The organism is Streptomyces silvisoli (assembly GCF_029269905.1).
GTDB classification, from domain to species: domain Bacteria; phylum Actinomycetota; class Actinomycetes; order Streptomycetales; family Streptomycetaceae; genus Streptantibioticus_A; species Streptantibioticus_A silvisoli_A.
Genome location: NZ_JARJBC010000006.1, coordinates 227,038 through 329,943 on the forward strand (window position 1 = coordinate 227,038; position 102,906 = coordinate 329,943).

Sequence of the window (102,906 nt, forward strand, 5' to 3'; positions counted from 1 at the left end):
GAGACCGGCGGGCTCGGCGTCCAGCGGTGCGTCCAGCAGCACCTCCACCGCGATGACCCGTTGGCCGGGCCGGTGGCAGTGCAGCACGGTCAGGCCGTTGGGCAGCGCGCCGCGCTCGGGGGCAGGGAAGGCCCACGGCTTGGCGGCGCCCGCCTGCGGCTGCGGGTGGAACGTCATGGCGGACTGCGTGGCGTTGCTCATCGGGCTTCCTCGCCGTCTTCCTCGACCGGGCCGACGGTCGGGCCCTCGGGTCCCTCCGGGGCGCCCTCGCGCCCGGTCGGTTCGTAGATCAGTACCGCCCGGTTGTCCGGCCGCAGCCGCGCCGCGGCCACCGCCCTGACCTCCTCGGGGGTCACCTCAAGTACCCGCTGGACAGCGGTCAGTGCCAGTTGCGGATCGCCGAACAGCACGGCGTAGCGGCACAGTTCGTCGGCGCGACCGCCGACCGTGGCCAGCCGGTCCAGCCATTCGCGCTCCAGTTGGGCCTGGGCGCGCTCCATCTCCTCCGGCGTCGGCCCCTGCTCGGCGAACCGGGCCAGTTCCTCGTCGACCGCGGCCTCGATGTCGGCCACCTCGGCGCCGCTGGACGCCTTCACGTCCAGCCAGCCCAGCGAGGGCGCGCCGGCCAGCCGCAGCAGGCCGAAGCCCGCGCCGACCGCGGTGCGGTCGTGCCGGACCAGGCGGTTGTGCAGCCGGGAGGACTCGCCGCCGCCGAGCACGGTCAGCGCGAGGTCGGCGGCGTCCGCCTCGCGGGTGCCGTCGTGCGGCAGACGGTAGGCGGCCATCAGGGCGCGGGACGGCACGTCCTCGTGGACCACCTCGCGCAGTTCCTCGCCCACCAGCTCGGGCAGCGAGCCGTCCCGCGGGGTGGGCTTGCCGTCGTGCGCGGGGATGGAGCCGAAGTACTTCTCGATCCAGCGCAGCGTCTGCTCCGGGTCGATGTCGCCGACGACCGCGAGGACCGCGTTGTTGGGCGCGTAGTAGGTGCGGAAGAACTGGCGGGCGTCCTCCAGCGAGGCCGCGTCCAGGTCCGCCATCGAGCCGATCGGCGTGTGGTGGTACGGGTGCCCCTCCGGGAACGCCATGGCCGTCAGCCGCTCGAACGCGGTGCCGTAGGGCACGTTGTCGTACCGCTGGCGGCGCTCGTTCTTGACCACGTCGCGCTGGTTGTCCAGGCTCTCCAGGTCGAGCGCGGTGAGCAGGCTGCCCATCCGGTCGGCCTCCAGCCACAGCGCCAGCTCCACCTGGTGGGCGGGCATGGTCTCGAAGTAGTTGGTGCGCTCGAAGCTGGTGGTGCCGTTGAGCGAGCCGCCCGCGCCCTGCACCAGCTCGAAGTGGCCGTTGCCCGGCACCTGCGCGGAGCCCTGGAACATCAAGTGCTCGAAGAGGTGGGCGAGTCCGGTGCGGCCCGCGACCTCGTGACGCGAGCCGACGTCGTACCAGAGGCAGATCGCGGCGACCGGTGTGAGGTGGTCCTCGGAGAGCACCACGCGCAGCCCGTTGGCCAGGCGGTGCTCCGTCGCTGTCAGGCCGCCGGATTGTGCCTCCGACGAGGCCATGTGAGCCATGCGCTAGCCGTCCTTCCGGTCGCGGTGTAGATCGTGCCCCACTCTAGGCAAGCGCACGGACAGGTCGCGAAGTTCCCGGGATTCCGCCCCAGGTGTCGTGGGGTGGCGGGACGATCGCGACGGGTCGTGGTCCGGGCTGTCAGTGGGGCGGTCCACAATGGACCCGACACAACCCGACCAGGTCCGCCCAAGGAGCAGCCGCGCGATGGCCCGCCGCAGCACGAAGACCACGCCTCCGGACGATTTCGAGGAGCGCATCCTCGACATCGACGTCGTCGACGAGATGCAGGGCTCCTACCTGGAGTACGCCTACTCGGTCATCTACTCACGAGCGCTGCCCGACGCCCGGGACGGGCTCAAGCCGGTGCAGCGCCGGATCATCTACCAGATGAACGAGATGGGCCTGCGCCCCGAGCGCGGGTACGTCAAGTGCGCCCGCGTCGTCGGCGAGGTGATGGGAAAGCTGCACCCGCACGGTGACGCCTCCATCTACGACGCGCTGGTCCGCATGGCGCAGGACTTCTCCATGCGGATGCCGATGGTCGACGGCCACGGCAACTTCGGCTCGCTGGGCAACGACGACCCGCCCGCCGCGATGCGGTACACCGAGTCGCGGATGGACCCGGCAGCGGTGCTGATGACCGAGTCCATCGATGAGGACACGGTCGACTTCGCGCCCAACTACGACGGGCAGGAGAAGGAGCCGGTCGCGCTGCCCGCCGCGTTTCCCAACCTGCTGGTCAACGGCGCCTCCGGGATCGCCGTCGGCATGGCCACCAACATGCCGCCGCACAACCTCGGCGAGGTGATCGCCGCCGCCCGCCATCTGATCAGGCACCCGAACGCGGATCTCGACACGCTGATGCGGTTCGTCCCGGGTCCCGACCTGCCCACCGGCGGCCGGGTCGTCGGCCTGTCCGGCATCCGCGACGCGTACGAGACCGGGCGCGGCACGTTCAAGATCCGCTCCACGGCCACGATCGAGAACGTCACGGCGCGCCGCAAGGGCATCGTCGTCACCGAACTCCCCTTCACCGTCGGCCCGGAGAAGGTGATCGCCAAGATCAAGGACCTGGTCGGCGCGAAGAAGCTGCAGGGCATCGCCGACGTCAAGGACCTCACCGACCGGCAGCACGGGCTGCGCCTGGTCATCGAGGTGAAGAACGGATTCAACCCGGAAGCGGTACTTGAGCAGCTCTACAAGTTGACGCCGATGGAGGACTCCTTCGGCATCAACAACGTGGCGCTGGTCGACGGCCAGCCGCTCACCCTGGGCCTGAAGGAACTGCTGGAGGTCTATGTCGACCACCGCTTCGACGTGGTGCGGCGGCGCAGCGAGTTCCGCCGCACCAAGCGGCGCGACCGGCTGCACCTGGTCGAGGGCCTGCTGGTCGCGCTGGTCGACATCGACGAGGTGATCCGGCTCATCCGCTCCAGCGAGAACTCCGCGGAGGCCAAGCAGCGCCTGATGGAGCGCTTCTCGCTGTCCGAGACGCAGACGCAGTACATCCTGGACACCCCGCTGCGCCGCCTGACCAAGTTCGACCGGCTGGAGCTGGAGGCCGAGCGCGACAGACTCACCAGCGAGATCGCGGAGTTGACCCGCATCCTGGAGTCGGACACGGAACTGCGCAAGCTGGTCTCCAACGAACTGGCCGCGGTCGCCAAGAAGTACGGCACTCCGCGGCGCACGGTGCTGGAGGAGTCGGCGGGCGCGCCGGTGTCGGCGATGCCGCTGGAGGTCTCCGACGACCCGTGCCGGGTGCTGCTGTCCGCCACCGGGCTGCTGGCGCGCACGGCCAACGGCGAGCCTGCGGCGGCCGAGGACCCGGCGGCGGCGCGCGGCGCCTCCGCTGGGGGCGGTGGCGGGCGACGGGAGGGCGGCAAGCGCGCCAAGCACGATGTGATCGTCTCCGCCGTGCCCGCCACGACCCGTGGCGACGTGGGCGTGGTGACCTCGGCCGGACGGCTGCTGAGGGTGGCCGTGGTCGACCTGCCGGCGCTGCCGGAGGGTTCCTCGACGCCCAACCTCGCGGGCGGGGCGGCCGTTTCGGAGTTCGTGTCACTGGCGGAGGACGAGCGGGTGCTGTGCCTGTCCACGCTGGACGAGTCCTCTCCCGGGCTGGCGCTCGGCACCGAGCAGGGCGTCGTCAAGCGGGTCGTGCCCGACTTCCCGGCGAACAAGGACGAGTTCGAGGTTATCGGCCTGAAGGAGGGCGACCGCGTGGTCGGCGCCGCCGAACTGCGCACCGGTGAGGAGGACCTGGTCTTCATCACCGACGACGCGCAGTTGCTGCGCTACCCGGCCGGCCAGGTGCGGCCGCAGGGCCGTCCGGCGGGCGGAATGGCGGGTGTCAAGCTGTCGGCGGGCGCGAAGGTGATCTCGTTCACCGCGGTGGATCCGGCCTCGGACGCGCTGGTGCTCACGGTGGCCCGCGCCGAGGGCACGCTGGACGGCGCCACCCAGACCACGATCAAGGTGACCCCGTTCGACCAGTATCCGCGCAAGGGCCGGGCCACCGGTGGCGTGCGCTGCCACCGGTTCCTGCGCGGGGAGGACGGCCTGGCGCTGGCGTGGGCGGGCCCGGCCCCGGCCCGGGCCTGCGCGGCGGACGGCTCGCCGGTGGACCTGCCCGAGCCGGATCCACGACGTGACGGCTCGGGCACGCCGGTGAACAAGCCGCTGGCGGCGGTCGCCGGTCCCGCGTAGCGGCGCCGCACCGGGCGGGGCGCGCCCCGTCCGGTTTAGGCTCACCATGTGATCACCTGTGCGACCGCCTCCCGGGAGCTGGCCGAGCCGTCCGAGGCGACGGCGGCCAGCGCCCGGACCTGGCTGCTGCTGGAGCAGCCGGGCCCCTGGGGCGCCAAGGCCCTCACCTCCAGCCATCTCGATCCCCGCACCGGCCGGGCGCTGGAGGCGGCCGCCGCCGGAACCGGCGTACGGCTGGGGCTGATCCGCAGGCCGGGACCGCACGCCGACCACCACCATCCGGAGCGCAGGCGGGTGTTCGCGGCCCACACGGTGCCCGGCGCCGGTTGGCTGCGCACCGCCGAGGTGGCCGACCCGGCGGAGCTGCTGGCGCTGGACTTCGCCCGGCTGGGCCGCGGTGACAGCTGTTTCGGCGTGCCCCACGAGGGCGAGCCGCTGGCCCTGGTGTGCACCAACGCCAAGCGGGACCGCTGCTGCGCCCTGCGCGGACGGCCGCTCGTGGCCGAACTGGTCGCCTCAGGGGTCGGCGAGGTGTGGGAGGCCACCCATCTCGGCGGCCATCGTTTCGCCCCGACGATGCTCGTGCTGCCGTACGGCTACGCCTACGCGCGGCTGGACGCGGCGCGCGCCAAGGGGATCGTGGAGGCGGCCCGCGAGGGCCGTATGGTGCTGGAGCACTGCCGTGGCCGCTCCGCCTTCGAACGGCCGGTCCAGGCGGCCGAGTTGGCGGTCCGGGCGCTGATCGGCGAGGACCGGGCCGAGGCGCTCACCGCCGCCACCGCCGAGGAGGTACCGGGCCGTTGGACGGTACGCGTCTCGCACACCGACGGCCGGGCGTGGCGCGCCCTGGTCGAGCAGGTGACCGTGACACCGCCGCGCCCGGAGAGCTGCGGCGCCGAGCCGGGCACCCCGGTGCGCATGGAGGTCCGCTCGGTCAGGGAGGAACTCCCGCCGCGCTGACGGGAGTTGCCCAAGGTCCCGGTACTCAACGCGCCTTGTTCACGAACTCGTTCGTGTAGGTCCTGGACAGGTCCACCGAGTGCCCCTTGACCGTGGGGTCCCACGCGGACAGCACGCTCAGCACGGTGCGCGGGCCGTCGGCGGGCATCAGCCCGTCGGGCGAGTACATGCCCTTCTCGTTCTCCAGCGCCTTGGTGTAGGTGGCCTTGCCGACGCCCGCGTAGTAGTCGGCGGGCATCTTGTCGGCGATCTGCGCCGCGCTGTGCGTGTTGATCCACTTCATCGTCTCGACGAAGGCGTTGACCAGCTTCTGCACCACGTCGGGGTTCTTCTGGATGTACGCGGTGGTCAGATACAGGCAGGACGCCGGATAGGTGCCGCCGAGCGCTGCCTTGGCACCGGCCGCCGTCCGCATGTCGACCAGCGGCTTGGCCAGGCCCTTCTGCTGCAGGATGGAGATCGTCGGCTCGGTGGTCATGCCCGCGTCGATCTGCTTGTTCTGCATGGCGGCCACGAACGTCGATCCGGCGCCCACCGCGACCGAGGTGGCGTCGGACGTCTTCAGGCCGTTCTTGGCCTCCAGGTACTGGGTGAGGAAGTTGGTCGAGCTGCCGAGCCCGGTGACGCCCAGCTTTTTCCCCCGGAAGTCCGCGGGCGAGTGCACCGAACCCGCCTCGTCGGTGCGCACCATCTCCACCTCGCCCGGCGCCTGGAGCAACTGCACCACGGACTCGGTGGACTTGCCCTTGGACTGCAGGTCGATGTTGTGGTCGTAGAAACCGACCACCGCGTCCTGCTGCCCGGCCAGCATGTCGGTCTCGGCGTCCACGCCGGCGGGTTCGTCGGACAGCACCGCGTTGATGCCCTGCGCCTTGAAGTAGCCCAGCTTCTGCGCCAGCATCACCGGCAGATAGATCTGCTTGTCCAGACCGCCCACCATGATCCGTACGGTGGAGCGGCCCGTCGCGTCCTTGGGCGCGGTCTTCGCGGAGCCGCCGCCACAGGCGGTCAGCGACAGGGCGAGCGCGGTACAACTCGCCACCAACAGCACGGACTTCTTGGCCTTGACCGGCTTCATCGCGGGTCTCCTTACCGGAACGGGGAGGGAAGGGGGTTCACAGACCGGCGGTGTCGCCGGACAGTTGGGTGGGCCGCCAGCGCAGTACCCGCTTCTCGAAGCGGGTGATGAGGAACTCTGCGGCCAGTGCGAGGACGGCGATGATGATGATTCCCGCGTAGACGCCGTTGGCGTTGAAGTTGCCCTGCGCCTGCTGGATGAGCTGCCCCAGCCCCGCTTGGGCGCCGAGCACCTCGCCGACGATGGCGCCGATCAACGCGAAGCCGAACGCGGCGTGCAGCGAGGCGACGATCCAGGTCATCGCCGACGGCAGCACCACCTGCGAGGTCACCTGCCACTCCGAGGCGCCCAGGATGCGGGCGTTGGCGATCAGGTCGCGGTCCACCTCGCGGGTGCCCTGGAAGGCGTTGAAGAAGACGGAGAAGAACACCAGCACCACGGCGAGCGCGACCTTGCCGGACGGCCCGAGCCCGAACCAGATGATGAACATCGAGCCCAGCACCACGCGCGGGATGGAGTTCCCGGCCTTGATGAACGGTGCCATCACCTCGGCCAGCGCGTGGATCCGCCCCAGCGCGATGCCCAGGACAACGCCCGACAGCGTGCCGATGAGGAAGCCGAGGACGGTCTCCTCCATGGTCACGCCGATGTTGTGCCAGATGGACCCGGTGGAGGTGCCCTGGGTGAACCAGGTCCTCAGCTGGTCCACCACACCGGAGGGCGAACCGTAGGTGAAGGAGTCCAGTACGCCCTGCGCCGAGGCGAGTTGCCAGCCGCCGACCACCAGGACGACGAGGGCGAGCTGCGCGCTGAGGACCAGTAGCCCGCGGCGGCGCCTGCCCGACCTGGCGGCCCGCATCAGCTCGGCGGCGTCGGTGTCGTCAACCGTCGGGGGCACGGGGGCGGTGGTGGTCATCGCGGCTGTCCGATCGTGTCGTCGGTACGGGGCTGGTCCTCGGCGGGCTCGGGGCGCGGCGGCTCTCCGGCGGTGCGGGCGTAGGCCAGCCGCACCTCGTCGCGCAGGCTGGTCCAGATCCGCTCGTACAGCTCGACGAAGTGCGGATGGAAGCGGATGTCCCGCACCCTGCGCGGGCGCGGCAGGTCGATGGCGAAGGTGTCCTTGACCGTGCCGGGGCCGACGGTCAGCACCACCACCTTGTCGGCCAGCGCGATGGCCTCGTCCAGGTCGTGGGTGACGAAGACGACGGCGGGCCTGGTCAGTTCCCACAGGCTCAGCAGTTCGTCCTGGACGATCTGCCGGGTCTGCACGTCCAGCGCCGAGAACGGCTCGTCCATCAGCAGGATCTCCGGCTCGTTGATCAGCGTCTGGGCGAGCGCGACGCGTTTGCGCATGCCGCCGGAGAGCTGGTGCGGCAGCCGGTCCTCGAATCCGGACAGCCCGACGCGGCGCAGCCAGTCGCGTGCCTTGTCGACCGCCTCCCGTTTGCCGACGCCGCGGAAGCGCGGCCCGGCGGCGACGTTGTCGAGCACCGGCTTCCAGGGGAAGACCGCGTCGGTCTGGAACATGAAGCCCACCCGCCGGTCTATGCCGGTCACCGGCTCGCCGTGGATCAGCGTCTCGCCGCGGCTGGCCGGCTCCAGGCCGGAGACCAGGGACAAGGTGGTGGACTTGCCGCAGCCGGTGGGGCCTACGACGGCGCAGAACTCACCGGGCGCCACGGTCAGGTCCAGCTCCCGTAGGGCGGTGTAGATCCCGCCCGAGGGCGTGCGGAACCTCTTGGTCGCCGCGCGCAGTTCGATCGCCGGCACCGTGCCGGTCGATGTCTGGTTCGCTTGTGCGGTCACTGCTGTCGCACCACCTTGGGACGGTCGGGGTGCCGAGACGGTAGGGCGGAGCGGGCGACGGCCGCGAGACTTGCGCGCGTTGCGCGGCTTTACCGCGTTGTCCGAGGTTCTGCTCGTTGTGCTCACCGTCTCGGGGGTGGGCAGCGACGCCGCTGGCGGGCACAATCTGCGCATCACGGGGGCGGGCGCCGCGTCGGGGCGCGTGTCCGTGCCGAGTCCAACCCGGGGGGTGGGAAGGGCACCCATGTCCATGCTGAGCAGGTTGTCCGCGCGCATGCCGCGCAGGTGGGGGCGGCGCAACCGGAAGCTGTCCAGTCGGATCCTGCTGAGCCAGCTCGCGATCCTCGGGCTGACCAGCACGATCGGGTTCCTGCTGTTCGCCGTGGCGCAACGCGCCCAGCTGGACCGCGAGTACGAGCGCCGGGCGCTGGCCATCGCGTCCACCACCGCCGCAGAGCCGCAGATCCGGGACGCCATCGCGTACCGCACCGGGGGCGACATCGTGCAGAGCATCGCCGCGCGGATCCAGAGCGCCTCGCACGCCAGCTATGTGGTGGTGATCGACCGGGACGGCATCCGGCACTCGCATCCGATGCCCGCCCTGATCGGCGAACCGGTGGCGGAACGGCCGCTGGTGGCGCTCGACGGGCGCGACCACGTGGGCGTCGACCAGGGAATCACCGGCCGCTCCGCCAACGGCAAGGCACCGCTGCGCGGGCCCACCGGGGATGTGATCGGCGAGGTGTCGGTGGGCATGCCGGAGAGGGACGTGATCGGCCAGCTCTGGCGTGAGCTGCCGCTCTTCGGGCTGTTCGCCGCGCTGGCCCTGGCGGTGGGCGTGGCCGCCTCCTCTGTGCTGGCCCGCCGGCTGAAACGGTCGACTTTCGGCCTGGAGCTGGAGGAGATCGCCGGGCTGCTCCAGGACCGTGAGGCGATGCTGCACGGGATCCGCGAGGGCGTGATCGGCTTCGACCGGCACGGCCGGGTCACCGTGGTCAACGACGAGGCGCGGCGGCTGCTCGGCCTCGGCACGGCGCTCGGCTCCCGGCTGTCCGACGTACTGCCCGACGGGCGGTTGCGCCGCGCCCTGGACGGCACACTGACCGGCGCCGATCTGACCGTGGTGACCGACAGCCACTGCCTTGCGGTCAACCGGATGCCGGTCACGCTGCGCGGCCATGAGCTGGGCGCGGTGGTGACGGTCCGGGACCGTACCGAACTGGTCGGCCTGCTACGGGAGTTGGACTCGGTGCGCGGGCTGACCGACGCGCTGCGCGCACAGCAGCACGAGTTCTCCAACCGCATGCACACCCTGGCCGGTCTGCTGGAACTGGGCGAGCACGAGGCGGCGTTCGCCTACGCGGTGGAATCGGCGGGCGCCGAACCGGCGCTGGCCGAATCCATACGGTCCCGGATCGGCAACCCGCTGATGGTCGGACTGCTGACGGCGAAGACCACGGTGGCGGCGGAGCGGGGGGTACGCCTCGTCCTGAGTGAGGACTCCCGACTCGGCGAGCAGCCAGCGCACCTGGACCGGCTGCTGACCATCGTCGGCAACCTGCTGGACAACGCGGTGGACGCGGCGGCCTGCGGCGGCACGTCCCCGGCGCGGGTGCGGCTGTCCCTGGTGGAGGACGCGGCGAGGGTGACGGTACGGGTGGCCGACAGCGGGCCGGGCGTGCCGCCGCGGGCGCGGGAGCGGATCTTCGAGGACGGCTGGTCGACCCGACCGGACCGCGGCACCGCCCGCCGCGGCCTCGGCCTCGCCCTGGTACACCGGCTGGTGCTGCGGCACGGGGGTTCGATCGAGGTGAGCGAGGGGCCGGGCGCGGTGTTCACGGTGGTGCTGCCGGTGCCCCGCCCGGCGCCCGTGGCGGCGGCGAAGGGAGCGGGCTGGTGAGCGGGACCGCGATCAGGACGCTGGTGGTGGAGGACGACTTCCGGGTGGGCGGCATCCACACCGCGTATGTGCGGCGGGTGGCCGGCTTCGAGGTGGTCGGCCAGCCGGGTTCCGTCGACGCCGCGCTCGCCGCCGTCCGGGAGACTCGGCCCGAACTGCTGCTGCTGGACGTGTACCTGCCGGACGGCAGCGGATTGGACATCCTGCGGCGGCTCAGCCAGGAGACGGGCGGGCCGCGGCCGGACGCCATCATGACCACGGCGGCCCGGGACGTGGGCTCGGTCCGCGCGGCGATGCAGCTCGGCGCGATCGGCTATCTGGTCAAGCCGTTCGGCTCCGCCGCGCTCGCCGAACGGCTGACCGCGTACCGGGAGCTACGGCACCGGGTGGACGCGCTCGACCCGGCCGCGGAGGCCGACCAGGCCGATGTGGACGCGCTGTTCAGCGCCGCCCGGCCGAGCGCGCTGCCCTCCGTACCGGCCAAGGGGCATTCGGCGCCGACCCTCGCCGTGGTACGGGACGCGGTCCGCTCCGCGCGGACCGGCCTGTCGGCGGCCGAGGTCGCCGAGGCCACCGGGGTGTCCCGGGCGACCGCCCAGCGCTATCTGTCCTACCTGGTACGGGAGGGCATGGCGCGGCTGGAGTTGCGGTACGGGACGACAGGGCGACCGGAACACCGGTACCGGGTGGGCAGTTGAGCCCGGCTACGCCGCGCCCGCACCGGTGAGCGAACGCACCTCCACTTCGGCGTAGCGGCCCGGGTCGGCGGGCACCGGGGAGAGCACGGTGCCCAGCCAACCGGCCAGGAAGCCGAGGGGGATGGAGACGATGCCGGGGTTCTGCAGCGGGAACCAGGCGAAGTCGAGGCGGGGGAAGATCGCGCCGGGTCCGCCGGAGACCACCGGGGAGAAGACCACCAGCGCGACCGACGGCACCAGTCCGCCGTAGACGGACCACACCGCGCCCCGGGTGGTGAAACGGCGCCAGAACAGCGTGAACAGCAGGACGGGCAGATTGGCCGAGGCGGCGACGGCGAACGCCACCCCCACCACGACCGCCACGTTCAACGCCTGGGCGTACAGCGTCAGTCCGATGGCCACCGCCCCGATGGCCACTGCCGCCAGCCGGGCCACGCCAACCTCCCGGGCGTCCGGAGTGTTCGACGGCCCGCCGCGCCCCCGCCGCAGGCTGCCGTACAGGTCGTGGGCGACGCTGGCCGAGGAGGCGAGGGTGAGACCGGCGACGACCGCCAGGATCGTGGCGAAGGCCACCGAGCCGACCACGGCGAACAGCATCGTGCCGCCCGTCGAACCCGCTCCCCCGCCCAGACTCAGGGCTAGCAGCGGAACCGCCGTGTTCCCGGCCGCGTTGGACGCCCGTACCGCGCCGGAACCCACCAGGGCCGCCGCGCCGAACCCCAGCACCATCGTCATCAGATAGAAGGCGCCGATCAGCGCGACCGCCCACACCACCGAGCGGCGCGCGGCACGCGCGGTGGGCACCGTGTAGAAGCGGACCAGGATGTGCGGCAGTCCCGCCGTACCGAGCACCAGGGCGAGCCCGAGGCTGACGAAGTCCAGCCGGGCGAGCGGGGATCCGCCGTACTTCAGGCCGGGCCGCAGATAGGCCGCGCCGCGCCCGCTGCCGTGCGCGGCGGCGCGCAGCAGGGCGCTGACGTCGCCGTGGAAGTGGGCGAGCACCATGGCCGTCAGCACCGCCGAACCGCTCAGCAGCAACGCCCCCTTGACCACTTGGATCCATGTGGTGGCACGCATTCCGCCGAACACCACGTAGAACACCATCAGGGCGCCCACGCCGCCGACCGTCCAGGTCCTGGCGTGCGCCGCCTCACCGTCCAGCAGCAGCGAGACCAGACTGCCGGCGCCGACCAGTTGCGCCACCAGGTAGAGCACCGCCACCGTGATCGACGAGATCCCAGCGGCGATCCGTACCGGCCGCTCGCCCATCCGGGCGGACAGCACATCGGCGAGGGTGAACCGGCCGCAGTTGCGCACCAGTTCCGCCACCAGCATCAGCACGCCGAGCCATGCCACGAAGAACCCGACGAGGTAGAGCACCCCGTCATAGCCGTAGAGCGCGATCAGCCCGGAGACACCGAGGAACGAACCGGCGGACAAGTAGTCACCGCTGATGGCGAAACCGTTCTCCAGCGGGGAGAACAGCCGTCCGCCGGAGAAGAACTCCTCCGACGAGCGGCGCCCCCGCCCAGCCCAGACGGTGATCGCCAAGGTGATCGAGACGAAGGCGGTGAACAGCGAGAGCGCCAGCGCCTGATGCCCGGTCACCGAATGCCTGGCCGCCAACTGTGCCAATTCTGTCCGCAGTTGACCTACCGCCATACCGGGCCGCCCGGTCATCGCACCCGCTCCTGGGTGTCCCAGCGCAACTCCAGCGCCGCCCGGTCCCGGCGCAGCCGCGCATGCCGCGCGTAGGCCCAGGTCAGCAGGAACGTCATGGCGAACTGGCCGAGCCCGGCCAGCATCGCGACATTGACCGCCCCCGCCACCGGACGCCCCATCAGCCCAGGTGCCGTGATCGCCGCCGTCACATACAGCAGGTAACAGACCAGACACGCCCCCGCCGCCGGAAACGCGAACCGCCGATACCGGCGCCGCACCTCCTGGAACGCCTCCCCGGCCTGCACCTGCCGGTACACCGCCGTGCGGTCCGGCTCCTGCCGCGCCGCCGCACCGGGCTCCGGCCTCTGCGACGGCCCGCCGTGTTCCTCCCACGGGCCGACGGCCAGGGCTTCGGTCCAGGGGTCCTGCACCCCGAGCCGTACCGCCCCACCACCGTCGTGTACGTCCACAGTGAATCTCCTTGAGCCGCACGCCAATTGGCCGTTCGCCCAAGAATGGACAGATCCGGAAGATCCCTCGCCGATAAGACGAAACGTTCACTCCATCAGGTGATGAGGTCCGGGACCTCACCACCCCGAGCGGTTCCGACCGCTGTGCCCCCGGTGTCCACCGCCGCCGCTCAGTCCTGCGCGGGCCGCACGATCCCGTGCCGGAACGCGTACCGCACCGCCTGCGCCCGGTCCCGGGCCCCGATCTTCGAGAACAGGTTGTTGATATGGGTCTTGACCGTGGCCGGGCTGACGTAGAGCGTCGAGGCGATCTCCGTGTTGGACAGGCCCTCCGCCACCAGCGCCAGTACCTGCGCCTCGCGTCCGGTCAGCCCGTCCGGCAGCTCCTCCGGCGCCCCGCGCGCTGGGCCGACCGCCTGCGCGACCACCGGGCCGCCCTGGGCCAGCCGCTCCAGCAGGCGGCGCTGCACCTTCGGCGACAGTCCCGCCTGGCCCGACATCACATCCTCGATGGCCCGCAGGATCTCCTCGCCGCCCGCGTCCTTGGTCAGATAGCCGCGCGCCCCGGCCTCCAGCGCCGGAAAGAGCGAATCGTCATCGGCGAACGTCGTCAGCACCACCACCTGGGTGTCCGGATGGTCGCGCCGGATCCTGCGAGTGGCCTCCGCCCCGTCGCAGCGGGGCATCCGCAGATCCATCAGCACCACGTCCGGGGCCGTCTCCGCCACCAGCCGCACCGCCTCCTCCCCATCGGCCGCCGCTCCCACCACTTCCAGCCCGGGCAGCAGCCCGAGCAGCATCACGATGCCCTCCCGCACCACGGTCTGGTCATCGGCTACCACCACACGTGTCGCTCGCCCGGCCATCACGCCGGCACCCGCAGTCGCACCACGAACCCCTCCTCGGCCGGTCCGGCCTCCAGCGTGCCGCCGAGCAACTCGGCGCGTTCACGCATTCCCAGCAGACCGTAGCCTCCTCCCGAGCCACCGAGTTCGCCGTTATCCACAGGCTCGTTATCCACAGGCCGTCCGCCGAAGTCGCGGACTTCCAACTCCACTTCCCCCGGCAGATAGTCGAGCCGGATCGCCACCTTCGCCCCAGGCGCGTGCTTGCGCGCGTTGGTCATCGCCTCCTGGGCCACCCTCCGCACGGCGAGCCCAGCCTCCGCCGGCAGATCCCTGCGCTCGCCCTCGATCCGCAGCCGGGCGCCCTCGGAGTCCACCAGCTCACGCAGGAAGTCCTCCGCCGGTGTCATCTCACCGCGCAGCGCCGACAGCGCCTGCCGGGTCTCGGCCAGGCCCTGGCGCGCCATCCGGCGAGCCGACACCACCCGGTCCAGCACCTCGCCCCGATCGCCGCCCCGCTCGATGAGCAGCCGGGCCGCCTCCAGATGCACCATCTGCGCCGAAAGGCTGTGCGCCAGCACATCGTGGATCTCCCGGGCGATCCGGCCTCGTTCGCGCAGCGCCGCCGTCTCCGCCTCGGCGGCGCGAGCGGCCCGCTCCTGGGCCAGCAGCCGCTGGGTGTTGCCCCGGGCCTCCTTGTCCAACCGCACCACATAGCCCACCAGGCCGAGCCCCGCGGCGGTGAACGCCGTGGTCAGCCAGTTGTCCCGGCTCGCCAGCAGCGCGTACGCCCCCAGGGCGGCGCTGGTGAGCGGGATCGCCACGGCCAGTGGCAGCCGCTCCATCGCCAGGATCGCGCAGGCGCACCACAAGACGGTGGCGGCGTACCCCGCATGTTGGCTCTGCGCGGCGAACGCTCCGGCGAACAGCAATCCCAGCAGCCCCAGTGCGGGCCAGATCCGGTGCTCCACGGTGACCCGCATCAGGCCCCACACCACCAGGACGGCCGCCGCGACCGCGAGCGTCACCCACACCGGACGCCAGCCGTGGATCCGCCCGTTGGCGAACGCCCCCCACAGCACTCCGGCCAGGATCAGCAGCCGCATCGCCCAGCCGAGCACCCGGTGCGCCGTCGTCCTGCTCTCCCAGGACAGGGCCTCCGTGGAGGGCCAGGCTGTCCAGAAGCTGAGCGGCACGTGGGCTCCTTCCGCCGTGTACGCCGTCACGGTGCGGCGGCGGTGACGCGGTACGCGGGCTCCAGCTCACGGGCCCGCCACATCACCAGACCGGTCCGGACCAGCAACGTCGCCGCCAACGCCAGCATCGTCGCTCCGCTGCCCTGGTGCACGCCCAGCACCGCGCCCACAGCGGCCAGGCCTATTCGCAGCAGCACCCCGCCCGTCCAGGCTGCCGTGGTCGCCTTGGTGCCCCTGGCCCACACCGAGCCGTCGGCCTCCCGCCACAGCCGGGTGGTGTACGCCCACACCGCGCCCATGCCCAGCCCCACCAGTATCTCGGCGGCCAGCAGACCCACCGACAGCGCCACATGGCGATCGTCGACCACACCGCCGTTGCGCACCGAGAGGACGACCAGAACCACCGGAAGGATCCACCAGCGTGCGCTGTCAGCCACCTTCTGCGGCCTGAGCTGGCGTGCCAGCACCAGCACGACCACCGCGATGATCACCGCGACATCGGTAAGACCGGACATGGAAAACGCCTCCGAACTGCGAGGAACCGCGAGAAAACCAGACGCTTACGACGGTAGAGATCCGTCGTTTCCCGCGGATCGGATCCAGGGTTGAACCTGGGTGGAGATCGCCTCTCCACCCACGGGTGGAGAAACGCCCAGACCGGGGGCACGCGGTCGCGGAAGGCGGCGAGGCCCGGCCGTGGAGGACGAGGCGCGCCCCGCCGCGCAAGGCGGGGCACGCTGCCGGGGGACGCGGCGGCATCCGGAGCGGCCAGCGGAGCCTCACCGGGGAAGAAACGATCAACCGCGGCGGCTACCCACCGGCGAGGATACGCACATACCTCGTCTCGATGGCGCACTGCCGGTAGCCGAACCACGCGTTGACAGCCAGCATCGGCCCGTTGCCGGTGTCGTTGGCCGTGAACGCCTCGGCATAGCCCGCCGCCCGTGCCCGGTGCAGCGAGGTGGCCTTCGCCAACTTCGCCAGCCCCCGGCCGCGCCACGCCCGTCGTGTTCCGGTCATCCCCGACAGATACCGGCGGCGGCCGTCGGTGTGCGCCATGCTGAAGGCGGCGACGGTCCCGTCCGCCACCACGGCGGTCGTCAACTCCCGGTCCAGATCAGGCGAGTTCCAGTACTGGGCGAGCCACTGCGCGTACCCGATCCCGTCACACGACGCGTCGCTCGGTTCGTCCGCCGCCGCCTCCGCGTCCGCCTCGTACAGCGGTCGCGGATCGTCCGCGAAGTCCGCGCCGGTGCGCAGCTCGTACCCGTGGGGAACTTCGGGGACGGCGGGCAGCGTGCCGTCCGTCAGATCCAGGCGCTGGAAGCTGGCCGAGCGGCCCGGGCGGTAGCCGCGCCGGCGTGCGAAGTCCAGCGACGTCTCGTCGCCGACGACCCAGGCGAACACGGTGTCCGCCCCCTGGCCCGCGAGGTACTCCTCGGCGGCGCTGAGCAGGGCGCTGCCCACCCCCCGCCGACGCACCTCGGGAAGCACTTGGAGGTTCGCGAACGCCTGCCCCGGGAGGCTGTTCTCGTAGATCAACCCGGTGGCGGCGATTCCGACCACTCGGCGGCCCGTCCCCGCCGCGCCGTCAACCGCCCTTCCACGAGGGGAGGTTCGCTCGTGCCCGACCTCGGCGACGAGCATCCGGTACCGCTGGTCGGCGGGCGCCTCAGCGGCGCGCCAGGCCATGGTCTGCGGTGTCGAGACCAGGTAGGGCGCAACGATGTCACGCACCTCGGCGGCGGCCTCGGCGTCAGTGGGTCGGAAGGGGCGGATGGTCAGCTCCATGACGGCGCACGGTACGCCCCGGAGCATCCCATCCGCCTCCCGTTTTCCGCTGTCCGATGTCTGCGGTCACACGTCGATGCGCGAACGGTCCAGTGTGGCCGCGGAGTTGGTGATGAACTCCTTGCGCGGCGCCACCTCGTTGCCCATCAGCAGTTCGAAGACGCGCTCGGCGGCCTCCAGGTCGCCGATGTTGATCCGGCGCAGGGTGCGGTGGCGCGGGTCCATGGTGGTCTCCGCGAGCTGGTCGGCGTCCATCTCACCGAGCCCCTTGTAGCGCTGGATGCTGTCCTTGTAGCGGACGTTGCGACGCTGGAGGTCCAGCAGGGTCTGCCGCAGCTCGGTGTCCGAGTAGGTGTAGATGTACTTGTCCTGCCCCTTCTTGGGGTTGGTCAGCTCGATGCGGTGCAGCGGCGGCACCGCGGAGAAGACCCGGCCCTCCTCCACCATCGGGCGCATGTAGCGCTGGAAGAGGGTGAGCAGCAGGGTGCGGATGTGGGCGCCGTCGACATCGGCGTCCGCGAGGAAGATGACCTTCCCGTAGCGGGCCTGGTTGATGTCGAAGGTGCGTCCCGACCCGGCACCTATGACCTGGATGATCGCCCCGCACTCGGCGTTCTTCAGCATGTCCGAGACGGACGACTTCTGAACGTTGAGGATCTTGCCGCGGATCGGCAGCAGCGCCTGGAACTCCGAGTTCCGCGCCACCTTGGCGGTGCCGAGCGCCGAGTCGCCCTCGACGATGAACAGTTCGGTGCGGTCGACGTCGTCGCTGCGGCAGTCGGCGAGCTTCGCCGGGAGCGAGGAGGACTCCAGCGCGGTCTTGCGGCGCTGCGCCTCCTTGTGCTGGCGGGCCGCGATACGGGTGCGGGCAGCGGCGACGACCTTCTCCAGCACCGCGCGGGCCTGCTGCTTGTCGTCCCGCTTGGTGGAGGTCAAGAACGCCTTGAGCTCCTTGGCCACCACGTTCGCCACGATCCGGGAGGCGGCGGAGGTGCCCAGGACCTCCTTGGTCTGGCCCTCGAACTGCGGTTCGGCGAGCCGGACGGTGACCACCGCCGTCAGGCCCTCCATCGCGTCGTCCTTGACGACGTCGTCCTCGGCGACGCGCAGCAGCTTCGTGGCGCGCAGCACGTCGTTGACGGTCCGGGCGATGGAGCGCTCGAAGCCCGACACATGGGTGCCGCCCTTGGGGGTGGCGATGATGTTGACGAAGGAGCGCAGGGTGGTGTCGTAGCCCGCGCCCCAGCGCAGTGCGATGTCGACGCCGAGCTGGCGGGTGACCTCGGTGGGCGTCATGTGACCGCGCTCGTCGAGCACCGGCACGGTCTCCTTGAACGTGCCCTCGCCGCGCAGCCGCAGCACGTCGCAGATGGCCTTGTCGGGCGCCAGGTACTCGCAGAACTCGCTGATGCCTCCGTCGAAGTGGAAGACCTCCTCGGCCGGAGCGCCCTCGTCCAGGCCGCGCTCGTCCCGTACGACGATGGTCAGGCCCGGTACGAGGAACGCGGTCTGGCGGGCGCGCTGGTGGAGGTTCTCCAGGGAGAGCTTGGCGTCCTTGAGGAAGATCTGGCGGTCGGCCCAGTAGCGGACCCGGGTGCCGGTGCGGTTCTTGGTGATCTTCTTGGCCTTGCGCAGGCCGCTGCCCGGGTCGAACGGGGCGTCGGGCCCGGACTCGGTGAAGATGCCGGGCACGCCGCGGCGGAAGCTGATGGCGTGGGTGTGGCCGCTGCGGTCGACCTCGACGTCCAGCCGGGCGCTCAGCGCGTTGACCACGGAGGCGCCGACGCCGTGCAGACCGCCGGAGGCGGCGTAGGACCCGCCACCGAACTTGCCGCCCGCGTGCAGCTTGGTCATGACGACCTCGACACCGGACAGGCCGGTCTTGGGCTCCACGTCCACCGGGATGCCGCGACCGTTGTCCCGGACCTCGACGGATCCGTCGTCGTGCAGGACGACCTCGATACGGTCGCAGTAGCCGCCCAGCGCCTCGTCGACGGAGTTGTCGATGATCTCCCACAGGCAGTGCATCAGACCGCGGCTGTCGGTCGAGCCGATGTACATGCCAGGGCGCTTGCGGACGGCCTCCAGACCCTCGAGGACGAGCAGGTGCCGCGCGGTGTAGTTCGAGCCGTCGCGGTCCGCGCCGCTGAGCAGGGCGGTGGACGGCGCTGATGTGTCGGCGGTCACGCGGGCAGCTCCTCGCAGTTCTTGCAACCGTTTCCGGTGTGGGCAGTTGTGGTTGTTCGCCGACGAGAGTACCGATGCCCGGCGGGGCGACCTCGCCGCGACCCGGTTTCGCCGTTTATGCTAGCCCGACATCGATCGCACGTTCGATACCTCGTACGAGTGATACCCACATCACGTTCCCAACTAGGCATGAACCATTTAGGCTCCGGGCACGTCCTCAGCAACAACCGGCAACCCTGCCGGGAGGCGAAAATCCGACATATGCCCCAAATATCACAACTGACTCTTTAATCCCTATTCGCCGCCAACCGGTACCATCCGGCCGCCTCGGGCCCAACTTTCGAGGAAAAGCCACGAGCGGGAACGTTTTCGGCCTGGTTGGATGTTGACCCTGGTACGACAGCTCGTCGAGCTAGAGAAGAGGCGACGTGACTACTGTTCTGACCCCCGCGAACCCGCTGACCGCGGCGGACCGCTGCGACCGCTGCGGCGCCCAGGCCTACCTGCGCGTCGTTCTCATCAGCGGTGGCGAGCTCCTGTTCTGCGCGCATCACGGGCGCAAGTTCGAGCCGGAACTGAAGAAGATCGCTGCGGAAATACAGGACGAGACCGGACGACTCACCGCCGCCCCGGCGACGGTCGTCGAGGACTGACCTACACATCGCATACGACGAGCTCGGACCGGCATGACCGGTGCGTTGAGCGGCCACCCCCACCGAGGGGTGGCCGCTCAACGCTATTCACCATCACCATCCGTACGCGCTCGATCGCAAACCGTTCCACTAACCCCGCGGGGCGAAACGACGAGATTCACGCACACTTAGTGACGCGCCATTACGAGCGGCACATAAGTGCGCTCGATACCGCCACCCGGCGGACAACGACACACCAGGACGGCGCCCGCGCGCCCGCTACAGGAGATGCCGGATCACACCGGCATAGGCGGAAACCCTGGTGTACACCCCCGGGTGCGCCGCCTCACCACAGCCCGTCCCCCACGAGACCAGCCCGACCAGTCGGCCGTGGACCACCAAAGGCCCCCCACTGTCGCCCTGGCAGGCGTCCCGTCCCCCCTGCGGCTCTCCCGCGCACACCATGGACGCGGGCATGTACGTGCCCGCCAGGCTCCCCGGGTAGGCGCGCGCACACCCCTCGTTCGACACCAGCCGCACCCGTGCGGCGCGCAGCACCGGTGAGTAGCTGCCGTGCCCGTTGGTGTCGCCCCACCCGTAGACCGTGGCGCTGCCCTGGCGGTCGCCCCTCAGCTCGCGATCGCTTGCCAGGCGTATCGTGCGCCCGGGGAGCGAGCGGGCCAGTCGGACCACCGCGAGGTCGCCCGCGTTGGTCCGCGGGTTGTACGACGGATTGATCCACACATGGCGCACCGGGACCTCCCGCCCCTGCTGGCCGCGCATGTCCGAGCGGCCCGCCACGACCCGCAGGTCGCGGATGGCCCACCAGTCGGCTCCGAGCACATCACGACCGAAGCAGTGGGCGGCGGTCAGCACCACCCGGGGAGCTATCAGCGCCCCGCCGCAGAACTGGCCCGACCGGTCGACGCCGAAGCGCTCGCGGCTCGCCAGGGCCACCACCCAGGGGTGCGCCGATATGCCCGTTGGGCGGCCGCCTATGACCCGTTCATGGTGTCTGTGGGCCCCTGTGGCGAAGGCGGGGGTGGACGTGGCGAGCGGCACCGCAGCCGCGAAGAGCGCGAGTCCGCCGACCACCGCGGCGGCCGTCCGACGGCGGGGTCTGGTGCACATACGGTCTCCTGACCATCCGGAACGGTTGGGACACTCAGCGTCATCCACCTGGAGCCGTACCGCATCCGGAAAAGCCCGCGGGCCCGCAACCTCGCGAGGAGGTCACGGGCCCGCGAAAGACGGCGCCGCCAAGGGCTCAGTCCAGGTAGTCCCGGAGCACCTGGGAACGCGACGGGTGGCGCAGCTTGGACATGGTCTTGGACTCGATCTGGCGGATCCGCTCACGGGTCACGCCGTAGACCTTGCCGATCTCGTCCAGCGTCTTCGGCTGGCCGTCGGTGAGGCCGAAGCGCATGGAGACCACGCCCGCCTCGCGCTCGGAGAGGGTGTCCAGGACGGAGTGCAGCTGCTCCTGCAACAGGGTGAAGCTGACCGCGTCGGCCGGAACGACCGCCTCGGAGTCCTCGATGAGATCACCGAACTCGCTGTCGCCGTCCTCGCCCAGTGGAGTGTGCAGGGAGATCGGCTCGCGGCCGTACTTCTGGACCTCGATGACCTTCTCCGGGGTCATGTCCAGTTCCTTGGCCAGTTCCTCCGGGGTGGGCTCGCGGCCCAGGTCCTGGAGCATCTGGCGCTGCACACGGGCGAGCTTGTTGATGACCTCGACCATGTGCACCGGAATGCGGATGGTGCGGGCCTGGTCAGCCATGGCGCGGGTGATCGCCTGCCGGATCCACCAGGTGGCGTACGTGGAGAACTTGTAGCCCTTGGTGTAGTCGAACTTCTCCACCGCGCGGATCAGACCCAGGTTGCCCTCCTGGATCAGGTCCAGGAACAGCATGCCGCGGCCGGTGTAGCGCTTGGCCAGCGAGACCACCAGACGGAGGTTGGCCTCCAGCAGGTGGTTCTTGGCGCGGCGACCGTCCTCGGCGATGATCTCCAGCTCGCGCTGGAGCTTGGGCGCGAGCTTGTCGGCCGCGGAGAGCTTGTCCTCCGCGAACAGGCCCGCCTCGATGCGCTTGGCGAGCTCGACCTCCTGCTCGGCGTTGAGCAGGGGCACCTTGCCGATCTGCTTGAGGTAGTCCTTGACCGGGTCGGCGGTGGCGCCGGCCGCGGCGACCTGCTGCGCGGGCGCGTCGTCCTCGTCGTCGTCGGAGAGCACGAAGCCCTCGGACTCCGGCTGGTCGGGGCCGGCCTCACCGGGCTTGCCGGGCGCCTCGTCCAGCAGGTCCTCGGCCTCGACGAGGTCGTCCTCGGCGGTCTTCTTCGCCGTGGTCTTCTTGGCCGTCGCCTTCTTCGCCGGGGCCTTCTTCGCCGCGGTCTTCTTGGCGGCCGCCTTCTTCACGCCCGCCCCGCTGGCGTTCTCCTCGGCGTCGGCCTCCAAGGAGACCTCCGCGGTGGCCGACGGGGCGGTCACCGTCTTGGCGGCGGCGGTCTTCTTGACGGTGCTCGTCGTGGTGGCGACGGGCTTGGTGGCAGTACGCTTCGCCGGGCTCTTGGCTGCGACGCTCTTGCGGGTGCGCTTCGGCGCCTCTGCGGCACTGACCATCAGCGTCACACCCTCCTCGTCGAGGACCTGGTTGAGGCTGCGCAGAACGTTCTTCCACTGGGTTGCCGGAATCTGGTCCGCCTCGAAGGCCCGACGGACGTCGTCGCCTGCGATCTGGCCCTGTGCCTTACCCCGCTCAATGAGCGCCATCAGAGACTCGGATTCGGTGATCTCCGGCGGGAGCGTACGGGATGTGCTGGCCGACACGAACAACCTCTCGGAACGATGGGAACGACTTCCGACCGCGCCTGCACCCGGCAGGGGATCGGCCGCCGGCGGGGATGGTCCGGCGGTGGAGGCGGGACCGCACAGGAACACAGCATCTGCGATGTCGTCCGTATTCCTTCTGCGGCACCACCTCTTAGGTCATCGCGCCTCTCCTACGAGTGTTACGCGGGTCCTGCGTGGCCCGTGTCACACCGTAATTCAGCGTAAACCAGCTCTTAGCCCGGCACTTCCACCGAAGACGGCCGCCGCCGGGCCCGTTCGGGGGGTCGGCGGCGGCCGGGGACATCGGCGCACGGAAGGCGCGGGCGGAACACCCGGCGACGGGGCCGTCCTTGTCCGGCGGTCCAGCGCGGCGGGGGCGGGAGCGGCGAGTGGGCGGCCGCCGGGTTCAGTGCTCGCGCGGCGCCGGAACGACGCGGTCCACTTCGGGGTGCGGGGTGAGCAGCTGCCGCATGGCGCCCTCCGCGCCCTGAGCGTCCCCGTTCGCCAGGGCCTCGACGACGGCCAGGTGCAGCCCGACCGCCGCCTCGGTGGGGCGGTCGCAGCCGGTGACCGGGCCACCGGAGACCTGGAGCGCCGAGGAGACGATGCCGGACAGGTGCTCCAGCATCCGGTTGCCGGTGATCTGCAGGACGAGAGCGTGGAACTCGGCGTCGGCGCGGGAGAAGGTCAGCGAGTCCCCCTGGGCGACCGCGTGGCCCATGATCTCGGCCATGTCGGCGAGACGCTGCTGGACGTCCTCCCGGCCATGACCGGCCGCGAGCCGGGCCGCGAGCGGCTCGATGGTCCAGCGCAGTTCGGACAGCTCGCGCCGCTGGTCGTCGCGCTGCGGGCCGAAGGCCCGCCACTCGATGATGTCGGGGTCGAGCAGGTTCCAGTCGCTGACCGGACGGACCCTGGTGCCGACGTTGGGGCGGGCGCTGACGAGGCCCTTGGCCTCCAGGACGCGCAGTGATTCACGGACGACGGTGCGGGAGACCTCGAAGCGCTGACCGATCTCCTCGGGGACGAGCGGGCGGTCGGCGCCGAGATCGCCGGAGACGATCATCTGGCCGAGCTGCTGGACGAGTTGGCCGTGCAGGCCGCGCCCTCGGCTGCCTCCGGCGCGGCGCCCGACCCGCCCCATCTCGGTATCCACCCCGTCCCAGTTGGGGTTACCGGGGCGGTCGGTGCCGGGGGCTTCCCCGTACGGGTAGCGGTCGAGCTCCCCATGCCCGGCGAGGCCGGAGTCGACGGGGCGGGCCGCGGTCATCATGGTGTGCGCAAGGGTAGTCACGCATCCTTTGTCGGCGATGTCCCCGGCGGCCTTGAGGGCTTTGCTGAAAAGCACACGAAAGGGTGATCGCCCCTCACCGCATAATTGACGCTTTATCGTAAAGAAACGTGCTTTCTCAGGGGAGTTACGGACACATCAACGCGACTGCCAGACTCGTCCCGCACGTCAACGTCCGTTTGCGGTAAGGGAGTAGACCAACGAGGCCGCACAACAAGCCAGCACAGCACAGAAGTTGGCCGCGTTCGGGCTCGTGAATCACACCTCGGGGCGCAGCATCGGCGGATTGAGCAAAGTCGCGCCGCCAGCCCTGAACAACTGGGCGGGACGGCCTCCTTGACGCGTTGTGGTACCGCCCGCCGGAACCAGGAAGCCCGGCGTTCCGGTCACCTTGCGGTGGAAGTTTCGCGGATCCAGCGCCACACCCCACACCGCCTCGTAGACCCGGCGCAGCTCGCCGACGGTGAACTCGGGCGGGCAGAAGGCGGTGGCCAGCGATGAGTACTCGATCTTCGACCTGGCGCGCTCCACGCCGTCGGCGAGGATCTGCGAGTGATCGAAGGCGAGCGGCGCGCGATGCTCCTCGTCCGGCGCACCGTTCTCCGCCTGCAACAGGTCGTCCACCGGAGCCCACCGCGCGCTGCGCGCGTCGCCCCCGGCCCTCGGAGCCGGGAGGTCGGGTGCCAGTACCAGGTGCGCGACGCTGACCACCCGCATCCGTGGGTCGCGGTTCGGATCGCCATAGGTGGCGAGCTGTTCCAGATGTGCCCCGCCGGTGCCGTACGGCCCCGCCGCGCCGAAACCGGCCGGGACGGGCTGCTGGGTGCGCAGCCCGGTCTCCTCCGCGAGCTCACGGGCGGCGGCCTCGGCGAGGTTCTCGTCGGGCCTCACGAATCCCCCGGGCAGCGCCCATCGCCCCTGGTACGGCGGCTCACCCCGGCGGACGGTCAACGCGCACAGCGCATGCTGACGCACGGTGAGCACGACCAGATCGACGGTGACAGCGAAGGGCGGATGGGCCGACGGGTCGTAGGGCGACATGACGTGATCATAGTCGTCTCACTGACGATAAACAGCTGGTTCGGGGGATGCGTGGCGGGGTCGGTGCTCGGGGGGCGCCCCCCGCCCCCTCCCCCTCCCTCCCCTCCCCCGAGTTCCAGCGTGCGGCCGGATATCGGCCCCGCGGCCGGTGGCTGACCGCGCCCGGGCGAGCCGATGGCGGCGCGGACGTCTACCGTTCCGATCGGTGCCTCCTGCGGGCGCCGCACGCGACCAGCCGCCAGTGCCGATCCAGCCGTACCAGCCTGAGGAGAACGATGGCCGTCCTTCGCCAGCCCGGCGCCGTGCTCACCGACCACACCTTCAGCGTCCCGTTGGACCACTCACGCCCCGACGGAGAGCGGATCGAGATCTACGCTCGCGAGGTGGTGGCGGTGGGCCGGGAACGGGAGCCGCTGCCCTGGCTGTTGTTCCTCCAGGGCGGCCCGGGTGGGCGCTCCCCTCGCCCGCTGGGCCGGGACAGCTGGTTGAGCCGGGCACTCGACGACTACCGGGTGCTGCTGCTGGACCAGCGGGGTACCGGACGGTCCACCCCGGCGAACCGGCAGACCCTGCCCAAGCGTGGTGACGCCGCCGCGCAGGCCGCGTATCTGGCGCACTTCCGTGCCGACGCCATCGTGGCCGACTGCGAACTGATCCGCCGCCAACTGGTGGGCGCGGACGGGCAGTGGTCGGTGCTCGGGCAGAGCTTCGGCGGATTCTGCACGCTGACCTATCTGTCGTTCGCGCCGCAGGGGGTACGGGAGGCGTTCATCACCGGCGGGCTCGCCGGACTGCGTTCCAGCGCGCGGGACGTCTACCGGGCCGCGTATCCGCGCGTGGAGCGCAAGAACCGGCGGCACTATGAGCGTTATCCGCAGGACGCCGAGCTCGCCCAGGCGGTGGTTCGCCATCTGCGCGACCACCAGGTGCGGTTGCCCGACGGTGCGGTGCTGACGCCAGAGGCCTTCCAGTCGTTGGGGATCATGCTTGGGACCAGCAACGGGTCGCATACTCTGCACTACCTGCTGGAGGACGCCTTCCTTCCGGGTTCGGGCGAACGCACGCTTTCCGACTCCTTCCTTTCCGAGGTGCAGGGTCATCTGTCCTTCGCGGCCAATCCGCTCTATGCGGTGCTGCACGAGTCGATCTACGGCCAGCGGTCGGTCTCCAGCCAGTGCACGGGCTGGGCGGCGGAGGCGGTCCGCGCGGAGTTCCCGCAGTTCGACGCCGAAAAGGCGCTGTCCGGTGATGGCCCGCTGCTGTTCACCGGGGAGATGATCTACCCCTGGATGTTCACCGCCGACCCCGTTCTCGAACCGCTGCGGGAGGCGGCGGAGTTCCTCGCGTCGCGTGAGGACTGGCCGGATCTGTATGACGTCGACCGACTGGCCCGCAATGAGGTGCCTGTTGTGGCCGCCGTTTACCACGACGACATGTATGTCGACACCGCCGACTCGCTGGAGACGGCCGCGGCGGTCAAGGGACTGCGTACCTGGGTGACCGACGAGTACGAGCACGACGGGTTGCGGGTGAGCGGTGGGCGGGTGCTGGATCGGTTGATCCGCCTGGCGCGGGGCGAGTTGTAGCGGGTAGCCGCCCACGCCGGCGCATGGCCCGGTGCGTTCTCGTGGGGGACTCAGCATCGTCGTCCGTCTCCCTTCCGCGTTCGGGTCGGGCGGTGTGCCTGGCGGCGGGTGCCGGGGCGGGTGGCGGGGCTGGTGTCGGTGGCCGGGCGTCCCTTGGGTCCGGTGGCCGGCTGTGGGGTCGTGGTGCCGCGCGCCTGCCGCTTGCTGCGTTCCTGTCGGAGGCACTGGCGCAGTGGTTCGGGATCCAGGCCGTTGTTGCAGGCCCGGTGCAGCAGCTTGGCGAAGGTGTATTCGGGGTCGGCGTCCAGTGCCCGGTCGAAGGCGACGCGTGCGGCGGGCTCGTCTCCGACGGACCAGCAGACCCAGCCGGCCAGGGTGAGTGGCGCGGCGGAGTGGTCGGTGTAGGCGCCGACGCAGCGGCGTGCCAGCGCGCGCCACAGTCTTAGCGCGGGTGCGGCGTCCTGTCCTTCCATCCATTCGGCTGCCTGGTCGCGGGTCTCGCGGTCCTGGAGGCCGAGGATGATCGCGGCTGCCTCGGCGTCCGCGAGGAGGGTGTCGTCGTGGGTGTCGCCCGCGGTGTCGTCGGAGGCGGCCGGGGTGGTGCGGAAGCGGTGGAGGGCGGCTTCGGCGAGGGTCAGTGTCTCCTCTCGGACGGTGAGGATGTCTCCGTCGCGGAGCATGCGGGGGACGAGTTCGGCGCAGGCCTGGTCGAGGGCGGTTTCCTGGGGGGCGGCTCGGGGTGGGCGGAGTGGTGCGTAGCGGGCTTGCATCTCCTTGAGGGTTCCGCGTACCTGAATGCCCGCGTAGGCCGCGGCGGCGGCCATGACGGAGGTGCCGTCCTGGGGGATGGGTGTTCCGTCGGGTGGGCAGCAGCCGATGTCGGGGCAGCAGTAGGACCACCACCGGCCGTCGCTGACGCAGAGGGCTTCCATGACCGGTACGTCGAGGGCGCCGCATGCGGTGCGGAGGTGTTGGGCGAGGGGTCGTAGTCGTTCCATGGTCTGCTGGGGGCGTTCGCCTGGGCGCGGGTCCTGGCAGAGGAACACGGCGATGCCGTCGGGGCGGTCGGGGCGGCTTGCTTCTCCGATCAGGCAGTCGGCGAGTTGGGCGGCGACGTGGCGCCACTCGGCGGGGTCGGCCGGGATGCCGAGGCGTAGTCGTCCGCCGAAGCGGCCGCGGGCTCCGTGCAGGGCGACCATGACGATGCTGTCGTCCGGGTGGAAGCCCAGGACGAAGGGCAGTGCCTCGGCGAGGTCGGCGGGACCACGCAGGGTGACTCGTGGTTCGCGGGGTGGATGGGACGCTGAGGATTCGGTGTGTTGTGTCATGGGGTGAAGATCCCGCGGTGTGCCGCGCGCCCGCCAGCCCTGTGGATAACTCCCTGGTTTCGTACGATGAGCTGCGCGAAATGGCATGACCGGTTCGAGGGACGGGTTGTCCACAGGCTCTGGCCGGAGTTCGCGCGTTGTCGGTGGCATCGGGTTGCATGGGGGCATGAGCGAGAACCTGCGTACCGCTGCCGATGCCGTGCTCCGCCGTCTTGTCGGTGACCCCACCGGCTCCGCGCGGCTGCGTGAGGATCAGTGGCGGGCGATCGAGGCGCTGGTCGCGCAGCGGCGTAGGGCCCTGGTGGTCCAGCGCACCGGCTGGGGTAAGTCGGCGGTGTACTTCGTGGCCACGGCGCTGCTGCGGGAGCGTGGCAGCGGGCCGACGGTGATCGTCTCGCCGTTGCTCGCGCTCATGCGCAACCAGATCGAGGCCGCTGAGCGGGCGGGTATTCGGGCCCGCACGATCAACTCGGCGAACACCGAGGAGTGGGACACCGTGCAGGCCGAGGTGGCCGCCGGTGCGGTGGACGTGCTGCTGGTGAGCCCGGAGCGGCTGACTCGCATGAGCTGCATTCGGACTCCAGAAGGGTCTCGGGCTCGATCAGACACCGCAGCTTGATCTTCGGGGGTGGCGGAGTCGGGAGGGACGTGCCGCGCTCCTGGGCCAGGGCCTTCATCGCCTGCTCCCAGAAGCCTGACTTCCTCCACCGCGTCCAGTAGGTCTGGAGCGTAGCCGGGCTGCCGAACAACGAGGGGACGTTCGTCCACGGGGTGTCGGTCCGCGCCTTGTAGAGGATCCCCGCTAGTACCGTGCGGGGGGCAAGGTTTCGCGACTTCCAGTCGACGAGCGGGGCGACCTTCTCCCAGCCTTCGTTGGTCAAGAGGGGGACTTCCAGCCCTCGTTCGGAGAACCAAGCGGCGAGCGCGCAAGGTTGGCCTTTGCGGCCTTGCGGGGCGTATCCGATGATGGTCACTTCAGATCGGATCAGGACCATGAATTCGTGCTGCTTCTCCAGAGGCATGTCGTGGAGCCGACGGTTGGCCATCTCAGCGAGGTTGATGAGCTGTGTGATCCGTTCCCCGGCGACGTCAGACTCCTCCTGCCAGGACGCGATGTCGGAGCGGTCCTTCTGGAGCTTGGCCAGCTCTTGCTGAAGTGGCGCGACAACTTCAGCGACCCGCTCCTCGGCTTCTTCCTCCGAGAGCTCCTCGTCCTCCATTGCGATCTGCTTGGCAGTCATGCTGATAGTGATATTGACTGCCTTCTTCTGTGTGGCGATCTGCTTGTCCAATTCGGCAATACGCTCGGTGAAGTTGACTCGGGTCCCTGAGCGAACGCCGATCCAGTCGTCGGCCATTGCCTTCAGCTGGTCCAGGTCCCCGAGAAGTCTCTTAACCTTCTTCCACGCTTCTTCCTCGACAGGCTCGGCTCGCAGGTACGCACAGTCACACGTTGGGGCACCCGGGTATGCGGCGATCCGCCCTTGGCAGCGGTACTGCTTTTCGCGGCGTCCCTTGCCTCCACCGACATAGCGCTTCCCGCAGGGGCTGACGATTTGACCGCTGAGGGTATAAATGCGAGATGTCGACGGCTTACGGGGAGGCTTCTTGTTGGCGTTCTTGAGCTCCGCGACTTCTTCTGGGGTGAAGATCGGGTCGAGCTTGATGACGACGGGCTCTCCGTAAATGGGATTGCCATCGGCGTCGCGCTGTACGTAGCGCGAGCCCCGGAAGACCTGGCGGGCCTCCAGGACGATGTCACTTAGGATCTGCTGCCGCGCAGAGTGGTAGCCCCACGGCTCTCCATTGCGCTTTCGGTAGCCAGCGGCGTTCATCACGATGGCGACGTCTTCCCAGTCGCGCGATTCGACGAATCGTTTGCGGCCGTTACGGAGGAAGTCCGCTTCGTGCTTGGCGGTGCAATCTGAGTGGCAGTCTGCGCAGTCGTCGATGACGAGGCGTGACTCCCCCTTGATTCCCTTGTTGATGACTCGGTAGCCGTAGGGGACCTTGCCGCCGATGTAGCCGCCGTCTTCAGCTTTTTCCTGGAGGCCGCCTTGGGTCCTCTCGCGGATGATCTCGCGCTCATCTTCGGCGCGGTCGGCTGCTTTGCGCATACGCGAGCGGCCTTCAGAGGTGGTGTTGTCGTAGTCGCCTTTGACGATGGCGACGAAGACGCCGAGGTCTTCGAGTTCCCAGACCCACGGCCAGAATGCTCGTCCGGCGCGGCCTATCGCGCGCTCTTCGGGCACGCAGACGACGTCGAAAGGGCGGGGGACCTGCCGGGCCTCCTGCATGAGGCGGTTGAGGTCGGGTCGCTCGTGGGCTTCGAGGCTTCCGCTGAAGCCTTCGTCGGCGTAGGTGCCGACGTGGTCCCAACCCTTGTTGGCTATGTGCTTCTTGGTGCGCTTGCCGGTGTAGGTGATGCCGTAACCCTTGACCTGCTCCTCGGTGCTGACACGGAGGTAGTCGACGGCGCGGAGCCTGGCGGTGGTGGCGCGGCGTACGGTCGTGATGGCGCTTATGAGATTCTTCGACATGTCAGTCCCCCAAGACTGGCCAGACCCCGGGGTGGTAGCACACCGCCGGGGTCGCCCATGAGGTGGTTATCTTAGGCTGCTTGGTCGTCAGCGTGCGGTGCGAAGAGGATCTCCAGGACGCGGCGGTAGGCGCCCGGGGGAAGCTGACGTTTTAGCAGGGGCTCGGGCCGACCCGGACTCTCTGTGTCATCTGCTGTCTTGAGCGCTTCTCGGTCGGGACTGAATCGAACCGCTACTGTCATGGCGCCACCACACGGTTCCGGATGGAGTTGGCAAGCAAGTCGGACGCGCTTGCCAGCCGTGGGCGAAAACGGGCGGGGGGTATCACGGATCGGCACATGACGTGGTGTTCCTTGCGAGGGAGCGCGCGGGGCGACAGAGCGGTATCAACATCGCCGGGGGCCAGGCCGATTCGGCGGAGGCATCGCTGTCTTTCAGCGAGTGGGCGCTGCGGAATTCAGGGCATCAGCAGACGAGAGCCGTGCATTACCTCCTGTGTCTATGCTCACTGTCCACTGCGTCCGCCACGGCTCCACCGCCAAGCACAGCCGGGTGCGAACGCCATCAATGCTCTGCCGCGATCCCCGGTTTCGGTAACCGGGGATCGTCTGCTATGTATCGCCCTGCACGACGAGAGCCTGGCCCTCGCCCTCTGTTTCGGCCTCGGTCAGAAGGCCAGTCGGTAGGACCGGAACGCAGGGGTCGCACCGTCGGTGACAAGCATCAGCAGCCCGTCGTCGGTGAGGCGGTCGAGGTTGCGGGCCACGACACCCTCGTAGGGGCCAACGACTTGGGCGCGCGTGGCGAGTTGCGGCTCCGGGACGCACCGCGATGTGCGCGAGGACTGCTCGGTAGGTGGCGTCGCGCAAGAGCCAGCGAGGATCCGTCGCACGGACTGCGTTTGCAAGCGTCGACGACCGAGGGCGCTGGAAAGGGCGGAAACGGCTTCTCTGCCTCGACGCCCGGTTGATTGTCAGTGGCGTCCTGGCGGGCCTGGAAGGTGCCGAGGTTGGAGACCGAGGAGACCTCGCGGTAGGTGTTCTAGCTCGGGATCCAGACTTCAATGTCCTAGGTGAGCTGGGCGGAGGAGCCCCTGTCACCGGCGGCCAGCTTGACTACGCGGCAGGCGAGGCTGAGTTCCTTCAGGCACGCCTCGGCATGGCCGATCATCTTCTCTAGCTCGGCGTCAGCGTCTGCCGGGTCGACGATCCACACGATCTCGACGTTGGCAAACTGGTGCTGGCGGATCAAACCGCGGGTGTCGCGGCCGTACGAGCCGGCCTCGGACCGGAAGCACGGTGTGCGCGCGGTGAGCCCGAGGAACAGCTAGGCCGGTGGGGCGATCTCGTCGGTGTAGAGGTTGGTCAGCGGTACCTCGGCCGTCGGGATGAGGAACATTCGCGGTCAGCGACGCTGGTCTTGAACAGATCTTCCGGCGCGTCGGTACGCCCCCGGGCGCGGGCATCATGCATAAGGAATCAACGGTAGCAATCGCCGGACCGCCCCTGGCCCGGAATTTCCAGCGTCCCGGCCGACGACGCTCGGCCGTGCCCGGAACACTCCCCAGGGGCGGGTGTCGATCCAAGCTCGCACGCTTGAGCTGCTGGGACGTTAGCGATGTCTCGTCGCGGGCCAACGCTGGGGTTGGCTGATCCTCTTTCAGGGCGATCGGACCTTTTGTGTTCGTACTTGCGGTGCTGATAGACAAGTTTGAGCGCCTGCGCCAAGCAGGCGTGAGGGCAAGGTGACGCTCTTGGACGACGGAGAGCCCGAACGCGGCGCCATGAGTGTGGGCCAGCCGCCAGCGTGGCGTCAGCGTGTGTGTGGCTTGGATGTTGTGCGGTTCGTCGCTATGCGGGGGCCAGAGGGGTGGGCGTTGTGTCTCGTTGGGACATTCATGTCGATGCTGTACGTGCCGTGTTGAAGAACACTGGTGACGTCGCGGGAGAGTTCAAGGGTGAGTTCACGGCGTACGGCGACGCCGTGGAGAGCGCGTCGAAGTCCGCAGGCACGATGCTTCCCGGCTGCAAGCCCAAGGACGGGACGCCTGGTCCGGTGGGCGCGGCGCTCGGCGAGTTCGCCAGCCGCATGATGAAGGATCTGGAGTTTCTACCAGCTCGGTCGGCCGAGTCGATCGAGGGCGCGGCGCTGGCCGCCATGGCGTACGACGTCGGTGATCTGCAGATGGCCGCCACGGCTCAGCAGGAGACCCTCAAGGCCCCTGATGCCGCGCACCTGGACAAGGTCGCCGAGAGGTTGATGGGGAAGGGCGGTCAGGCCGAGTGATCGACCTTGCAGGCATCCCGGAGTTCACCGGTGATCTCGAGCAGTTGGAGAGGGACGCGGGCACACTGAAGAAGGCCGCGTCCGACATCCGTGGCACGGGCGGGGACGTCCATAGCAAGTTCCAGGGCCTGTCGTCGTGTTACTCCGCGCCGGAGGCGGAGCAGTTGTTCGCCACGACCGTTCCGGTGCGGGATGGCGCTGCCCACTTCGCCACGAAGCTGGAGACCGTCAGCCGCGCGCTGTCGGACTTCGCGAGTACCGCGCGACCGCTCGTCCACGAACTCGACCAACTCAGAACTCGGGCCGCGGCGTTCTGCAAGTCAGTCGAGGGCGACCACAACTGGCGCAAAGACCAGTCCAAAATCGATCAGAATGCTCATCTGGTCCATGAAGTAGGGCGAGTGTGGGGCGCGTTCCAGGATGCGGAGCGCACCACAGCCGACAAGATCACATCTTTGTACAGCGGTGGCACCCACTTCGTGGTGGACGATGGCTCGCACAAGCCGGGCATGTACGGCTTCAACGCCAACGAGGCCGCCAAGGCAGACAAGACGCCCTGGGGCACGGTGGACGAACGCGAGTACACCGGTTGGGCAGCGGCCTGGCACTGGACCACTGACCACGTGGGCAGCCTAGTGAGCGGCTTCTTCGTCGACGGCGGCTGGGAGATGCTCAAGGGCATCGGTCACATGGCGGGCTTTTGGGACTGGGACACGTTCAAGAAGACGTGGAGCGGTATCGGCGCGGTCTTCGGCGGAGTCAGCGCGTACGTGATGACGCCTTACAACTGGGCCCTGGACAAGGCGTTCGGCCCGACCGACCACAGCGACACCGACCGGCAGAAGAAGGCGTTGCGGGACTTTGGCAAGTCCCTGGTCGCCTGGGACGAGTGGGGCAAGAACCCGACACGAGCGGTGGGCACCGTCGCCTTCAACGTCCTCACGGTTGGTTCCGGCACCCTGCTCAAGCTGGGCAGGGTCGGCGCACTGGCCAAGGCAGGCGAAGCCGGTGGAGTAGGTACCGCAGCCAAAGTGGCGGGCGCACTCGGCAAAGCCGGTGAACTGGTCGACCCGATGACCTACATCAACAAGGCCGCCAGCGCGACCAAGATCAAGGTCGGCGACCTGATGGCCGGAATGAAGAACCTCCACTCCGGCACCTACACCGACTTCCTCAACGGCACCAGCGAACACATCCCACGCCAGGCGCCCGTCACGCTCCCCAACAGCTCGCTCAGACTCCCGGACGGCACGATCCTCCACCACGACGGGACGATGCTGAAGCCCGACGGCACGCCCCACCAGGACCCCATCCCCATTGAGGCCCCAGCCGACGACCGCATCGCACATCAACAGATCGCAACGGACCCCCACACGGCAGTCCATGCCGACAAGCCCGTCCTCGCCCACGCGGGCGGAGGAGTAAGCCACGCCGACAACGCGACTACAGCGCGCCCAGGGGCAGCACACGCCGCAGACGGCAGAACCATGGAGAACTCGGCTACGCCAACCGGCCGTCGAGCCGCTGAGACATCACTCCCCACAGACGGCTCCGCAGCTCATACCGGAGGACACAGCACCGAACTGCCCTCCCAATCCCACGGATCTGGTCATGGCAGCGGAGGACACGGCGACGCCCATCACGCCCCGCAAGGCCACAACGCCCCATCGCACGAAAACCATGCCGCTCACGAAGACGGCCACACCGACCCTGCTGAGACAGGCAGCCATGACCCTGCCAGTGGCCACGACGGCGCACACGGGCACGAGCGGCCGGCCCTGGAGGCACCCCCGTCCCGAAGTGAGTTGCCTCCCGGCAAGGCTCGGTTGTCTTTGAAGGACCTGCGTAACCTTCGGGACAAGCGCACCCGATGGTCCCAAGCAGAAGACCACGTTCGCGAGATGTACGGGGGAGACCCGGAGACCCACTACCCCGTGGCTACGAACAAAGACCCGGAGTACCCGGTGACCGCACGAGGCGGCCGTAAAGTCGACGTTCCCGTCCACCTTCCTGACGGCCGCACACTGGCAGTCGAAGTCAAGATGTACCAGCAGTACAGAATGGTCGAGGTCGCTCCAGGCGAATTCACGCCCACACGTGTCGAAGTACCGTTGACCGACCACATCCGGGAACAGATCCACAAGGACATAGCCCTGCGCAGACAGGATCCGGGATATGACCCACGTTGGACGTTCCTGCACGCAGGTCCTTCTCCCGCGCTGCGTGAGTACCTCACGAAGGCCGGGATAGTATTCGTCGAACACCACTGAAAGGCCACAGGATGCAGGACAACGCCCACGACCCGTCGGCAGAACTTGCCCAGTGGGCAGAGCAGGGGCACCAGAACGCGGTCGGCATCGCCGACATGCTCGGTGTTTCCCAGCCGGACTACGAGCGGGACGTCCTCAACCTGATGGGACCACTGCAGGACTACGTCAACCGGCTCCCGCTCGATGAGTTCGAGCAGTCGGACTGGGTGACTCTTCACGCTGACCTTGCCTCGTACCTCGCGGATGTCATGATCCAGCGGCACTACGCCCAGTGGGTCAAGGTCGAGGACAACTCCAAGTCAAGGGGCTTTCGTTACATGCTTCGCGTCGCTGCCGTTGATGGCAGCGCACACGACCTCGACCCGTACGACCTGGTGATGGAGGAGTTCCGTAACCTGCCCATCCAGGTCGCGCGGTTGATTGCCAACGCAGAGGTCACCGCCGGCGTGGTCAAACTCATGCGCGACGAATAGCCCTGCCGCGCCCGCCCACAACAGCAGAGACCTCGCCGATGCGATAAAGGCGAACAGAGGAAAGCCACCGGTGACCAAGGACGTCATTGCGCTCACTGAGCGCATGCCCGACGCATGGAGTGTTCTGGCAGGACTGCTGGCAGGTGGCCCGGAGCTGCAGGTGCGGACGGCTGGTGAAGGGGCCGTGATCCAGCTCTGCGATCAGCAGGGCCGACCATTGGTCTCGATCGAGGCGCCGCTGCCCCTGCAAGTACCGGGCGAGGCAGCCCGGCTCCTGGGAGCCCGCCTTGATGACGGCGCCCGATGGTGGGTCGAAGCCCGTGCCTTCACAGCCATACCTCAGGCCGAACTACTGGCGGGCGCCTTCGCGGCCCGGCTCACCACACTCCTGGGCGGTCAGGTCTGGCCGCCCAACGCCCCCGGAACGACCGGGCCCAGCACTCCGGTCGACACTTCCACCATCACAGCCGTACCAGCCCCCGCCGCTGCACAGCCTGCGGTCGACGTGCTCACCGACCACGTCGCCGTCATCCTCCAAGACCGGCCTGTCATTCCCGCGACCAGCTGGCTGTCCGAGGCACTACGGGCCACCGTCGACAGTGACCGGGGCTTGCAGATCGTCACCCCCGGGCACTGTCGTCTCTCCCTGCCCACCCGTACCCTGCTCCACGCCCGACGCGACCGGTGGGTCGTCCAGGACGAGCGCGACGGGTACTACGACGGCCTGACCGGCGCAGTCCTGCGGTGGCGGGACGGCGCCTTCGCTCCAGCCAAGGACAGTAACGGCAAGACACCCATTGCCGCCGCCTTCGCCGAAGCCCAACGCACCGACGAGCGTCAACTCGCCCTCACCATACGCACACTCCACCGGCCCGACGCCGACCTCGTACTCGGCGGCGCCGCGGAGGCCGCCTGGCGGGTACTGACCGGCGCGCCCCCGGCCGGTTGGGGCACAGCGGAACCCGCGACCCTACCGTGGTCCCGCAAACAGCTGACCAGCCTGGCGTACCAGCGCGCCCCCAAACCTACCTGGACAGTGATCGTCGGCAGCCCGGACCACCCCGCCATCGCCACGCTGCGGATACTGCGTACTCCCAAGGGCGTAGAAGAAGAAATCATCCTCACCGCGGGCTACGGCCCCAACGACAAGCCCCCCGTCGATGGACTAGCTGGCTTGGCCGACAAGTTGGTGCGCCAACACGGCCTGACCTCCATGCTCTGCCACCTACGCGAGGCGCGCCACGATTTGACCGCACCGCCACACTTCGAACGCCCCCCGGTGCCGCTCGCGTTCGTCGTGGGGCCGCAGGAGGCGCGGGAAATCGGTCTCGACCACGCCCGCCGTCCACCGCTACTGCAAAGTCCTGTCGAGCTAGGTGCAAGCGCCCAGCCGGGCTTCTACTACCGACTGAGTGAGGGGCACTCCCAGGACGGGTGGGCAGCGCTGGAGGCGCTCATGCGACACCTGAAAGCCCGTCCCGACACGGCCAAGTAACCCCACAATCGCAGCCGACCCTCGACGAGCGCGCCCCCGGTGCTGCCTCCGTCGCTGAGGTGACTAATCCGGCGATCGCCGAACAGATCACCAATCCGAAGTGCTGGCTGGACAAGTTGGTCCCCGTGTCAGGAGAGCTGACCTTCAATTGATGGCAGCAGCCTCGATTTCCAGGGATGCTCTGGTGCGGTGGCGTCGAGGGCTTGAAGCAGCCACGCCCGCTCTGCTGGCTCCAACAACGGCAGCATGGCGTCAAAGTCAATCTCGTCCTTCTCCCGGGTCTGCTTCGCCTTGTAGAAGAGTTGCACCTCGGGAGCCAGGTAGGGCACCCCAGCAGCGGTGACACGGCCGAGCTGGGAAAGCGATCGCCGCACCCGTGGGCAGCGGCGGGACACCCACTCATCCCCTTCGGCCTCGTCGAGCATGAGCTGCACCGACCACGGCGAGTCCGGCGTTCGGCGGCACCAGACGTCGTGCAGGTGGCGCTGGAGCACCTCATCAACAGGCCACGGCCGCAGCTGGCCGACGCCTGGGGGATCGGCAACATACAGGTCCCAGTCCGCCAAGAGCCGTCGCACCAGCTGATGGTCACGCCGAAGTACGAGCACGTCTAGGTCCGCATGAGGTCGCAGCTCACGCCCCACGGCCAACTCGATCGCATAGCCTCCGGCGATCCACCAGGGGAAATCTACCCCTTGGAATACCTCGGCGATCTCCTGTGGGAGGGCGGGGCGCCATGCCCCCAGACTGTTGCTGCTCACCAGAACATCGTCCCAGGCATAGACCCGTGCGGCGCACCCGTGTCACTCGGCCGGCAGCTACGAGTGGCGCGCAACCTCTGCACCTCGCCGCCGAGGGTATCGCTCATGAACGCCCATGAGCATGAAGGCAGGTTGACCGCCACCGTTGACCGCGCGATCCGTGTCACGCCCTGGACTGCTGTCCGCTTCCCAGCGGTCAGGCCGGGGCGCGTTGATGTGTGGCCGGCGGCGGTCATTGTCTTCCTGAGCTTTGCCCGCACAAGGGTCAGAGGAGCTAAATAGGCAAGATCGCGGAGCGGAGATGACGAGACGTCGCCGCATCGAACGCCATCCACAGCCTGTGGATAATCTGATGATGGTCCTGTGTTCCGCGCGGGCGGGGTGGTGACGCAAAGGCGCCGAGGGCGGTGCCGCGACTGGGCAGACACCTTTGGGTGGTGGAACGGACGGTGCCATGGCTGACGGGATGTCGACGCCTGCACCGCCGCTGCGAGCGGAAGCCGAACACTTTCTCGCATTCGTCGCGTAGCCACAGCCCTCATGCCGGCGCCGCTTCGCCTAGTAAACGATTCGCACACGCGGCCCGGTCTCTGATGTCGTTGGGCTGTTCCCCAACGCAAGGGAGAGAGCCGTGATCGCGACGAATGCGTCTTCTGCGCCATCGTGCGAGGCCAGGCTGAGGCCAGTACCGTCTACGAAGACGACGCGATCGTGGCCTTCATGGATCTCCAACCTGTCACTCCCGGTCATCTGCTTGTCGTTCCCAAGGAACACGCGGTGGGCTTGGAGGACCTTGAAGAGACCCTCGGCGTCCAGGTATGGGCAGTGGCTCACAGGCTTGCTCGCGCCCTACGTCGCTCACACCTGCGATGTGACGGCGTCAACTTCTCCCTAGCTGACGGTGAGGCCGCCTTCCAGGAAGTCTTCCACGTGCACCTTCACGTCTTCCCCCGCTTCGCGGGTGACGACTTCCGGATCAGCGCGAATTGGCGAGTGCGGGAGCAGAGCGAGCTAGACGAGAACGCTGCCGCTGTCCGCGCCGGCCTCTCGGCACTCGCCTGTCGCCAACGCTCATCCCACTGTGTTCAGCCTCGCCAACAAACGACGTCGAAAGATAGTTGAGCTGCCCTTCCAGACAGTTCCTGGACGAGGGTGAATGAGACCGTCACGTGCAGTTGCAGCTGGCAGGAGCAGGCGGCGCTCTGCGTACGCGGCGTTTGGCCTAGGCGAACGCGCCAGGGACTGGACGCAAGACGCAGTCGAAAAAGACTGCTTCATCCGTCGGGTTGGGCCGTCTAACCTGCGGAGCATGATTCGTGCGGTGGTGTTCGACGTGGGTGAGTGCCTTGTTGACGAAACCCGGGAGTACGGGACGTGGGCCGACTGGCTGGGGGTGCCACGGCACACCTTCGCGGCGATGTTTGGGGCCGTCATTGCACAAGGACGCGACTACCGGGAGACGTTCCAGGAGTTCCGTCCTGGCTTCGACCTGACTGAGGAGCGAGAGAAGCGTGCGGCTGCCGGGCAGCCGGAGTGGTTTGGCGAGGGTGATCTGTACCCGGACGTGCGGCCGACGTTGGCTTCCCTGCGTCAGATGGGGCTGTGGGTGGGCATCGCCGGAAACCAGACTTTGCGGGCTGGTGGTCTGCTGCGGGGGCTGGACATTCCTTCTGACATGATCGCCACGAGTGACGAATGGGGGGCGTCGAAGCCGGACGTGAAGTTTTTCGAGTGTGTCATCGAGACGACGCCTGTCGAGCCGGGCGAGATTCTGTACGTCGGCGACCGGCTTGATAATGACATCCGTCCGGCCGTGGAGGCTGGGCTCCTGACCGCCCTCATCCAGCGTGGGCCGTGGGGCACGATCCAGCGGCACGATCCGGACGCGGATGTGATCACGACGATGCGCATCGACTCGCTCACCGAACTGCCGGAGAAAATCGTCAAGTTCAACGCTGAAGGGACGGGGCCATCGTGCCCCGGTCGTCGAGAGGATCGTCGAGGTTCTGGACGCACTGCTCGTTCTACCAGGGGATGAGTGTGCGCCGGACCTTCGAGCAAGCGGACGAGACCAAACTCGAGCAGCGGAGCCGCAAGACGGCGGCCTGGCCGCCGGATTTACGCACTTGGGCTCTCGCATGCATGGGCCGCAGGCATACAGGTTTAGGCTCCGGCCGCCCGGAGGTGGGAGAAGCCTTCCAGTCCCTGGACAACCTCGATAGGGAAGTCGGATTTGAGCCGGATGATCGCCGTGCCACTCCAGTTATCCTCGGTGGGCTCGGTACGTCCGCCGATGACAGCGCCGACGGGCTTGATCTCCAGCGACTTCATGCACTCCCCTTGATCCCTTGGCCGTTACGTGCTCAATCTACTCGGGCCAAGTACGCGGCGGCCCGTGCATCCAACTCTGCGACGACAGGGAATCCACGGTGCCGGTACAGCGAGACCAGTTTCCGCATGTCGTAGGCCACTTGCCGTGCCCAGCCCGAGTAGATCCCTCTTCCGTGGCGTCAAGGACACCGCTCCAGGTGGCGCAAGCTTCCTCGATGCTTCCCGTCGGTGACCTGAGCGGCCCGGCAAAGTGTCACCAAGCGGTGGCGATGTCACGTAGCTTGTCCTGGACGGCAACTGACCAGTAGATGCCGAGGTGCCGCGGCGAGCCCCGTACATCATCGCCGATGCGTTCGCCGCCACGGTGGATCTAACATGTCCGCGATGTTCGAGCCTTCCTCGAGGACGCAGGAGAGCGCAGCACACAGGGTGTTGGGCTGTTGCGGGTGAAGATCGTGACCCGTGCTGGGGAAGACTGGTACGCCAACTGGCTGAAGTGGCGCAAGAGTGTGGTGCCGCTTCCATTGGTCGGGCAGTCTGGTCCGTAGGAGACGAAGCCGGTCGTAGGAGGGCCCGTCAAGTGGCGGAGACGAATCTCGATGCGTCGCAAGAGCTCGCGGTCCGAGCATTCGAGGAACGTGACCGGGAGCTTGTTCTGGACCTTGTGAACCATGACCGGATCCTCGGCCAGCCGATGGTCGGTTCGGAGATGCTGAACGAGGCGTTGTCCGGCGACTCCGTGATTGATCGCGGGTGGTGGGCAGAGTTGGAGGCGCCGACCACGGATGTTGTCTTGGACAGCAACGGCCGCGTGGATGGCGTCGTTTCCTACTCTGTGCGACCCTCCGACAATGCGGGATTCGTGCTCTGGATGCACGGGCGCGAGGAGCCGCAGGTGCTGGCTGCGTTGGTCGAGCGGGCATTGACTCGGCTAGGGCAACGCACCGTGTACGCCTTTGAGTTCGCCTCCGCGTTGACACTGGGTCTGGAGGGACTGCCGGCAGGTCATCGCCCCGCAACATACAGGGCGTTGGAAGCCGCAGGATTCCGTGGGCGGGACCTGTGGCGCTACATGCACGCCCAACTGCCACTCACGGGGCTACCCCACGTCCCGCACTACGAGGCGATCGACGTGGAGGAGCCACCAGGGAAACGTCTGGTGGTCCGGGATGGTGGCGAGTTGTTGGCCGAGGCCACCGTTGGTGGGCCTGTCGACGGAATCGGTGTGCTGTGGTGGATCAGCACGGTGCCGGGAGCACGTCGGCGCGGTCTGGGCAGCGCACTGCTTGGCTCAAGCATGGACCTACTGGAGGGCCTGGGGGCGCGAGAAGTCATCTTGTTCGTCGACGACGATGCTTCGGCCGACGACCCAGAACGCAGCCGAGCTGCGGCCAATCGTATGTATGACCGGGCGGGGCTGGTGGAGATCGACCGTCTCTTCTCCTTCGTCCGGCAGCCCTGAGCCCAGACCTACCCGACGAGCACCCCGTGCTTGAGGGCTCCGGCCAGCCACCGCTCGATCGCGGCAACGACCAAGAGGACCGCGGGGTCCTGCTCGGCGGCCAAAGCCGCCGGATCGATGAGTCCGGCTTCGACGCTGAGCGGGGCTGTCGTGACCGAACCGGCCTGGTTGGCCAGTGCATGGGTGAAGTACTGCTTGTGTCGGGGTAGCGCGTCCAAGGCGTCCCTGGGGAGTAGCCGTACGACCTGGGCTTTGCAACGCAGGTAGGCGCTTGGGAGTTGGGGGTGGTAGCGGTCCCCCAGCGGGAGTGCGAGAGCGGCCTGCAGGAACTCCTCTGTAAGGAAGGGGGAGGCTTCTGGAAGAACTCCCGCTGCTGGGATCGCCTCGCGGGGGAACAGCGCGTCGTGTGCGTCCGCCGCAGCCCAGTTCCGACCGGCCTCGACATGTGCTTGGACCTGCGCGTCGACCCACTGCTTGGCCCAGTCTGTCGCGTGCTGACGGTACGGTTCGGCCAGGACGGCTGGGCCGACCGGATCGGCCCAGTCGGGCCAGTTCGCCGCCCAGTACGTACGTGCGCGAGCGCGGCGCGGAAGCAGGTTGGCAGCCAGGGAGGTAATCTCACCAGGCAGGCCCGGCCCGGACGAGGCAACATCCCGGACATAGAGACCCGCCGCCGGCCATCCGTGTCGGCGAGCGACCTCGCTGGTCGCAAAGCGGGGGACGCCGAGCAGTTCGTCCGCACCGTCACCAGATAACAGGATCTGGACACCAGCGTCGGCGGCTCGTTGGGCTGCGGCGGCGTTCACCTCGGGAAGCGCGTCCAGGCGTGGTCCGGAGGGGGCCCATCTCGGTTCGGCTCGGTCTCGCTGCGGGTCAAGAACCACCAACTCGGCTGCAAGGTTCAGCTCTTGAAGGAGGCCGCAGACTACGTCGACCGCGCTTCGTCCGGAGTCATCGGTCAGGTCCGTGGTCAGCGCCACCACGCGTCGGCCGTCGGCCACTTTCAGCGCGTGGATGAGCACCGCGAGGGAGTCCAGTCCGCCGGAGACCAGTACGCCGATGGCGTTGCTGCCTCGTGCCAGGCGAGACACCGCGGCGGTGAAGGTGCGCGGCAGAGATGCTGGGTAGAGAGACGGCAGTGGCGTGGGCACGCGGACGAGGCCGCGCCAAGGCGAAGCGGGTACGAACTCGCCCAGCATCGCCGGTGGCGCGAGCAGGAGTGCCAGCGCCGACAGGTCGACTCGTGGAGCGGGGCCGGTCAAGGCCAGTGGATCCTCAGCCCTGGTACCGGCCCCGTCCTCGAACAGCGGGAGCTCGTTCATCCGCGCCGCAGCGCCCTCACGCCCCGGACCAAGCCCCTGACGAATGCGAGGGCGCCGATCGGACCGCCGCTGCCAGGCAGGCCCTTGCTTCCCTTGCCGTGTTGCCCGTCACCCGGATGCGACTTCGTCGACATCGCCAACCTCCATACTGAGGAACCGGTCAGTTTCTTGGGACCAGATGTCCCTGATCTTTCATTACGAACAGGGGCATGCCTCGGCGTCTGCGGAAGCTCCCGCTGAACCGAGGTGCGCCCTTAGCTCTCTGCTCAATATGGCGGCCAACTGGGCGGGAACCTATGGGCGTTTATGAGTGGGCGATCAGCATGACTGGTGAGATCACTGGTCAGCGGACCTTCAGCAGGCGCCGACAGAACAGCCGCTGGGGCGTTCTCGAACAGTGCCGGTTGCCGAGCGGATAGCCTGCCTGCGCACCGTGCCGTGTCGACTGCGAAGACAGATGAGGAGACATGAGCGTCAACAACCAAGAACGACTCATCCTCTGGGACATTGACCACACGCTTTTGGACGGGGGTGGGGTCAGTCGGGACGCCTACGCCAGTGCCTTCGCCCGCGTAATCAGGAGCCCCATGGCCGAGATGGCGGACATGACTGGCAAGACCGAACTACTCATCGCCGCCGAAACGCTCGAACTGAACGGGCTCACTCCCAGTCGGGACCTCCTGACCACCTTCATCACAGCGGTCGCAGACGAACTCACCGCCAGGTCACACATCTTGGCCGCCCGCGGACACGTACTCCCCGGAGCCGCTGAAGCATTGGAAGCCCTTAGCGGGATACCGGGTATCCACCAGAGCGTCCTCACAGGCAACATGCGCACCCTGGCAGAGCTGAAACTCAAGACCTTCGGGCTGATCACTCACCTCAACCTTGAGGCAGGGGCCTACGGTGACGACGCCCAGGAGCGGGTCGCGCTCCTACCCCACGCGTGGCAGCGCGCCCAAGAGCATTACGGCAGGGAGTTCCGCGGCGCTGAGACGGTTATCGTGGGAGACACGTTGCTGGACATCGCCACCGCGAAAAGTGGGGATGCGAGGGTCATCGCGGTGGCGACAGGGTCCGCACCATTGGAGACCCTGCGAGAGGCTGAAGCCGACGCAGTCCTCCCTGATCTGTCCGACACTCAGGCGTTTGTGAAGGCGGTCCTCGCCTCGACAGCCTGAGTCGACAGCGAGCACTTCGCATAGCTCAACTGAGGATGCCGAGCTCGGCGGCCTCCTCCAACAACCGGCGTACTGGCCGTGCTGACCGCTGTGACTGGAGGCGGGCCATGAAGTCAGCGATGTTGTTAGACATGCGAGTCGAGGAGATGCGCTGGTTGAGAGCGAGCGCTTCCCTGGCCCGGGAGCATGCCTCATCCAGCTCCCCGGCCATCCTACCGACGTCAGCGAGGCGGACGAGGTAGTGGACCTGGTCCCGAAGGTTTCCTGCGCTGCTGCTACGCAGGTACTGGAGAGCGCTGTCCAAGCAGACTCGGGCTTCGTGTAGCGCTCCGATCTTCATCAGACACGTGCCTTGCTGGGCAAGCAGTTCACCGTCGTCAAAGTAGGTAAGCCAGACCGGCGAGGTGGTCCCGGTCCCAGAACGGCTGAACCCACGCTCCGCCACGTGCAGCACTGCTCGGGTCTCCGCGTGCCGTCCGCATTCCGCCAGCGCTCGGGCCATACGTGTGGCCAGCATTGCACCCGTACGGCCGGTCCTAGCCCCGGATGAACTGTCGTGCGCGGTCTGCGCTAACGCGAGGGCTTCGACCGGCGTTGCGTGGTAGAGCGCGGTCAGGCTCATGTACCCCAGAACGCTGCCCGCCAGGCTTGTGTCGCCCGTCATGTGAGCCGCGTACAAGGCCGTGGTGAGGTTTCGTCGGGCGTCGGCAGGACGTCCGGCGTCCAAGGACAGCCAACCGGCCATCTGTGCCAACTGTGCGGCGGCGTTGTGCAAGGCTTTGTCATCATCCGGCGTGCTGCCAGCAGACAGCGACGCCACCACCTCGTGAAGACAACGCTCGGTGTCGGAGAGAAGCCTGTCGCCGCCTGACGCGTTATCCCTTTGCTGCAACTCGATCACGAACTGGTCGACATGGGCAATATCGAGAGGACTCCTCCAATCGCCCGTGTCAGCCCGATATTGTCCCGCTACGCAGGCAAGGACTGCATTCCGGTGGGTACCAGCACGTTCGTCGGGGAGGCGCGGCACCAGACTGTCCGGAATGCCCAGAGCACGCGTCCACGTCAGTAACTGCCGCCGATCACGCACCGTCTTGCGGCCTCGCTCCAGTCTGCTGACTTCTGACTGGTCGATGTTCACGAGCAGGGCCACGGCCGACTGGGACACCCCGGTGTGTCGACGATAGGCACGGACTAGCGCGCCAACATCCCAGCGCTCCAGCGCACCGCCCAACGAGTCACTCGTCCAGAAGTCCAAGGGCAGTTCTGGCTTCGATCGCCTGCATCTGGCGCATAACGCGGACAAGTTGTACCGACTGAGTTGCGTGGCGCCACACCCTCGGCATGTCCGCGACTCGACGTCAGCCACCGGGCCTCCCCCGCCTTCTCTCGTCCTGCACGGGCTGTCATGACCGTAGTCGAAGCCCTCATAAACGCCCATACACAGGAAGGGGACTCAGCCGCGATCGTTGAGGCAGGACAAAACATCGAGCTTGCTAAGCCTCGTGCGAGGAGTCGGAGCGTGCTGGGCCGAGAAACACTGACGCGTGGTGCGGAAGCGCCACATCGCGACCGATTTCAACCGATCTACGACCCCGCCGGGCCAGACAGTGAACTGGTGGCGGTCCTCCGGGACGTACACGTCGACCATTGGGTTGGGATGCGGGACCTGCTCATCAAAACGGGTACGAACTGGTCGCTGCGCACGGCACGAACGCAGGTCCTGGGAACCGTAGCGGCTGGCCTGACAGTGGCGGAGGCACGGCAGGGCGAGGAACCTGACCGCCCGGATGCTGTCGTCATGCAAGCTCGTGCCGCTGTTGAACGAGCGTTACGCGCGCACCACGAGCAGCACAGTAACCGGATCCCGTCCGACTGCATGACGCTGCATGGATTCCGCGCCAACGCCGGCGGTCCCGCAGTCATACCGTGGGGCTGGATTGCCGTGGGCGCAATGGCGATGGCTGTCGGCTGGGCCTCGGCAGAGGGCCCCAGCGCCTGCCCCATCTCGGACGCCCTCTACTACATCGCCAGCCGACTCGGCGACCCCAGATGGGCTGGTACACCGGCTGGCTCAACCTCCTCCGCCTGCTCGGAGCGATCTCAGGATCGACTACGGCGCCGCAACCTTCATCGGCGGCCTACGCGACCCCGAGCCTATGCGATTTCCCGGCTATACGCGCAGCTACCGGCCACCGCCGCTCCACCGCGCTGTCCTCCTGCCCCGCATGGGCCGCAGTCCCAGACTGTTCGCAGCGACTGGTACCGGGAAACGTCCCGAGACGTCCCCGAGGTGTCCACCGAAGCGGTACCGCCGTCCCGCAGGCCAGGTCAACATCGTGTCACCGTGCAGGCAGCCAGCTTCTAGCTCTGGACCCACTCTCATTCAACGTCCGCACCGGAGTCCCCATGCTCGACCCCTTTTCAGAACTCCCTTGGAATGTACGCCTTACGGAGCGCCCCCAACTGGAATCACTTCTGACGACCCGCACAGACGTGGTACAGACGGGGCTCCGCGTTGGAATAAGAGCCTTGGACGAGTTACGCAAAATGGGCCGCCCGGTAGGGCCGGTGCTGTGTTGCATGACCGACCTCTTGCTTCACATCCCGGTGGAGCCTGGTTCCGCGTGGCGTTGGCATGCGCCGCAGGCTTCATGCCGTTACGGCGATTTCTCTTGCTTGGTTCCTGGGCGCGAATGGCAGCTCCGCGAGTGCGTCCGTATCTGGTTGCTGCCGCACGACTCTTCCTTCGCTGTCACCGACAGCGCTGAACTGCACCACTCGCTTGCATCGGTTCGCGCCGCATGGGCCAGGGCAGCATGAACCATCGCCGGAGGAAAGCCAGTGACCCTTAGCGTATCCACGGTTCTATTTTTGCTGGTCGTGGTGCTGTTGCTGGTCAAGCAGGGAGGCTTGAAAACATGCCATGCGTTGGTGTGCATCCTGTTGGGTTTCTATCTCGCCAGCTCTTCGCTCGCTCCAACGATCCGCGGTCTGACAACCAACGTGACACACATGATCAGCCAGTTCCACCTGTAGAACCCCACAGGGAATGTGAGCCCGTTCTCCTTCCCCCTTTCAGTTGCGGGAAGCCTCGACCATCCGTCCGTATAGCGAGGACTTTCGATGATGCAGATACCGGGGGTGCTAGTGGCGTACCTGACAGGGGCCGCCACCGCCGCCCTTGGCATGGCGCCGTTCCTGATTCGCAGTTGGCTGGGCCGGAGGGCTCAGGTTGAGCGCTCCGCGGCGGCGGAGGAGGAGAACGCCCGCCTGACAAGTCTGTGGCAGGCCCTGGAGGACGAGGTCGGGCATTTGGCCAGTGCTCGCGTTCCGGATCTGGTGATGTCGCTGGCGCACCCGCGTGTGCCCGTCCGGGGTTTGCTGGATGACCGGTTCGCCGGAACGAATATCGAGCGTGCTCTGGGCTCGGTGCTGGAACAGGTTCGCGACGCAGTTACCAAGGAGCGACTGCGCGTCGACTCCGCCGCTCGGGCTGCGATGCAGGGGACCACCAGCACGATCCAGGCCATGCTGTATCAAATGCAGAGCACTCTGCAGCAGATGCAGGAGCGATACGACGACCCGTACATCGCGCAGGATCTGCTTGCCGCTGACTTCCTCAACGAGCAGACGCTGCGCCGGGTACAGGCCACAGCCGTGGTGTGCGGAGCGCCCTGGACAGGACTGATCCGCGAAGACTCCTACCTGGCCGACATCGTAGTCGGTGCACGGTCACGGGTGCGGGGGTACGAGCGGGTTGAGGTCAGCAACCAACTACGTGATCCAGTCGGCGCCGTGGCACGCGCGGTGGAACCAGTCGCCATCGCGATCGCCGAATTGCTGGCAAACGCGCTTCACCACTCGCACCCGGACCTGCCAGTCCAAGTCGCTCTACTGCAGGGCCACCAGGGCGCATCCGTACTCATCGATGATGCCGGGATCGGGATGCACCAGGAGGAGTTCCAGCGCGCGGAACGCCTGATGTCCGGTCGGACTCCGGTGCTACTCACTGAGCTCGGTGACCCCCCGCGGATGGGATTCCCCGCGATCGGTCAGTTGGCGCACCAACACGGGTTCGCCGTCCGCGTCGAGCCCTCCCCGTACGGCGGTGTGCGAGCCATCGTGTACCTTCCGGGCGCCCTGCTCACTCATATGGACCCCGAGTCCCAGTCCATGTCCGCGATGGCCCCACGCCCTCGCTCTGACACCGCCCCTGCACCTGCGCCCCCACCTGGAGGCGAGGGCCTGCCGCGGCGACGCCGACGTCAGCCCACCACAGCTCAGGCCCGACCGAGGCATGCTGACACGGCACCGGACCGTAGTCCGGAGGAGGCAGGTCAGCGCTGGGCGGCGTTCCAGGCCGGTACTGAGTCGGGCCGGGCCGCCGCTGAGCCTGGTGCGCGGCAAGTAGAAGGGAACGCCACATCATGAACGCATTCCGGAAGGCGCCCGAGGACAAGTCGTGGGTGCTCGGCCCGCTGTTGGAACTGCCACACGTGGTTCACGCCACAGTGTTGTCTGGCGACGGTTTCATCGAAGGCCGCTCCCCGGACCTGGCGGAGGCAGATGCGGAAGGCGCTGCTGCGATGATGTCTGCTCTTCAGGGGGCCGCACGCGCCACCACACAGGCTTTCTCCGGTAACCCGAAGCCCCGGCTGCGCCAGACCATCATCGAATCCGCCGAAGGTTACGTCTTCGTCATCCCCGCCGGCGGGAACGCGTATCTGGCCGTGTTCACCAGCCCGGAAGTCAACTTGGGGGTGGTGGCGCATCAGATGCAGATCCAGGTGAAGTCCCTGGGAGAGAAAGTCATGACCAGTTCGCCACGCGAGCCCGTTCGGGATACCGCGGGATGACCGGGGGCAGGCACAGCAGACGGCTCGTGCCCGCCTACCTGGCAACCGGCGGGCGCGCTCACCCCAGCCGTAACCACCTCGACAGACTCACCACGTTGCACGCCGCCTGCGAGGAGATACCGGTCAGCCTGTGCCCGGAGCAGCGTCGCGTGCTGGAACTGATCCAGCCCGGGGCCTTGCCGCTGGCCGATGCCGCCGCGTACCTGCGCCTGCCCGTCAGCATCGTCAAAGTCCTAGTGGCCGACCTCGTCAGCGCCGGGCTCTTGCACGCCCGCCCTCCCATCCCCCAGGCCACCGGACCAGGTCTCGAAACAATGGAGAAGGTTCTCGATGGACTCCGCGCGCTCAAGTCCTGACCCCAGATACCTGGCCGGAACCGATCAGGTCCTGATCAAACTTCTCATCGCCGGACCCTTCGCCGTCGGCAAGACCACGCTCATCCGAGCCATCTCCGAGATCGCGCCCCTGCACACCGAGGAAGTGATGACGCAGGCCGGTGCGCTGGTCGACCGCCTGGCGGGGGTGAAGGACAAGACCACCACCACGGTGGCCATCGACTTCGGACGCCTCACCCTGCCCAACGAGCTGGTGCTGTACCTGTTCGGGACGCCGGGACAGCGACGGTTCCGCCTGCTATGGGAAGACATCGCTCAAGGAGCAGTCGGCGCCCTGGTCATGGTCGACACCCGCCGCCTGGAAGAGTCCTTCGAAGTCATGGACCTCATCGAGGAAGCGGGGCTGCGGTACGCCGTGGCCGTCAACCCCTTCCCCGAAGCCCCGACCTACGACGCGGACACGCTGCGGGACCACCTCGACCTGCACCCCGGCACCCCACTGGTCCTATGCGACGCCCGTAGCCGCGGGCAATCCCTCGACGCATTGATCGCGTTGGTCGAGCACGTCATCGCCCACATGCCCATGGAGCCCGCGTGACAACTCAACAGCCACCCAGCTGCCCGGCCCACGGCGACACACCCCCTGTGGTCCAGCTCTACGGCCCCCAGTTCGCCGCCAACCCCCAAGCCTTCTACGCGCACCTGCGGCTCTACGGGCCACTCGCGCCGGTTGAGATAGCCCCCGGTGTCGACGCGCTCTTGGTCACCGACCGCCAAGTCGCTCTGGACCTGCTGCGCGACACCAGCACCTGGTCGAAAGACCCACGCCGATGGCAGGCCACCATCCCACCAGACTCTCCAGTACTGCCGATGCTGGCTTGGCGCCGCAACGTACTCTTCAGCGACGGCGAGGCCCATGCGCGCTACCGGCGCGTCGTCGTCGATGCCTTCGACTTCGTCGAACCCCACGAACTGCGGCTCCTGGTCCAACACTGCGCCGACCGGCTCATCCGCGAGTTCGGCGGCGCGGGCCACTGCGACCTGATTGCCCAATACGCTCGCAGCCTGCCGCTACTGATCTTCAACGCACTGTTCGGACTGCCCGACCACTACAGCGAGCGCCTCATCGCCGCCCTGGCGGGGATGCTCGAAGGCAACAGCCCCGAAGAGGCAGCCGAAGCCAACGCCGCCTACGGCCAGTACGTGAGGGAACTCGTCACCCTCAAACGGCAACAGCGCGGAGATGACGTGACCTCCTGGTTCATGCACCACCCCGCAGGGCTCAGCACGGAAGAACTCGTCGACCAGGTCATCTTGACGATGGGAGCGGGGCACGAGCCCACCACCAACCTGATCGGCAACGCGCTGGGCCGCATGCTCTCCGACGACCGCTACTACAACAGCCTGACCGGCGGAGCCCTGACCGCACAGGACGCCATCAACGAGGTCCTGTGGCGGGACCCGCCCATGGCCAACTACTCCGCCCACTACCCGCTGCGAGACGTCTACTTCCACGGCACCTGGATCCGCGCCGGACAGCTCGTCTTGGTCTCCTACGCTGCCGCCAACACCCAGCCAGCCCACATCGCACCCGGCCAGGCACGCTCAGGCGAGCGATCACACCTCGCCTGGGCCGCTGGGCCGCACGCCTGCCCCGTCAAGCAGCACGCACTCCTGATCGCCACCACCGCGATCGAACGCCTCACCGGGTGGCTGTCCAACATCGAACTCGCCGTGCCCTACGAGCAGCTGGTGTGGCGGCCCGGCCCCTTCCACCGGGCCCTCTCCGCCCTCCCCGCCCGCTTCACCCCTATCAGCCCCGACCAAACAGGAGCCACCCCGTGGAACAACAGCCCGTCGCCATCGACCCCACAGGCACCGACATCCACGGCGAGGCAGCCCGCCTCCGCGAGCTCGGCCCCGCAGCCCTCGTAGAACTCCCCGGCGGCATACCCGCCTGGTCAGTTACCAGCCATGGCCTCCTCAAACGGCTCTTGGCCGACCCTCGGGTCTCGAAGGACCCCCGGCAGCACTGGCCGGTCTGGCAGCGCGGCGAGATCACTCCCACCTCGTGGCTTCACCAGTGGATCGGCGTCACCAACATGTTCACCGCCTACGGCTCCGACCACCGACGGCTCCGCAAACTCATCGCCCCGGCGTTCACCGCCCGCCGCACCGAGGCCCTCGCCCCACGCATCGAAGAGATCACGCACCAGTTACTCGATGCCATGTCCACCACCCCCAAGGGATACCCTGTGGACCTCCGCGCTGCCTTCGCCCACCCCCTGCCCATGCAGGTCATCTGCGAACTGTTCGGTATCCCCGACGCCCTACGCGCTGACACCGCGCGTCTCGTCGAGGCCATCGTCACCGCCGCCGCGACCCCAGACCAGGCCGCTACCACCTGGCACGAGATCCATGAGCTGCTCGCAGACCTCATCGCCCTCAAGCGTGCCAACCCCGACAACGACATGACCAGCGTGCTGGTCGCCAACCGCGACGAAGACGGCGACACCCGCCTGAGCGACCCGGAGCTGATCGACACCCTGCTGCTGGTCATCGGCGCCGGACACGAAACCACCGTCAACCTCATCGGCAACGCTGTCCACGCCCTACTCACCCACCCCGACCAACTCCACCTGCTCCACAAGGGGACGGCCTCGTGGAACGACGTGATCGAAGAGACCCTGCGGTGGGCACCCAGCATCGCCAGCCTGCCCTTGCGCTTTGCCGTCGAAGACATCCCCATCCCCGGCGGCACCATAATCCGCAAGGGCGACGCGATCCTCCCCAACTACGCGGCAGCGGGACGTGACCCCGCCCATCACGACCCCGACGCCGACCAGTTCGACATCGCCCGTCCTCACACGGACCACCTGGCATTCGGTCACGGCGTCCATCACTGCCTCGGCGCGCCCTTGGCCCGACTGGAGGCCCGCATCGCACTACCTGCGCTCTTCGACCGCTTCCCCGGCCTTCAACTAGCCATCGAAGCTGAACGGCTCCGACCGGTCGAGTCATTCATCGCCCACGGCCTGAGTGCCCTGCCGGTCCACCTCATCGCCAGGTCGTAGGTCGATCCACAGCCAGCAATCGGCTGCGGCAACCGGTACACGCCTCATGCCCGATATACGCCCGAACCGCCCCGGGCGAATTCGACACGGCATCTATGCGCCCAGCACTCGCAAGGAACCCAACATATGCGACCCGACCTGCTCGCCTTCACCGGATTTCCCAAGCAAGGAGGTTCCACGCATAAGGACACACCTCGACGCGTCAGGGGCGTCGCCCTCTTCCTAAACGAGTCCGGAAAGGTCCTGCTGGTCAAGCCGAATGACCAACGTGACGGCCGGTGGACCCTGCCGGGCGGCGAGGCACACGGGAGCGAGACACCGCACGAAGCAGCACGCCGTCAAGTCCGCGAGCAAACCGGCCTGACGCTGTCCAGGATCGAACTTCTGGCAGTCGACTCCACGCCGACCAACCGGAAAGAAGACGCGGTCGAAGGACTCACCTTCGTCTTCCACGGCTGGACCATCCCACGCACAGCAGAGATCACACTGCAGGAAGCAGAACTGGACGCCTACGGGTTCGTCCCACTCGCCCGGCTCAACAACTACGTCAGGCCGTGCCAAGAGCGGCGAATCCGAGCCGCCGCCGCAGCCACCGGTACGGGAAGGACCGCTTACCTGGTCTGGGGCCAGCCAGCTACGTAGTCGCTAGCCCAACGCCCTACACCACTGCTCACTTCACGACCACACGCGCGAATCGGGAGGCGGAATGCCACTTCACGAGAACACCATCCTCGGCATACATCTGCCGTCCGAAAGAGTCGGCCTGGTGCGCCTCCGCCACCGCCACGAGCCCCAGGATCGCAAGGATCACCTGCAGACGTTCTTTCGTGTTCTGTCTTACCAAGGGGCGACCCCCGCGGCTCAGCCCGACATATGCCAACGCCGGCAATGGCACCCGTTCATGGAACTCCTTGGGCCCGCGGTTCTTAGTGGTCGAGTTCGTAAGTCCTTCGGGGGTTGATCATGCTGCCCGGGCAGCGGAGGATTCTTCTGGGTGATCGGCGGTGTGCCGGTCGAGCCTGGCCAGCAGATCGTCCAGGTCGGAGGTGGTGAACTTCCACTGGAACGGCTGTGCTGTGGCGTTGTAGCGGTCTTCGAAGGCTCGGAGCCGGTTCTCGACCTCGTTGAGGTCGGTGAAGTCGTTGGGTGTCACGACCTTGCGCTGCACGACGGAGAAGTAGATCTCCACCTGGTTCAACCATGAAGCGTGCACGGGGGTGTGGACCATCACCGCGTTGGGGTAGGCGGCGGTCAGCCGGTCGGCGGCCTTCTTGCCGCGGTGGGAGGAGCCGTTGTCCACGATCCAGAACACGCGCTTCGCGCTGGCGTAGGGCTCGGTGCTCATGACCTGGGTGACCAGGTTCATGAACGGGTCGATGCCGGTGCGTGGCTCGCAGCGGCCGAACACCTTCGCGCGGTGGACGTCGTAGGCGGCGAGGTAGGCCACCGCTCCGCCGCGGCTGTAGGCGTGGTTGACGCGCATGGCACGGGCCTGGCCGGGGGCGAGGGTGGGGTGGCAGCGGCACCGGGCCTGGATGGAGGTCTTCTCGTCCGCGCTGATGACGTACTCGTCCTCGCCGAGCGGGACGCCTTGCCAGGTGCGGGCGTACAGGTCCAGCACACGCTGGGCCTTGGTGCGGAACTGCGGGTCGGTGATGAAGATCCAGGAGCGGTGCTGCCAGGGCTTGAGCGCGTCCTCGGTCAGCCAGCGGCGCACGGTGGAAGCGGACACGAACGCGGCGATGCCCCGCGCGGTGGCCTCGCGGGCCAGGTCCGCAGCCGACCAGCGGGCCAGCGGCACCCCGCTCTCGGCGGGCAGCCGGCAGGCCAGGGCCTTGACTTGGGCGGTCTGCACAGGGGTGAACGTGCCCGGGCGTCCGGTGCGCCTGCGGTCGGCCAGACCGGGCAGGCCGTCGTCGGCGAACCGGCCCCGCCAGGTGCGCACGGTGTCCAGATGCAGGCCCGTCTCGCGGGCGATGCGCGCGTTGGAGCGTCCGCGCGCCGCGTGCAGCACGATGTGTGCACGCGTCCGCATCCGGTGCTCGGTCTTGTGGCCGTAGGCCATCTTCTTCAGCCGCTCGCGCTCTTGGGCGGTCGGCGCTATCGGGCGGGCAGCGGCAACAGGCAAGACAGGCAGGCCGATCGGGAGAAGTGGATCACGACGGGCGGTAGCCTGCCGCATCCCCCGGCCGGTTCCTCGGGCAGGATGGCCGCCATGGCCACACCTTCGGAGCACACCCGGCTCTCACTGGAGCAGCAACTCGGCGAGCAGGCCCGCACTGCCTGGCCCCAACTGAGGCATCTACAGGTGCGCCACCGCGGCGCCTTCGCCTACGTGACCGGAGAGTTGGCCGACAGCGAGGTGGTCAAGCTGATGCGCCTGCGCTACGCAGGAACCGCCACCCGGTGGGGCTTCGCCCTCTACTACGCCAGCAGCGACCGCTACGAAGACACCTTGCTGCCCACCGGCGGCTTCGCCGGCAGCCCCGAAGACGCCCTCGACTGCGCTTGCGGGGTCCACCTCGCCGCTCCCGACATCTGACCGGGCAACACACACGACACCGTACATGAAGTCAACCCCACAAGGGGCTTCGAACGGGCGGCGGAGGTCTGGCCGAAGACGGGCCAGAAAGGTTGCGTGGTCCGCCGCGTTCCTGGCGTGTGGATGTCTGCTTTGTAGGTGCAAAACACAGACTTGACCCGCAATCGCCACGCGCCTGTGCGCCCTGGTCAGCACCGACTCCGAGTCTGGGGGCATGTCAGTTCGTGGTGGTGCCTTCCCGGCGGGCGTCCGCCGGGAAGGCATCGTCCGATGAGCCGCTCAGGTCAGGTGGTGGGGATGGGGTGGAGGTAGAAGGTTTCGTTGGCGTCGGGGTCGGGCCACTGGTGGGTGTGGTAGCGGTCCTGGACGGCGCCTGCGCCGTCGCGGGTGGAGTTGCCGAGGATGCTGGCGTACAGGCCGGTGGCGTTGTCGTGGAGCATGGTCAGGTTCGGGAAGAGCGGGTCGGGGTGGTCGAGGGTGAAGTTCTGGGTGTCGCGCAGGTAGCCGCCGGGCTCGGGCGAGCCGTCGACTTTGTGGCAGGTCGTGATGTTGAGGTAGTCGCCGACGTGGGACTGCTGGCCGAATTCCACGTCCATGCACAGGTTGCTGTCTGACAGGTTCTCGATCCGGTACAGCTCCTGCCCCAGCCAGTTGATGCGGTTGATGCTGCGCAGGATCCAGCGGGAGTGGGTGGCGAAGTCGTCCTGGGACTGGTAGACGTGTGCCCCGTTTTCCGGGGTGTTGCCGGCCGCTCTCAGCAGCAGGTGGCTGTTCTCGGCTTCCATGGAGAACGGGGTGGGGCCGGCCGCGGCTTGCAGGGCGTGGAAGTACACCGGCCAGTGGTCGCTGAGCCGGCCGGTGTCCACGGTGGCCTGGAACCGGTCGGTGGTGAAGTTGGTGATCATGTAGTCCCACTCGCCGCCGCTGCGGTGGGTGGGCCGGCCGGGGTTGTAGATGTGCATGTTGGCCGGCTGGTAGGTGAGCTGGCGAATGGTGGCCGGGGCACGGTTGTAGTCCCCGAGCGCGGCCCAGTGCCCGACGTTGCTGCGGGCGGCTGCGAACTCGATACGTTGCAGCAGGGCGCCGACGTCACTGCCGCCGCGGGTCCGGGCGTGCAGGGAGGCGATCAGGATGTCGTCGGCGCGGTTCAGGACGGCGAGCGCGGGCCTGTTGACGCTGGGGATGTTGAAGACGTCGTCGGGCTCCCACGAGGTGATCATCCCCATGTTCCGTACGCTGCCGCCGGGGCGCAGGATGTACAGGTGACGCTCGGGACCTCGGGTGCCCTCTTGCCATAGGTAGTGCTCGACACCGTTGACGTCGGGCTGGCGGACGGCACCGGCCGGCACGCGGATGGGGACTTCCTGGAGGGCGACCACGTCATGGACGCGTGCGATGTTGTAGGCGTCCCGCCAGTCGTCCGGGCTCTGGTTCATGTTCCACGTCGCCATGGTGTGGTCGTCCGGAGCGGCCTGCGCTGTGCCGGAAGACGCGATCAGGCCCGCGCAGGCCAGCAGGAAGGCCGTCAGCAGACCCGCCAGCGAACGTAACCGCCGGAGTCTGCCGGGCACGGGGACGTCGGCGCCGCCGCGCCGGAGCGTGCGATGAGCATGCATGAGGTTTCCCTTCTGTGTAGGGGCACATGAGACCGGGGAGGATCCCCGGTCTGCTGTCGTGAAGGTGACGCACGGACCCGGCGACCGGGCGGTCACCGGCCCGACGGCAGGGGGAGAGGGCCTCGGCCGACGGTGGTTTCACGGTTTCCAGCCTTTGCCTGCATACCGCGGCTTATATCGGGCGGGCAGCCCCTGGCTTGGGTGAACGGAACGCAAGAGGGCCGCACCGGCCCGGCCGGGGTGAGGTGCCGCCGCGCGGGACGTCCTTGCCTGTCTTGCCCGCGTTCACAGTGGTCTGTTGGGGCGGGGGCACTCGCGGCTCCGTGTTCGGGCAGGTATCAGCAGTGCGAGACGAACTGCTCGACGAGGAGGTTGAACTCCTCGGCATGCTCCAGTTGAGCCCAGTGTCCGCACCGGTTGAACAGGTGCAGTCGCGAATCGGGGATCAACGAGGCCAGGCGCAGTGCGTGTTCGTAGCTGACGACGCGGTCGTCGCGGCCGTGGATCAGCAGGGTCGGGGCAGTGATCCGGGCGTAATCCGCGGGCCCTGGCCCGGCGTCGGCGAGCATCGTGCCCTCCTCGAGGTCGGCGACGGCGTTCGCCAGGTGTTGGGGTTGCCGTTGAGCGTCGACCGAATGCTGCTGCACGAGTTCGTCGGATGCGAAGCTCGGGTCGAAGGTCGTGGCCTGGACGAGCTTGCGGAACATCGCGGGCGATGGGTCTTGGTAGGTGCTGCGCAGGAGCGTGATGGCCTGGCTCGGGCCGGCGGGGGCGAACAGGGGCGGCACCGCGAAGCTGCCGGCGCCTGTCGTGATCAGGTGCGAGACCCGGTCCGGGTAGCGGGCGGCGACCGCCAGAATGGTAAGGGCTCCCATCGAGTTGCCCACGAGTGCGGCCTTCTCGATGTCCAGGGTGTCGAGGAGTTCCAGGACGGCGCCCGGGTGGTCGCGGTCGCCCGCCCGGGCGGGGTCTGACTGGCCCCACCCCGGCATGTCGACGGCCAGCACGCGGAGATGCTGTGACAGCGGCCCGATATTGGGAGCGAAGTTGCTCCAGCCGGTGGCGCCGGGAGCCATGCCATGCAGCAGGACGATCGGGTGGCCCGTTCCGGCCTCGTTGTAGTGCAGTTTCCAGCGGTGGGTGGTGACGGTCCGGCTGGTCGACTCGTCGGTCAGCTCTGCGGTCATAGGGTGCTTCATTCCTCTCGTGGTCGCCGGCCAAGTTGACAATGTCGGAACGTTGGCGTGACGGCGCGTGCTCAGGCCAGGACGGCTGGGCGGAGCACGTTCACGCACCACTGGTGGAAGCTGGTCGCAGTGCGCTCTGGAGCGGGCGAACCGCCGTTGTAGATACCGTCGTTCTGTGCCATCGCCATGTCGACCAGGCCCTGCGCGGAGCCTTCGCTCGCTCCGCGTGTCAGCGCCATCGCCTTGTACTCCGCGGTGCTTATCTGCTGGAAGCGGACCGGGCGGTCCAGTACCTCGGACATGACCTGTGCCATGTTGTCGGGGGAGAGGTCATCGGGGCCGATCAGCGGCACGCCGTCCTGCCCGCTCCAGGATGCGTCGAGCAGCAGCGCGGCCGCCGTCGCGGCGATGTCGCGGGCGGCGACCGTCCGCAATGGACGATCACGGGAGTTCGCCAGCGCGAACACTCCCTGGTTCCGGATCATCTGAGCCTGGCTGAGCAGGTTCTCCAGGAAGAACGGCGGACGCAGCGCCCGGTAGCCCACCTGCGTGGCTTCGATCAGAGCGTCCATGGCGAACGCGGCCGACAGATGCCCGGCATGGTGGCCGTACTCGCGGCCCAGGCTTGAGACGCCGACCACGCGCCGAACGCCGTGGCGGGTGATCGCCTCGCAGGCGGGCCGGGTGAACTCCAGGTAGTAGTCCACCGGGTGCTCGGCGCGGGGGTTGGGGGGCACCAGCCAGAACACGCAGTCGACGCCGGCGAACGCCGTAGTGACGACATCGCTGTCGTGGTGCGACCCGGGCACGACCTCGACACGCTCGCGCACGTGCGGGGACAGTCGCGCGGGATCGCGGGTGATCACCCGGATCGCCTCCGGGCCGTCCAGGAGAGTGTCGAGGACTTGTCGGCCGATCCGGCCGGTGGGAGTGGTGACGACGATCATGAAAATCCTGTTCCGCTCGGCATCAGCCCAGGCACTGGGCACGATGTCGACAATGCGCCGCGGCGGACCGGAACGGAAGGATCGTTCTGGTTCACGGTGTTACCCTGACGGCAATACCCGCCGGAGGTGGTGGTGGTTGAGTCGCGAGCACTGCGCTATTTCGTCGCGGTCGCCGAAGAACTCAGCTTCACGCGCGCGGCCGAGCGACTGGGCATGTCCTCGCCCCCGCTGTCCCGCGCGATCCGCGCCCTGGAGACAGAGCTCGGCGTCGCCCTGTTCGAGCGGACCACGCACAGTGTCGCGCTGACCCCGGCCGGGACCGTGCTGCTCGACCAGGCCCGCATCGCGCTGGACGCCCTGGACGCCGCCACGCGACGAGCGCAACGCGCGGCCGTCCCGGAACCGAAACTGGTCCTCGCGGTCAAGGCCGACGCTGACGCCGGGTTACTGGAGACGATCCTCGAACGCTACGCGGCCGAACCCGGGTCCACGCCGGTCACCATCCGGCTGTGCGGATGGGGGGAGCAACCCGGTCTGCTGCGCCAGGGCGAAGCCGACGCGGCCCTGGTCTACGAACCGTTCGACCACACCGGTCTGGACACCGAGACAGTCGCTGTCGAGCGACTCGTGGTCGCCCTCGCCGCCACACACCCCTTTGCCGCGCGGGACCGCGTCAGCCTGGCCGACCTCGGCCTCCCGGTGACCGAGCCAGGACAGCGCGCCAGATACCACCGGTTCGTCGGCGCAGCCGACCAACACCGGGCGAGCGACCTGCCCCAACGGCTCAAGCTCGTCGAACTCGGCGAGCTGATCACCCTACTGCCGGAATCCGTCGTCAACCGCTACCCGCGTCCTGGTGTCGTCTACCGCGAGGTCGTAGACGCGCCGCCCGCGACTTTGGTGGTCGCGTGGCCGCAAACGTCTCGCTCGACCGCCACCGCCGCGCTCGTACGTGCCGCTGGCGCCGCCAGCGCCGAGTGACGTACTTGCAGTCCAGCAACCACCCACGTCGGGCGTCGATCACGGCCTGGCTGGTTCACCGCGCACTGGACTTGTAGTGGAGCCGCTACCGCTACACACCGCGGGTATGGGCGACAACTGGCTCAACGACCGTGCTTTGTTGGTGGGTTGACTGTCAGTCCTGCGGTTCAGCCGGAGCACTCGTTTCGGGGACTCAACTGGCCAGGATCGGCAGGACCCGGGCCGTGGACGAGTCGGGTTCCACGGTGTTCACGATGAGATGCTGATCGGGGACGTGCGGAGCGCGTAACACACGGTGTGGTCGTTCCACCAGCGGGCGACATCCGCGTCGGTGCGCCGCAGGTCGTGCACGGCGGTCACGCAGCAGCAGCCCGAGTTCGTCGTACAGGCGCAGCACCTTGGGCGACGGACGCGACAGACGCGCGAACTCACCGATGCTGACCAAGCTCATGGACGTCTCCCTCATTCCGGGCGGGGGTGCCCGGTCACAACCGCTGTGCGGCTTCCCCAAAGGGGAGGGTCAACAGCACACCAGACTAGGCAGCGCGGCCACAGTCAACCCCCGAAGGACTTCCGGAGCCGATCACTTAGCACCCGAGCAGCAACCGGCGGCATCCGAGCGGGACGGACGTCCACCACCAGGAGGTGGGGTGCGTGATCGCCCCGGCACAGCAAGCCGAACTCCCGGCGGAATTGCGACCGTGGGTGTACCAGATGGTCGGCGAATACGTGGGGTGCTGGGACTCCTCGTGGAATCAGGCCACATCCCGGGCGTGGCGCATACTGCGCCCGAGCGGGACCAGCTACTTAGTCAAGATTCCGCCGAACCCGAAGCCCTTCCACCGCGAGGTCTTTGCCCTTCGCCACGTGGCCCCAGTCCTCGGGGCGGCACGGGCTCCGCGGTTGGTCTGTGCTGACGCCCGTCTAGGTGTCGTGATCACCACAACTTTGCCGGGAGCGGCGGCCTCAAACCAGAGCCTTCCGGCCGCCGATGAGTGCACTGTTGCATCGTCAAGCCGGTCAGCTGATCCGGCTGCTGCACGATGCCACACCCAAGCCGGCTGTCCTCAAAGAACCAGCGCGCACTTTCATCCACCGAGCCGTGAACACGCTGGAGATCCAACTGCTGCGCTGCTCACGGTTCCTGTCCGCCGAAGAGGAGGCCCTCGTCCGCGAGCTCGCTGCCACCTTGGGCAGCCCAGAAATGGGCGACCTACCCACCGGGTACTGCCACGGTGACAACCGGCCCCGAAACTGGTCGTGGCACGATTCCCACAAGACAGCCGCCCTGCTCCATTTCGAGCGCTGTGAGCCGAACCTGCGTCTACGTGACATCGCCCGCCTCGCCTACGGGCCGTGGATCCACCGCGATGACCTTCGCGAGGCGTATCTGGACGGATACGGCCAGGATCTGACCGACGTCGAGCGCGCCGCGCTTCCGGCTTTCGCCGCTCTGGATGCGCTCAACAGCCTGCGATTCGGCCACGTTGCGCTGGACACCGAAGCCATCTTGCGAGCGCGCGTCGCCCTCGCCCACCTCATGGAAGAAAGTAGTCCCGCATGATCCCGCGCAACGCCCGTCAAGACCACTGTCCGCGCGACCCGGCGTTACCTACACTGCCCGGTGTGGGACTCGAAGGATGGGCAACGCATATCGCGGAGTCCCAGCTCGCGGATGCTCTGCCACGGCGCTGGGCACACACCCAAGGGGTGGCGGAGCGTGCCCGTTCGCTGGAACCCGTCGCGGGGGAGTCCGCCGACTTGCTTGTCGCCGCGGCATGGCTGCACGACGTGGGATACGCGCCGCCGCTGGTGGTCACCGGGTTCCATCCCCTAGACGGGGCTCGGTACCTGCGGGACGTTCACGCGTCGCACGAGCTGCTGGTTCGGCTGGTGGCCAACCATTCGTATGCGCTGCTGGAGGCCGAGGAGCGGGGGCTGCGCGAGGATCTGGAGGGCGAGTTCCCCTTGGTGGATGACCGGTTCCTTGTGGACGCCCTGGTCTACTGCGACATGACGACGACGCCGGACGGAAAGCGGACGTCCTCCGAGGAGCGTGTCGCCGAGATCATCAGTCGGTACGGCACCGACAGCGTCGTGGGGCGGTTCATCCGTCGCGCCGTGCCCGCTATCCACGCCAGTGTCGCCAGGGTGCAAGCACGGGTGGATGCGGCATAGGTTCGCAGGCCGCGTGCCTCAGCCCAAGTAGGGGTACGTGCCGCTCAGGTAGTCGCCGATCTGCTGGCGCATGCTCGGGTGGATGTCATAGTGGTCGAGGTCTTCCGGCCGTACCCAACGAACGCCGTCCGCCTCGTCGTTGACGGTCGGCTCCCCACCAATCGGCCGTCCGATGTAGGCGACTTCGAACTGCTGCCGGATTTCCCCATCGGTGTAGGCAACGATGTGCTTGGGCTCGGAGTACACCCCGAGCAGTCCAGTGATCTCGGCGAGGATTCCGGTCTCCTCCTCGCATTCGCGGAGCGCACATTGAGCCGCGCTTTCGCCAATATCCTGCGCGCCGCCGGGAAGAGCCCACTGCCCGGTGTCCCGGCGGCGCTGCAGGAGGATGGCTCCTTCGCCGTTGACCACCAGGAGGTTGCTGGCGGGGATCAGGCTGTTGGCCTTCGGGGCCGATCGATCGTGGTAGTACTCAATCCTGCCCACGGTGCTGTTTCTCCTATCGCTCGGCTGCCCAGGGGCGTGCGGTCTCCCAGACGGCGTCGAAGCTGGCCATGTAGTGGTCGAACCATCCACTGCCATCAAGGCGTTGGAGATGGAGCAGTGGGTTGGCGCTGGCAGGCTGGCCCCAGATGTGAGGGTTGACCATGAGAATGTCGTCGTAGCGGAACAGCGAGTTGTACAGCGTCGTGTCGTGCAGCCGCACCTCACATCTAGGTACGCCAGGGAGTTTCCGGTAGTACGTCAGGGAGGCTCGGATCTTGGCGGCGAGCGTACCGCCAAGCCCCTCTTCAGCATCGCGAATGGCAACCGCTTTGCCCTCTGGGTCTCCGAAGCACAGCCGTACCCGAACACCTTCAGCGGCGCGCTCAGCGAGCATGGCGGCCACCCGCGGATTGCTCTGGGCGAAGAAGGTGCCGGAGAAGACCAAGACGTCTATCTGCTCAACTGCTCCCAGCAGTAAGGAGATCCACACATCGCGGTGAACGCTGGCACGATTCTGGTACACGTCGATGAGTTCTGATCGCGCAGCGGCTTCGCCTGGACCCGCCGTCGCACCGGCTGGCGGCCACAGGTAGGTCTCCTCCACGCCAAGATGCTGGGCGACGGCAAATCGGTGCCGTCGATGCGGTGTCCGTCCGGTGCTGATCCAGCGGTCCACCGTCTTGGGATCCACTGAACAGACTTCAGCTAACTTTTCGGGAGGTATGCCCCGCTGAGTGAGGACGAAGCGAAGGCGCTCGTTCGGACGCTCGTTCACAGTAGCCATCCAAGCGGACACGGTGCGTGCTGGGCAAGGACGTCTCAGTGTTCCGAAGCGTCCTGCATGAGATCAACGCACCAGCTGTGTCAACGTGTTTACGCTGGTCTGGTGCCACTCATCGTCTTGTGGGATATCGACCACACGCTCCTCGAGAACGCCGGTGTGAGCAAGGAGATCTATGCCTCCGCCTTCACCCAGCTCGCCCGCCAAAAGCCGGTGGCGCCCGCCCCGACGGAAGGCCGTACGGACCGACTGATCCTCGCGGAGATGTTCCGGCAGCATGGACTGCCGGCTCCCGACTGGCCAAGTGCGCTGGCAGCGCTGGAGACGGCCGGAGCCGCCCACAGCGATCAGCTGCGGCTGCGCGGCCGAGTGCTGCCTGGCGTACTCGATGCGCTGCGTGCTGTGCGGGCCGATCACCGCATGGTCTCTTCCGTACTGACCGGCAATATCGCTGCGAACGCTCGGATGAAGCTCGCGGCGTTCGACCTCGACCAGCTCGTGGACCTCTCTGTCGGGGCCTTCGGGGCAGACTCCGCCGATCGTGCCGCCCTGGTCGATGTGGCACGCAAGCGCGTGCACGCCGCGTACGGGCTGTCAACGGACACGCCGGTCGTCCTGATCGGCGATACGCCGCGCGACGTGGACGCCGCCTTGACCAGCGGCGCCGGTGTCATCGCCGTCGCGTCCGGCATCCACAGCGCCGACGAACTTCGCCAGGCCGGAGCCGACAGGGTTCTCCCCGACTTGCGGGATACCGCTGCTGTAATGGCCGCGTTGCGCGACGCCCTTCCAACGGGCACGTGAAACGTCCCAGGACGTCCCGGAGGCGTCCGCCGAGGCGGTACCGCCGTCCCTGTCGCCAAGCCAGCATCGTCTCCCAGCACAGCCGACCCCGACTGTTCAGGAGGAGCCTCGGTGATCAGGAATGTGACCGGAATCGAAGAGATCCGGATGCTGTACCTGCAGTTGCTCTACCGCTGCAACTTCGAGTGCGGGACCTTCTGCTTCCATGGCGAGCGGCTCAGCCACAAAGACGCCTACAGCCCTGCCGAAGCAATCGAGCTGCTGGACCTGATGCACCGCGACTACGGCACCGAGGCCGTTACTCTCCTCGGCGGTGAGCCCTTCCTCTACCGGCCGCTGCCCGAGGTCATCGAGCACGCCAAGCAGAAGCTGGGGATGCGCGTCGAGATCTGCACGAACGGCTACCGCATCGAACGCCACCTTCCTGCCCTGGCCAGCCAGATCGACTTACTCCGGGTCTCCATCGAGGGGCTGAGCCGGAGCAACGACAAGCTGCGAAAGAAGGGCAGTTTCGACGCCGCCCTGCGCACGCTCGCCGCGGCCCGGGTCCTCGGGGTACCGACCGGAGTCACGATGACCGTGAACGCCCGGAACATCAGCGAGGTCGTGCCGCTGGCCTGCGTGCTGGAGACGTACGGGGTCAGGCAGTTGAAGCTGCACTGCCTCCGCCTCGTCGGCTACGCTGCCGACCACCCAGAGCTGGCCATCACCGACACACATGCCTACGGGCGGCTTCGGCGAGAACTCGCATCCAAGACATTGGCCCTGGAGGTCATCGTCGACGAGGACCTCTCAGCCGAGCCGGCGCCGATGGCCTGTTCTCCGACGGAAGGCTCCGTAGTCCTGGATCGGATCGAGGCGGACCCGCGGGGTGCGCTGACGATGTCGTGCAAGGCCGTGGGCAAGGATGCTCACGCCTTCTGGTACGACAAACAGCGCCGGATCATTGAACACCGGCCGACCAGCGGTGACGAGATCACGCTGCCGGTCCCGAACGTGGTGTACTCCCGTGTCTGATCAGCCGCTGTTCGAGAGCTTGGAGGGGCTTCGCGGCGTTGGGAAGAGCACCGTGGCGCCACTTCTCGCCGAGGCGCGAGGAGCTATTTTGGTGCCCACCATCCCGGCGCCCTACCACCAGTTGCGACGACTCGTCGACCAGCAGGAGTGTCCGGACACGCGCATGTGCCTCTACCTTTCGGGCCTGTTCGCGGCGACCCGGCAGATTCGCAGGCACTTGGCCGAAGGCGTCGGCGTAGTGGTGGAAAGCTACTTCGCCAGGTGCCTGGCCACTCATCAATCCATGGGCGCGAATCTAGGCATCACCTTGCCCGACGATCTGCCGCAGCCGACGACCTACCGGCTCACCTGCAGCGAGGACGTGCGCCGCAGACGACTCGCACGGCGACGCAAGCCGCCCACCCGTTGGGACCTGCTGGCCGAATCCGTCGTGGACAGAACCGAAGACTCCTACGCGGCGTTTGCCATGCAGCCGGTGGACACCACAGACCGTACGCCGCCCCAAGTCGTCGAGGCCATCCTCGCCCTTACCCCCAGCAGGAGCCCGGCATGAAGACCCAGAGCCTGTGGCAGCACACCCTGACCTTCTTCCCCCAGTTCCACGCCGTCCTCCAGGAGCAGATAGCCGACGGCACCGTCGTGGTGGTCGGGGCCTCCGACGGAAAGTTCGTGCTACCCCTGGTGACCTCCGGCCACCACGTGATCGCCATCGAACGAGACCCGGTCGCCATTCACGGCGGAGAGGTCGTGCTTCCCGGCGGCATCACGACACGCGCCCCCGGCCTGCTGGCCCGACTCAAGGCCGAAGGTCTCCAGGACCGGGTGGACATCATCGAAGAGGACTTCCTCGACATCGACTCCCTTCACGACGTGGCGGACGCCGTGTGGACCAGCTGCTCGTGGCACTACAGCGTCAACCACCGTCGGCCGCTGGGTGAATTCGTCGGCCGCATGCAGGACTGTCTACGGCCCGGGGGACTCTTCGGCGCGGAGTTCATGATGCCCATCGACCAGCGACACAACGTCTTGGAGCACTACACCTCGCCCGAGCGCCTCATCCGCCATCACTTCTACGCCTGGAACGTGGCGTTGACGCTCCGGACTGGCATCTTCATGGAAAGAGCTCACGTCGGTCAGCTCGGCGACCATGAACACCGCATGGGGTTCCTCCTCGCCAACCACCAACCCGAAACCGCCCGAAGGTGATCCCGCATGAAGAACGAATACGAGGCCAAGTTCCTCAACATCGACGTTGGCGACCTCCGCGAGACCATCCGCCAGCTCGGTGCCGAGCAGGCCAAGCCTCGGACCAAGCTCACCCGCGTCATCTACGAGAACGACACCGTCCAAGGCAACCAGTGGCTGCGCCTGCGCGACGAGGGCGACAAGATCACACTCACCCTCAAGCAGGTGACCGATGCCAGCAGCATCGACGGCACCACGGAGATCGAGATCCAGGTCAACGACCTCCAAGCCACCACCGAACTCCTCGGCGCCGTCGGCCTTCGCCGGGTGCGCTACCAGGAGAACTACCGGGAGGAATGGCGGTACGGCGAGATCGTCTTCGACCTCGACACCTGGCCAGGGCTGCCTACCTTCCTGGAGATCGAGGGACCGGACGAGGCCGCGGTGCGGCAGGCTGCCGGGTTGCTTCGGCTGGACTACGGCGATGCCCGCTTCGGTAGCGTGGACGAGATCTACAAGAGCGAGCTCGGCCGTGACATTCTCGCCGAACCGACCCTGCTCTTCGACAACGACCCACAGCCGTAAGCGGCACCGGGCAGCGTTGAGCGGTCCGCGGCTCGGCGGTGTGCGGCCGGGCATACGGCCGCAAGGAGCCTGTCGTGTCGCAAGCCGACCCCTTGAGCACAACCATGCAGTACCCCGATGGCCGCTACCGCACCGTCATCGGCGTCCACCTCGTCCTGCAACGCGGCCACACCGTCCTGCTGGGACTTCGGGCCGGCACCGGATGGCGCGACCAGCACTATCACGTTCCCGCAGGACACTTGGAGGCCGGTGAGACGGTCATCGAGTGCGCGGTGCGAGAGGCTGCCGAAGAACTCAACATCCGCATCGCCGAAGAGGACCTGCAACTGGTCCACACAGTCCACCACGCCACGGTCGAAGACGACCCGCGTATCCAGCTCTTCTTCCGTGCCCGGCGGTGGGAAGGCGAACCAGTCAACGCCGAACCCGACCGCTGCGCTCACCTCGGCTGGTGGTCGCTCGACGCACTACCCGCGCCAATGGTCGATTACACGGCCGTTGCCCTGCGCCATGTACAAGACGGCCAGCCCTTCTCGATCGTCGGTTGGGAGGCGCGGCCGTGATCACAAGCACGACGATGTCCGAACGATCTGGTAGCTCAGGCACGAAAGCCGGACCTCCACGCGCGCGGTAAGAATCCCGTACCGCTCCCGCAGGGCCAGAGAACTGCCTGAGCATATGGAGGGAGCGGTATGACCGAGGCGGCTGTCTCGGAGGCACCCAGCGAGGAGCTGGAATTCCGGCTCGACGGGGATTCACATTGGGAGGCAGGAAAGTCGATCACGGCGCGGCGGATGGCGCGGACACTGCCACGGCTGGTGGGACGGTCGTTACAACTCGCATGGCAGGCAGACCGGCGGTCGGTGATCGGCTTGCTCGGTTGCCAGGTGATCTCGGGGGTGTCGCAGGGCATGGGCCTGCTGGCAACCACCGGCACGATCACGGCGCTGATCTCTTCAGGCGACGTCGCCCAACGGCTGTGGTCGGCCTGGTCGTCGGTCGCTGTGATGATCGCAGCGGCTGGCGTACGCGCGCTGCTGACGATCGTGGTGACCTGGCTGTCATCGCGGCTGGCTCCTGTGATGGCCGAAGAAGCGCATCTGCTGATGCTGGAAGCCTCGTTGACCACCGAGCTGGCCGCCTACGACAGCCCAGGCTTCGGCGATCGAAGGCAGGCAGCCGAACGCGGCGCGGACTTTGTCCGCGACCTGCTCCAGGGATGCCAGGACCTGATATCAGCGATGGCGTCGCTGGCCGCAGGAGCCGCCGTGCTGGCCTCCGTACACGCCGTGCTGGTGCCACTGCTCCTGCTTGCCGCACTCCCGCAGGGAACGGCACAGGTACAAAGCGCCAAGGCCACCTACCTGGCCATCGTTCGTACTTGGGGCCAACGCCGGATGCTTTCCGCGCTGCGCTGGCACATGACCGAAGCCCACACCGCCGACCAGGTCCGCGCCGGAACGATGGCCACCTTCCTGCTGAGCACCTATCGACGCATCGCCGAACGCGTCAACGCCTCCGAACGGCAGGCCGCGGGCCGGGGCGCTCTGATGGCCCTCCTGGGTGCGGCGGCCGGTGGCCTGGCCTCCGGGCTGGTGTGGACGGCACTGGTCATGCTGTTGGCCACCGGTCGGATATCGGTGGCATCGGCGGGCACGGCGGTGCTGGCACTGAGAACGGTCACCTCGTCCGTGCAGAGCCTCGTCGCAGGTGGCGCCCGGATGTTCCGCATCGGGATGTACCTCGAAGACTGGTCGACCTTCGTTGACGAGGCCGGCGGATACCGCCTGTGCCGCGGCACACGCACGCCGAAGGACCCGGAGGAGATCCGGACGGAGAACCTCGTCTACCGCTACGAAGGATCACAGCGCAACGCCCTGGACGGCGTGACGCTGACAGTGAGGCGGGGCGAAGTGCTGGCGCTGGTCGGGGAGAACGGCTCCGGCAAGACCACGCTCTCGAAGCTGCTGACGGGACTGTACGTGCCCACCTCCGGCAGCGTCATGTGGGACGGCGTCGACAGCCAGGAGATGGACCCGCTCGCGGCATGGCAACGGGTAGCCGCCGTGCCGCAGGAGTACGCCCGCTGGCCGCTGTCCGCCCGGGAGAACATCACCCTTGGCCAGCCCACACCCGATGGCGACGCGGCAGTGTGGGCCGCGTGCGAAGCCAGCGGAGCCGACGACGTGGTCAAGGAGCTGCGCTCGGGGCTGGACACCCTCCTAGCCCGTGAATGGCTCAGCGGAGAGGAACTCTCAGGCGGGCAGTGGCAACGCATTGCCGTCGCCCGCGCCTTCCACCGCCCAGCTGGACTGCTCGTCCTCGACGAGCCCACCGCCGCACTCGACCCCCGGGCCGAACACCGCATCTTCACCGGGCTGCGCGACCTGGCTACCACCCGCGCCGTCGTACTCGTGACCCACCGACTGACAAATGTCGCCATCGCCGACCGCATCGTCGTGCTCGACCGCGGCCGCATTGCTCAGCAGGGCACTTTCGCCGAACTCCTAGAGTCTGCGGGCCTGTTCAGCGAACTGTGGCGACTGCAAAACGACCGGAGCATCCCCGCGCCGCGCACCACAGACGAACTCGCGCAGCAGAGCGTCTGACTGGGGCCGACAGCGTCGACTAGGTGCGTGGTGCCACGTCCGAAATCCCGCTTCTGCCTGACGCAGGGGCGCGGGTTGACTCAGACCTTCCGTCCAGCCATGGGCGGAAGTACCGAAGAGGAAGGAGCACGAGGTGGCACAAAGCGCAACGCCTCTGCCAGCCAACAAGAGCAGCCTTCTGGTGGCGGTAGAAGAACTGACGGCCGTCCAGGACCGCTATGACAGCCTCCGGTCCGACAACGCTGGGTCCTCCGGCGATGCGCCGTGGCCCGGGGGCGACGGCAACCTGAACGACATCGAGTAGCGCACCAGGCGGCGGAGGTCGGCATTGCGCCGGCCCCCGCTGCCCCGTCGTCGTGATCGACACCCGTAAGGAGGCAGCGTGCAACACCGGTTGATCAGCGCCATCGAAACCGCCCTTGGTTGGGACGGGGCGCAAGCCCTCGGTAAGGAGTTCACACTCGGGCGCGTGGATGACCGAGAACTTCTCACCCGTGTCATGACGGCAAACCGGCTCCTTGACATCGCGATGCGCCGCAGCCTGTACCGCCCCCAGTTCCGGCTCTTCCGCAAAGGGGAAGAGGTACACCCCGCCGTCTACTTCACCGACAGCGTTAGCCCCCGCGGACAGAGCGTTCCCATGGTCAACATGCACCGTCTCGGCGACCTGCTCCGCGAGGGGGCAACGCTCATCATGGACCAAGTCAACGTCTTCGATCCGACAATGGAAGTCGTTTGCCGTGCCATGCAATGGTGGGCCCACGAGCGAGTGCAAGTGAACGCCTACCTGACGACGAACGATGCCGCAGGGTTCCCACTGCACTGGGACGACCACGACGTGATCATCGTGCAGCTCGCCGGAGAGAAAGAGTGGGAAGTACGCGCTCCGTCCCGCATCGCGCCGATGTATCGCGACGCCGACCCCAACAACACCCCAAGCGACCAGATCATTTGGTCGGGGGCCGTCAAGCCGGGCGACATCATGCACATCCCCCGCGGACAGTGGCACCAGGCAGCCCGAACCCACAGCGGCGCAGGCAAGAGCCTGCATGTCACCTTCGGGATCACGAAACGAACGGGCGCGAGCTGGCTGTCATGGCTGGCCGACTGGTCGCGCGAACGCGAGACCTTCCGGCTCGACCTCGACCGCTGGAAGAGCACTGGTACCGACGTCCTAGTCGGGGCTGCCGCCGAGTTGGCACACGAACGCGGCCCGGTGGACTACCTGGCTGCGTACGAGCAGCAGACCACGCCGGGGCGACACGTGCCCTATCTCGACGTCCTCGGTCCACTCGACGCCGTGGTGTGCGTCGCCCACTTCCCTCCCCGAATCGAGGAGCACGGGGAGACAGTCGACATCGTGACGGCCGGAAAGAAGCTCACCCTCGCGGCCAAAGCCCTGCCCGCGCTCAGGTTGCTGTTGAGCGGCCAGCCGGTTCCTTTGAAGCAAGCCACGGCGGTCGCCGGGGCCGAGGTGACTGAGGTAGCCGAGATCCTTGTACAGGAGGAGATATGCGCCCCACTCACCCCCGAATTATCTTCGGGTTACACCGGTCTCGTCACGAGCGCCGTCTCCTGACGCGGGCGCTGGAACTCGGCATCCAAGCAATAGATACCAGCAGCAACTACCTTGGCTTCCAATCGCACACAACCCTGGCAAACGTGGCTGGTGACCTGCTGCCGAGGCTTACCGTTTCCACGAAGGTCGGGTACTTCCCGGGCGCGCAACACTCTCTGGCACCAGATCACCTGCGGACGGCAGCGGAACAGGCGGCCAGCGACCTGGGCAGGGAGCCGGACGTGGTGTTCCTGCACAACCCCGAGCACAGCCTTATCGAAGCAGCGAGGGACGACCTGCTAGAGGCGGCGTGTTCCACCCTGGCAGATGCCTGTGCGCAGGGGCTGTGTGATCGATGGGGCATCTCCTCCTGGGACCCACGGCGACTGGTAGTCCCCGCTCAGAGAGGACTCCCAAGGCCGGATGTTCTGATGGCTCGTGCCGGACTCCTGGTAAGTGCGGACATCCTCGACGCCGCCGAGCGTCTGGCCGAGCGGTTGCGGCCGACAGAGCTGTGGGGCATGAGTCCCTTCGGCGGAAGCACTGCTGCGGCCGTATGGGACGGTTTCGACTCGCGGATCTTCCTGCGAGAACCGCGGACTTCGACACCTATCCAAGCCGCATTCCGAGCCGCCTACCGACTCCCGTCCGTGGGCGCAGTAGCCGTCGGCACTGACAACCCCGACCATCTTGGAGAGTTGACCGACGCCTTGAACCTGGAAGTCGACGACAACATGATCCATCAGTACCGGGAGCTGCTACGGACACGCTCTCAGCCCGCCTGAAGCTCCTTGATCACCTGCTCCGACACAGCGCGGGCGGGTACGAGACGGGGATCCTCGGGGTGCGCGTGCGGCCCGAGGATCTTCGCGGCGACGAAGAGCGTCATCACCATGCCGTCCCGGCTCGCGAAGTCCTCCCGCCGCTCGCGGCGAACCCGCTCAGCCAGGGCTGGGACGGCAAGAGAGGCCCCCCACAGCGTCGCGGCATCCAGCCCGCGCGGCGCCATGCCCCAGTCCTCCCAGTCGAACAGGCAGAACTCCGGCGCGGTCACGTTCGCCCAGTTCAGATCCGCATGGGCCAGCCGCCACTGCTCCACCGTCGTATCCAACGACTTGGGGAAGACACTCCAAATGGTCTCGTTCACCAACAACTGTGTGATCGACTCAGTGTCTGGAGTGGCGATGCGGTTCGACTGCTGCGCGGCGAGCGCATCAAGGGAGGCATTCAGCGCTCCCCACCACCCGTCCGAGACGTCCGGGTCGACGGCGACGATACTCGTCCCGACTGGCGCTCCGGGCAGGAGGGCGGTCTCATCAGCCCGCCACATAACCCCTTCACTGGCCCCCCGCCAGGACACGCTGCCATACCAGGTCGGCTTGGCGACGCCCTGCAGAGCTTCCGCACAGGCGGCGCCATCCCAACCCTGCTTGCCGACCCTATCCAGCCCGCGCCGCTCGATCCGCACCCAGGAATCTCGGTCCGTTCGCGCCCCCACGGAGCGCCGCTTACGCACCACCGTCTCCCGGTCCAAATGCACCCCGAGAGACTGCTCCACTTGGTCAAACACGCGATCGACTGGTTCTGTTCGCAAGTCAACAGCGTTAGCAGTAGGGACGGACAGCGTCATACGCGGACCGTAGCAAGCCCAAGCCCTAGTCAGGTGCCGATCCGCTCATCAACCGAGCGGACCGGTAAGAGCACTGACTCACCTCGTTCCCCGAGACAGGGGAACTGGCTCAGCGAAGCTGAGTTGGAGGACGGTGCGTGGTTGGTGCGGGGAGATGGGCACGCCCCCGGCGCAGTTGACGTGACGCCGTTGCTCAGAGCAGCCTCTCACCCGAATTGGTGAGCCGCCAGCACGACGCTATGGCTCTTGATCGTCTTGGACCAGTCGGGCCCACCGGCGGCGACCCATGCGCTCAGCCTCGTCACACACGATGCGGGTCACGGTCCATTCCGGTCCGAGAGGGTGGTTCCCGCGGAGCTCCGTCGAAACCGCCACCGTCTGGAATCCACGGACCGGCGAGCCGAGAAGAGCAGTGGCCTGGTGGTAGCCGCCCCAGTCGAACCCGCTCAAAAAGGGGTCGAGGAGGAGCAAGGTCGGGTGGGCCCGTGCGTACGTTTCAGCCAGCGCAACCAGAATCTCCAGCCCGACGAGAGAATGAAGGCCGCGATCGCCGATGTCTGTTTCAACACAGTTTCCGAGCACGAAGTCGGCGCGGATCCGATCGTCAACTATCCGGGTGCGTTTGACCGCGCCGCCGACGATCTCAGGAAGGTCTGAGATCACCTTGCGCATCACCCAGTGGTCAAGGCCCAGGTCCTTGGCAAGGTCGTGGACGTCGGCGGGAAGGTCACCGCTCCACCGGGGCGCTCGGACCACTTGGTAGGGGAAGGCTACGAATGGAACCTCCTGCCCGTCGGCGAAGAAGTGGAGCCTCTCGCCCTCCGCCTTGAACTCGGCCCGCCGCGGCTGCGGGTCATACCAAGTGAGCGCCGCATGTACACGGGACGTCGGGTGGGCGACCCGTTCCATGATGTGGGAGGGGGCTGCCAGCCCCGACAGAAGCGAGATGAAGTGGCTCTTCCCAATTCCGTTCTTACCCAGGAACATGTTGCACCGGGAGAAGCGCACAGTAGTCGGTTCCTCCAGCCACACGTCCTCCGCGATCTCGATCGAGTGGAATCATCCGAAGGGTCGGGCGACGCCTCCGTGCTCCATGCGGACCCGGCCCTCGTGAAGATCTCGCCAGCCTCGCAGAAGCGACGCCGGATAGGCGTCGCCAGCGTTGGTATCGACAAGACGGGCGCATCGGGCACAAAGCCAGATGCCGTTGAGGGGATCGCTTCGCTGGTCGGCGTTCAGCCCGCCGGTGCCGCGGGGCCCGCCCGGTGCGGCGGCATAGATATGAGCCGCGGTCCCGGTCATCTCGACGTCGTCGATGCCCCTTCCGGGCCCGATGGTGAGTGCCCCGCAGCCGGGGTTCGAGCAACGAAAGGCCGCTCGAAGCGCGAGGGCACGTTTCGTTGCCTCACTGAAGTCAGCTCGTCGGCCAGATGTCCCAGTCCCCATTGCGCCCCCACCCGTCTCGCCGTCAGGACACCGTAGCTCTGCCGACAGACAGTGGCCGATGCCCCGCAACTGTCCTGGCTAACCGGAACTGCCGCAGACATGGAATGCGAGGAAGCCCTCGACCCCCTCAGCGGCATCACCTACGGCCTCATCCACAACGACCCTGAGGTCGTCGAGCGCGGCCGGCGGACCCTGCGCCGCCTCCACCGCACCCAAAGCGCCTGACCACCCCCTCGACCGTAAGGAGCAGCCTCGGTGGGATACACGCAGCAGGACGAATGGCACGAGCACTACGCCCGCGGCGAGAGCTTCCGGGCCCTGACCGAGACCGAACGCGCCGTACTGGATACCGCCCTGCGCCCGCAGGGCCCCGCCGTCGCCCTGGACGTGGGCTGCGGCCTGGGCGAACTCGCCCTCCATCTACACGAGCTGGGGTACGTGGTCGATGCCGTCGACTACGCGGAATCGGCTATCGAGCGAGCCGCCGCTCAAGCCCCGGACGGCGTGGCCGTGCGCTTCCTGAAGCACGACATCGAACACGACGACCTCGCCGCCCTGCCTCCGACATCCCGCCGGCCTGGATCACCTCGCTCATTGAGGGCGGGCGCCTCGTTGTCCCCCTTACCATCCACGGGTACAGCTGGGCCATCGGTAGCCGCACCGATGTGCATCAGGCGTCGGTGCGGTGCGGGCAATGCCGCGAGGTGGGCGGTGGGGCGGGCACGGCCGTCTGCGCATGGCTAGTCTAATTCGTGACTGTTTGGCCGTTCTTAAATACTTTGTAATAGTCGCCGGGAGGACTGAGTTCGAGCCTGAACACCATGCCGCACTGCTTGCGAATGTCGGAAACTGTTTCTGATTCGGGCTCACGCAGGAATCGGGTTAGAGGCGGATCATTGTCTACCCCGCCGGTTGGCTCTTCGATCAAAGGCGTGTGGTCGTGGACCGGGTCCCAGGTCAACGTCTGTCCTGAGCGGAACAGTTGGGTGGGCTCCTGTGCATGCGGGCCGCTTGGGTTCGGTCCGTGTGCTTGGTAGTAATCGACGAGCTTTCTGTGGTAGTCGTCGTGGGTGAACGGGATCACATCCCCGGGGAGGCCCGGTTGGGTCTGGTCATGGTCACCTGCGGTCAGGATGCTGTCGAGGACATCGCCGATCCTTTGGGGGTTGGCCCCGTAGTAGGCGGTGATGCGCATCGAGCATTTGATCTTGTAGGTGTCGCTTCCGTCCTGAAAGAACCACTGCTTCGCTGCCCCTCCTTGGCAGGTGTCGCGCACGACGACCAGGCGGAGGGCAAGGGGGGTGTGGTCGGCGTATGCCTGCGCTACGTCTCGGAGGCGCTTTTCTGTCTTCTGGCGGGCTTGCACCGCTTGGCTGCTGCCCGCCAGCTTGCGCATCTCCTTCGGGCTCGTAGCGCTGGAGGAGCAGGCGGAGAGGATCATCAGCGCGGCGGTAGCGAGGGCACCCGAGATGGTCTTGGTGCCACGGGAGGGTTGGCTTCGGTCTTCCCGTGTTGTCCAGCGTCTCATCATGTCCGCTATCTCCTCTCCGCCGCAGGAATCCGTTGGTTCATGGGCGTCTTTCCCTTGCCACTGTCGGCCAAGTCAGCAACGTGGCAGATGAGTTGCCGTAGTTTAGGCAGTTCCGGGGCAGCCCTGTAGAGGGCTGCCCCGGAGTGATCCGCTGGGGGATCGTTACAGGTTCATGCCTGCCATCGTGCGCTCGAGGGAGTTCGCATACAGGCGGGCTCCCCCGATCTTGGGGTGGAAGGACTGGGCCGACAGGCCGAACTGGTTGATGAGCGGCCAGTCCTTGATCGGGTTGTCGGACTTCACGAGGGTCTTGACGATGCCATGGACGTTTTCCGGATTGCCACACACCCCTTGGCCGAGGAAGTCGTTGGTCGGGTTGGAGTACCACACCTGGGCGCCCTGGCTCTTCGCGTCATCGGCCACGCCTGTCATCGCCGCCGCCAGGGTGTCGGCGGTGTTGTTGAGCCAGCCGGTGGACGCCGCGGACAGGCCGATGCTCAAGCCGCCGACACCGACTCGCAGGCAGGATCCGTCGTCGGAGATCAGCCGCGGATACCCCATGAGAACGATCTTCGCGTGCTTTGCCTGGTTGTGGATCGCCAGCAATGTGCTCGTGATGTCCGGGCGGACGATCTCGTTGATGATCCCCGGTACAGCCGTCTCCAGCGGCTGCCCGACGAACTTTTGGTCCCGGCCGCCGACGTTCGGGTCTGGCTTGTCAAACGTCTTGTCCTTGCAGTTGCCGCTGCCAGCCGACAGCAGGCACTTTTGGACAATGTCGGAGAACCGGGCGTCGTTGCCGCCGACGGAGATCGTGACCAGGGTCGTGTTGTCGTCCAGGTACCCCTGGTCGAGCTGGGGTACCTCGCCGCCGTTGTCCTGGATCACACCGTTGTGCATGATGTTGTAGGTGCGGGCGCCTGAGCATGCGATCAGGTGGTAGTCCATGTTCGGATCCCATGCGTCGTCCATGTCACCGATGGACTTCGATGCCCCCGGCAGCGTTGCCTGGCGCGTCCAGGCGTATCGGGACCGGTGGCAGGCGTCGCGTTCCTTCTCGTTGTTCTTGTCGCGGTAGTTGGTCTCCGGGTAGTAGTCGCGGTCGCCTTCTGATACGCCCTCACCGGAGGAGTACGAGTCGCCCATCGCGACGATCGAGTTCTTCGGCTTGCCGGAGAGCGGCTGGAAGGCGACCGCGCCCCAGGCGATGTCCTCGTCGGCCGTTCCGTCGGGGGTGTTGTTCGACAAGGCCACCGCTGGCTGCCCGGTGAAGTGGAAGACGCCCAGGCTCACCCAGCGTCCGGCACGCTGCTCGACATACCGGTCAGGGCTGCTGCTGTCACTGCCCAGGACGCTGTACTTCGCTTGCCTGGTCTGTGCGCCGATGTCGGGCAGGTGGACGAGGACGCGGGCCCAGTTGAGGTTCTGCCCGAGGGTCCAGGTGCCGTTGATGGTCATCCGGCCGCCATCGCCGCCGAGGTGGTCCGCGTTGCGGGTGTGGGCGTACCAGAAGTGTCCGCCGTAGCCGCCGCCGATCGAGTGCAAGTCCTCCTTGCCCTCGTAGTAGCCGCCGGTATCGGCGTTGAAGTGGAATTGGAAGCTTCCCGCCGAGCTGGCGCTGCCGCAGTCGGACCAGGTCTGCGTTCCGTCTGGGATCGATGCCACGACCTGCGCCCCCGGGGGAGTTCCGGTGCACACCGGGGTGCCGTCGTGCAGCCGGTAGCCGCGCCCCGGCTCCATGCCCAAGGTGGCGTACTTGATGTTCTCGTGGCCGCAGGTGGTCGCGCAGTCCTGTTTCCACGTCGCGTTGGGCTGGTTCCACCAAAACTGTGCGTAGCACGCCTCGTTCGGACACTTCGGCGGGGTGGAAGGGTCGCAGTTGTTCTGGTTGTTGCAGAACGTGCTCAGCGGTGGGGAGACCTGGTCGCGATAGAGGGTGTTGGTCCACCACGCAGGCCGGAATCCGGCGGAGGAGTATCCGGAATCGCCCAGCCAGTCCTGGCGTCCGTCCGTCGCGTAGGAGAAGCCGGTGTCGATGGACCATGCGGCCCAGCCCATCACCTTCTCCTCATACGGCCAGTCCTGTGGATGCGCGGCGTCGCGGTTGGCCTCCGTGCCGTCTACATCGGTGTCCATGAACGGGTGCCCCCAGCCCTTTGCGTACAGCGGGTTGGCCGGGTTGTTGTACCAGCCCAGGCCCCAGTGCCCGTCGTGGTTCGAGGCGTCCGAGGGTGGGTTGAAGCCGAGGTTGTAATTCCACACCGCGGTGAACCAGTTCTCCACCATCGAGGGGTCGTCGTTGTTGACGGTGACCTTCTGTCCGTCGGTGTGCACCTCGTTCCACTTGTCGGCGAGGATGTGGGTCGCCGCGGCGATGTTCGTCGCGTAGTCGATCGCCACTGCCTTTTGCACGGCCGGAGACAGGCTCGTCTCGCCCGGCTTCTCGTGGCCAGCCAAGCGCATGCCGTCGGTGACCTGTCCGACGCCGTACCCGCAGTCGGACTTGTCCCAGTGGATCTGCCAGTAGGCGTCCGGGTCGTCCTTCACGGCTTTGCGGCCGTAGTAGCCGTCCATCGCGGCGAGGGGATTGCCCATCTGGCCGGGGATCGAACCGCTTTCGGCCTGCCACAGGTTGGACTCCTGCGCCATGATGCCGAGCATCACGTTCGCCGGGATACGCCCGCCGCCCTTGAGCGTCGGCGGCGGGAACAGGCCCTGCGGATCGATCGTGCCCAGGCCGGCCTGGCTGCGGTATCCGCCCTGCCGCAGGTACTGCGCGTGCAGCTGCCCGCGAACGGCCATGTCGACGGCCCATTCCACCTGGTTCGGCGTCGGCTGCAACGCTTGCGCGTTCATGTCGTTGCGGGAGACAGCGCAGATACGGTCGGTATCCGCGGGATCCCCCGAGATACCGTCACCCGCCGCACGCGACATCTGGGGCCGCATGCTCCCGCTGGTGGATAGAGCGGGGGAAGGGTTCTTCCCGGTCGCCGCCGTGGTGTCCGCAACCGTCTGGGTGATCTTCTTCCCCGTAGCAGTGGCCGTGCTGGTGACCGTCACCCCCTCATCCCCAGCCATGGTTTCGGGGGCTTGTACGGGAAGACTGCGAGGGGCAGGCTCTGCCGTGGTGAACCCCTTGCCCGCGCTCTTGATGTGAGCCAGTCCGGCACGCACACCCCCGGTGAGAACCGGGTCCACGGCCAAGCGCCCCTGGGTGGAGATATCCGTGCCCGCGGGGGCATTGATGCGGGTCACACCGGTGCCGGCCGCCTTCGATGCTCCCTGGGGGTTGCCAGTGAGGAACACCCGGCCTTGGTCGCCGGGCATCAGGTCCAGATCGCCCAGCTTCCCGGAGGCGAGCACGATCGGCTTACCGTGCCCAGGCCACACCTTCGCCTGCGCGGTCTTGGTGTCCTTGCGGTCGACGAAACCGACCTTCCCGCCCTGTGCGGGCCGAATGTCGAAGGGGACGCTGTCCCCGATGGCGAGGCTGTTTACCTGGCCGGAGCGGTCTATGTGGACCAGACTGCGGCCGCTAGCGGCCACCGCTCCGTCCTCAACCGGCACGGCACTGGTGATCTCACCTTTCACGGTCGTATTGCCCAGCACCCCACCGGATGCGTTGACGGTCACCACACGAGTTTGCGTCGTGCTCGGGTCGTTGATGTCCCGGAAGGCGGTGAACGCTGCCGTGTGAGTTTGCGTGTTGCAGGATGGGTCGAAATACGCCAGCGACGCGGTGAACGGCAGCTTGTTCACCGTCCCGGCCTTGACGTTGACAATCGCGGCGAAGGCGCCACCTTGCATCAAGTCCGGCTTGTTCGTGAAGGTCCGCGGCGCGTAAACGGCCGCGACATGGTCCGGATCCATGACGCACTGGTTGCCGATCCACGAGTCCGCAGACATTCCCGGCTCGGCAAGGACAGCGACGGTCTTCCACTCGTACGCCTTGTCGCTGTCGGCGACCAGAATCTTCAGCCCGCTGGTGTCAGCGGCAGCCGTTACCGCACGGTCCTTGCTGGTCTGCCAGCCCTCGCCAAGGTTGCTGTCCGGATTCGTGACACGTCCAGGCGCAGCCGACTTACCGCCAGGGCCATCGCCGTGGTTGGGAGTCGGCTTCGGTGCCGCACCGGCGGGTGCGGCCTGTATCAGTCCGCCGACCAAGGCAGCGCAGGCCACCACAGCGGCCAGCGGCGCGCGTGTTCTCTTTCTGATTCTCAAGGGGAAGTAATCTTTCCGTTGCTCGTTTCGCCGCACCCGGACAGAGCACGGCTCCTCCCGCCCACCCCAGCCACAGGCTTCAAGGGCGGACGAGAGCTTGTTCAGTCAGTGGCGTCCAGGACAGCCCGGACGACGCACCTGGCCATCTCAGGTCGGCGTGTCTGCTCGGCGCCGGTGGCAGCTCAGGCCAAGTCCCCGCGAAACGCGGTGACTCATTCCCAGCCAGCGACGCCTGCAGACCCGCCAGCTACCCGGACAGCCGAAGGCCGACGTTCCATTACTGGGCTTCGCGCCGATACTGCGGCTACTTCAAGGAGCCGTGCTCGACGAAGAGACGGCAGTCCTCGCCGGTGTCAAAGCCGCAGGTACTGCTGACGTACTTCGCGACAACGAGGTCCACAGATACCGTGCCAGGCCGACGCTGCACACAGCGGACGGTGCGAGGGCCGCCACAGCGATAGCGGGCGGCGCCCATACCCCCACCCCGCATCGCTGCGCCGAATTCAGTCACCCCATCCGCAACGTCAACTGTGCTACTCATCCCCCTCCAGAGGAGGAGTTGACTGTGCGCCACACACGGTCGATCGTCACCACCGGATGGGTTGCATAAGGCGGGCCGCCTGGGCTGGCAGCCAAGGTCATGCCCGCACCGGCTGCCGGGCCTGGGTCGACCGTCCCAAAATTCAGGATGTGGGTGACGTCGAACCCGTTATCGCCCTTGACGGTGACCTGGAACTTGTACCAGGCGGTTTGCTCACCATCGTTCTCAACGCGTATCCCAAGGAGCATCCCCGGGTGCCCGTATGCGGGCACAGCTTTGAGAACCGTCACCCCATCCTTCACTGCAGCCGCCGCGCCACCTATGCCACTAGAAGACTGCGACGGCGTCTCAGTTACGCCTGAGCCCACCGAGGGCGCGACGGATACCGCAGACGGATCTCCCTTGGGATTCTTCTGCGAAGGAGAGGAGCCGGGAGTTTGCGCCCGGCTCGGGGATACGCTGGGCGCGGCGTCGGAGTGGCTGGGCGCTCCGCATGATCTGGCCCCCCAGATGGCGGCTGCGATGAGGACGGCTGCCGCTGCTGTGAACGTGGCGCCCCGCGCCGCACGGCGCGGGGCTTTCGACGAATGACGTCTCACACGGTGTCCTTCTCGCTAATCGCAAGGAGCGCTGGAGACGGTTCGGTTCACGATGTAGACCGAGTCGCTGGCCGAGTTCTTCATCAAGGCCGTGATAGTGCCGCAGTCATTGGGGCTCATATACACAGGTCCGGCGTACTGGCTGTAGTTGCCTTCGTCGGAGTGGCAGGTGACGTCGACGCGGTTGTCGCAGATCTTGAGCTTCATCCACCTGGGAATGCCCAGGTTGTTGTCGAACACCGCGCACACGGGAGCATCAGGCCCGGCCCAGCTCCCCTTGGAGTAGATGAAAAGTGTGCCGAACCGCTCCTGCGGTGTGGGCAGCGCGTACCCGGTCGCGAAGGAGTAGCCAGAGCCGCATACGGTCTGTGCAGCTGCAACCTGCCGCGAGTGGGATGCCGCGAAGGCTTTCGCCTTGGCATCGGCGTTGGGTGCGAGCCGAACCTGCGAAGACAGCGGCGAGTTGACGGCGGCCACCGCTTGCGGGGCGGCCAGGGTCAGGCACCCGAAGATGGCGGCGATCGTGGCGACTAAGGAGCGCCCACGGCTACGGCCGGGCAGGCCGGATCTTGAAAATCGTATGGACATCGTGGTCCCCCTGTGCAGTCTCACAGCTTTGTGCCTTCCAAAGCAGGGGAGACCGGTTTGCACACAAGCCACATAGGCCCAACTCGCCCGCCCCCCAGGTGGTAGGCGATAGTGGTCAGCTACCGCCACGCCAGGACGATGACCTGGCCATGACGAGATTCCTACCAGCCGCCACCAATCCAGCCTAAAGTTAAAATTTCAAGAAAATTCATTCAACTAACTGGCACCCCCCGAACTCCCCATCAGAGCAGTGACTTTGACGTGGTATCAGCATATTGAAAGGGCCTGGCTGTGACAGCGCTCACAGAGGGCCGGCCCTGACGCTGTCGTCTGCTCCGGCGAGGCGCCGGTAGCGACGCATGCCCAACGCGTCAGCCAGGCCCAGCGGGTGGTAGCTGACGATGTCGCCGGGCAGGGCTTCCACATCAGTTCGTAGATCCTGGGACCATCCCCGTGCACGCGGGGAGCACGAGGCGGTTGGTCTTCCCTGCAGCGCGCCCCACCGGCTCGCGACTTCCTCTCCTCGCTCGCCAACTGACCGAGGCCGTACGCTCCAGGCGTCCCGGCGCGGGAGGCGGCCGGACCGTGTCGTGGATGATGGGAGCGATGCCCGGCGCTCAGGAGTCGCTGTAGCGGGCGATGAACGCCTGCTCGGCCTCGGTGAGGCGGCGAGGGCGGCCAGTGTCGAGGTTGAAGGCGGCGATGGCGGTCGTGCCCTCGGCATAGAGCTGGTCAGCATCGCGGATCTCGTACGCCAGCTCGAAGGAGACCGCCCGGCTGTGAGTAACCCGGACGTGCACGTCCACCGGGTCTTCGCGGTAATGCAGCGGGGCTCGGTACTCGACGCTGGCGCGGCTCACGACGAACGCGTTCTGGCGGCGGCCGGCCTCGTCGTCGATCAGCACTTCCCGGAACATGCGCGTGCGCGCCTCCTCCATGAACCGGAGGAACAGGGCGTTGTTGACGTGCCCGTTGGCGTCGGCGTCCGCCCAGCGCAGCGGACAGGGGTAGATGTAGCTGTTCACGAAACAGGCTTTCTACGAGGCAGTCGGGGGAAGGTCCGCAGAGGCCGCAGCAGCGTGAAGCTCGCCGCCGCGTCGTCCGCTATGCCCGGGCCTGAGAGTGCGCAACGCCGGGCTGGGCCGCAGCTCGGTGACCAGGCTGGCTACGTCTTGGCAGTCGGGGCGCCTGTGGTCGTGTCCAGACAGGTCCTCGTGGATTTCGCGGAGCAGTCGCTGTTCCTCGTCGAGTTCGCGGAGGAGCTGCTCGATACGGGAGGCGGCGGCGTCGGGGGGAGCTGGAAGCGCGATGCGCGTCAATTGCTTCAGCTCGGCTCGGGCCTGTGCTGGCAGTGGTCCCCGCGGTACACGGGCGATCACGGTGGAGGGCGACACTTCGCTGACGCCCCACTGTCCGGGGGCCTCTTCGACGGCCCAGATCACGGTGCGTTTGGACGGCGAGAGGGTCAGCTGGCAGTCGGATGCCACGAGGCGGCTGAGGGCGGGCAGGAGGATGCCTCCCTTGCCGGCACGGGTCGCGGCCTGGTCCGCGTTTTCCACCACGAGGCGAGCGGTACGGACATCTTCGGCGCGGAGGCGTTCTGCTTCCGCAATCCGCTCCTGGGCTCGGTCGATCTCGCGCGGCGTGTTGTGGGTTTCGTCCAGCCAGCCGTTACGGATACCGCCCAGTGCGTCTCGCTGGCTGTCTGGTTCCGCCTCGACCCAGGTCATGACGACGAAGCGGCAGTCGGGCATGATCGCGGGGTACGCAACGTGGCTGACGATTTCGATCGTCTTCCAGCCCAGGGTCGGCACGCTGGCCAAGAAGACGTGACCGTCGCGGTGCTCGACCAGGTCGGTGTCCGCATCCCAGATCTGCCGGATCTCGGGGTTCTTCTTGACGTCCTCGATCAGTTCCTGAAGGTCTGCATCATCACGGTGGGTGGTGAGCGCAAACCGGAGCATCCGGACGAAAACCGTGGCGTGCTTGTGCCAGTCGTGATAAGTGGCGCGTCCCTCGGCGGTCGTGAGGGCCCAGCGGATCAGATTGGCCCTGGGCTCCATCACCCACGGCCATAGCTCGGCCATGGCCTCGTTGTACGCGAGGATGTTCCAGTTGCGGTCGGACAGGTAGGTGGGGCTGGGCATCTGCCGGTCGATGAGGAGCCTCAGCGCCGGCTTCACATCATGATGGCCCTCGGCCGGCACGGAGCGCAGGTAGGTGCCCACGTTGTGGAGCAGCAGGGCGTGGCGCTCCTCTTGGTCTAGTTTCAGCACCTCTGCCAGAGCTTCGCACTGGGCCTGTGAGAACCGCGGCGTCGCGCCATGTTCGATGGTTCGGTACGTGCGCTCGCTGATGCCCAGGGCCCGCCATACGGGGCGCTGCGTCAGGCCGGCGGCTTCGCGCCATTGCTTGAGCATCGCGCCGAACCCCATGTACTGACCGGCGACTCCGGTGGGCCGTTCGGAAGATGTCCTCTTCCCGGCAGAGCCCTTCCCGCTGCCAGCCCGCCGTTGCGCGACCATCAGCCCTCCTGTCGTGTCCTCGATCCTGGGGGACGCCCGATTTCGGGCATGAAAAAGGAGGGTCAGCACGATCGCACTGGCCCCCCTGCGTCTCGCACAAGACAATACGCAAGATCTTGCGATCTTGCGCACTTGTGGTATCGGCCACATACCACCAGGAATGTCCTGGTTCAGGATTGAACGTTCTGGCGACAACGGCAGGGATATTGCTCGCGAAAGGGACATCCCTCCCGTCTGCATCGACAGGGAGCACAGGACCGGCAAATGTTTGCCGGTTTTCGCCCCCCTCCCATTGCGGCCGGTCTAGACCATGAATGCGAAGCCACTCCCCCAATCCGCCGGATGCCTTCATTCCGCTTGTAAATCAAGGCAATTAGGGGCTCACAGGCGCCCTGACCGGCGGGCGCCACCCGAGCGATCTATCCCTGCAAATCGGGCATAAGGTCGCCGTTGACGCTCGCTTAGCGGTCTGACTTAAATCTCTTACCGGCTGGTTCGACAAACGGTTTCGGCATGAGACGCACGGGGTCGAGTGAAGATCATCTCCGAGATCACCGGGGCTATTCCGCCCTTCGATGGGACGCAGCGGTGGGGCACTGATGCCCCTCACCCCAGCGCATCGCAAGTTCGGCTGTGGGGGAAAGTCATGAGGTTGAGGAACAGTTATGTGGTGGTGGAACGGCGCCCCGGACGCCTGGAGTGCCCTTGTCCAGGGAGCGGCGGAGGCCGACGGTCGCGGCGAGGGCACGGGTGCGGACACAGGACAGGCCGTGGCCGCGGTGCGGCGACCAAGGCGTACCTGGCGTAAGCGTCCGGTCGACAGCGATCTGCAGCGTCGCATCCGGCAGGAACTGCGCGACCTCGACGTCCAGCCTCCGCTGCGTGTGGAGGCTCTGTGCGAGGCTCTCGGCGAGAAGCGCGGGCGCCCCATCGAACTTCGGGCGTATCCCCTGCCGAAGCCTGGGCCCTCGGGTCTATGGCTCGAAACCCCGACGGCGGACCTCATCATCTACCAGCAGGAAACAACCAAGCTCCACCAGGACCACATCATCCTGCACGAGATCGGGCACATCCTCGCGAACCACCGGAGCGACGACCGCGTGGCTGAGTGGAATGCCGTGATCCCAGGGCTCACACCCAGCGCTGTACGCCGAGCGCTCGGCCGCTGCACCTACGACGATGCGCAGGAGCAGGAGGCAGAGCTCGTCGCGACCATCATCTTGCAATGGGCCTCTGTGCTGGACCGCGTCACCTGCTCCGCCCCGGTGGACCCCTCACTGCGCCGCCTCCACAGCACCCTTGCTGACCACGTGGGATGGCTGTGATGGCGATAGTCGTGTTCCTCACCGCCCTCGCCATCGCCTTCCTCTGGAGGCTCTTCCAGTGGCGGAAGGACCCGCGCAACCCGTCGCAACGCAGCCTGACCTTGTGCATGCTGTGTGGTTTTGTGTCGTACCTGGCCGCCACCCCGGACGGGTCTGACTTCGGCACCGTCGCCGACCAGGGGTGGGGCAAGCTCGTGCAGAACGTGATGCTCCTGGCGGCGGCGTACTTCCTGATGTGTATTTACCTGTACGCCGCGGCGGATGAGCGCGTCGGCAGGAGGCGTGCACGGCTCGATGGCCTGGCCCTGGCTGTCGCCGTCGGTGTGATCACCGTCGCGGCGGTGGCCGCACCGCGCGCCGCTCTCACCGGCAGCGCATCGACGGCGGACATGACGATCCCCCAGGTCGCCGCGTTCTACCTCACGGCCGGCCTGTACATGCTCTACGCGCTGGCCGCGGCCTGCTACTGGACCCGCCGGTATGCCCGGATGTCCCAGCGTCCGTTGTCCACTGGCCTTTGGATGGCGGCTGTGGGGCTGCTCGGCATGGCTATGGTGTGCGCGGTGAATGCGGTGCTCGTGATCGTCCGCTCCGGGGGTGGCGCCGTACCAAAGCCGCTGACGGTCACCGTGGCGGTCACGTTGATGGTCTCCCTGGTGCTGCTCGCCTTCGGCTTCACCTACCCGGGCGTGCGAGCGCGGTTCGCCGCCTTGCGGGTATGGCGTGAGCACCGCCGCATCCACCGCCAGCTGGAACCGCTGTGGCGGCTGCTGTGCCGGGCGTACCCCCAGAGCGTCCTGAAGCCCTCTGCCACTGCCTGGCGTGACCGCTGGCGGGCCGGCGGCGTTCATCGCCGCTACCACCGCCGAGTGGTGGAATGCCGTGACGGCTTGGTGCACATCAGCACGCACCTTCAGTGCTACCGGCACGACGGCGCCATCGTGGACCTGGCCCCGCCCGAGGTCCTGGCCCAGCACCTGCGCACCGCCGTTGAAACAGTCACGAACGGCGCACCGATCTCGGAACGGGCGACCCCGCTGGCCGTGCCGCCGGACGATGATCGGGACACTGACGTAAGGCAGTTGGTCGCGCTCGCGCAGGCGTTGCGCACCGCAGGGGATCCACGAGTGGAAGGGAAGGAACTGACGTGCTGATCACGGCTGGACGAGTCCTCATCGATGCCACGGGCGAGTGCGTTGCAGAGGGCGCAGTCCTCATCCGGGGCGGCACGATCATCGCCGCAGGCCGACACACTGATGTGGAATCACAGGCGCAGCCTGGGGAGGCACGGTTGTCTTTCCCCCGCTCCACAGTGCTGCCCGGGCTGATCGACGCCCATGTCCACCTGTGCTTCGACGGCGGGCCCGACCCGGTCACCATGCTGCAAGGTCGGGACGACGAATCTCTCCTGCACGACATGAAGCGGCGGGCCGAGCAGCTGCTGAGCATCGGCGTGACCACCGCACGCGATCTGGGCGACCGAGGCGGCCTCGCCCTGCAGCTGGCCAGCGCCATCTCTCAAGGTTCCGCCGTGGGTCCGCGCCTGATCTGCGCGGGGCGTCCGCTCACCACCAAGGGCGGGCACTGCTGGTTCCTCGGTGGTGAAGTCGAGGGCGAGGACGAGATTCGCAGCCTCATCCAGCGCAACATCGCAGCCGGCGCGAAGGTCATCAAGGTCATGGCGACCGGTGGCGGTCTCACCAAGGGCGGCCCGGCCAGCTGGGCGTCGCAGTTCAGCCCGGAGGAGCTTGCGATCGTCGTGCGGGAGGCTCACCAGGCTGGGCTTCCTGTTGCCGCCCATGCCCACGGCGCTGACGGCATCGCAGCGGCCGTGGCCGCCGGGGCCGACACCATCGAGCACTGCTCGTGGATGACGCGCGACGGCTTTGGCGTGCGCGAGGATGTGCTGGCCCAGATCATCGACAAGGGCATCTTCGTGTGTCCTACGACCAGCCCTCAGTGGCGGCGGCTGCCCGAGATCTTCGGACCAGAGCGCGCCGAGGCTCTGGTCGGCATGGCTCGGCAGGTAGCCCAATCGGGGGCGCGGCTGATCGCCGGCACGGACGCCGGAGTGGGGCGTGCCGGCTTCGACGGGCTGGTTTCCAGCCTCGGCTTCTACCGGCACCTCGGGCTGCCGAACAGCCGGATCATCGAGATGGCCACCGGGGAGGCGGCGCGCGCCCTGGGCCTGGGTGATGTGACGGGTCGGATCGCCCCGGGCTACAGCGCGGACCTGCTCATCGTCGACGGCGACCCTCTGGCGGATCTCGATGCACTGCGGTCGGTCAACACCGTGTTCGCTGCCGGCAGGCAGTACCAGCCGAGCCGCGCCACGGGCGAGTAGCTCGTGCGGCCGTCATCCAGGCAGGGCCGAGGTCACTGTCCCCCGTCGCCGACGGCGGGCAGTCCTCGGTCCTGGAGCTCGGTGACGACCGAGTTGACGAAGGCGAGCACGTCCGCGGGAAGCCCTTCTTCTCCCACTCCGCTCGCCGCAGCGCGAATGATCTTGCCTTCCCGGGCAGAGGCAAGGAGCTTCAGTCCCTCGTAGACCTGCCGGGCAACGGCATTCTGGGGCTCGAAGTACAGCGGCTCGACCCCGAAGACCGTGGCCAGCCCGTGGTAGACGATCGGCTTGGCCGTGGGCTGGGCGCCGGACAGAAGCGCCTTCACTTCCGCTTCCGAGACGACCGCAGCGCCTGCCCACTCGTTGATCCCCTGGGCGATCTCATCCGCCGTCGGCGCGACCTGATCGCCCGGGTACAGGTGCTCCATCAAAAACGCGATCTTGTCCGCGAGCGCCGTGGGTACCTGGCCCGGCTCCGGCACGTCCCGCCCGAAGGACCGCTCCTGCGCGGCCAGCAGGGTGTCGACGCTGACCCCGTACGCCTCCGCCAGCGGTGGGACGTACTTCGGGTCCAGTCGGCGGATTCCACGCTCCGCCCGGCTGACGGGCGCGTGGCTCTTGGTACCGATGAGCCGGCCGGTGTCCTTCTGGTAGATCCCGGCATCGGCCCGCAGGTCCGCGAGGTCAGGCAGACCCTCTCGGGGGAAGAGTGCGTCCAGGGACTTGCCGAGGACCTTGGCGAGAGCCGGCAAGACCTCGGCGTCAGGACGCTTCTTGCCGTTTTCCCAGTTCGCCTCGGCGGAGTCGGAGACACCCAGCGCCTGCCCCACCTGGCTCTGCAGGAGTCCCGCCTCGATGCGCGCCACCTTGATGCGGCGTCCGTCGACGAGACGCTGGGACATGTAAAGCGCTCCAATGCATGCAAGGTTTGGTGAGTCCACCTTAGCAACTTGTGTGTGTGCGCGGAGACAGATAGCCTGACTATGGCGAGATCGATCGGGGAGAAAACGCGTTCTACCTGGTCTTGTTCTTCGCCCACGCACAGAAACTTCCCTGCCCTTGGGGCGGGAAGCGGCACCGGGCCCAGCCAGCTGCTGGCCTGAGAAACCCGTTGGCGGGCCCGGCATCATCCCCATTCGGAGACATGCATGAGTTTTGCATCATCACCTGCCCCTTCGCACGCCGCGCGTCGGTTTCGGCGTTCGCTGGTGGCTGCGTCAGCGGTGGCGGTGGGCGCGGGTGCGCTGCTGGCGCCGAGCGCGTCGGCGGCTGATCAGTGGGGTCAGGGTTTCCTGATCCCGGACTCCGCCGGACACGCGGGCGCCTCGCACATCGGCGACTACCGGTCCGCGGTACCGGGCGCGATCGCGTACTGCGCCGACCCCGGCCTTGCCGGGCCGCAGGCCGCCGGCGGTTACGGGACGGCCCGCGACTTCACCTCCTGGACCTCGCAGGCCACCGGCAAGGCCGCGACCGCCGCACAGGTCTCCCAGGCCGCGTACATCGTGTCGAAGTACGGCCAGGCCGGCTCGGACGCGCAGGCCGCCGCTGTGGACGCGGACGTCTACACCCTCTTGAACGCCGGGTCCACCTACGCCCTGCCCGCCGGGACGCGGGCGGTGCAGCGGCTGTCATACCCGCAGGTGGACTCGCAGGCGAAGACGCTGGCCACCGCGTACCTGAACGAGGCCGCACGGTTCGCCGGCCCGTACACGGTCCACCTCCAGCCGCTGGCCGCGCTGCGGCCCGGTGTGACGACCGGCATCAAGATCACCGTGACCTCCGCCGCCGGAAACGCGGTCCCGGGCATCCGGCTCAACCTGAAGGCCGCCCTCGACGGGAAGCAGGTGGCGGAAGACACCGAGTCCACCAACGCCGACGGCATCGCCTACGCGCACGTCACGGCCGCAAAGGGCCACAGCGTCACGCTCACCACCCAGGCCACGGGCCTGCCCGGCACCACGCTGCGCGCCGTCCTGCCCCACAACAAGGGCGCGCAGCGCATGGTCCTCGCCGGCGGCACCACCAGCGCCACGGCGCAGCTGACGATGACGGCCACCGGGGAGGGCGGCCGGATCAAGGTTGCCAAGACCGCGGGCGACACGGGCAAGCCGCTGGCCGGCGTCAAGTTCGCGGCGCGCAACAAGGACGGCAAGACGGTCGCGACCGGCACGACCAACGCCGACGGCATCTGGCAGACCGCCGAGCTGCCGGCGGGCGAGTACACCGTCCACGAGGTCCAAGCGGTCGACGGCTACCAGCTGGCGGCCGACCAGCAGGTGACGGTCAAGGACGGCAAGGCCACTGCGGTCGCCGTGCAGGACACCAGGATCCCCAAGCCCACGGTGCCCAAGCCGCGGCCGGTGACGATCAAGGTGCTGCCGAAGACCGGCGCCTGACCCCCCGTCGGTGCGCGGTCTCCCACCGCGCACCGACGTGCAACTCCGCAGCGGGGCGGGGGCCCTGAGCCGGTCCCCGCCCCGCCGCGTACCTCCGTCCCGACCTCTCGCGCCCTGGAAACACCTATGACTGAGTCCCCCAACCCTCCCCGCAGCAACGCAGATCTGGCAGATCAGACTCCCCTCCCGACGCCATCCAGCGACGTATCACGGCACAGCAGCGCTGTCCGCTGGTGCAATCGCCGCCGAGGCGTCATCGCCGTCGGCATCACCGCCGCCGTCGCGCTCTCCGCGACCGGGGTGGTCCTGACGCAATCCACCGAGGCACCGAAGACCCACGCGGCTCCGGTTACTCCGACAGCAACCGCGTCATCCCACGCGAGCCCGTCTCCGCGCGGCACAGGCGAACCGTCCAGTCCTACGGCCGCGACCCGCGAGGCCACTCATGCGCTCGCCGACTGGGCCGTTCACAGCTCCCCCTCGGGCGATAGCACCGTGTCAGGGGCGGGAGGGCCCATCATCGACGTGGTGCGCATCCCTGCCCTCGGCCGGAACTGGGCACAACCCGTCTACCAGGGCACCAACCCTGAGCAACTGCGAGCCGGGCTCGGGCACTTCGACGGCACGGAAGCGGCGGGACAGATCGGCAACTTCGTCCTCGCCGGCCACCGCTCCGGTATTCCCTCACCTCCGCTGCGGAACATCGACAGCATCACACCAGGTGCCTCGATCACCGTGTCCACACCGCAGCGGATCACCTACACCTACACCGTCACCAGCATCTCCACCGTCGACCCCGCCGACGTCGCTGTCACGGCACAGGTCCCAGGCCAGCCCAGCGCGACGCCCACCAAGGCGATGCTGACGCTGGTGACGTGCTGGCCCGCGGACGGTCACAGCAAGCGAGTGGTCGTCGAGGCGCCGCTCGCCTCCGCCCGAGGAGGCGAACTGTGAATTCCGCAAGGACTGGTCGCGGACTGCGCGGGAGAGCGTGATGCTCGGAGCAAAGAGGCACAGCGACAGCGCGGCCTGGACGGCCGGCGACGCATTGCATGCGAAGGCATCCCTTGTCGGATGGCTGCGCACCAAGTCCGCTGCCCGTGCCCTGTACAACACATTCACGGCAGACGACGAACATTCCCTCGTCCCGTGGGGCGAGATGCCCCTCGATGAGCGACAGCTACGGCTCCACGAGCATCTGGCCGATCGAACCGTTCCAGACTCCGAGCCGGAAGACCCTGGACCGAAGCTGCAGTTGAGTTCTGCAGCAGTGCGAGATTGCGAACTCGTCTATGCCGATCTTGCCATGGGCAACATGGTGGCTGCGGCAGTACAATCCATCCCCGCTATAGAGCTCCGCCCCCACCATTTCCTGTCCCCATTCGGCATGGTCATCTTCTCCAAGCCTTTTCCGGAAGTTCGGGTCGATCCCGCGCCAGATATGCTCGTGCGCGGAAGATCGCGCTTTCAGCCATGCGCCTACATATGGGAGGTTGGGGAGTCCGCGGTCATAGTAACGGAGTGGGAACGCCGTTTCGGGCCCCACACCCTTGGGCACCTAGGGGACGCCTTCTACGAAGGACTCGCTCCCGCCTCGGTGACGGTAGGCCGCTTCGGAGACAAAGATTGGTCCCTAGACTGGCACCGGCAAAACCCGTTGGCAGTTCTGTTGTCGCTGACAGCGCTGTCGCGACAGCCACTTGCACACATCGACGTACCCAAAGTGCCCCAACAGGTTGCCGGGCGCGCACGCAGGGCCGGCGTTGATGTGCAGCGGTTCCGCCGGATTCGGCTCCGGCAGCCGGAACGCGCAGCGCTCGAACTCCAGGCAGCCCGGGACAAGGCCAATGGCACCACACGAGCTGGACATTGGGTGCGCGGCCATTGGCGGCAGCAGTACTACCCGAGCATTGACGAGCATCAGGCTGTATGGATTGAAGGCCATCCGCGGGGAGATTTCACCAAACCCGCATCCAACGCGCCGAGAATTCTGATTGCCAACGGCGATCGGAACACGAAACGGCGGGTTTCAAGCCCCGTGCCCTGCTAGAGCATCGATGTCCTTTCAGGACTTCGAGAGCTATGTCTGGCCTTCCAGCAGCGGTCTGCGTATGTTGCTGGTCCCCCGCCGGGAGAGCCCGCCCGGCGGGCCGCTGAAAGTGAAGGGGGGGGAACCGTGGGACGTGCACCGCCCGGCTCCGAACGTGGCACCGGCGTCTGAAAGTTGCACCTTCCAGACGCCGGGCGGCCAATGACACTCCCGCCCGTACAGGGGCGTGAGATCACCCACCAGCACCGCACCGGCCCCTTTCCACAGGCAAACCGGAGCGGCTTCACTTCACAGGAGAGTGTCGCATGCCCTCTGCCCTGCGCAAAAGGCTCGCCGTAGCGGCCTGCGCGGCAACCGTCTGCGCCTCGGCACCGTCCCGCCCCGGCCGAGAGCACACCACCACCGCCTCGGCGAACAGCTGCTCCCGCATCGTGGGCAGGAGCGGCCGATGAGTAGGGATGCCCGCGAGTGGGTGTGGGAGCACAGCTCCAGCCGGGGAACCGCGCGTCTGGTCCTGCTGTCGATCGCCGACCGGGTGGCCGACGAGCAGTGCATCGCCTGGGCCTCCCTGGGCGGCCTGGCCGAGCGCACGAACGCCTCCAAGTCCTCGGTGCGCGACGCCCTCGACCGGCTGCTCGACAGCGGTGAGCTGGAACAGCTCGACGACTTCACCGGTCCGCAGCGCAGCACGGTCTACCGCCTGCCCCTCGCCGCCAAGGCCGCGGCGGAAGCCGCGAGGGAGGAGACGGACGACGCCGCCGCACCGGCGGACGACCCTGCGGCCGGCCCCACACTCCGGCTCTCGGCCCTGCGACGGTACGGAATCCGTCCCCGCGAAGTACCGGAATCCACCAGCACGTACCGGAATCCGGCAGGTCCGAAATCCGGTACCCCCAGACGGAAACCGGTACAGCGGCGTACCGGAAACCGGCACAGCGATGTACCGGAAACCGGCACACAGAACCGTAGTGAACCGAAGGTGAACCGTAGGTACAGCAGTAGTGGTACCGCCGTCACCTCGGCTGGCGAGTGGCAGGTCGACCCAGCCACCCACGCCTGGGCTCGCGAGCACGGGCACCTCGACCGTCTCGGCGAGGAGGGCCTGCAGGCGGCCGACGCCAAGTGGCGCGCCCACCGGGCCGACTTCAAGCCCCGGACGGCGACTGCCTGGGCTGCCGACTGGCGCTCCTGGGTCGCCCGGGAGCACGCCCCCAGCCGCCCAAAGCTCTATGCCCTGCCTGGCAGTGGCTCCGCCCCGAAGGGCGGCATGACCCGCGCTGAGGCCCACACCGCCGCCCTCCTCGCCGCCCTGGGCGAGCCGACCGGAGAAGGAGCAATAGCCCAGTGACCCCGCACGAAGTCGGCGCCCTGCTGGCCTACCTCGGCCGCCTCGACCCTCGCCTGATCCGGACCGACACCGGCGAGGCCCGCGACCAGATCGCCCAGTGGCACGAGCTACTCGGCGACGTTCCCCTGGCCACCACCCACGGCTGGGACACCCGCACCGTCGCCCGAGAGCACATCCTCGACTCGCCGTACCCGATTCTGCCGGTGGACATCGCCCGCAAGTGGCGCGCCTACCGACGCGACCGGCTGCATCGGCATACCGACCCCACGCCGGCTGCCGACCCCGACGACCAGGCCGCCTGGCAGGCTGAGCTGGCACGCACTCGGCGTGCGGTTGCCTCGGGGGCGGCCGTGCCCACGGCGTACCGGCAGATCGCCAGCGGGCGGGTGCGTCCTGACCTGGAGGAGCGGCTGCGGAAGATCGGCTCGTGCATCCCGCCGGCCGTGCGCGCCGAACTCGCCCCCTACCGGGCCGTCCGTGCGGCCCGCGAGGCCGCCATCGCCGCAGGTAGCCCCGACGCGCTCAGCGTGCGATGCGAGTGGTGCCACGCCACCGAGGGCGAGCCCTGCCGCAGCCGACGCATCGGCCTGGACGGACGGGCCCGGGGGAACGCCCCGCGCGCCACGCCGCACCCCAGCCGCGTCGACCTCGCCACGGCGGCACAGGCCCAGCCCGCAGCAGCGTGATCGCCCGCCGACCGCTCGCTCGGCACCACCGACTCCGGCACTAGACCGGAGCAGGGGGCGAACCGCTCGCTGAACCGCCCCTCACGAACCTCCCCCTCCGGTGCGGCCCTGCTGCCGCGCCCCTGCCCGCCTCGACGTCGCGTCCGCCGCACCCACCACCGGTGCCGCGCTACCCGCCCCTCCGAGGCGACTTCCGGAGACCGACTTGCGCTACATCACCACCAACGACACGCCCGCCCCGACCCTGCGGGGGATCGCCGACCACAGCTGGCAAGCCCGGGGCCTGTGCCGCGGCATGCCGGCCAAGGACATCGACGAGCTGTTCTTCCACGCGGCGCGCGACCGCGCGGCCATCGACGAGGCGAAGGCGATCTGCGGCCGGTGCCCGGTCAAGAAGGCGTGCTTCGACTACGCCCTCGACAACGAGCTCCGCCACGGCATCTGGGGCGGGCTCACCGAGACCGAGCGCCGCCCCTGGCACGCCAAGGTCAACAAGCGCCTGGACTACAGCCGCGTCAAGGCCGCGTTCGAGGGACGCGACGTCCACCTCAGCGATGCCGAACGCGAGGCCGTCACCCGCCACGCCTACGCCCGCGGCTGGAGCCCCGAACGCCTCGCCTACGCCCTCAAGCTCGACCTCGACTGGGCCCGCGACCTGATGCGCAACGCCGCTCACGCCGTCGCCGACCGCGACCGCTACTGGGGGCTGTACGGCGAGGACGCGACCACCGACGACGAGCACGCCGAGGACGACGCCGGCACCTCGCCCGTGCAGGTGCCCCGCCAGGTGCACACCCACGCTCTGATCGCCGCTCTCCGAAAGGCAGCATGACCCCCCTCATATCCCTCGGGACCGTTCCGATCGACCCGGCGTACGCGGTCGCAGCCGGCGCCGCGCTCGCACTGGCGCTGGTCGCATGGCGCAAGAGGCACGCGCGGTCACGAACCGAAGCAGCGCGCTCGGGCACCCTCGCGGTCTGTGTCGCCTCCCTCGCCGCCCTCGGCTGCACCATCTACTCCGCCGACACCAGCTGGCGCTTCGCCGCCGACTACCTCGACATGGCCGGCACCACCGAACGCGCCATGATGTTCGGCGCAGCGGAACTGGCCCTGTTCGCCACCGCGCTGATGGCCCGGCAGAACCTCGCCACCCAGGGGGCGCCGGGGCTGCCTGGAGGCTTGGTCTGGGTGATCACCGGGGTGCAGGTCATCCCGGCGTACGCCGAGTCGGGGCCGGTGGGCGGCACGGTGCGGGCCTTCGTCGGCCCGGTCCTGGCCGCCATGCTCTGGCACCTGGCCATGGGCATCGAATTGCGGCTGCGCAAGCCCGACGCCGCCTCGCAAGGGGTCCTGGCCACGCTCGGGCGAGAGATGCGTGAGCGTCTGTTCTCGCGCCTCGGCCTCGCTGCGCGCAACCGGAACGCAGCGCAGATCACCCGCGACCGCGCCACTGCCCGCGCGGTGACCCTCGCCTCGCGCCTGGCCAGCCTGGCCCCCGACAAGCGCAAGAAGCGCCGGGGGCAACGGACCGTGCGTCGTCTGGAGGCGTCTCTCGCACGATCCGGTGTGGGCACCGACCCGGAACAGCGGCGCGCACTGTTGGATCAGCTGGCCGCCCGTCGGCATGCTGCGGCGCTGGCGACGGTCGACCTGCCCTCGCCGTGGTCCCACCCCTCACGGGACCGGGTCGAGGACCGAAGGGAGCAGCACCCGGCCCACCTGCACCCCGACGACCTGGAGGCGTTCTGGGACCAGCTCGTCCGGTGGCTGCGCTCGGTCCCCGATGCCGGTCCCGAAGCAGGCGATCAGTCGATCGGGGACCGTCCCGACGCAGGCCACGCGGGACCGGCTGCGGGGACCGAGGCCGGCGTAGACGGGGACCGTGAACCGGCTGGGGACCGTGCAGATAAGGGGGGCTGGGGCCTGCCCGGCGGTACCGACACCGCCCCGATCGGGGACCACGAAGATTCGGTCCCCGGGACCGACGAGGCCGGTGACGACGCGGCCGGAAGGGCCAGCGATGCCCTCGAAGTCGCTGCTCAGGGCACCACGAGCCCGTCCCCAACTCTGGTCCCCAACAAGGATGGGGACCAGGATCGCCCGGACTCCGAAACGGGGACCGAGCCGGGCGGGGACCGTCCCCACACGGTCCCCAACGACGACGGGGACCAGGACCGCCCCGACACCGAAACGGGGACCGAGCCAGGCGGGGACCGTCCCCACACGCTGCCCGTGCGGAGGAAGCCGAAGTCGAAGGGGCCGCGGAACCGCCCCGGAGGCGGGCAGACCAAGCGCACTCGGACACAGCAGCTGACCGTGGACCAGATGGTCGAACGCGTCCGACCGCACGTGCCAGCGCTGCTGGAGCGCGACGGAAACGAGTCCCTCACCCGGGTCCAGCTGAGGGAGATCCTCCGCGCCCAGAACCTCCAGGGCGGCCGGAACGAACGCCTCACGCCGGTCCTGCAGCAACTGCGCAACGAAGCAAGCACCACGACGACGAGGAGTACGACCCGATGAAGACCTGCCAGCGCTTCACGCGCATCCGAAGCGGCTACGAGACGGACATCCGCTTCCTGCTCAATCACTCCGACCGCCACCAGGGCACCGTGTCGGGCAAGGTCAGCGCGAAGAACGCGATCGCTGTGAAGCGGAAGATGGCCAGGGCGTTGAACTGGCACATCGATCGCTGCCCTGAGTGCGGCTGACGCCCGCAAAGACGCAGGTCACGCGCCTGCATTCGGCACTTCCGAACCGGTGGCCCGGCCTTGCGCCGGGCCACAGCCCCCGCCACGGAGGAGACGCCATCCACACCCGACACCCGCGTAAGTACGCACCGACCACTGCCGAAGCCGACGCCTGGGCGGACGTGCTGGTGCGCCAGCAACTCCTGCACGCAGCAGTCCTGGCGCCGAACGGCCAGTGGCTGGTCCAGGACCGCGCCGAATCACCCGTCCGCGTCCTTACCGGCCCGGCCGCCATGGTCGACCTGGCCGCCCAGATCCAGCACCGCATACGCACCACGAGGAACCGCACCCGATGACGAACCCGACGACAAGCCCCACCCCCGCGCCGGGTGAGCCGGAAACCAACTCGACCTCAGCGCGAGCAAGTTATCGCAAGAGCATTGCTCCCGCCGGAAGCAATGCTCTTGCCTCTCCCGCCCCAGGAGCGGCGGGAGCGGACCGGCACCAGGGGGTGCCGGTCCACCCTGATGCGGCCGAGGGCGGACCGCATCAGGAAGGGGACCAGCAGCACACCTGCCACACCGCGCACTGCACGCACGCTGCACCGCCGAAGCCGCACGTGCGCCAGCGTGAGCGCCTGCGCGACGAGAACAAGCGCATGCACCAGCCCAGCTGCCGCATGAACGACGACGAGTACCAGCTCCTCGTCCACGCCGCGTCCACCTGCCGCATGAGCATCGCCAGCTTCCTCGCCCACGCCGCCCTCAACGCCGCCCGCAATCTCAATCGCACCGCCGCCGAGATCGCCACCGAACGCGAAGTGCTCACCGAGCTGTTCGCCGTGCGCCGGCACCTCGGCCAGATCGGCAACAACCTCAACCAGGTGGCCAAGGCCACCAACGCCGGCACCGACGTCCCACACACCCACGCCGTCCTCGACGCCGTGCACCGCGCCGCGAAGCGAGTGGAAACCTTCACCCAGCGCTACCTCGACGAGCAGAGCCACGCCGCATGATCCCCAGAGTCCACAAGCGCGGCACCCGGACCATCGGACTGCTCTACTACCTGTACGGGCCCGGCACGCACGAGGAACACGTCGACCCCCACCTCGTGGCGGCCTGGGACCCCCTCGCCCCCGACCCCGGCCGCGACCCGCAGGCCACGTACGCGGACCTCCAACGGCTCCTCGACCAGCCGGTCGAGGCCCTCGCCAAGCGCCAACGCCCGGCCAAGCACGTCTGGCACCTGTCGGTCCGCGCGGCACCAGAGGACCCCGTGCTCTCCGACGAGCGATGGGGCGAGATCGCCCGGCGCATGGTCGCGGCCACCGGCATCGCCCCCGACGGCGACGATGCCGGCTGCCGGTGGGCGGCTGTCCGCCACGCCGACGACCACATTCACATCGTCGCCACTCTCGTCCGCGAAGACGGCCGCAGGCCCCGCCTGAACAACGACGCGGGCCGCGCCCAGGCCGAAGCCCGTCTCATCGAGGCCGAGTTCGGTCTTAAGCGGCTCAATGTCGGGGACGGGACCGCCGCCCAGCGACCCACCAGCGCCGAACGCCACAAGGCAGAACGGCAGAAGCGGGAGCGCACCCCGCGCGAAGAGCTGCGGGAGACCGTGCGCCGTGCCGTCGCTGGCGCCAGCGGCGAGGCGGAGTTCTTCGACCGGCTGGCCGCCGCCGGCCTGCTGATCCGGCGTCGCATCGCCCCCTCCGGTGACCTGCTGGGCTACACCGTCGCGCTGCCCGACGACCGCAACAAGGAGGGCAAGCCCATCGTCTATTCGGGGTCCAAGCTCGCCCCCGATCTCTCCCTGCCGCGCATCCGTGAGCGGTGGTCCGAGACCGCCGATCCGGGCCACAGCAGTGACGTGCCCGCAGACCGCTCCTCCCGCCCGTCGCCGAGCAGCCCAGGTACGGCACGGCGCAGGGCCGCCTCGGCTGTCTGGCAAGCGGTGCTGGTCATCGACCACGGCGACGACGCGCAGGTCGCCGCGCACATCGCGGCGGCGGGCGAGGTCCTCGACGCGCTCGCCAAGACCTCGGCCGCGCACACCCGGCGTGAACTGCGAGAAGCGGCCTGGGCGTTCGAGCGGGCCTCGCGCTCCCACGTCCGGGCCGAGCGCGGTCACGACCGAGCCCTGCGGCAGGCTGCCCGCGATCTTGTCTACAGCGGGCCGGCGCTCGGCCGCGGGGAGGACGGAGCGACCACGGCAATGCTGATCGACATGGCGTTCTTCCTGGTCACCGCCGCCGCCCACTGGCACGCCAAGAAGGAGCACGCCCAGCAGGCTGCTGCCGCTCGCCAGGCCGCCGAGCACCTGCGCGCCGCCTACCTGGCCGCCGCACCCGTGCCCCTGGGCGTGCTGTACCAGCGCGGTCGTCGGCTGTCGCAGCCCCTGCGGCAGAAGCAAGTCGCCTACCTGCGCCAGTCGGTGCCCGAGCTGGCCGAGCAGATCCTGGTCGAGCCGGGCTGGTACGCCCTGGCGGCCACGCTCGCCGACGCCGAGAGCGCCGGCCATGACCCGGCCGCGCTCCTGGCCGAGGCCGCCGGCCGCCGGGAGCTGGACACCGCGGAGTCGGTCAGCGACGTGCTGGTGTGGCGGCTGCGGCGCATGGCCGATCTGCCCGCCGACGCCTCCGCGATGCCCGAGCACGACGCCACCACGTCCACGGCCAACCGCAGTGCCGCACGGCCTTCGAGGAGCCGCAACGACCGGCCGGGCAAGGCCCGCTGATTCAACAATTCCAGAGTTGCAGCAGGTCAGAGACGTGGGGCACTGTCCTGATGCCCGCAAGACGACCCAGAAGGAGGCGGCATGTTCCGACGCGCTCGTGCAGACCGCGAGTTCCGTGAGGCCCAGCGTGCCGGCCAGGCGATGCTGGCTACGCCTACCGAGTGGCCGCTGCCCGAAACGCCCGGGCCGCTGGCCGAGGCAGCCCCGGCCGCGCCGGAGACGGCGGTGGTACCCGACTTCCTGCCGCCGGACTTCCGCGCGCCGTCCCGTCAGGACTTCTCCGGGTTCATGATGCGCTGGGACTCCCCGCTCGTCATCGACGGGGAGGTCCGCGAGTGCCCCGAGTGCGGCGCGTACCGGAACTGGATCGTCTTCAACATGCGCGACGACACGATCTGGCTCCGCTGCCGAGCCGGCCACGAGACGAAGGAGACCGGCCTGGACACGGCCTGGTACAACCGCAACTCCGGCCCGGTCGACCACTTCCACCCCACCCTGGAGGACGGCCTGCGCCACCTCGGCCACTAAACCCCCCGAAACCCCTCACCCCTACCCCTACGTATCGCCGGCGCCCGGAGGGCCGGCCCGGTCAGACCGTCCGCTCCGCAGCCACTTAGGGGTTTCACATGCGCCTTCCCACCACGACCATCCTCAGCCTGAGCGTCCTGGCCGCCCTGACCCTGGCAGGCTGCTCAGGCGGCAGCACCCCCGCCGGCGCCCCGGCATCTTCTCCCTTGGCGCCTGCGCACCAGGAGGGCAAGAACGCCACGGCGCCGGCGCCGCTGACCTCGGCCGCGCTGAGCGAGCGGCTCCTGAACGAGGATGACCTGGGCGAGGGCTACACCCGCAAGGCGCCAAGTCCCGCGCAGCACGACGACGTCACCGTGACCGGCTGCCCCGCGCTGGAAACGCTCGGCGGCGACGCCGCGGCCGGCGGCAGCCTCAACTTCCCCCGCCAGGCGAAGGCGTCCTTCACCTACGCGGGCGGCAGCGACTCCGAGGTGTCCGAGGAGCTGTACAGCGACACCGCGGAGAAGCTCTCCGGGGGCGTGGGCCGGATCTTTGCAGCGATGACCTCGTGCTCCACGTACCAGGTGCTCGTCGGCACTACGCCCATAACCGTCACGGCCCAGAAGGTGCCCTCGGCTCAGCTGGGCGACGAGCGGTGGAGCCAGCTGCTCACCTTCACCGCCGACGGACGCAGCAGCGTCGTCAAGCAGACGGCCGTGCGCACCGGAACGGTCGTCGTGGTGGTCTCGGGCTCCTCCGCGCTGGTCGACGCCAACGTGGAGAGGGCACTCGCCAAGGCTCGCACCGGGCACTGACCCGCTGACGCGCAAGAGCCCTGCCAGGACTTCCTGGCAGGGCTCTTGCGCATGACACACCCGGCGCGCCCATCGGGGAACCGACGAATTGCGGCTCGTGGGGTGACGGAATGCACGGGGCGGGTCAGTCGGCCGGCCTGCCGCCGCGGGTTCGTCGGCGCTTGAGCCGTGCTGGGTTCCCAGACTGGGAACGCGGGACCTGTTCGGGGATCTTGGGTCGTTCCTGGAGGGTGAACTCGGTGGCCAGCGCCAGGACCCGGCGGGCCTCCTCGGTAGTGGTGGAGGACTGGTCGCACTGCGTGGCTGCTGTGGTCGTCGTATCCCCTCGCTGGGCGTCTCGTTGAGCTGAACGAGTGTTCCGGGTGGGCAGAGGAGCACGGGTGCGCTCGGCTTCGCGATGCACCGCTTGCGGTCACCTGGGTTACTGCTCCCTGCACACCCTTCAACCGCACGAAAAGGATCTGCTCATGTACTTAACCGGCAGACGGAAGCTGGCGGGCTTGATCATTCCGCTGGTCTTGCTGATGGCCGTCCTCGTGACGCCCTTCCAGACGCAACGGGCCTACGCGGACGATGGAATGACCAACATTCTCGACCACAAGTACGGCCTCTTCGTCCACTACGTGCCCGACGGCCACACGGTGAACTCCAGCGGCGCGGTCGTCAACGACCCCAACGCTCTGGCGAACAGCTTCGACGCGAACGGGTTCGCCAACGATCTGGCCGCCGCGAAGGTGCAGTACGTCATCTTCACCGCCTGGCACTCCCACATGGTGACCCTCTACCCGAGCCAGAAGATGCTGGACTGGGGCCTGCCCAACCACCGTGTCGACCGCGACCTCATCGCAGACATGATCACCGCGGTCAAGGCCAAAGGCATCCACGTCTACCTCTACACCCATCCGCGCGACGGCATGGAGTTCAGCGACGCGGACAAGCAGAAGACCGGCTGGGGCACACAGCCTCCGCCGGCCGGGCAGCCCTGGAACCCGGGAGCGGACTTCGACCGCCCCCGATGGAACGCGTTCATCGACGACATCTACCAGGAGCTGATGCAGCGATACGGGGCACGCATCGACGGCCTGTACATGGACGAGGGAAGCCCCCAAGGCAACAGCCAGACCGTCATCGACTACCCCCGGCTGCGCAACACGATCAAAGCGGTCAACCCGCGCGCCGTCCTCATCCAGAACAACTACGGCAACCTGTACGGCCTGGACAAAGGCATGAAGGAGTACTTCGGCCAAGCGGAGTTCGCGCAGACCAACGGAGACCTGTGGCCCGGCTACGCCGAGCCCGTGGCGGCGACCCTGCGGGGAACCGAAACTTCCTGGTGGGCATCGCAGACCGGTGGCTCCATCAAGTACACCCCACAGAGCATGTTCCGCTACACCGTCCTGCAGGCGGCCACCAACAGCGACGGCGGCGGCATGGCCTGGGCGGCCGGCCCCTACGCCGGCGGCGGCTGGGAACCCGGCGTCATGCCGGCACTGCAACAGGTCGGTACCTGGATCGACCAGATCAAGCAGTCCGTCCTCGGCACCCGACCCAGCACCTCCTATCCCACCAAGCCCGGCACCCGCATCGCCGACCTGCCCTGGGGCGTAGCAACCAAGTCACCTGACGACCGCACCGAGTACCTCCACGTGCTCAAGCCGCCCGCCGGACACACCCTCACCCTTCCGCTGCCTCAGGACGGCAAAGTCTTTTCAGCAGCCTCTCTGGTCAAGGACGGCACGCCGGTAACGCTCAGCCAGAACATCAACCGAGTGAGGCTCACCATTCCAGGCTCCTGGGACGCCAACGACACCGCGATCAAACTGACCGTCTCCAGCCGTTCCGGACCCGTCGCCCTCTACCGCTGTTACAGCCCCAGCACCAGCGACCACCTGGTGACCACCGACTCCGGTTGCGAGGACCCCAGCCGCTACTCCCTCGAAGGCCCCCTCGGCTACGTCTACCGAAGCCAGGCCGCGGGCACCGTCGCCCTCTACCGCTGCTTCAGCCCCAGCACCAGCGACCACCTCGTGACCACCGACTCCGGTTGCGAGGACCCGAGCCGCTACTCCTTCGAGGGTCCCCTCGGCTACGTCTACCGCGGCCAGGTCGCGGGCACCGTTCCCCTCTACCGCTGTTTCAGCCCCAGCACCGGCCATCACCTGATGACCACTGATTCCGGTTGCGAGGACCCGAGCCGCTACTCCTTGGAGGGTCCCCTCGGCTACGTCATCGACTGAACCAGGCGAACGCGCCTGATATGAAAGGTCGAGTAAGTCCGTGATGTGACAGGCTGGCCGAGGGCTACCCTCGGGCCCCGGCCAGCCGGAACGGACAGCGCATGACGTGCAACGACTAGCCTCGCTCTTTCGCTTCACGTGGGATGTCGGTGTTGTCCGTCAACTTGTGGGCGTTCGGGCCGGTGTCGTGGTCTGGGCCTGCCGAAGGCCCGACGCGGTGGCCGGGGTCTCCGAAGTCCTT

At 67.9% G+C, this 102,906-nt stretch carries 93 protein-coding genes and 4 pseudogenes (1 of these 97 only partly in view); 57 read left to right on the plus strand and 40 right to left on the minus strand.

All coding sequences use genetic code 11. The features are described from left to right. Together P3G67_RS12705 and P3G67_RS12710 are read right to left on the minus strand one after the other, a co-directional pair. Positions 1 to 201, minus strand: the start of a protein-coding gene (locus P3G67_RS12705) for a M16 family metallopeptidase (RefSeq protein ID WP_276093541.1). Its footprint begins 1,191 nt before the window's first position; 201 of the gene's 1,392 nt are visible here — the first part of the coding sequence; its start codon is at positions 199 to 201; the stop codon falls past the left edge of the window. Next, entirely contained in the window at positions 198 to 1,568 is a 1,371-nt protein-coding gene (locus tag P3G67_RS12710; protein ID WP_276093542.1) for a M16 family metallopeptidase, read from the minus strand. The genes P3G67_RS12705 and P3G67_RS12710 overlap by 4 nt, the downstream gene beginning before the upstream one ends. A gap of 205 nt (positions 1,569 to 1,773) precedes the next feature. Between P3G67_RS12710 and P3G67_RS12715 the strand changes: the two genes are divergently transcribed. Both P3G67_RS12715 and P3G67_RS12720 read left to right on the plus strand, forming a co-directional pair. Further along, entirely contained in the window at positions 1,774 to 4,278 is a 2,505-nt protein-coding gene (locus P3G67_RS12715; RefSeq protein WP_276093543.1) for a DNA gyrase/topoisomerase IV subunit A, read from the plus strand. Positions 4,279 to 4,326: 48 nt separating this feature from the next. Beyond that, complete coding sequence (locus P3G67_RS12720) at positions 4,327 to 5,238, plus strand: sucrase ferredoxin (protein ID WP_276093544.1); 912 nt, start codon at positions 4,327 to 4,329, stop codon at positions 5,236 to 5,238. A 25-nt stretch (positions 5,239 to 5,263) separates the two neighbouring features. Here the strand turns inward: P3G67_RS12720 and P3G67_RS12725 are convergent, their stop codons facing one another. From P3G67_RS12725 to P3G67_RS12735, 3 genes are read right to left on the minus strand one after another with little or no spacing between them, the layout of a single operon-like run. Then, on the minus strand, positions 5,264 to 6,316 hold the full coding sequence (locus tag P3G67_RS12725) for an ABC transporter substrate-binding protein (protein WP_276093545.1): 1,053 nt from the start codon (positions 6,314 to 6,316) through the stop codon (positions 5,264 to 5,266). A gap of 37 nt (positions 6,317 to 6,353) precedes the next feature. Then, entirely contained in the window at positions 6,354 to 7,232 is an 879-nt protein-coding gene (locus P3G67_RS12730) for an ABC transporter permease (RefSeq protein ID WP_276093546.1), read from the minus strand. Beyond that, entirely contained in the window at positions 7,229 to 8,122 is an 894-nt protein-coding gene (locus tag P3G67_RS12735) for an ABC transporter ATP-binding protein (protein WP_276093547.1), read from the minus strand. The genes P3G67_RS12730 and P3G67_RS12735 overlap by 4 nt, the downstream gene beginning before the upstream one ends. Positions 8,123 to 8,366: 244 nt before the next feature. Here P3G67_RS12735 and P3G67_RS12740 point away from each other — a divergent pair, with 244 nt between their 5' ends. Together P3G67_RS12740 and P3G67_RS12745 are read left to right on the plus strand one after the other, a co-directional pair. Beyond that, positions 8,367 to 10,022 carry a sensor histidine kinase gene (locus P3G67_RS12740; RefSeq protein WP_276093548.1) on the plus strand — a complete coding sequence of 552 codons (1,656 nt, stop codon included), beginning with the start codon at positions 8,367 to 8,369 and terminating at the stop codon, positions 10,020 to 10,022. Further along, a complete protein-coding gene (locus tag P3G67_RS12745) occupies positions 10,019 to 10,720 on the plus strand; it encodes a response regulator transcription factor (protein WP_276093549.1) in 702 nt (233 codons plus the stop codon). The genes P3G67_RS12740 and P3G67_RS12745 overlap by 4 nt, the downstream gene beginning before the upstream one ends. 6 nt (positions 10,721 to 10,726) lie before the next feature. On the opposite strand, the gene P3G67_RS12750 is transcribed toward P3G67_RS12745, so the two are convergent. From P3G67_RS12750 to P3G67_RS12780, 7 genes are all read right to left on the minus strand, one after another. Further along, positions 10,727 to 12,328, minus strand: coding sequence for a solute symporter family protein (locus P3G67_RS12750; RefSeq protein ID WP_276093634.1), 1,602 nt, complete (start codon positions 12,326 to 12,328; stop codon positions 10,727 to 10,729). Positions 12,329 to 12,396: 68 nt separating this feature from the next. After that, positions 12,397 to 12,852 (minus strand): DUF485 domain-containing protein, encoded by a 456-nt coding sequence (locus tag P3G67_RS12755; RefSeq protein WP_276093550.1) that lies wholly within the window; start codon positions 12,850 to 12,852, stop codon positions 12,397 to 12,399. A gap of 170 nt (positions 12,853 to 13,022) precedes the next feature. Then, a complete protein-coding gene (locus P3G67_RS12760) occupies positions 13,023 to 13,718 on the minus strand; it encodes a response regulator transcription factor (protein ID WP_276093551.1) in 696 nt (231 codons plus the stop codon). Further along, positions 13,718 to 14,893, minus strand: coding sequence for a sensor histidine kinase (locus P3G67_RS12765; RefSeq protein ID WP_276093552.1), 1,176 nt, complete (start codon positions 14,891 to 14,893; stop codon positions 13,718 to 13,720). Before P3G67_RS12765 ends, P3G67_RS12760 begins: the two co-directional genes overlap by 1 nt. A 26-nt stretch (positions 14,894 to 14,919) precedes the next feature. After that, positions 14,920 to 15,408, minus strand: a complete 489-nt coding sequence (locus P3G67_RS12770) for a CcdC protein domain-containing protein (RefSeq protein ID WP_276093553.1) — start codon at positions 15,406 to 15,408, stop codon at positions 14,920 to 14,922. Between the two features lie 295 nt (positions 15,409 to 15,703). Further along, positions 15,704 to 16,684, minus strand: coding sequence for a GNAT family N-acetyltransferase (locus P3G67_RS12775; protein WP_276093554.1), 981 nt, complete (start codon positions 16,682 to 16,684; stop codon positions 15,704 to 15,706). Positions 16,685 to 16,750: 66 nt separating this feature from the next. Then, a complete protein-coding gene (locus P3G67_RS12780; RefSeq protein WP_276093555.1) occupies positions 16,751 to 18,871 on the minus strand; it encodes a DNA gyrase/topoisomerase IV subunit B in 2,121 nt (706 codons plus the stop codon). 428 nt (positions 18,872 to 19,299) lie between these two features. Between P3G67_RS12780 and P3G67_RS12785 the strand changes: the two genes are divergently transcribed. Further along, on the plus strand, positions 19,300 to 19,524 hold the full coding sequence (locus P3G67_RS12785; RefSeq protein ID WP_269856601.1) for a DUF7455 domain-containing protein: 225 nt from the start codon (positions 19,300 to 19,302) through the stop codon (positions 19,522 to 19,524). Positions 19,525 to 19,782: 258 nt separating this feature from the next. On the opposite strand, the gene P3G67_RS12790 is transcribed toward P3G67_RS12785, so the two are convergent. From P3G67_RS12790 to P3G67_RS12805, 4 genes are all read right to left on the minus strand, one after another. Next, positions 19,783 to 20,634, minus strand: a complete 852-nt coding sequence (locus P3G67_RS12790) for a S1 family peptidase (protein ID WP_276093556.1) — start codon at positions 20,632 to 20,634, stop codon at positions 19,783 to 19,785. A gap of 136 nt (positions 20,635 to 20,770) precedes the next feature. Beyond that, on the minus strand, positions 20,771 to 22,336 hold the full coding sequence (locus tag P3G67_RS12795) for an RNA polymerase sigma factor (protein WP_276093557.1): 1,566 nt from the start codon (positions 22,334 to 22,336) through the stop codon (positions 20,771 to 20,773). Positions 22,337 to 22,739: 403 nt separating this feature from the next. After that, positions 22,740 to 23,681, minus strand: a complete 942-nt coding sequence (locus P3G67_RS12800; RefSeq protein ID WP_269856604.1) for a FadR/GntR family transcriptional regulator — start codon at positions 23,679 to 23,681, stop codon at positions 22,740 to 22,742. Positions 23,682 to 23,882: 201 nt separating this feature from the next. Further along, positions 23,883 to 24,665, minus strand: coding sequence for an NUDIX hydrolase (locus P3G67_RS12805; RefSeq protein ID WP_276093558.1), 783 nt, complete (start codon positions 24,663 to 24,665; stop codon positions 23,883 to 23,885). A 275-nt stretch (positions 24,666 to 24,940) separates the two neighbouring features. Here P3G67_RS12805 and P3G67_RS12810 point away from each other — a divergent pair, with 275 nt between their 5' ends. Continuing rightward, positions 24,941 to 26,251 carry an alpha/beta fold hydrolase gene (locus tag P3G67_RS12810; protein ID WP_276093559.1) on the plus strand — a complete coding sequence of 437 codons (1,311 nt, stop codon included), beginning with the start codon at positions 24,941 to 24,943 and terminating at the stop codon, positions 26,249 to 26,251. A 50-nt stretch (positions 26,252 to 26,301) separates the two neighbouring features. Here P3G67_RS12810 and P3G67_RS12815 read toward each other — a convergent pair whose 3' ends face one another. After that, positions 26,302 to 27,579, minus strand: a complete 1,278-nt coding sequence (locus P3G67_RS12815; protein WP_276093560.1) for a DUF4192 domain-containing protein — start codon at positions 27,577 to 27,579, stop codon at positions 26,302 to 26,304. Between the two features lie 166 nt (positions 27,580 to 27,745). Between P3G67_RS12815 and P3G67_RS12820 the strand changes: the two are divergent. Continuing rightward, a pseudogene (locus P3G67_RS12820) lies at positions 27,746 to 28,135 on the plus strand (DEAD/DEAH box helicase); the annotation flags it as partial. Here P3G67_RS12820 and P3G67_RS12825 read toward each other — a convergent pair. Together P3G67_RS12825 and P3G67_RS12830 are read right to left on the minus strand one after the other, a co-directional pair. Continuing rightward, complete coding sequence (locus tag P3G67_RS12825; RefSeq protein ID WP_276093561.1) at positions 28,044 to 30,119, minus strand: recombinase family protein; 2,076 nt, start codon at positions 30,117 to 30,119, stop codon at positions 28,044 to 28,046. The pseudogene P3G67_RS12820 and the gene P3G67_RS12825 sit on opposite strands and share 92 nt — an antisense overlap. Before the next feature lie 1,044 nt (positions 30,120 to 31,163). After that, positions 31,164 to 31,552, minus strand: a pseudogene (locus tag P3G67_RS12830) (aminoacyl--tRNA ligase-related protein); the annotation flags it as partial. 445 nt (positions 31,553 to 31,997) lie between these two features. Between P3G67_RS12830 and P3G67_RS12835 the strand changes: the two are divergent. The 4 genes from P3G67_RS12835 to P3G67_RS12850 all read left to right on the plus strand — a co-directional run bounded on the left by P3G67_RS12835 (position 31,998) and on the right by P3G67_RS12850 (position 36,643). Beyond that, positions 31,998 to 32,405 (plus strand): DUF6507 family protein, encoded by a 408-nt coding sequence (locus P3G67_RS12835; protein ID WP_276093562.1) that lies wholly within the window; start codon positions 31,998 to 32,000, stop codon positions 32,403 to 32,405. After that, positions 32,402 to 34,675: a hypothetical protein gene (locus tag P3G67_RS12840; protein WP_276093563.1), complete on the plus strand. Its 2,274-nt coding sequence runs from the start codon at positions 32,402 to 32,404 to the stop codon at positions 34,673 to 34,675. Before P3G67_RS12835 ends, P3G67_RS12840 begins: the two co-directional genes overlap by 4 nt. 11 nt (positions 34,676 to 34,686) lie before the next feature. Next, positions 34,687 to 35,148 carry a hypothetical protein gene (locus P3G67_RS12845; protein WP_276093564.1) on the plus strand — a complete coding sequence of 154 codons (462 nt, stop codon included), beginning with the start codon at positions 34,687 to 34,689 and terminating at the stop codon, positions 35,146 to 35,148. A gap of 70 nt (positions 35,149 to 35,218) precedes the next feature. Then, positions 35,219 to 36,643: a DUF6177 family protein gene (locus tag P3G67_RS12850; protein WP_276093565.1), complete on the plus strand. Its 1,425-nt coding sequence runs from the start codon at positions 35,219 to 35,221 to the stop codon at positions 36,641 to 36,643. Between the two features lie 128 nt (positions 36,644 to 36,771). On the opposite strand, the gene P3G67_RS12855 is transcribed toward P3G67_RS12850, so the two are convergent. Next, positions 36,772 to 37,404 (minus strand): nucleotidyltransferase domain-containing protein, encoded by a 633-nt coding sequence (locus P3G67_RS12855; protein WP_276093566.1) that lies wholly within the window; start codon positions 37,402 to 37,404, stop codon positions 36,772 to 36,774. 416 nt (positions 37,405 to 37,820) lie between these two features. On the opposite strand from P3G67_RS12855, the pseudogene P3G67_RS12860 reads away from it, so the two are divergent. The 3 genes and pseudogenes from P3G67_RS12860 to P3G67_RS12870 all read left to right on the plus strand — a co-directional run. Continuing rightward, positions 37,821 to 37,933, plus strand: a pseudogene (locus P3G67_RS12860) (IS5/IS1182 family transposase); the annotation flags it as partial. 125 nt (positions 37,934 to 38,058) lie between these two features. Continuing rightward, a pseudogene (locus tag P3G67_RS12865) lies at positions 38,059 to 38,526 on the plus strand (HIT family protein); the annotation flags it as partial. 187 nt (positions 38,527 to 38,713) lie between these two features. Further along, positions 38,714 to 39,442 (plus strand): HAD family hydrolase, encoded by a 729-nt coding sequence (locus P3G67_RS12870; protein WP_276093567.1) that lies wholly within the window; start codon positions 38,714 to 38,716, stop codon positions 39,440 to 39,442. A 125-nt stretch (positions 39,443 to 39,567) separates the two neighbouring features. Here the strand turns inward: P3G67_RS12870 and P3G67_RS12875 are convergent, their stop codons facing one another. Continuing rightward, entirely contained in the window at positions 39,568 to 39,735 is a 168-nt protein-coding gene (locus P3G67_RS12875) for a hypothetical protein (protein ID WP_276093568.1), read from the minus strand. A gap of 580 nt (positions 39,736 to 40,315) precedes the next feature. Here P3G67_RS12875 and P3G67_RS12880 point away from each other — a divergent pair. Then, positions 40,316 to 41,197, plus strand: a complete 882-nt coding sequence (locus P3G67_RS12880; protein ID WP_276093569.1) for a GNAT family N-acetyltransferase — start codon at positions 40,316 to 40,318, stop codon at positions 41,195 to 41,197. Between the two features lie 8 nt (positions 41,198 to 41,205). On the opposite strand, the gene P3G67_RS12885 is transcribed toward P3G67_RS12880, so the two are convergent. Beyond that, complete coding sequence (locus P3G67_RS12885; RefSeq protein WP_276093570.1) at positions 41,206 to 42,519, minus strand: asparagine synthase-related protein; 1,314 nt, start codon at positions 42,517 to 42,519, stop codon at positions 41,206 to 41,208. A gap of 467 nt (positions 42,520 to 42,986) precedes the next feature. Here P3G67_RS12885 and P3G67_RS12890 point away from each other — a divergent pair, with 467 nt between their 5' ends. Next, a complete protein-coding gene (locus P3G67_RS12890; protein WP_276093571.1) occupies positions 42,987 to 43,700 on the plus strand; it encodes an HAD family hydrolase in 714 nt (237 codons plus the stop codon). Between the two features lie 25 nt (positions 43,701 to 43,725). Here the strand turns inward: P3G67_RS12890 and P3G67_RS12895 are convergent, their stop codons facing one another. Then, positions 43,726 to 45,141: a helix-turn-helix transcriptional regulator gene (locus P3G67_RS12895; protein ID WP_276093572.1), complete on the minus strand. Its 1,416-nt coding sequence runs from the start codon at positions 45,139 to 45,141 to the stop codon at positions 43,726 to 43,728. A 1,403-nt stretch (positions 45,142 to 46,544) separates the two neighbouring features. Between P3G67_RS12895 and P3G67_RS12905 the strand changes: the two genes are divergently transcribed. The 8 genes from P3G67_RS12905 (at position 46,545) to P3G67_RS12940 (ending at position 52,610) form a co-directional block, all read left to right on the plus strand. Further along, the gene (locus P3G67_RS12905; protein WP_276093573.1) at positions 46,545 to 46,739 is read left to right on the plus strand and encodes a hypothetical protein; all 195 of its coding nucleotides are present in this window, start codon (positions 46,545 to 46,547) and stop codon (positions 46,737 to 46,739) included. Positions 46,740 to 46,826: 87 nt separating this feature from the next. Continuing rightward, a complete protein-coding gene (locus P3G67_RS12910) occupies positions 46,827 to 48,134 on the plus strand; it encodes an ATP-binding protein (protein WP_276093574.1) in 1,308 nt (435 codons plus the stop codon). Continuing rightward, the gene (locus P3G67_RS12915; protein ID WP_276093575.1) at positions 48,131 to 48,559 is read left to right on the plus strand and encodes a roadblock/LC7 domain-containing protein; all 429 of its coding nucleotides are present in this window, start codon (positions 48,131 to 48,133) and stop codon (positions 48,557 to 48,559) included. Before P3G67_RS12910 ends, P3G67_RS12915 begins: the two co-directional genes overlap by 4 nt. After that, positions 48,556 to 48,915 carry a DUF742 domain-containing protein gene (locus P3G67_RS12920; RefSeq protein WP_276093576.1) on the plus strand — a complete coding sequence of 120 codons (360 nt, stop codon included), beginning with the start codon at positions 48,556 to 48,558 and terminating at the stop codon, positions 48,913 to 48,915. The genes P3G67_RS12915 and P3G67_RS12920 overlap by 4 nt, the downstream gene beginning before the upstream one ends. Then, a complete protein-coding gene (locus P3G67_RS12925) occupies positions 48,890 to 49,492 on the plus strand; it encodes a GTP-binding protein (protein ID WP_276093577.1) in 603 nt (200 codons plus the stop codon). The genes P3G67_RS12920 and P3G67_RS12925 overlap by 26 nt, the downstream gene beginning before the upstream one ends. Next, positions 49,489 to 50,829, plus strand: a complete 1,341-nt coding sequence (locus tag P3G67_RS12930) for a cytochrome P450 (RefSeq protein ID WP_276093578.1) — start codon at positions 49,489 to 49,491, stop codon at positions 50,827 to 50,829. Before P3G67_RS12925 ends, P3G67_RS12930 begins: the two co-directional genes overlap by 4 nt. Further along, entirely contained in the window at positions 50,736 to 51,968 is a 1,233-nt protein-coding gene (locus tag P3G67_RS12935) for a cytochrome P450 family protein (protein WP_276093579.1), read from the plus strand. The genes P3G67_RS12930 and P3G67_RS12935 overlap by 94 nt, the downstream gene beginning before the upstream one ends. 126 nt (positions 51,969 to 52,094) lie before the next feature. Next, on the plus strand, positions 52,095 to 52,610 hold the full coding sequence (locus P3G67_RS12940; protein ID WP_276093580.1) for an NUDIX domain-containing protein: 516 nt from the start codon (positions 52,095 to 52,097) through the stop codon (positions 52,608 to 52,610). A gap of 28 nt (positions 52,611 to 52,638) precedes the next feature. Here P3G67_RS12940 and P3G67_RS12945 read toward each other — a convergent pair whose 3' ends face one another. Further along, entirely contained in the window at positions 52,639 to 52,779 is a 141-nt protein-coding gene (locus P3G67_RS12945; RefSeq protein WP_276093581.1) for a hypothetical protein, read from the minus strand. Between the two features lie 150 nt (positions 52,780 to 52,929). After that, positions 52,930 to 54,096 carry an IS630 family transposase gene (locus P3G67_RS12950; RefSeq protein ID WP_276093582.1) on the minus strand — a complete coding sequence of 389 codons (1,167 nt, stop codon included), beginning with the start codon at positions 54,094 to 54,096 and terminating at the stop codon, positions 52,930 to 52,932. 87 nt (positions 54,097 to 54,183) lie between these two features. Between P3G67_RS12950 and P3G67_RS12955 the strand changes: the two genes are divergently transcribed. Further along, positions 54,184 to 54,510, plus strand: a complete 327-nt coding sequence (locus tag P3G67_RS12955; RefSeq protein WP_276093583.1) for a hypothetical protein — start codon at positions 54,184 to 54,186, stop codon at positions 54,508 to 54,510. Positions 54,511 to 54,794: 284 nt separating this feature from the next. Here the strand turns inward: P3G67_RS12955 and P3G67_RS12960 are convergent, their stop codons facing one another. The 3 genes from P3G67_RS12960 to P3G67_RS12970 form a co-directional block, all read right to left on the minus strand. Further along, positions 54,795 to 56,126 (minus strand): hypothetical protein, encoded by a 1,332-nt coding sequence (locus P3G67_RS12960; protein ID WP_276093584.1) that lies wholly within the window; start codon positions 56,124 to 56,126, stop codon positions 54,795 to 54,797. 338 nt (positions 56,127 to 56,464) lie between these two features. Then, positions 56,465 to 57,313, minus strand: a complete 849-nt coding sequence (locus P3G67_RS12965; protein WP_276093585.1) for an alpha/beta fold hydrolase — start codon at positions 57,311 to 57,313, stop codon at positions 56,465 to 56,467. A gap of 71 nt (positions 57,314 to 57,384) precedes the next feature. Then, positions 57,385 to 58,260, minus strand: coding sequence for an NAD(P)H-binding protein (locus P3G67_RS12970; RefSeq protein ID WP_276093635.1), 876 nt, complete (start codon positions 58,258 to 58,260; stop codon positions 57,385 to 57,387). 132 nt (positions 58,261 to 58,392) lie between these two features. Between P3G67_RS12970 and P3G67_RS12975 the strand changes: the two genes are divergently transcribed. After that, on the plus strand, positions 58,393 to 59,241 hold the full coding sequence (locus P3G67_RS12975) for a LysR family transcriptional regulator (protein ID WP_276093586.1): 849 nt from the start codon (positions 58,393 to 58,395) through the stop codon (positions 59,239 to 59,241). Between the two features lie 193 nt (positions 59,242 to 59,434). Here the strand turns inward: P3G67_RS12975 and P3G67_RS12980 are convergent, their stop codons facing one another. Then, positions 59,435 to 59,692 carry a hypothetical protein gene (locus tag P3G67_RS12980; RefSeq protein WP_276093637.1) on the minus strand — a complete coding sequence of 86 codons (258 nt, stop codon included), beginning with the start codon at positions 59,690 to 59,692 and terminating at the stop codon, positions 59,435 to 59,437. A 540-nt stretch (positions 59,693 to 60,232) separates the two neighbouring features. Between P3G67_RS12980 and P3G67_RS12985 the strand changes: the two genes are divergently transcribed. Next, positions 60,233 to 60,805, plus strand: coding sequence for a phosphotransferase (locus P3G67_RS12985; protein ID WP_276093587.1), 573 nt, complete (start codon positions 60,233 to 60,235; stop codon positions 60,803 to 60,805). A 62-nt stretch (positions 60,806 to 60,867) separates the two neighbouring features. Beyond that, positions 60,868 to 61,419: an HD domain-containing protein gene (locus P3G67_RS12990; RefSeq protein ID WP_276093588.1), complete on the plus strand. Its 552-nt coding sequence runs from the start codon at positions 60,868 to 60,870 to the stop codon at positions 61,417 to 61,419. Between the two features lie 18 nt (positions 61,420 to 61,437). Here the strand turns inward: P3G67_RS12990 and P3G67_RS12995 are convergent, their stop codons facing one another. Next, a complete protein-coding gene (locus P3G67_RS12995) occupies positions 61,438 to 61,905 on the minus strand; it encodes an NUDIX hydrolase (RefSeq protein ID WP_276093589.1) in 468 nt (155 codons plus the stop codon). Between the two features lie 13 nt (positions 61,906 to 61,918). Further along, positions 61,919 to 62,689: an XRE family transcriptional regulator gene (locus P3G67_RS13000; RefSeq protein ID WP_276093590.1), complete on the minus strand. Its 771-nt coding sequence runs from the start codon at positions 62,687 to 62,689 to the stop codon at positions 61,919 to 61,921. Positions 62,690 to 62,791: 102 nt separating this feature from the next. Here P3G67_RS13000 and P3G67_RS13005 point away from each other — a divergent pair, with 102 nt between their 5' ends. The 10 genes from P3G67_RS13005 (at position 62,792) to P3G67_RS13050 (ending at position 71,229) form a co-directional block, all read left to right on the plus strand. Then, positions 62,792 to 63,490, plus strand: coding sequence for an HAD family hydrolase (locus P3G67_RS13005; protein ID WP_276093591.1), 699 nt, complete (start codon positions 62,792 to 62,794; stop codon positions 63,488 to 63,490). Between the two features lie 111 nt (positions 63,491 to 63,601). Then, the gene (locus P3G67_RS13010) at positions 63,602 to 64,507 is read left to right on the plus strand and encodes a radical SAM protein (RefSeq protein ID WP_276093592.1); all 906 of its coding nucleotides are present in this window, start codon (positions 63,602 to 63,604) and stop codon (positions 64,505 to 64,507) included. Continuing rightward, positions 64,500 to 65,060, plus strand: a complete 561-nt coding sequence (locus P3G67_RS13015) for an AAA family ATPase (protein WP_276093593.1) — start codon at positions 64,500 to 64,502, stop codon at positions 65,058 to 65,060. The genes P3G67_RS13010 and P3G67_RS13015 overlap by 8 nt, the downstream gene beginning before the upstream one ends. Then, positions 65,057 to 65,713, plus strand: coding sequence for a class I SAM-dependent methyltransferase (locus tag P3G67_RS13020; RefSeq protein WP_276093594.1), 657 nt, complete (start codon positions 65,057 to 65,059; stop codon positions 65,711 to 65,713). The genes P3G67_RS13015 and P3G67_RS13020 overlap by 4 nt, the downstream gene beginning before the upstream one ends. 6 nt (positions 65,714 to 65,719) lie before the next feature. Next, the gene (locus P3G67_RS13025; protein WP_276093595.1) at positions 65,720 to 66,277 is read left to right on the plus strand and encodes a class IV adenylate cyclase; all 558 of its coding nucleotides are present in this window, start codon (positions 65,720 to 65,722) and stop codon (positions 66,275 to 66,277) included. 74 nt (positions 66,278 to 66,351) lie between these two features. Next, positions 66,352 to 66,840 (plus strand): NUDIX hydrolase, encoded by a 489-nt coding sequence (locus P3G67_RS13030; protein ID WP_276093596.1) that lies wholly within the window; start codon positions 66,352 to 66,354, stop codon positions 66,838 to 66,840. A gap of 129 nt (positions 66,841 to 66,969) precedes the next feature. After that, on the plus strand, positions 66,970 to 68,886 hold the full coding sequence (locus P3G67_RS13035; RefSeq protein ID WP_276093597.1) for an ABC transporter ATP-binding protein: 1,917 nt from the start codon (positions 66,970 to 66,972) through the stop codon (positions 68,884 to 68,886). Positions 68,887 to 69,019: 133 nt separating this feature from the next. Further along, positions 69,020 to 69,190 carry a hypothetical protein gene (locus P3G67_RS13040; RefSeq protein WP_276093598.1) on the plus strand — a complete coding sequence of 57 codons (171 nt, stop codon included), beginning with the start codon at positions 69,020 to 69,022 and terminating at the stop codon, positions 69,188 to 69,190. A gap of 78 nt (positions 69,191 to 69,268) precedes the next feature. Further along, the gene (locus tag P3G67_RS13045) at positions 69,269 to 70,465 is read left to right on the plus strand and encodes a JmjC domain-containing protein (RefSeq protein WP_276093599.1); all 1,197 of its coding nucleotides are present in this window, start codon (positions 69,269 to 69,271) and stop codon (positions 70,463 to 70,465) included. Continuing rightward, positions 70,399 to 71,229, plus strand: a complete 831-nt coding sequence (locus P3G67_RS13050) for an aldo/keto reductase (RefSeq protein ID WP_276093600.1) — start codon at positions 70,399 to 70,401, stop codon at positions 71,227 to 71,229. Before P3G67_RS13045 ends, P3G67_RS13050 begins: the two co-directional genes overlap by 67 nt. Here P3G67_RS13050 and P3G67_RS13055 read toward each other — a convergent pair. Further along, on the minus strand, positions 71,217 to 72,074 hold the full coding sequence (locus tag P3G67_RS13055; RefSeq protein WP_276093601.1) for a phosphotransferase: 858 nt from the start codon (positions 72,072 to 72,074) through the stop codon (positions 71,217 to 71,219). The two genes, P3G67_RS13050 and P3G67_RS13055, sit on opposite strands and share 13 nt — an antisense overlap. Before the next feature lie 237 nt (positions 72,075 to 72,311). After that, on the minus strand, positions 72,312 to 73,082 hold the full coding sequence (locus tag P3G67_RS13060; protein WP_276093602.1) for a hypothetical protein: 771 nt from the start codon (positions 73,080 to 73,082) through the stop codon (positions 72,312 to 72,314). Positions 73,083 to 73,619: 537 nt separating this feature from the next. Between P3G67_RS13060 and P3G67_RS13065 the strand changes: the two genes are divergently transcribed. Continuing rightward, complete coding sequence (locus P3G67_RS13065; protein WP_276093638.1) at positions 73,620 to 73,745, plus strand: hypothetical protein; 126 nt, start codon at positions 73,620 to 73,622, stop codon at positions 73,743 to 73,745. A 30-nt stretch (positions 73,746 to 73,775) separates the two neighbouring features. Then, positions 73,776 to 74,264 (plus strand): class I SAM-dependent methyltransferase, encoded by a 489-nt coding sequence (locus P3G67_RS13070; RefSeq protein ID WP_276093603.1) that lies wholly within the window; start codon positions 73,776 to 73,778, stop codon positions 74,262 to 74,264. 1 nt (position 74,265) lies between these two features. Here P3G67_RS13070 and P3G67_RS13075 read toward each other — a convergent pair whose 3' ends face one another. From P3G67_RS13075 to P3G67_RS13100, 6 genes are all read right to left on the minus strand, one after another. Further along, positions 74,266 to 74,961 carry a hypothetical protein gene (locus tag P3G67_RS13075; protein ID WP_276093604.1) on the minus strand — a complete coding sequence of 232 codons (696 nt, stop codon included), beginning with the start codon at positions 74,959 to 74,961 and terminating at the stop codon, positions 74,266 to 74,268. A gap of 252 nt (positions 74,962 to 75,213) precedes the next feature. After that, positions 75,214 to 79,272, minus strand: a complete 4,059-nt coding sequence (locus P3G67_RS13080) for an SGNH/GDSL hydrolase family protein (RefSeq protein WP_276093605.1) — start codon at positions 79,270 to 79,272, stop codon at positions 75,214 to 75,216. Positions 79,273 to 79,809: 537 nt separating this feature from the next. Then, positions 79,810 to 80,103 (minus strand): hypothetical protein, encoded by a 294-nt coding sequence (locus tag P3G67_RS13085; RefSeq protein ID WP_276093606.1) that lies wholly within the window; start codon positions 80,101 to 80,103, stop codon positions 79,810 to 79,812. 324 nt (positions 80,104 to 80,427) lie between these two features. Then, a complete protein-coding gene (locus P3G67_RS13090) occupies positions 80,428 to 81,000 on the minus strand; it encodes a hypothetical protein (RefSeq protein ID WP_276093607.1) in 573 nt (190 codons plus the stop codon). Positions 81,001 to 81,617: 617 nt separating this feature from the next. Next, positions 81,618 to 82,025 (minus strand): acyl-CoA thioesterase, encoded by a 408-nt coding sequence (locus P3G67_RS13095; protein ID WP_276093608.1) that lies wholly within the window; start codon positions 82,023 to 82,025, stop codon positions 81,618 to 81,620. Between the two features lie 12 nt (positions 82,026 to 82,037). Continuing rightward, positions 82,038 to 83,525, minus strand: coding sequence for a helix-turn-helix transcriptional regulator (locus tag P3G67_RS13100; RefSeq protein ID WP_276093609.1), 1,488 nt, complete (start codon positions 83,523 to 83,525; stop codon positions 82,038 to 82,040). A 665-nt stretch (positions 83,526 to 84,190) separates the two neighbouring features. Between P3G67_RS13100 and P3G67_RS13105 the strand changes: the two genes are divergently transcribed. From P3G67_RS13105 to P3G67_RS13115, 3 genes are read left to right on the plus strand one after another with little or no spacing between them, the layout of a single operon-like run. Next, positions 84,191 to 84,850, plus strand: a complete 660-nt coding sequence (locus tag P3G67_RS13105; RefSeq protein ID WP_276093610.1) for a hypothetical protein — start codon at positions 84,191 to 84,193, stop codon at positions 84,848 to 84,850. Then, on the plus strand, positions 84,850 to 86,004 hold the full coding sequence (locus P3G67_RS13110) for an MAB_1171c family putative transporter (RefSeq protein WP_276093611.1): 1,155 nt from the start codon (positions 84,850 to 84,852) through the stop codon (positions 86,002 to 86,004). The genes P3G67_RS13105 and P3G67_RS13110 overlap by 1 nt, the downstream gene beginning before the upstream one ends. Continuing rightward, complete coding sequence (locus tag P3G67_RS13115) at positions 85,998 to 87,194, plus strand: amidohydrolase family protein (protein ID WP_276093612.1); 1,197 nt, start codon at positions 85,998 to 86,000, stop codon at positions 87,192 to 87,194. Before P3G67_RS13110 ends, P3G67_RS13115 begins: the two co-directional genes overlap by 7 nt. A gap of 32 nt (positions 87,195 to 87,226) precedes the next feature. Here P3G67_RS13115 and P3G67_RS13120 read toward each other — a convergent pair whose 3' ends face one another. Further along, on the minus strand, positions 87,227 to 88,096 hold the full coding sequence (locus P3G67_RS13120; RefSeq protein ID WP_276093613.1) for a helix-turn-helix transcriptional regulator: 870 nt from the start codon (positions 88,094 to 88,096) through the stop codon (positions 87,227 to 87,229). Positions 88,097 to 88,402: 306 nt separating this feature from the next. On the opposite strand from P3G67_RS13120, the gene P3G67_RS13125 reads away from it, so the two are divergent. The 14 genes from P3G67_RS13125 (at position 88,403) to P3G67_RS13190 (ending at position 102,665) form a co-directional block, all read left to right on the plus strand. Continuing rightward, positions 88,403 to 89,593: an MSCRAMM family protein gene (locus tag P3G67_RS13125; protein WP_276093614.1), complete on the plus strand. Its 1,191-nt coding sequence runs from the start codon at positions 88,403 to 88,405 to the stop codon at positions 89,591 to 89,593. A gap of 528 nt (positions 89,594 to 90,121) precedes the next feature. Then, positions 90,122 to 90,547, plus strand: a complete 426-nt coding sequence (locus P3G67_RS13130; protein WP_276093615.1) for a class E sortase — start codon at positions 90,122 to 90,124, stop codon at positions 90,545 to 90,547. Between the two features lie 40 nt (positions 90,548 to 90,587). Continuing rightward, on the plus strand, positions 90,588 to 91,643 hold the full coding sequence (locus tag P3G67_RS13135) for a hypothetical protein (protein WP_276093616.1): 1,056 nt from the start codon (positions 90,588 to 90,590) through the stop codon (positions 91,641 to 91,643). 448 nt (positions 91,644 to 92,091) lie between these two features. After that, positions 92,092 to 92,991 (plus strand): helix-turn-helix domain-containing protein, encoded by a 900-nt coding sequence (locus P3G67_RS13140; RefSeq protein WP_276093617.1) that lies wholly within the window; start codon positions 92,092 to 92,094, stop codon positions 92,989 to 92,991. Further along, entirely contained in the window at positions 92,988 to 93,677 is a 690-nt protein-coding gene (locus P3G67_RS13145) for a zinc finger domain-containing protein (RefSeq protein WP_276093618.1), read from the plus strand. Before P3G67_RS13140 ends, P3G67_RS13145 begins: the two co-directional genes overlap by 4 nt. 205 nt (positions 93,678 to 93,882) lie before the next feature. Next, positions 93,883 to 94,509, plus strand: coding sequence for a WhiB family transcriptional regulator (locus P3G67_RS13150; protein ID WP_276093619.1), 627 nt, complete (start codon positions 93,883 to 93,885; stop codon positions 94,507 to 94,509). Then, positions 94,506 to 96,197, plus strand: coding sequence for a hypothetical protein (locus P3G67_RS13155; protein WP_276093620.1), 1,692 nt, complete (start codon positions 94,506 to 94,508; stop codon positions 96,195 to 96,197). The genes P3G67_RS13150 and P3G67_RS13155 overlap by 4 nt, the downstream gene beginning before the upstream one ends. Then, a complete protein-coding gene (locus P3G67_RS13160; RefSeq protein ID WP_276093621.1) occupies positions 96,194 to 96,385 on the plus strand; it encodes a hypothetical protein in 192 nt (63 codons plus the stop codon). Before P3G67_RS13155 ends, P3G67_RS13160 begins: the two co-directional genes overlap by 4 nt. A 167-nt stretch (positions 96,386 to 96,552) precedes the next feature. Beyond that, a complete protein-coding gene (locus tag P3G67_RS13165; protein WP_276093622.1) occupies positions 96,553 to 96,720 on the plus strand; it encodes a hypothetical protein in 168 nt (55 codons plus the stop codon). Then, on the plus strand, positions 96,717 to 97,379 hold the full coding sequence (locus tag P3G67_RS13170) for a plasmid mobilization protein (RefSeq protein WP_276093623.1): 663 nt from the start codon (positions 96,717 to 96,719) through the stop codon (positions 97,377 to 97,379). The genes P3G67_RS13165 and P3G67_RS13170 overlap by 4 nt, the downstream gene beginning before the upstream one ends. After that, positions 97,376 to 99,103: a relaxase/mobilization nuclease domain-containing protein gene (locus P3G67_RS13175; RefSeq protein ID WP_276093624.1), complete on the plus strand. Its 1,728-nt coding sequence runs from the start codon at positions 97,376 to 97,378 to the stop codon at positions 99,101 to 99,103. The genes P3G67_RS13170 and P3G67_RS13175 overlap by 4 nt, the downstream gene beginning before the upstream one ends. 81 nt (positions 99,104 to 99,184) lie before the next feature. Continuing rightward, a complete protein-coding gene (locus P3G67_RS13180) occupies positions 99,185 to 99,631 on the plus strand; it encodes a hypothetical protein (RefSeq protein WP_276093625.1) in 447 nt (148 codons plus the stop codon). Positions 99,632 to 99,729: 98 nt separating this feature from the next. Next, entirely contained in the window at positions 99,730 to 100,428 is a 699-nt protein-coding gene (locus P3G67_RS13185; protein WP_276093626.1) for a hypothetical protein, read from the plus strand. A 578-nt stretch (positions 100,429 to 101,006) separates the two neighbouring features. Further along, on the plus strand, positions 101,007 to 102,665 hold the full coding sequence (locus P3G67_RS13190) for an alpha-L-fucosidase (protein WP_276093627.1): 1,659 nt from the start codon (positions 101,007 to 101,009) through the stop codon (positions 102,663 to 102,665). The last annotated feature ends 241 nt before the right edge of the window (positions 102,666 to 102,906 follow it).

Excerpts from the sequence above, each read along its gene's own strand:
- P3G67_RS12710 (WP_276093542.1), bottom strand. The coding sequence starts at position 1,568 with ATGGCTCACATGGCCTCGTCGGAGGCACAATCCGGCGGCCTGACAGCG.
- P3G67_RS12715 (WP_276093543.1), top strand. The coding sequence starts at position 1,774 with ATGGCCCGCCGCAGCACGAAGACCACGCCTCCGGACGATTTCGAGGAG.
- P3G67_RS12725 (WP_276093545.1), bottom strand. The coding sequence starts at position 6,316 with ATGAAGCCGGTCAAGGCCAAGAAGTCCGTGCTGTTGGTGGCGAGTTGT.
- P3G67_RS12730 (WP_276093546.1), bottom strand. The coding sequence starts at position 7,232 with ATGACCACCACCGCCCCCGTGCCCCCGACGGTTGACGACACCGACGCC.
- P3G67_RS12740 (WP_276093548.1), top strand. The coding sequence starts at position 8,367 with ATGTCCATGCTGAGCAGGTTGTCCGCGCGCATGCCGCGCAGGTGGGGG.
- P3G67_RS12760 (WP_276093551.1), bottom strand. The coding sequence starts at position 13,718 with ATGGCCGGGCGAGCGACACGTGTGGTGGTAGCCGATGACCAGACCGTG.
- P3G67_RS12770 (WP_276093553.1), bottom strand. The coding sequence starts at position 15,408 with ATGTCCGGTCTTACCGATGTCGCGGTGATCATCGCGGTGGTCGTGCTG.
- P3G67_RS12775 (WP_276093554.1), bottom strand. The coding sequence starts at position 16,684 with ATGGAGCTGACCATCCGCCCCTTCCGACCCACTGACGCCGAGGCCGCC.
- P3G67_RS12790 (WP_276093556.1), bottom strand. The coding sequence starts at position 20,634 with ATGTGCACCAGACCCCGCCGTCGGACGGCCGCCGCGGTGGTCGGCGGA.
- P3G67_RS12805 (WP_276093558.1), bottom strand. The coding sequence starts at position 24,665 with ATGTCGCCCTACGACCCGTCGGCCCATCCGCCCTTCGCTGTCACCGTC.
- P3G67_RS12810 (WP_276093559.1), top strand. The coding sequence starts at position 24,941 with ATGGCCGTCCTTCGCCAGCCCGGCGCCGTGCTCACCGACCACACCTTC.
- P3G67_RS12815 (WP_276093560.1), bottom strand. The coding sequence starts at position 27,579 with ATGACACAACACACCGAATCCTCAGCGTCCCATCCACCCCGCGAACCA.
- P3G67_RS12825 (WP_276093561.1), bottom strand. The coding sequence starts at position 30,119 with ATGTCGAAGAATCTCATAAGCGCCATCACGACCGTACGCCGCGCCACC.
- P3G67_RS12845 (WP_276093564.1), top strand. The coding sequence starts at position 34,687 with ATGCAGGACAACGCCCACGACCCGTCGGCAGAACTTGCCCAGTGGGCA.
- P3G67_RS12870 (WP_276093567.1), top strand. The coding sequence starts at position 38,714 with ATGATTCGTGCGGTGGTGTTCGACGTGGGTGAGTGCCTTGTTGACGAA.
- P3G67_RS12875 (WP_276093568.1), bottom strand. The coding sequence starts at position 39,735 with ATGAAGTCGCTGGAGATCAAGCCCGTCGGCGCTGTCATCGGCGGACGT.
- P3G67_RS12885 (WP_276093570.1), bottom strand. The coding sequence starts at position 42,519 with ATGAACGAGCTCCCGCTGTTCGAGGACGGGGCCGGTACCAGGGCTGAG.
- P3G67_RS12890 (WP_276093571.1), top strand. The coding sequence starts at position 42,987 with ATGAGCGTCAACAACCAAGAACGACTCATCCTCTGGGACATTGACCAC.
- P3G67_RS12895 (WP_276093572.1), bottom strand. The coding sequence starts at position 45,141 with ATGGGCGTTTATGAGGGCTTCGACTACGGTCATGACAGCCCGTGCAGG.
- P3G67_RS12910 (WP_276093574.1), top strand. The coding sequence starts at position 46,827 with ATGATGCAGATACCGGGGGTGCTAGTGGCGTACCTGACAGGGGCCGCC.
- P3G67_RS12915 (WP_276093575.1), top strand. The coding sequence starts at position 48,131 with ATGAACGCATTCCGGAAGGCGCCCGAGGACAAGTCGTGGGTGCTCGGC.
- P3G67_RS12920 (WP_276093576.1), top strand. The coding sequence starts at position 48,556 with ATGACCGGGGGCAGGCACAGCAGACGGCTCGTGCCCGCCTACCTGGCA.
- P3G67_RS12925 (WP_276093577.1), top strand. The coding sequence starts at position 48,890 with ATGGACTCCGCGCGCTCAAGTCCTGACCCCAGATACCTGGCCGGAACC.
- P3G67_RS12940 (WP_276093580.1), top strand. The coding sequence starts at position 52,095 with ATGCGACCCGACCTGCTCGCCTTCACCGGATTTCCCAAGCAAGGAGGT.
- P3G67_RS12955 (WP_276093583.1), top strand. The coding sequence starts at position 54,184 with ATGGCCACACCTTCGGAGCACACCCGGCTCTCACTGGAGCAGCAACTC.
- P3G67_RS12960 (WP_276093584.1), bottom strand. The coding sequence starts at position 56,126 with ATGCATGCTCATCGCACGCTCCGGCGCGGCGGCGCCGACGTCCCCGTG.
- P3G67_RS12965 (WP_276093585.1), bottom strand. The coding sequence starts at position 57,313 with ATGACCGCAGAGCTGACCGACGAGTCGACCAGCCGGACCGTCACCACC.
- P3G67_RS12970 (WP_276093635.1), bottom strand. The coding sequence starts at position 58,260 with ATGATCGTCGTCACCACTCCCACCGGCCGGATCGGCCGACAAGTCCTC.
- P3G67_RS12980 (WP_276093637.1), bottom strand. The coding sequence starts at position 59,692 with ATGAGCTTGGTCAGCATCGGTGAGTTCGCGCGTCTGTCGCGTCCGTCG.
- P3G67_RS12985 (WP_276093587.1), top strand. The coding sequence starts at position 60,233 with ATGAGTGCACTGTTGCATCGTCAAGCCGGTCAGCTGATCCGGCTGCTG.
- P3G67_RS13000 (WP_276093590.1), bottom strand. The coding sequence starts at position 62,689 with ATGGCTACTGTGAACGAGCGTCCGAACGAGCGCCTTCGCTTCGTCCTC.
- P3G67_RS13020 (WP_276093594.1), top strand. The coding sequence starts at position 65,057 with ATGAAGACCCAGAGCCTGTGGCAGCACACCCTGACCTTCTTCCCCCAG.
- P3G67_RS13025 (WP_276093595.1), top strand. The coding sequence starts at position 65,720 with ATGAAGAACGAATACGAGGCCAAGTTCCTCAACATCGACGTTGGCGAC.
- P3G67_RS13035 (WP_276093597.1), top strand. The coding sequence starts at position 66,970 with ATGACCGAGGCGGCTGTCTCGGAGGCACCCAGCGAGGAGCTGGAATTC.
- P3G67_RS13050 (WP_276093600.1), top strand. The coding sequence starts at position 70,399 with ATGCGCCCCACTCACCCCCGAATTATCTTCGGGTTACACCGGTCTCGT.
- P3G67_RS13055 (WP_276093601.1), bottom strand. The coding sequence starts at position 72,074 with ATGACGCTGTCCGTCCCTACTGCTAACGCTGTTGACTTGCGAACAGAA.
- P3G67_RS13065 (WP_276093638.1), top strand. The coding sequence starts at position 73,620 with ATGGAATGCGAGGAAGCCCTCGACCCCCTCAGCGGCATCACCTACGGC.
- P3G67_RS13075 (WP_276093604.1), bottom strand. The coding sequence starts at position 74,961 with ATGATCCTCTCCGCCTGCTCCTCCAGCGCTACGAGCCCGAAGGAGATG.
- P3G67_RS13090 (WP_276093607.1), bottom strand. The coding sequence starts at position 81,000 with ATGTCCATACGATTTTCAAGATCCGGCCTGCCCGGCCGTAGCCGTGGG.
- P3G67_RS13100 (WP_276093609.1), bottom strand. The coding sequence starts at position 83,525 with ATGGTCGCGCAACGGCGGGCTGGCAGCGGGAAGGGCTCTGCCGGGAAG.
- P3G67_RS13105 (WP_276093610.1), top strand. The coding sequence starts at position 84,191 with ATGTGGTGGTGGAACGGCGCCCCGGACGCCTGGAGTGCCCTTGTCCAG.
- P3G67_RS13110 (WP_276093611.1), top strand. The coding sequence starts at position 84,850 with ATGGCGATAGTCGTGTTCCTCACCGCCCTCGCCATCGCCTTCCTCTGG.
- P3G67_RS13120 (WP_276093613.1), bottom strand. The coding sequence starts at position 88,096 with ATGTCCCAGCGTCTCGTCGACGGACGCCGCATCAAGGTGGCGCGCATC.
- P3G67_RS13135 (WP_276093616.1), top strand. The coding sequence starts at position 90,588 with ATGCTCGGAGCAAAGAGGCACAGCGACAGCGCGGCCTGGACGGCCGGC.
- P3G67_RS13140 (WP_276093617.1), top strand. The coding sequence starts at position 92,092 with ATGAGTAGGGATGCCCGCGAGTGGGTGTGGGAGCACAGCTCCAGCCGG.
- P3G67_RS13155 (WP_276093620.1), top strand. The coding sequence starts at position 94,506 with ATGACCCCCCTCATATCCCTCGGGACCGTTCCGATCGACCCGGCGTAC.
- P3G67_RS13160 (WP_276093621.1), top strand. The coding sequence starts at position 96,194 with ATGAAGACCTGCCAGCGCTTCACGCGCATCCGAAGCGGCTACGAGACG.
- P3G67_RS13170 (WP_276093623.1), top strand. The coding sequence starts at position 96,717 with ATGACGAACCCGACGACAAGCCCCACCCCCGCGCCGGGTGAGCCGGAA.
- P3G67_RS13175 (WP_276093624.1), top strand. The coding sequence starts at position 97,376 with ATGATCCCCAGAGTCCACAAGCGCGGCACCCGGACCATCGGACTGCTC.
- P3G67_RS13180 (WP_276093625.1), top strand. The coding sequence starts at position 99,185 with ATGTTCCGACGCGCTCGTGCAGACCGCGAGTTCCGTGAGGCCCAGCGT.
- P3G67_RS13185 (WP_276093626.1), top strand. The coding sequence starts at position 99,730 with ATGCGCCTTCCCACCACGACCATCCTCAGCCTGAGCGTCCTGGCCGCC.
- P3G67_RS13190 (WP_276093627.1), top strand. The coding sequence starts at position 101,007 with ATGACCAACATTCTCGACCACAAGTACGGCCTCTTCGTCCACTACGTG.